This is a genomic window from Actinosynnema sp. NPDC020468, assembly GCF_040642015.1.
Taxonomy (GTDB): Bacteria; Actinomycetota; Actinomycetes; order Mycobacteriales; family Pseudonocardiaceae; genus Actinosynnema.
In genome coordinates, this window is the sequence record NZ_JBFAEO010000007.1 from 57,672 (window position 1) to 173,014 (window position 115,343).

The 115,343-nt window shown below is 73.8% G+C and carries 100 protein-coding genes (2 of these 100 cut by a window edge); 46 read left to right on the forward strand and 54 right to left on the reverse strand.

Features of this window, described 5'->3' with window-relative positions; translation table 11 throughout:
* Positions 1-275: the end of a class I SAM-dependent methyltransferase gene (locus AB0G50_RS08145; protein ID WP_360103611.1), read on the forward strand. It extends 439 nt beyond the left edge of the window; 275 of the gene's 714 nt are visible here — the last part of the coding sequence; its start codon lies beyond the left edge, outside the window; the stop codon is at positions 273-275.
* Between the two features lie 139 nt (positions 276-414).
* Here the strand turns inward: AB0G50_RS08145 and AB0G50_RS08150 are convergent, their stop codons facing one another.
* A complete protein-coding gene (locus AB0G50_RS08150) occupies positions 415-2,745 on the reverse strand; it encodes a M4 family metallopeptidase (RefSeq protein WP_360103613.1) in 2,331 nt (776 codons plus the stop codon).
* Positions 2,746-3,045: 300 nt separating this feature from the next.
* Entirely contained in the window at positions 3,046-4,086 is a 1,041-nt protein-coding gene (locus tag AB0G50_RS08155) for a serine hydrolase domain-containing protein (protein ID WP_360103615.1), read from the reverse strand.
* Positions 4,087-4,145: 59 nt separating this feature from the next.
* On the opposite strand from AB0G50_RS08155, the gene AB0G50_RS08160 reads away from it, so the two are divergent.
* Positions 4,146-4,619, forward strand: a complete 474-nt coding sequence (locus AB0G50_RS08160) for a MarR family winged helix-turn-helix transcriptional regulator (RefSeq protein ID WP_360103617.1) — start codon at positions 4,146-4,148, stop codon at positions 4,617-4,619.
* A 191-nt stretch (positions 4,620-4,810) separates the two neighbouring features.
* Here AB0G50_RS08160 and AB0G50_RS08165 read toward each other — a convergent pair whose 3' ends face one another.
* Complete coding sequence (locus AB0G50_RS08165; RefSeq protein WP_360103619.1) at positions 4,811-5,620, reverse strand: siderophore-interacting protein; 810 nt, start codon at positions 5,618-5,620, stop codon at positions 4,811-4,813.
* Between the two features lie 44 nt (positions 5,621-5,664).
* Entirely contained in the window at positions 5,665-6,384 is a 720-nt protein-coding gene (locus AB0G50_RS08170) for an FCD domain-containing protein (protein ID WP_360103621.1), read from the reverse strand.
* Positions 6,385-6,587: 203 nt separating this feature from the next.
* Here AB0G50_RS08170 and AB0G50_RS08175 point away from each other — a divergent pair, with 203 nt between their 5' ends.
* Positions 6,588-8,057 (forward strand): 2-isopropylmalate synthase, encoded by a 1,470-nt coding sequence (locus tag AB0G50_RS08175; RefSeq protein ID WP_360103623.1) that lies wholly within the window; start codon positions 6,588-6,590, stop codon positions 8,055-8,057.
* Between the two features lie 999 nt (positions 8,058-9,056).
* On the opposite strand, the gene AB0G50_RS08180 is transcribed toward AB0G50_RS08175, so the two are convergent.
* Entirely contained in the window at positions 9,057-9,383 is a 327-nt protein-coding gene (locus AB0G50_RS08180) for a hypothetical protein (protein ID WP_360103625.1), read from the reverse strand.
* A 17-nt stretch (positions 9,384-9,400) separates the two neighbouring features.
* Here AB0G50_RS08180 and AB0G50_RS08185 point away from each other — a divergent pair, with 17 nt between their 5' ends.
* The 4 genes from AB0G50_RS08185 (at position 9,401) to AB0G50_RS08200 (ending at position 14,577) form a co-directional block, all read left to right on the forward strand.
* Positions 9,401-10,030, forward strand: a complete 630-nt coding sequence (locus tag AB0G50_RS08185; protein ID WP_360103627.1) for a hypothetical protein — start codon at positions 9,401-9,403, stop codon at positions 10,028-10,030.
* A gap of 65 nt (positions 10,031-10,095) precedes the next feature.
* Positions 10,096-10,992: a PHB depolymerase family esterase gene (locus AB0G50_RS08190; protein ID WP_360103629.1), complete on the forward strand. Its 897-nt coding sequence runs from the start codon at positions 10,096-10,098 to the stop codon at positions 10,990-10,992.
* A 142-nt stretch (positions 10,993-11,134) separates the two neighbouring features.
* On the forward strand, positions 11,135-12,988 hold the full coding sequence (locus tag AB0G50_RS08195) for a hypothetical protein (protein WP_360103631.1): 1,854 nt from the start codon (positions 11,135-11,137) through the stop codon (positions 12,986-12,988).
* Entirely contained in the window at positions 12,985-14,577 is a 1,593-nt protein-coding gene (locus AB0G50_RS08200) for an ABC transporter substrate-binding protein (RefSeq protein ID WP_360103633.1), read from the forward strand. Before AB0G50_RS08195 ends, AB0G50_RS08200 begins: the two co-directional genes overlap by 4 nt.
* Positions 14,578-15,386: 809 nt before the next feature.
* Here the strand turns inward: AB0G50_RS08200 and helR are convergent.
* Positions 15,387-17,585 carry an RNA polymerase recycling motor ATPase HelR gene (gene helR, locus AB0G50_RS08205; RefSeq protein ID WP_360103635.1) on the reverse strand — a complete coding sequence of 733 codons (2,199 nt, stop codon included), beginning with the start codon at positions 17,583-17,585 and terminating at the stop codon, positions 15,387-15,389.
* Between the two features lie 413 nt (positions 17,586-17,998).
* On the opposite strand from helR, the gene AB0G50_RS08210 reads away from it, so the two are divergent.
* Positions 17,999-19,504: a hypothetical protein gene (locus AB0G50_RS08210; RefSeq protein WP_360103637.1), complete on the forward strand. Its 1,506-nt coding sequence runs from the start codon at positions 17,999-18,001 to the stop codon at positions 19,502-19,504.
* A gap of 39 nt (positions 19,505-19,543) precedes the next feature.
* Here AB0G50_RS08210 and AB0G50_RS08215 read toward each other — a convergent pair whose 3' ends face one another.
* Entirely contained in the window at positions 19,544-20,170 is a 627-nt protein-coding gene (locus tag AB0G50_RS08215) for a toll/interleukin-1 receptor domain-containing protein (protein WP_360103639.1), read from the reverse strand.
* A 339-nt stretch (positions 20,171-20,509) separates the two neighbouring features.
* On the opposite strand from AB0G50_RS08215, the gene AB0G50_RS08220 reads away from it, so the two are divergent.
* Positions 20,510-21,499, forward strand: coding sequence for an LCP family protein (locus AB0G50_RS08220; RefSeq protein ID WP_360103641.1), 990 nt, complete (start codon positions 20,510-20,512; stop codon positions 21,497-21,499).
* A gap of 2 nt (positions 21,500-21,501) precedes the next feature.
* Here the strand turns inward: AB0G50_RS08220 and AB0G50_RS08225 are convergent, their stop codons facing one another.
* From AB0G50_RS08225 to AB0G50_RS08250, 6 genes are all read right to left on the reverse strand, one after another.
* Entirely contained in the window at positions 21,502-22,941 is a 1,440-nt protein-coding gene (locus AB0G50_RS08225) for an FAD-dependent oxidoreductase (RefSeq protein WP_360103643.1), read from the reverse strand.
* A 110-nt stretch (positions 22,942-23,051) separates the two neighbouring features.
* Positions 23,052-25,295: an NACHT domain-containing protein gene (locus AB0G50_RS08230; protein ID WP_360103645.1), complete on the reverse strand. Its 2,244-nt coding sequence runs from the start codon at positions 25,293-25,295 to the stop codon at positions 23,052-23,054.
* Between the two features lie 383 nt (positions 25,296-25,678).
* The gene (locus tag AB0G50_RS08235; RefSeq protein WP_360103647.1) at positions 25,679-26,566 is read right to left on the reverse strand and encodes a carbohydrate-binding protein; all 888 of its coding nucleotides are present in this window, start codon (positions 26,564-26,566) and stop codon (positions 25,679-25,681) included.
* A 239-nt stretch (positions 26,567-26,805) separates the two neighbouring features.
* Complete coding sequence (locus AB0G50_RS08240) at positions 26,806-27,807, reverse strand: TerC/Alx family metal homeostasis membrane protein (RefSeq protein WP_360103649.1); 1,002 nt, start codon at positions 27,805-27,807, stop codon at positions 26,806-26,808.
* Between the two features lie 85 nt (positions 27,808-27,892).
* Positions 27,893-29,071: a serine/threonine protein kinase gene (locus AB0G50_RS08245; RefSeq protein WP_360103651.1), complete on the reverse strand. Its 1,179-nt coding sequence runs from the start codon at positions 29,069-29,071 to the stop codon at positions 27,893-27,895.
* A gap of 14 nt (positions 29,072-29,085) precedes the next feature.
* Positions 29,086-29,607, reverse strand: a complete 522-nt coding sequence (locus AB0G50_RS08250; protein WP_360103653.1) for a hypothetical protein — start codon at positions 29,605-29,607, stop codon at positions 29,086-29,088.
* A 112-nt stretch (positions 29,608-29,719) separates the two neighbouring features.
* Between AB0G50_RS08250 and AB0G50_RS08255 the strand changes: the two genes are divergently transcribed.
* Genes AB0G50_RS08255 through AB0G50_RS08265 form a run of 3 tightly spaced genes read left to right on the forward strand, consistent with a single transcriptional unit; the run spans position 29,720 to position 30,984 of the window.
* Complete coding sequence (locus tag AB0G50_RS08255) at positions 29,720-30,016, forward strand: hypothetical protein (RefSeq protein ID WP_360103655.1); 297 nt, start codon at positions 29,720-29,722, stop codon at positions 30,014-30,016.
* A gap of 45 nt (positions 30,017-30,061) precedes the next feature.
* The gene (locus AB0G50_RS08260) at positions 30,062-30,349 is read left to right on the forward strand and encodes a hypothetical protein (protein ID WP_360103657.1); all 288 of its coding nucleotides are present in this window, start codon (positions 30,062-30,064) and stop codon (positions 30,347-30,349) included.
* The gene (locus AB0G50_RS08265) at positions 30,337-30,984 is read left to right on the forward strand and encodes a hypothetical protein (protein WP_360103659.1); all 648 of its coding nucleotides are present in this window, start codon (positions 30,337-30,339) and stop codon (positions 30,982-30,984) included. Before AB0G50_RS08260 ends, AB0G50_RS08265 begins: the two co-directional genes overlap by 13 nt.
* Positions 30,985-30,990: 6 nt before the next feature.
* On the opposite strand, the gene AB0G50_RS08270 is transcribed toward AB0G50_RS08265, so the two are convergent.
* The 9 genes from AB0G50_RS08270 to AB0G50_RS08310 all read right to left on the reverse strand — a co-directional run bounded on the left by AB0G50_RS08270 (position 30,991) and on the right by AB0G50_RS08310 (position 34,878).
* Positions 30,991-31,545, reverse strand: a complete 555-nt coding sequence (locus tag AB0G50_RS08270; RefSeq protein WP_360103661.1) for an alkaline shock response membrane anchor protein AmaP — start codon at positions 31,543-31,545, stop codon at positions 30,991-30,993.
* Positions 31,542-31,826, reverse strand: a complete 285-nt coding sequence (locus AB0G50_RS08275) for a hypothetical protein (RefSeq protein ID WP_360103663.1) — start codon at positions 31,824-31,826, stop codon at positions 31,542-31,544. Before AB0G50_RS08275 ends, AB0G50_RS08270 begins: the two co-directional genes overlap by 4 nt.
* Complete coding sequence (locus AB0G50_RS08280; protein WP_360103665.1) at positions 31,823-32,350, reverse strand: DUF6286 domain-containing protein; 528 nt, start codon at positions 32,348-32,350, stop codon at positions 31,823-31,825. The genes AB0G50_RS08275 and AB0G50_RS08280 overlap by 4 nt, the downstream gene beginning before the upstream one ends.
* A gap of 6 nt (positions 32,351-32,356) precedes the next feature.
* The gene (locus AB0G50_RS08285) at positions 32,357-32,686 is read right to left on the reverse strand and encodes an Asp23/Gls24 family envelope stress response protein (protein WP_360103667.1); all 330 of its coding nucleotides are present in this window, start codon (positions 32,684-32,686) and stop codon (positions 32,357-32,359) included.
* The gene (locus AB0G50_RS08290) at positions 32,683-32,856 is read right to left on the reverse strand and encodes a hypothetical protein (RefSeq protein ID WP_360103669.1); all 174 of its coding nucleotides are present in this window, start codon (positions 32,854-32,856) and stop codon (positions 32,683-32,685) included. Before AB0G50_RS08290 ends, AB0G50_RS08285 begins: the two co-directional genes overlap by 4 nt.
* 6 nt (positions 32,857-32,862) lie before the next feature.
* Positions 32,863-33,309, reverse strand: a complete 447-nt coding sequence (locus AB0G50_RS08295; RefSeq protein WP_360103671.1) for an Asp23/Gls24 family envelope stress response protein — start codon at positions 33,307-33,309, stop codon at positions 32,863-32,865.
* A 90-nt stretch (positions 33,310-33,399) separates the two neighbouring features.
* Positions 33,400-33,753 carry an Asp23/Gls24 family envelope stress response protein gene (locus tag AB0G50_RS08300; RefSeq protein ID WP_360103673.1) on the reverse strand — a complete coding sequence of 118 codons (354 nt, stop codon included), beginning with the start codon at positions 33,751-33,753 and terminating at the stop codon, positions 33,400-33,402.
* A gap of 10 nt (positions 33,754-33,763) precedes the next feature.
* Positions 33,764-34,315, reverse strand: a complete 552-nt coding sequence (locus AB0G50_RS08305) for an Asp23/Gls24 family envelope stress response protein (protein WP_360103675.1) — start codon at positions 34,313-34,315, stop codon at positions 33,764-33,766.
* Complete coding sequence (locus tag AB0G50_RS08310; protein WP_360103677.1) at positions 34,306-34,878, reverse strand: sigma-70 family RNA polymerase sigma factor; 573 nt, start codon at positions 34,876-34,878, stop codon at positions 34,306-34,308. The genes AB0G50_RS08305 and AB0G50_RS08310 overlap by 10 nt, the downstream gene beginning before the upstream one ends.
* Positions 34,879-35,090: 212 nt before the next feature.
* Between AB0G50_RS08310 and AB0G50_RS08315 the strand changes: the two genes are divergently transcribed.
* Both AB0G50_RS08315 and AB0G50_RS08320 read left to right on the forward strand, forming a co-directional pair.
* On the forward strand, positions 35,091-35,297 hold the full coding sequence (locus AB0G50_RS08315) for a CsbD family protein (protein WP_360103679.1): 207 nt from the start codon (positions 35,091-35,093) through the stop codon (positions 35,295-35,297).
* A gap of 172 nt (positions 35,298-35,469) precedes the next feature.
* The gene (locus tag AB0G50_RS08320; protein ID WP_360103681.1) at positions 35,470-36,240 is read left to right on the forward strand and encodes a GAF and ANTAR domain-containing protein; all 771 of its coding nucleotides are present in this window, start codon (positions 35,470-35,472) and stop codon (positions 36,238-36,240) included.
* On the opposite strand, the gene AB0G50_RS08325 is transcribed toward AB0G50_RS08320, so the two are convergent.
* Positions 36,237-36,620 carry an STAS domain-containing protein gene (locus tag AB0G50_RS08325; RefSeq protein ID WP_360103683.1) on the reverse strand — a complete coding sequence of 128 codons (384 nt, stop codon included), beginning with the start codon at positions 36,618-36,620 and terminating at the stop codon, positions 36,237-36,239. The two genes, AB0G50_RS08320 and AB0G50_RS08325, sit on opposite strands and share 4 nt — an antisense overlap.
* Before the next feature lie 195 nt (positions 36,621-36,815).
* On the opposite strand from AB0G50_RS08325, the gene AB0G50_RS08330 reads away from it, so the two are divergent.
* Entirely contained in the window at positions 36,816-37,343 is a 528-nt protein-coding gene (locus AB0G50_RS08330) for a CHRD domain-containing protein (RefSeq protein ID WP_360103685.1), read from the forward strand.
* Here the strand turns inward: AB0G50_RS08330 and AB0G50_RS08335 are convergent.
* Complete coding sequence (locus AB0G50_RS08335; RefSeq protein ID WP_360103687.1) at positions 37,328-37,618, reverse strand: hypothetical protein; 291 nt, start codon at positions 37,616-37,618, stop codon at positions 37,328-37,330. The genes AB0G50_RS08330 and AB0G50_RS08335 overlap by 16 nt on opposite strands.
* A gap of 444 nt (positions 37,619-38,062) precedes the next feature.
* On the opposite strand from AB0G50_RS08335, the gene AB0G50_RS08340 reads away from it, so the two are divergent.
* Positions 38,063-38,506, forward strand: a complete 444-nt coding sequence (locus AB0G50_RS08340; protein ID WP_360103689.1) for a TIGR03618 family F420-dependent PPOX class oxidoreductase — start codon at positions 38,063-38,065, stop codon at positions 38,504-38,506.
* Positions 38,507-38,595: 89 nt separating this feature from the next.
* A complete protein-coding gene (locus AB0G50_RS08345) occupies positions 38,596-39,357 on the forward strand; it encodes an alpha/beta hydrolase (RefSeq protein WP_360103691.1) in 762 nt (253 codons plus the stop codon).
* Positions 39,358-39,366: 9 nt separating this feature from the next.
* Here the strand turns inward: AB0G50_RS08345 and AB0G50_RS08350 are convergent, their stop codons facing one another.
* On the reverse strand, positions 39,367-39,903 hold the full coding sequence (locus tag AB0G50_RS08350; protein ID WP_360103693.1) for a discoidin domain-containing protein: 537 nt from the start codon (positions 39,901-39,903) through the stop codon (positions 39,367-39,369).
* Between the two features lie 550 nt (positions 39,904-40,453).
* Here AB0G50_RS08350 and AB0G50_RS08355 point away from each other — a divergent pair.
* On the forward strand, positions 40,454-41,326 hold the full coding sequence (locus tag AB0G50_RS08355; RefSeq protein WP_360103695.1) for an FG-GAP-like repeat-containing protein: 873 nt from the start codon (positions 40,454-40,456) through the stop codon (positions 41,324-41,326).
* A 234-nt stretch (positions 41,327-41,560) separates the two neighbouring features.
* Positions 41,561-43,579 carry an MDR family MFS transporter gene (locus tag AB0G50_RS08360; RefSeq protein WP_360103698.1) on the forward strand — a complete coding sequence of 673 codons (2,019 nt, stop codon included), beginning with the start codon at positions 41,561-41,563 and terminating at the stop codon, positions 43,577-43,579.
* A 13-nt stretch (positions 43,580-43,592) separates the two neighbouring features.
* Here AB0G50_RS08360 and AB0G50_RS08365 read toward each other — a convergent pair whose 3' ends face one another.
* Positions 43,593-45,593: a hypothetical protein gene (locus AB0G50_RS08365; protein WP_360103702.1), complete on the reverse strand. Its 2,001-nt coding sequence runs from the start codon at positions 45,591-45,593 to the stop codon at positions 43,593-43,595.
* 559 nt (positions 45,594-46,152) lie between these two features.
* On the opposite strand from AB0G50_RS08365, the gene AB0G50_RS08370 reads away from it, so the two are divergent.
* From AB0G50_RS08370 to AB0G50_RS08390, 5 genes are read left to right on the forward strand one after another with little or no spacing between them, the layout of a single operon-like run.
* Complete coding sequence (locus AB0G50_RS08370) at positions 46,153-46,458, forward strand: hypothetical protein (RefSeq protein ID WP_360103705.1); 306 nt, start codon at positions 46,153-46,155, stop codon at positions 46,456-46,458.
* Entirely contained in the window at positions 46,458-47,093 is a 636-nt protein-coding gene (locus AB0G50_RS08375) for a DUF3558 domain-containing protein (RefSeq protein ID WP_360103708.1), read from the forward strand. The genes AB0G50_RS08370 and AB0G50_RS08375 overlap by 1 nt, the downstream gene beginning before the upstream one ends.
* Positions 47,093-48,376 (forward strand): hypothetical protein, encoded by a 1,284-nt coding sequence (locus AB0G50_RS08380; RefSeq protein WP_360103711.1) that lies wholly within the window; start codon positions 47,093-47,095, stop codon positions 48,374-48,376. Before AB0G50_RS08375 ends, AB0G50_RS08380 begins: the two co-directional genes overlap by 1 nt.
* Before the next feature lie 4 nt (positions 48,377-48,380).
* Positions 48,381-49,097, forward strand: a complete 717-nt coding sequence (locus AB0G50_RS08385) for an ESX secretion-associated protein EspG (RefSeq protein WP_360103714.1) — start codon at positions 48,381-48,383, stop codon at positions 49,095-49,097.
* 19 nt (positions 49,098-49,116) lie between these two features.
* Positions 49,117-50,820: a hypothetical protein gene (locus tag AB0G50_RS08390; RefSeq protein WP_360103717.1), complete on the forward strand. Its 1,704-nt coding sequence runs from the start codon at positions 49,117-49,119 to the stop codon at positions 50,818-50,820.
* Here the strand turns inward: AB0G50_RS08390 and AB0G50_RS08395 are convergent.
* The gene (locus AB0G50_RS08395) at positions 50,715-52,847 is read right to left on the reverse strand and encodes a tetratricopeptide repeat protein (RefSeq protein ID WP_360103720.1); all 2,133 of its coding nucleotides are present in this window, start codon (positions 52,845-52,847) and stop codon (positions 50,715-50,717) included. The genes AB0G50_RS08390 and AB0G50_RS08395 overlap by 106 nt on opposite strands.
* Positions 52,848-53,059: 212 nt before the next feature.
* On the opposite strand from AB0G50_RS08395, the gene AB0G50_RS08400 reads away from it, so the two are divergent.
* Positions 53,060-54,370: an amidase family protein gene (locus tag AB0G50_RS08400; RefSeq protein ID WP_360103723.1), complete on the forward strand. Its 1,311-nt coding sequence runs from the start codon at positions 53,060-53,062 to the stop codon at positions 54,368-54,370.
* Between the two features lie 6 nt (positions 54,371-54,376).
* On the opposite strand, the gene AB0G50_RS08405 is transcribed toward AB0G50_RS08400, so the two are convergent.
* From AB0G50_RS08405 to AB0G50_RS08415, 3 genes are all read right to left on the reverse strand, one after another.
* Entirely contained in the window at positions 54,377-54,808 is a 432-nt protein-coding gene (locus AB0G50_RS08405) for a hypothetical protein (RefSeq protein WP_360103726.1), read from the reverse strand.
* Positions 54,809-54,904: 96 nt separating this feature from the next.
* Positions 54,905-57,964, reverse strand: coding sequence for a BTAD domain-containing putative transcriptional regulator (locus AB0G50_RS08410; RefSeq protein WP_360103729.1), 3,060 nt, complete (start codon positions 57,962-57,964; stop codon positions 54,905-54,907).
* 197 nt (positions 57,965-58,161) lie between these two features.
* Positions 58,162-59,775, reverse strand: a complete 1,614-nt coding sequence (locus tag AB0G50_RS08415; RefSeq protein WP_360103732.1) for a hypothetical protein — start codon at positions 59,773-59,775, stop codon at positions 58,162-58,164.
* A 181-nt stretch (positions 59,776-59,956) separates the two neighbouring features.
* Between AB0G50_RS08415 and AB0G50_RS08420 the strand changes: the two genes are divergently transcribed.
* The 3 genes from AB0G50_RS08420 (at position 59,957) to AB0G50_RS08430 (ending at position 63,364) form a co-directional block, all read left to right on the forward strand.
* Positions 59,957-61,486, forward strand: coding sequence for a glucosaminidase domain-containing protein (locus AB0G50_RS08420; RefSeq protein WP_360103735.1), 1,530 nt, complete (start codon positions 59,957-59,959; stop codon positions 61,484-61,486).
* The gene (locus tag AB0G50_RS08425; protein ID WP_360103930.1) at positions 61,483-62,163 is read left to right on the forward strand and encodes a glycoside hydrolase family 20 zincin-like fold domain-containing protein; all 681 of its coding nucleotides are present in this window, start codon (positions 61,483-61,485) and stop codon (positions 62,161-62,163) included. Before AB0G50_RS08420 ends, AB0G50_RS08425 begins: the two co-directional genes overlap by 4 nt.
* A gap of 187 nt (positions 62,164-62,350) precedes the next feature.
* Complete coding sequence (locus AB0G50_RS08430; protein WP_360103738.1) at positions 62,351-63,364, forward strand: enoyl-CoA hydratase/isomerase family protein; 1,014 nt, start codon at positions 62,351-62,353, stop codon at positions 63,362-63,364.
* A 216-nt stretch (positions 63,365-63,580) separates the two neighbouring features.
* On the opposite strand, the gene AB0G50_RS08435 is transcribed toward AB0G50_RS08430, so the two are convergent.
* The 3 genes from AB0G50_RS08435 to AB0G50_RS08445 form a co-directional block, all read right to left on the reverse strand.
* Positions 63,581-64,420 (reverse strand): siderophore-interacting protein, encoded by an 840-nt coding sequence (locus AB0G50_RS08435; protein WP_360103741.1) that lies wholly within the window; start codon positions 64,418-64,420, stop codon positions 63,581-63,583.
* 405 nt (positions 64,421-64,825) lie between these two features.
* Positions 64,826-67,846 carry a BTAD domain-containing putative transcriptional regulator gene (locus AB0G50_RS08440; protein ID WP_360103744.1) on the reverse strand — a complete coding sequence of 1,007 codons (3,021 nt, stop codon included), beginning with the start codon at positions 67,844-67,846 and terminating at the stop codon, positions 64,826-64,828.
* 1,332 nt (positions 67,847-69,178) lie between these two features.
* Positions 69,179-70,138: a helix-turn-helix domain-containing protein gene (locus AB0G50_RS08445; RefSeq protein ID WP_360103747.1), complete on the reverse strand. Its 960-nt coding sequence runs from the start codon at positions 70,136-70,138 to the stop codon at positions 69,179-69,181.
* Positions 70,139-70,284: 146 nt separating this feature from the next.
* Between AB0G50_RS08445 and AB0G50_RS08450 the strand changes: the two genes are divergently transcribed.
* The gene (locus AB0G50_RS08450; RefSeq protein WP_360103749.1) at positions 70,285-73,050 is read left to right on the forward strand and encodes an AAA family ATPase; all 2,766 of its coding nucleotides are present in this window, start codon (positions 70,285-70,287) and stop codon (positions 73,048-73,050) included.
* A gap of 4 nt (positions 73,051-73,054) precedes the next feature.
* Here the strand turns inward: AB0G50_RS08450 and AB0G50_RS08455 are convergent, their stop codons facing one another.
* Genes AB0G50_RS08455 through AB0G50_RS08475 form a run of 5 tightly spaced genes read right to left on the reverse strand, consistent with a single transcriptional unit; the run spans position 73,055 to position 78,299 of the window.
* Positions 73,055-73,936, reverse strand: a complete 882-nt coding sequence (locus AB0G50_RS08455; RefSeq protein ID WP_360103752.1) for an SDR family oxidoreductase — start codon at positions 73,934-73,936, stop codon at positions 73,055-73,057.
* Positions 73,936-75,438 (reverse strand): class I adenylate-forming enzyme family protein, encoded by a 1,503-nt coding sequence (locus AB0G50_RS08460; RefSeq protein WP_360103755.1) that lies wholly within the window; start codon positions 75,436-75,438, stop codon positions 73,936-73,938. Before AB0G50_RS08460 ends, AB0G50_RS08455 begins: the two co-directional genes overlap by 1 nt.
* On the reverse strand, positions 75,428-76,567 hold the full coding sequence (locus tag AB0G50_RS08465; protein WP_360103758.1) for a cytochrome P450: 1,140 nt from the start codon (positions 76,565-76,567) through the stop codon (positions 75,428-75,430). Before AB0G50_RS08465 ends, AB0G50_RS08460 begins: the two co-directional genes overlap by 11 nt.
* The gene (locus tag AB0G50_RS08470) at positions 76,564-77,316 is read right to left on the reverse strand and encodes a glycosyltransferase (RefSeq protein ID WP_360103761.1); all 753 of its coding nucleotides are present in this window, start codon (positions 77,314-77,316) and stop codon (positions 76,564-76,566) included. Before AB0G50_RS08470 ends, AB0G50_RS08465 begins: the two co-directional genes overlap by 4 nt.
* Entirely contained in the window at positions 77,313-78,299 is a 987-nt protein-coding gene (locus AB0G50_RS08475; protein WP_360103764.1) for a ketoacyl-ACP synthase III, read from the reverse strand. The genes AB0G50_RS08470 and AB0G50_RS08475 overlap by 4 nt, the downstream gene beginning before the upstream one ends.
* A 220-nt stretch (positions 78,300-78,519) precedes the next feature.
* Between AB0G50_RS08475 and AB0G50_RS08480 the strand changes: the two genes are divergently transcribed.
* Positions 78,520-80,385 (forward strand): multicopper oxidase domain-containing protein, encoded by a 1,866-nt coding sequence (locus AB0G50_RS08480; RefSeq protein ID WP_360103767.1) that lies wholly within the window; start codon positions 78,520-78,522, stop codon positions 80,383-80,385.
* 97 nt (positions 80,386-80,482) lie between these two features.
* On the opposite strand, the gene AB0G50_RS08485 is transcribed toward AB0G50_RS08480, so the two are convergent.
* Together AB0G50_RS08485 and AB0G50_RS08490 are read right to left on the reverse strand one after the other, a co-directional pair.
* Positions 80,483-81,217: a hypothetical protein gene (locus AB0G50_RS08485; RefSeq protein ID WP_360103770.1), complete on the reverse strand. Its 735-nt coding sequence runs from the start codon at positions 81,215-81,217 to the stop codon at positions 80,483-80,485.
* Positions 81,217-81,384, reverse strand: coding sequence for a hypothetical protein (locus AB0G50_RS08490; protein WP_360103773.1), 168 nt, complete (start codon positions 81,382-81,384; stop codon positions 81,217-81,219). Before AB0G50_RS08490 ends, AB0G50_RS08485 begins: the two co-directional genes overlap by 1 nt.
* A 97-nt stretch (positions 81,385-81,481) precedes the next feature.
* On the opposite strand from AB0G50_RS08490, the gene AB0G50_RS08495 reads away from it, so the two are divergent.
* The 9 genes from AB0G50_RS08495 (at position 81,482) to AB0G50_RS08535 (ending at position 92,999) form a co-directional block, all read left to right on the forward strand.
* The gene (locus AB0G50_RS08495; RefSeq protein WP_360103776.1) at positions 81,482-83,371 is read left to right on the forward strand and encodes a caspase family protein; all 1,890 of its coding nucleotides are present in this window, start codon (positions 81,482-81,484) and stop codon (positions 83,369-83,371) included.
* Positions 83,368-84,342: a MoxR family ATPase gene (locus AB0G50_RS08500; RefSeq protein ID WP_360103779.1), complete on the forward strand. Its 975-nt coding sequence runs from the start codon at positions 83,368-83,370 to the stop codon at positions 84,340-84,342. The genes AB0G50_RS08495 and AB0G50_RS08500 overlap by 4 nt, the downstream gene beginning before the upstream one ends.
* Positions 84,339-87,320 carry an SAV_2336 N-terminal domain-related protein gene (locus AB0G50_RS08505; RefSeq protein ID WP_360103782.1) on the forward strand — a complete coding sequence of 994 codons (2,982 nt, stop codon included), beginning with the start codon at positions 84,339-84,341 and terminating at the stop codon, positions 87,318-87,320. Before AB0G50_RS08500 ends, AB0G50_RS08505 begins: the two co-directional genes overlap by 4 nt.
* Positions 87,321-87,325: 5 nt before the next feature.
* Positions 87,326-87,670, forward strand: coding sequence for a hypothetical protein (locus tag AB0G50_RS08510; protein ID WP_360103785.1), 345 nt, complete (start codon positions 87,326-87,328; stop codon positions 87,668-87,670).
* Positions 87,671-87,771: 101 nt separating this feature from the next.
* The gene (locus AB0G50_RS08515) at positions 87,772-88,164 is read left to right on the forward strand and encodes a hypothetical protein (RefSeq protein ID WP_360103788.1); all 393 of its coding nucleotides are present in this window, start codon (positions 87,772-87,774) and stop codon (positions 88,162-88,164) included.
* A gap of 199 nt (positions 88,165-88,363) precedes the next feature.
* Positions 88,364-91,417, forward strand: a complete 3,054-nt coding sequence (locus AB0G50_RS08520) for an amidohydrolase family protein (protein WP_360103791.1) — start codon at positions 88,364-88,366, stop codon at positions 91,415-91,417.
* A gap of 126 nt (positions 91,418-91,543) precedes the next feature.
* Positions 91,544-91,861, forward strand: a complete 318-nt coding sequence (locus AB0G50_RS08525; RefSeq protein ID WP_360103794.1) for a hypothetical protein — start codon at positions 91,544-91,546, stop codon at positions 91,859-91,861.
* A gap of 317 nt (positions 91,862-92,178) precedes the next feature.
* Positions 92,179-92,427: a hypothetical protein gene (locus AB0G50_RS08530; RefSeq protein ID WP_360103797.1), complete on the forward strand. Its 249-nt coding sequence runs from the start codon at positions 92,179-92,181 to the stop codon at positions 92,425-92,427.
* Positions 92,424-92,999, forward strand: a complete 576-nt coding sequence (locus AB0G50_RS08535) for a DinB family protein (RefSeq protein WP_360103800.1) — start codon at positions 92,424-92,426, stop codon at positions 92,997-92,999. The genes AB0G50_RS08530 and AB0G50_RS08535 overlap by 4 nt, the downstream gene beginning before the upstream one ends.
* Here the strand turns inward: AB0G50_RS08535 and AB0G50_RS08540 are convergent.
* A complete protein-coding gene (locus AB0G50_RS08540; protein WP_360103803.1) occupies positions 92,974-93,156 on the reverse strand; it encodes a hypothetical protein in 183 nt (60 codons plus the stop codon). The genes AB0G50_RS08535 and AB0G50_RS08540 overlap by 26 nt on opposite strands.
* 159 nt (positions 93,157-93,315) lie before the next feature.
* On the opposite strand from AB0G50_RS08540, the gene AB0G50_RS08545 reads away from it, so the two are divergent.
* Positions 93,316-94,353: a hypothetical protein gene (locus tag AB0G50_RS08545; RefSeq protein ID WP_360103806.1), complete on the forward strand. Its 1,038-nt coding sequence runs from the start codon at positions 93,316-93,318 to the stop codon at positions 94,351-94,353.
* Here the strand turns inward: AB0G50_RS08545 and sph are convergent.
* The 3 genes from sph to AB0G50_RS08560 all read right to left on the reverse strand — a co-directional run bounded on the left by sph (position 94,332) and on the right by AB0G50_RS08560 (position 96,300).
* On the reverse strand, positions 94,332-95,270 hold the full coding sequence (sph, locus tag AB0G50_RS08550; RefSeq protein ID WP_360103809.1) for a sphingomyelin phosphodiesterase: 939 nt from the start codon (positions 95,268-95,270) through the stop codon (positions 94,332-94,334). The genes AB0G50_RS08545 and sph overlap by 22 nt on opposite strands.
* Before the next feature lie 75 nt (positions 95,271-95,345).
* Positions 95,346-95,510, reverse strand: a complete 165-nt coding sequence (locus tag AB0G50_RS08555; protein ID WP_360103812.1) for a hypothetical protein — start codon at positions 95,508-95,510, stop codon at positions 95,346-95,348.
* A 163-nt stretch (positions 95,511-95,673) separates the two neighbouring features.
* On the reverse strand, positions 95,674-96,300 hold the full coding sequence (locus AB0G50_RS08560; RefSeq protein WP_360103815.1) for an SRPBCC family protein: 627 nt from the start codon (positions 96,298-96,300) through the stop codon (positions 95,674-95,676).
* Positions 96,301-96,472: 172 nt separating this feature from the next.
* Between AB0G50_RS08560 and AB0G50_RS08565 the strand changes: the two genes are divergently transcribed.
* Positions 96,473-99,088 (forward strand): LuxR family transcriptional regulator, encoded by a 2,616-nt coding sequence (locus AB0G50_RS08565; RefSeq protein WP_360103818.1) that lies wholly within the window; start codon positions 96,473-96,475, stop codon positions 99,086-99,088.
* Positions 99,089-99,095: 7 nt separating this feature from the next.
* Here AB0G50_RS08565 and AB0G50_RS08570 read toward each other — a convergent pair whose 3' ends face one another.
* From AB0G50_RS08570 to AB0G50_RS08605, 8 genes are all read right to left on the reverse strand, one after another.
* Positions 99,096-99,755 carry a hypothetical protein gene (locus AB0G50_RS08570; RefSeq protein WP_360103821.1) on the reverse strand — a complete coding sequence of 220 codons (660 nt, stop codon included), beginning with the start codon at positions 99,753-99,755 and terminating at the stop codon, positions 99,096-99,098.
* Positions 99,752-100,729, reverse strand: a complete 978-nt coding sequence (locus tag AB0G50_RS08575; RefSeq protein ID WP_360103824.1) for a hypothetical protein — start codon at positions 100,727-100,729, stop codon at positions 99,752-99,754. The genes AB0G50_RS08570 and AB0G50_RS08575 overlap by 4 nt, the downstream gene beginning before the upstream one ends.
* Positions 100,726-101,334 carry a hypothetical protein gene (locus AB0G50_RS08580; RefSeq protein WP_360103827.1) on the reverse strand — a complete coding sequence of 203 codons (609 nt, stop codon included), beginning with the start codon at positions 101,332-101,334 and terminating at the stop codon, positions 100,726-100,728. Before AB0G50_RS08580 ends, AB0G50_RS08575 begins: the two co-directional genes overlap by 4 nt.
* 58 nt (positions 101,335-101,392) lie before the next feature.
* A complete protein-coding gene (locus AB0G50_RS08585; protein ID WP_360103830.1) occupies positions 101,393-102,799 on the reverse strand; it encodes a glutamate decarboxylase in 1,407 nt (468 codons plus the stop codon).
* A gap of 9 nt (positions 102,800-102,808) precedes the next feature.
* Positions 102,809-103,672 carry a class II glutamine amidotransferase gene (locus tag AB0G50_RS08590; RefSeq protein WP_360103833.1) on the reverse strand — a complete coding sequence of 288 codons (864 nt, stop codon included), beginning with the start codon at positions 103,670-103,672 and terminating at the stop codon, positions 102,809-102,811.
* A gap of 118 nt (positions 103,673-103,790) precedes the next feature.
* Positions 103,791-104,249, reverse strand: a complete 459-nt coding sequence (locus tag AB0G50_RS08595; protein WP_360103836.1) for a hypothetical protein — start codon at positions 104,247-104,249, stop codon at positions 103,791-103,793.
* Between the two features lie 203 nt (positions 104,250-104,452).
* A complete protein-coding gene (locus AB0G50_RS08600) occupies positions 104,453-106,717 on the reverse strand; it encodes a tetratricopeptide repeat protein (RefSeq protein WP_360103839.1) in 2,265 nt (754 codons plus the stop codon).
* A 48-nt stretch (positions 106,718-106,765) separates the two neighbouring features.
* A complete protein-coding gene (locus tag AB0G50_RS08605) occupies positions 106,766-107,341 on the reverse strand; it encodes a TetR/AcrR family transcriptional regulator (RefSeq protein WP_360103842.1) in 576 nt (191 codons plus the stop codon).
* Positions 107,342-107,439: 98 nt separating this feature from the next.
* Between AB0G50_RS08605 and AB0G50_RS08610 the strand changes: the two genes are divergently transcribed.
* Entirely contained in the window at positions 107,440-108,348 is a 909-nt protein-coding gene (locus AB0G50_RS08610) for an NmrA family NAD(P)-binding protein (RefSeq protein ID WP_360103845.1), read from the forward strand.
* A 4-nt stretch (positions 108,349-108,352) separates the two neighbouring features.
* Here the strand turns inward: AB0G50_RS08610 and AB0G50_RS08615 are convergent, their stop codons facing one another.
* The gene (locus AB0G50_RS08615) at positions 108,353-109,774 is read right to left on the reverse strand and encodes a pentapeptide repeat-containing protein (protein WP_360103848.1); all 1,422 of its coding nucleotides are present in this window, start codon (positions 109,772-109,774) and stop codon (positions 108,353-108,355) included.
* A gap of 269 nt (positions 109,775-110,043) precedes the next feature.
* On the opposite strand from AB0G50_RS08615, the gene AB0G50_RS08620 reads away from it, so the two are divergent.
* The 4 genes from AB0G50_RS08620 to AB0G50_RS08635 all read left to right on the forward strand — a co-directional run bounded on the left by AB0G50_RS08620 (position 110,044) and on the right by AB0G50_RS08635 (position 114,870).
* Complete coding sequence (locus AB0G50_RS08620; RefSeq protein ID WP_360103851.1) at positions 110,044-110,628, forward strand: DUF4232 domain-containing protein; 585 nt, start codon at positions 110,044-110,046, stop codon at positions 110,626-110,628.
* Positions 110,629-111,562: 934 nt separating this feature from the next.
* On the forward strand, positions 111,563-112,717 hold the full coding sequence (locus AB0G50_RS08625) for a helix-turn-helix domain-containing protein (RefSeq protein ID WP_360103854.1): 1,155 nt from the start codon (positions 111,563-111,565) through the stop codon (positions 112,715-112,717).
* 51 nt (positions 112,718-112,768) lie between these two features.
* Positions 112,769-114,220, forward strand: a complete 1,452-nt coding sequence (locus AB0G50_RS08630) for an aldehyde dehydrogenase (RefSeq protein WP_360103857.1) — start codon at positions 112,769-112,771, stop codon at positions 114,218-114,220.
* A gap of 203 nt (positions 114,221-114,423) precedes the next feature.
* Positions 114,424-114,870: a MarR family transcriptional regulator gene (locus tag AB0G50_RS08635; RefSeq protein ID WP_360103860.1), complete on the forward strand. Its 447-nt coding sequence runs from the start codon at positions 114,424-114,426 to the stop codon at positions 114,868-114,870.
* A gap of 8 nt (positions 114,871-114,878) precedes the next feature.
* Here AB0G50_RS08635 and ptlI read toward each other — a convergent pair whose 3' ends face one another.
* Positions 114,879-115,343, reverse strand: partial view of a pentalenene oxygenase gene (gene ptlI / locus AB0G50_RS08640; RefSeq protein WP_360103863.1) — the 3' end only. The gene runs 882 nt beyond the window's last position; only the last 465 of its 1,347 coding nucleotides appear in the window; the start codon falls outside the window, past its right edge; its stop codon occupies positions 114,879-114,881.

Below are 115,343 nucleotides of genomic sequence, written 5' to 3' on the forward strand. Positions count from 1 at the left end.
AGGACTCGCGGCGCGCGGTGGTCGTCGGCGGCGAGGTGGTCGTGGTCTGGCTCGAGGTGGTCGACCTCTCCTGGCCCTCGATCACGTTCACCCAGCACTACGAGTTCCCCGGCGAGAAGCTCGCCAGCACCTCGACGCTGTGGTTCCGCGACCAGGACGAGGTGCGGGACTCGTTGGTGGAGCGCGGTTTCACCGTCGAGCAGGTGTACGGCGGCTGGTCCCGCGAGCCGGTCGGGCACGGTGCCGGCGAACTGATCGTGATCGCCCGGACCTGAGCGGCCGCCCCGATCCCGGTCGCCCGGAGGTGCCCGGACGACGCGAAACCGGGGCGGGCGCTCGGGCGGAGGGCAGTCCGCCGTCGTGCCCGCCCCGGCTTCAGGGCGTACTGCTCAGGGTGTCACGCCGACCGCGAGGTCAGCACGAACCCTGGTCGGCCCAGACGGCCCAGGAGCCCGGGGCACCCGGCTGGGCGCCCGTGGAGTACCAGGTCGACTTCCACTTGTGGCCGCCGTACGACACCAGGTCGTCCGGAACGTAGGCCTGGGAGGCGCTCCACTCGGCCACGCCACCGCAGCCGCCCGGGTTGCCACCCGTGACGGTCAGCGTGTAGGTCGCCGTGTGCGAGACGCTGGTGCCCGCACCGGTCACGGTCAGCGTGTACGTGCCGGCCGCCACCGAGGAACCGATCGAGATCGACAGCGTGGCGTTCTCGCCCGCCGCGACCGAGCCCGGGCTCACCGACGCCGTCACGCCCGAGGGCGCGCCGGACACCGTGAGGCCGACCTTCTGCGACTCGCCGGCGGTCACCGAGGTGGCCACCGTCGAGGTCAGCGAAGCGCCCGCGGCCGCCGAACCCGAGGTCGGGTTCAGCACCAGGCCGAAGTCGTTGGCCGGCGGCTGACCGCCCACGGTCAGGTTGTACGTGACCGAGTGCGAGACCGTGCCCGCGGTGCCCTTGACCGTGATCGGGTACGTGCCCGGGGCCGCCGAGGACGACGCCGACACCGAGAGGGTGGCGGACGAGCCCGAGGTGACCGTGCCCGGCGAGACGGAGGCCGTCACACCGGAGGGCTGGCCGGACACCGTGAGCGTGACGCTCTGCGCGGTGCCGGTCGTGGTGGTGGTGTTGACCTGCGCCGTGGCGTTGCCGCCCTGCTGGACCGTGCCCGAGGACGGGTTCAGCGCCAGCGAGAAGTCGTTCTGCTGGGTCGGGGTGCAGGTGGCCTCACCGGACTGCGCGGCGACGCTGATCGCGTTCCACGCGGCCTTGGTGCTGTTGAACAGCGCGCAGGTCGGGTCGAGGGTCTTGGCCGCGGCCAAGGTGCCGACGCGGTAGCGCGCGTGGTTCTGCGACGAGGTCTTCTGCAACATCGCGTTGTAGAAGATCTGGCCGGCCTTCTGGATGCCGACACCCGTCACCGTGGAGTTGTTGCAGGTCGGGCTCGACGCCGAGCCCTCGGCCAGCAGGTAGAACCAGTGGTTCAACGGACCGGCCGCCGCGTGCACCTCGGTGTTGGGGATCGAGGAGCTGTAGCAGTTCGGGTCGTTGTTGACCTGCGACGGGTTCTGCATGTTGCGGATCGGGCCGTTGCCGACCAGGTTCACCGACTCGCCGACGGTGTAGTCCGGCTTGTCGTACGGCGCCGGCTGGTTGGCGTACGCCTCGGTCAGCGCGCCGAAGATGTCGCCCGTGGCCTCGCCGAGGCCGTTCTCGCGACCCGCGCCACCCGGGGTGTACTGGTCGATCGCGTGGCCGTGCTCGTGGCCCACGACGTCCATCGACGCGATCCACTGGTTCGCGTTGTTGTGACCGATCTCGATGTGGTCACCGGTCCAGTACGCGTTGACCTGGTTCAGGCCGACCTGGACCTGCACACCGCGGCCGTTGCCGTCGATGCCGTTGCGGCCCAGCCAGTTCTTCAGCATGTCCCACTCTTTTTGAGTGGAGTACAGCGTGTCGGCGCAGCCGGTTTCCTTGCTGGTGGCGTTGCCGGTGCCGAAGACGTTGTTGCTCTTGGTGAACGGCTGCTTGGTCGAGATGTCCACACAGGACAGACCCGGCCGGGTGGAGTCCACCGTCTGGTTGTTGCTGGTGTCGATCGTCAGCGGGTTCGGGCCGTTCCACTGGCTGTTGGCCTGACCCGCGCGGACGTCGTCGTACTCGTCCACGACGGCGCCGCTGCGGGCGTCGACGAAGACGTGGAGCCGGCTGGGCGTGTTGTCGGCCTTGTGGCCGGCGACGATCGTCTCGTACACCAGCGTGCCGGTGCCGCCCGCGAGCACGGACAGCTTGGCGCTGTCCACCTTGTCGACCTGCGCGAGGCGGGCCTTCGAGATGCCCTCGGCCTTCGCGCCGTCGAGCTTCGGGCTGGTGCTCACCGCGAGGCCGCCGCGGTTGGCCGCGACCGTGTTGAGGACCTTGCCCGTGTCGTCGGTCGTGACGACCGCGTCCCCGCCCACGACCGGGAGACCCTTGTAGGTCCGGTCGTAGGAGACGTAGAACAGGTCCTTCTTGCCCGGGATACCGCCGGTGTAGGTGGTCTTGCGGACGAACTGCTCGTCCGGACCCTTGGCGAGCGCGTCGAGGCCGCTGGCAGCGGCCTTGTCGGCCGCCGCGGCGGCCAGGGCCACCGGGGGCGTCGCAGCGGCGGGCGCGGCGGCAGGGGCCGCTTGTGCCGCGCTCACCACCTGGACGGACAGGGCCGCGAGTGCCGCGGCCAGGTAGATGCCGAAATTGCGTTTCACGCCAGCTCCTCAGGCAGGCAGGGAATACCGAGAACTCGGGACGTGAATGTATGAGCCTCCGAATAACTCCGTCAACGAAAAAGGTCGGCCGTCCGACTTCCGTAGGACCTCCTGGCGGCGCTTAACAATTGCCAGTACCCGGCCGCCCGGGTGGAATCGACCTGTTCCATCCGATAAACATAACCGCAGGCCCGGCCTGTCATAACCTGAAGGCCATACGGTGCGTGTTATGCCGCCGAACGCGCTACGAGTAACTATTCGGCCGTTTTCCTACCTAATTCGACCGACCATTCGGGCGCGTTACGCGGAGTAGACGGCGCCGACCACGGACAGCCAACGCGGATCGGCGCCCGCCGGCGTCACGACGAGTCGGTTCGGGGTGTAGCCGAACGCGATGCCCCGGTCCGGGTCGGCGAACGCGAGCGCGCCGCCCGCGCCGGTGTGCCCGAACGCGCGCGGGTTGGGCGAGTAGGGCCGCAGTTCGTTGGGCAGCATGTAGCCGAGGCCGAACCGGGTGCGCCCGCCCAGCACCTCGTCGACACCGTCGCTGTGCGGCGCCGCGGCCCGGTCCAGCACGTCGGCGGGCAGCAGCTCGCCGATGCGGCCGTAGAGGGCCGCGAGGGCGCGCGCGGTGGCGTGCCCGTTGGCCGCCGGGATCTCGGCCTGCCGCCACCGGGCGCCGTTGACGTCCGGCGCGCCGAGGTCGAGCGGGTTCGCGAACGCCTTCAGCACGATCTCCGACGGCGGCAGCGCGGACGCGACCGGCTCGGGCGCGAGCACGTCGGCGGGGTCGCCGGGACCGGGCCACCCGATGGTGACGCCGAGCGGCGCGACGAGGTCGCGGACCCGGCTGCCGGTGACCCGGCGGAGCACCTCGCCGACCAGCCAGCCGAAGGTGAGGGCGTGGTAGCCGTGCCGGGTGCCGGGTTCCCACCAGGGTTCCTCGGCGGCGAGGGCGGTCGTCATCGCGTCCCAGTCGTAGTGGCTGCCGACCGGCAGCGGTGCGCGCACGGCGGGCAGCCCGGCCTGGTGGTCCAGCAGCTGCGCCACCGTCACCTCGGCCCGGAACTCCGGCCAGTACCGGGCGACCGGCGCGTCGAGGTCGAGCGCACCGGTCGCCACCAGCCGGTGCGCCACCGTCGCCAGCACGCCCTTGGTCACCGAGAACACGTTCACCGCCGTGTCGGGCAGCCAGGGCTCGACCTGGTCCGCGTCCCGCGTGCCGTGCCAGACGTCGACCACCACCCGGCCGTCGACCCGCACGCACAACGCCGCGCCGCCCGCGCCCACCCCGTCGCGGAAGGCGTCGACCACACCCCGGAAAGCCGGATCGCACAACATCGTCCCACATCCTCAACCTGAGTTGCTCAACTGAGGTTGAACATGTCAGCATCCGGCACGTGGAGTCAAGCCCCGACCTGACGTTGCTGTTCACGGCCCTGAGCGCGGCCTGCGACACCGAGGTGCGCGAGCGGATGGCCCGTGCCGGCCACCCCGACGTGCGGACCGTGCACGGGTACGTGTTCCAGCACCTGCTCGTGGGCCCGGCGCGGATCACCGACCTGGCCGACCTGCTCGGCATGACCGCGCAGGGCGCGTCGAAGGTGGTCGCCGAGATGGAGCGGGTGGGGTACGCCAAGCGCACCACCGATCCGCAGGACAGCCGGGTGCGCCAGGTCAGCCTGACCGAGCACGGCCGGGACGCGGTCGAGGCGGGCCGCGCCGCGCGCGCGGAGGTGACCCGGAACCTGTTGGCGCACCTGGAGGACGGGGGTGACGCGCTGGTCGGCGGTCTGGACCTGCTGGCCCACCGGACCGGTGCCCTCACCGCCCTGCTCGCCCGCCGGCTGCGCCCCCACCCACCCGTCGGTTAGGGCGGTTCCGGGTCGCGCGGATCGGCGGTTCGGCGGCCCGGTGCGCGGCCTTCCGGGCGGGCACGGCACCCGGTCACCCGCGGCGAGGTGACGACCCGCTCGGTGGCGACGGCGATCGCGGTCCGCGAGGACCCCGGGCGCCGGAACGGGAGTCGGCGGGTCGGCGAACCGCCCGCCGAACGCACCCCGTCCTAGGCGCCCTGCTCCTGCTCCACCTGGCGGTTCCACTCGGTCTTGCCCGCCTGCCAGCCGTCCTCGTCCCGGCCGACCCGCCAGTACCCGGAGATCGACGTCCGCTCGCGCGGCACCTTCCGGTCCACCCGCAGATGACCGCGCAGCCCCTTCACCATGTTCGCCTCGCCGTGCACGAACACCTGGACGTCACCCTCCGGGAAGTCCAGCGCCCGCACCGCGTCCACGACCCGCTCGCCGCGCGGCCGGTCGCCCCGGTGCAGCCACACCAGCTCGACGTCGCCCGCGCTCGTCACGGACTGCTCGTCCGCCGCCGTGTCGACCTCCACGAACGCGAACGCCCGCGCGCCCGCCGGCAGTGCCTCCAGCGCGGCCGCGATCGCGGGCCACGCGCTCTCGTCGCCGGCCAGCAGGTGCCAGTCGGCGGCCTCGGGCGCGTACCCGCCGCCGGGGCCGGAGAAGTGCAGCAGGTCGCCGGGCTGGGCCTTGGCCGCCCACGGGCCCGCGACGCCGGTGTCGCCGTGCACGACGAAGTCGATCCACAGCTCGCCGGACTCGGCGTCCCACTTGCGGACGGTGTAGGTGCGGGTCCGCGGCCACTGCTCGCGGGGCAGGGTCTCGCGGATCACCGCCAGGTCGAACGGCTCCGGGTAGACCACGTCTTCCAGGGGGAACAACAACTTCACGTAGCTGTCGGTGTAGGGGCCGGTGGCGAACTCCGCCAACCCCTCGCCACCGAGCACGACCCTGATCATCTCGGGCGCGATCCGCTCGGTGCGCACCACCCGCCCGCTCTTGGTACGGGACATCCTGCTCCTCGGGAGAAAACCGTGAGGTGCTCATGCACCTGGTGTCACCGTACGCTAAGGCTAGCCTTACTTAGCCGGTCGAGGGTGCGCGAGATTTCCCCGGCCACGACCCGGGACGCGCGTTCGGGGTCCCGCGCGCGGACCGCGTGGACCAGCGCGGAGTGCGCCTCGTCGCCCGGGTTCGTCTCCGACCGGCGAAGATCCAGCAGTGCCACCAGGTCGACCAGACCCTGGCGGAGCACCGGGACGAAGCCCGCGAACAGGTCGGTCAGCACCGGGTTGTGCGCGGCGGCGACGACGGCCGCGTGCAGGGCGATGTCGGCGTCCACGAACGCGGCGTCGTCCTCGGCGGCGGCTCGGGTCCGGGCGGCCAGGGCCGCGTCGAGGGCGGCGAGGTCGGTGTCCGTGCGCCGGGTCGCGGCCAGCGCGGCGGCGCGCACCTCGACCATCTCGCGCACCTCGTAGACCTCGGCGACGGCGGCCCGGCGCAGGCGGTCCACCCAGGGCTCGGCCGGTTCCCGCGCGGTGACGAACACGCCCGCGCCCTGCCTCGAACGCACGACGCCCGCCGACGCCAGCGCGCGCAGCGCCTCCCGCACGGTCGACCGCCCGACGCCGAGTTCGGTCGCGAGGGTGGTCTCGCCGGGCAGCTTCGCGCCGACGGGCCACTCCCCCGCGCCGATCCGGGCCAGCAGTCGCTCGGCGGCCTGGTCCGCCAGCAGGTTCGGTTTCAGCACCACGTCACTCCGCAGGTTGTCTGACAAGCTGACCTGTGGCATCGTACCGCCTCGTGACGCTTCGCGGCCTTCTCCTCGGCAGCCGCGGCGGGGCCTGACACGACCGGCACCCCGCCGCGGGGTGCCGTGCCGCCGGTCGACTCGTTGGATTGTTCAACAACCATCTCGTCCCAACGTTCTATCGCCCCCTTGTTGAACAATCCCCTCGCCCGAAAGCAGGGATCACCGTCATGCCCATCGCACCTCCGCCCGCAGACGCGCCGTCGTGGAACCCGCAACGCCCGAGCCGCATGCCGAGCCACCGCTACCGCCCGATCTGGGACCGGGTGCCCGTGCCGACGCCCGGCGCCGACCGAGGGTGGCCGGACCGCCGGGTCACCCGGGCGCCGCTGTGGGTGCCGGTGGACCTGCGCGACGGCAACCAGGCGCTGGCCGAGCCCATGGACGCGCCGCGCAAGCAGCGGTTCTTCGACCTGCTGGTGTCGTTGGGGTTCAAGGAGATCGAGGTCGGCTACCCGTCCGCGAGCCGCAGCGACTTCGAGTTCGTCCGCTCGCTGCGCGACCTGCCCGACGACGTGACACCCGTGGTGTTCACCCCGGCCCGCGCGGACCTGGTGGAACGCACCTTCGAGTCGATCGCGGACTTCCCGCGCGCCGTGGTCCACCTCTACACCGCGACCGCGCCGGTGTGGCGCTCGGTGGTGCTGCGCCGCGACCGGGCCGAGGTGACCCGGATGGTGCGCGACGCGGCGGGGTTGATGGCGAAGCTCGCCGCGGACACCGTGCGGTTCCAGTTCTCGCCCGAGGTGTTCAACCTGACCGAGCCGGACTTCGTGCTCGACCTGTGCGACGGGTTGACCGACCTGTGGGACGCCTCGCCGGACCGGCCGGTGACCCACAACCTGCCCGCGACGGTCGAGGTCGCGACACCGAACGTGTACGCCGACCAGATCGAGCACCTGCACCGGAACCTGGCGCGGCGCGAGTCGGTGGTGCTGTCCGTGCACCCGCACAACGACCGGGGAACCGGGGTGGCGTGCGCGGAGTTGGCGGTGCTGGCGGGTGCGCAGCGGGTCGAGGGCTGCCTGTTCGGCAACGGCGAGCGGACGGGGAACGTGGACCTGGTGACGTTGGCGCTCAACCTGCACGCGCAGGGGGTGGACCCGATGGTGGACTTCTCCGACGTCGACCGGGCGCGGGCCGTGGTCGAGGAGTGCAACCGGCTGCCGGTCCACCCGCGGCACCCGTACGCGGGCGAACTCGTCTACACGGCGTTCTCCGGGACCCACCAGGACGCGATCGCCAAGGGGTTCGCCGAGCACGCCCGACGTGCCGCGGAGCTGGACGTGCCCGAGGCGCAGGCGCCCTGGTCGGTGCCGTACCTGCCGATCGACCCGGCCGACGTAGGCCGCGACTACGAGGCGGTGATCAGGGTGAACAGCCAGTCGGGCCGGGGCGGCGTGGCCCACCTCCTCCGCGCCCACCACGGCTACGACCTGCCACCGGCCCTGCGCGCGGACTTCGCGAAGGTCGTCCAGCACTTCACCGACGACACGGGCCGCGAGGCCACCCCCACCGACCTCCTGACCCTGTTCCGCGCCGAGTACGTCGACGCGCCGATCCCCGACATCGCCGAACGCCACGACCACCCGGAAGCCACCTACCTCCGCTCGACCACCGGCCACTGGTCGGTCCGGTGACCCGCCCCGTCGGCCGGCGGACCACACCCACCGCACCCCTCCGCCGGCCGACGGGAACACGCGAAACGTCAAATCGTTCAACAATCCCACAAGAGAACAAAAGAACAAGGGGTCGCCCAAGCTGTTGTCCCATCAGAGAAAAGTAGGATTGTTCTACAAGAGAACAACAAGCGGCGAGCCTGAGAAAGCCGCGCGATCGAGCCCAGGGCAGCAACCCGCAGGCCCCGCTTGAGAACGACCGCAGAACGGCCTGCGGCGCCACGCCGAGCGGGGCAGCAAGCAGTGCAGGGCATACGAGGCCTTCCGGGGGCTGCACGCGGGACTGGGCTACGCCTAGGGGGCGACCAGGGCGGCGCGGGGACCGAGGCCATGAGGGTCCGGGTACCGAGCGGGGGCGCCCCGGAGGGCGCGGGGTCCAGGGGCCGTGCGGGGCGGTGAGGCGGTGCGGGGCGGGGTCGGTGCAGATCCAGGGGCCGTGCGGGTCGGCAGTGGGGTGCGGGTCGGCAGTGGGGTGCGGGTCAGGAGCGGCGCAGGGCTCGGCCGCGGGTGGTGCGCAGCGCGGCAGTGCAGGCGGTGCGGGCGCTGGCCCTCCGCAGGCGGGTGGGGCGCAGCGCGGCGGTGCGGGGTGCGGGCGGGTGGGGTGGTGGGGGGGGCGGCGCGGCGGTGTGGGGGTGCCGGGGGTGCGCAGCGGTGCGGGAGCGGGGGCATCCGGGGGCGCTCCCTAGGAGCTGGCCGCAGGCTCTACCCCAGGTTCAGCCATTCTGCGGTTGATGAGACGCGGTTGTACTACCCGCGGTCCCAGCTAGCAGGACCGCGGCGGGTTGTGCAACGACTCGATGCGCAGTGCTCGAAGCGGCAGTGCTCGAAGCGGCAGTGCTCGCTCCAGTGGTGCTCGACGCGGCAGGTTTTGGAGCTCTGGTCGAGGATGCGTGCCGGGGTGCGCCGAGCTGGCGCACGGCGCGCGCCGGAACAACCTGCGGGCTGGACCGCGTCGCGGGCTCAGCCCTGGGGCTTGCCGGAAGGCGCACCCGGGGATCCGCCGTGCGGCGGCCTGCGTACCTCGCCTCGAGAGGGCGCCGGGGCTCCGGTCGGCGGCACGCCCTGGGCCGCACCGGGGATCGCGGCAGCGGTCGTGGCAGCGGTTGTGGCGGGGATCGCGGCGGAGGTCGTGGCGTCGGCTGCGGCTTGGGCGAGGCGTTCGTGCAGGCGTTCGCGGATCTCGTCGGGGGTGTACGCGCGGCGTTTGCGTTCCGCGCGGGCGATGACGACTCCGGTGGCGGTGACGCCCGCGATACCGGCCAGTCCGAGGAACTTCCACCAGCGCATCCGCCTAGGCTACCGGCATGGGCGGGACGGCGATCGGGCTCGACGAGGCGGTGGAGGTCACCCGCACCGGCGACGTGTGGTTGTTCCGGGGCAGTTCCCCCGCCGACCGGGCGATCCGGGTCACCACGAACAGCCCGGTCAACCACGTCGGCATGGCCGTGGTGCTGGACGACCTGCCGCCCCTGATGTGGCACGCCGAGCTGGGCCGCTCCCTGCCCGACGTCTGGGCCGGCACCCACCAGCGCGGCGTGCAGCTGCACGACCTGCGCGACGCCGTCCTGGTGTGGGCGCGGAAGTACGGCCAGTGGGCGTGGTTGCGGCAGCTCGACCACTCGCTCGACGTGGACGACGCGGTGCTCAGGACGATCGCGCGGTTGGACGGCACGCCGTTCCCCTCGACCGCCCGGCTGGCCTCGCGGTGGCTGCGCGGCCGGGTGCCGAACCTGCGCCGGCAGACCGGGGGCACCCTCGAAACCGCCTACTGCGCCGAGGTCGTGGCCGTCACCTACGAGGCGATGGGGCTGCTGCCCGCCGGCCGCCGCGCGAACTGGTACGACCCCGGCCGGTTCTGGAGCGGCGACGAGTTGGACCTGCTGGGCGGCGCGGTGCTCGGCGAGGAGATCGCGGTGGAGGTCCCGCCGGGGTGAGCGTCGTGTTCGGGTCCGGTAAGGACGGTCGCCCGGCACCGGACCCCCTGGTACTCCTCGATCCCATGCGAACGCTGATCGTCCTGCTCCTCCTGCTCGCCGGGTGCTCCCCCGCGCGCCCGACCACGAGCCCGGACCACGAGCACCACGTCACCTCGGGCGGGATCGAGCGGACCTACCGGGTGCACGTGCCGGCGGGCGCGTCCGGTCGGCTGCCCGTGGTGGTCCTGCTGCACGGCGGCGGTGGCGACGGCGAGCAGGTGGCCCGCCAGACCGGCATGTCCGCCGCCGCCGACCGGGCCGGGTTCGCGGTGGTCTACCCGGACGGCACCGGGCGGACGGCGCTGCTCAGCTGGAACGCGGGTCGGTGCTGCGCCTACGCCCAGCGCGAGCACGTGGACGACGTCGCGTTCCTGTCCACCGTGCTGGACGAGGTGCTCGCCGGCTACCCGGTCGACCCGACCCGGGTGTTCGTCACCGGCATGTCCAACGGCGCGATGATGGCCTACCGGCTGGGGTGCGAGCGGTCCGACCGGATCGCGGCCATCGCGCCGGTGTCGGGCGCCCTGAACGTCGACCCGTGCACGCCCACCCGCCCGCTCTCGGTCCTCGCGATCCACGGCACGGCCGACGAAGCCGTGCCGTACCAGGGTGGAACGCCGATCCGACAACCCACCGGCACCGACCCGTGGGTCAACACCTCGGTCGCGGACTCGATCGGGTTCTGGGCCCGGCACGACCACTGCGCGGGGCGACCCGAGGACACCAGGACCGGCGCGGTGACCGTGACCAGGCAGGTCGGGTGCGCCGACGACCGCCAGGTCGTCCTGTACACAGTGGACGGTGGTGGTCACGCCTGGCCGGGCGGCACGACCACCCGCACCGGCGCGGACCCGGCGCCACCGCTGCCGATCGCGACCGACGTGGTGCTGGACTTCTTCGCCCACGTGCCCGGCCGCTGACCGAACGGCCCAGTCCCGCTGAGCCCACCGGCCGACGAGGTGCCGATCGGGTGGTTCACCCCGGATACCGCCTTTTTGGGGATTGCGGGCAGGTTCCCGTCGTTAAAGTCCTGCCTTCGTCGGGGGTGGAGGAGGCTGACGGGTGTTCGTGGGGCGGACCGCGCTGCTGGGGCTCGTGGACCGGACGGTGGGCGCGGTGCCGAGAGCCGGCGCGCCACCGGTGCTGGTGGTCGAGGGGTGCGGCGGGTCGGGGAGGTCGGCGCTGCTGCGCCGGGTGCACGACACGTGGTGCGGCGCGACGCCCGCGGTGCTGGTCCGGCCGCGCGAGTTCCGGCACGCCGAGGACCGCGCGATCCGACCGGTGCTGGCGGCGGTCGTGCTGGGGTTGGCGCTGAACGACGTGGACGAGCTGGCGTTCGAACGGGTGCTGCTCGCGCAGATCGCGATCGCCACCGACACCACCGGCCTGACCCACGCGGACGCGGTGACCAGGCTCGAGGACCGCACCCAGGAGCACCGCGACCGGGCCGCGCTGATCGGCCTGGTCGAGGAGATCGTCACGGTCGCGGGCACGTTGGCGGGCAACGTCGGCGCGCCGGGCTCGGCCGAGGTCGCGCCCGCCGTCGCGCGCCGGGTCGCCGAACGCGTCGTCGCCGCCCTCCAGCGCACCCGCCGGTTCGCCTGGAGCCCGGAGGCGCGGGCGTGGTTCGGCCACCAGGACCAGGGTTTGGCCCTGCACCCCGAGCACGCCCGGCTCCAACTCGGCGTGCAGGCCCGCAGCGACGCGCCCGCCGTGCGCCGTGGCGTGGACGACGTGCTGATCGCCGCGTTCCTCGCCGACCTCCGGCACGGCCTGACCGATCCGGGCGCGAACGCCCTGGTGCTGCTGGACGACGGCGACGTGCCGTCGGCGACCGCGTTCACCGGCGCGCTGCTGCGCGTCCGCCGCACCCTCGCCGACGCCTCGACCACCGTGCCGCCCGACCCGCTCGCGCTGATCACCACGAGCGGCGGCGCGCTCGCCGCGGAGCTGGCCGACCTGCCCGCGCCCGCGCACCGGCCCGAGTCCGCCGCCGACGGGCAGGCGTTCGGCCTGTGGGCGCGCGTCACGAGCGAGGACCTGAAGGACACCAACGTGGTCCAGCTCGCCCGCAACCACCTGTGGCCGGACCGGTTGGCCGCGGAAACCGTCGGATTGGCCGTGCACAAGCTGACCCGGGGTCACCCGGCCGCGACCGACGCGGTGCTGCGCGGGCTGCGGGCCGAGCCGGACCTGGTCGACGACCTGGGCTCGTTGCTCGACCGCGCCGGGCTGGACCGCAGGCTGCTGCTGGTGTTCGTCCGCGGCACGGGCGCCGACCACGACGACGACACCCTGCTGCACGCGTTGATCACCACGTCCGCCGCGCGCACCCGGCGGGAGGCCCGGGCGCTCGCGCCGCTGCTGCCGGAGTCGCTCACCACCGAGTCCGCCCTGTTCTCCCCCACCCTCTGGCCCGCGGGCCGACTGCACCCGCTGGCCCGCTACCTGGGTCTGCGCGCGCTGGCCGCACGCGCCGAGACCGGGTGGCGCGGGGTGTTCGCGCTGCTGCGCGACGAGGCGCCGGACGACGCGGGCCGGTTGCACCACGCGCGACTGCTCGGCGACCGGGCCGAGGTGGCGGCCGAGCTCGCCGACCGGCTGCCGACGTCGCCGACCGACGAGTGGCTGGCGCTGTTCGACGCGGTGGTGTCCACACCGGACCCGAGGGACCGCGACGTGGACGCGATCCGCGGCGGCGACCAGCCGGGCACGACCGCGGGCCACCTGACGCGGTTGCTGGGCGTGGTGCCCGCGATCGAGGACGACCCGTGCGTGCCGCACGACGTGCTGCGCACCCGGCTGTACCCGCACGCGGGCCACGGTTTCCGCAGGCTCGCCGACACCGCCCGCGACCCGGCGCCGCTGATCCTGCGCGCCCAGCGCTACGAACGCCACGGAAGGACCCGAGGGTGAGGACCGATCCGCCCCGCCACCTGTACCTGATCCTGCCCAACCCGCGTCGGCGTCGGCGGCGGGCCGGCGACTGGACCCGGCTGGTGCTGGCCGTCGCGCTGGTCGTGGTCGCCGGCACCGGCGCGTGGTGGGGCCCGTTCCTGTGGCGGCGCTGGGGGTGCGCGGACGGCGCGCTGCCGTCGGCCGCGGTGTGGGGTTCGGCGGGCGAGTGCGTGGGCCTGACCGAGGGCCCGTACGCGTTCGGGCTGCCCGAGTTCGCCGCCGTGCTGGGCGTGATCGACGCGCAGAACCGGGCCGCGGCCGACCGGTGCGGCGGCACGCCCGCCACCGTGGGCGTGCTGATGACCATGACGGACCAGTTCGCGGGCGCGCGGGCGGTGCACGAGCTGGAGGGCATGGCGGCCGCGCAGGCGCGGGCCAACGGCACCGCGTGCCTGCACCCGACGCGGCTGCTGGTGGGCAACGTGGGTCGGTACGACGGCACCTCGACGGCGGTCGACGTGGCGCGCGCGATGGCCGCGCGGCCCGAGGTGGTGGCGGTGGCGGGTGTCGGGTTGAGCCACCAGAGCTCGGCCGAGGTCGCGGACCTGCTGGCGGCCGACCGGATCCCGATGGTGTCGGACCTGATCACCGCCGAGGGGTTCGACCAGGAGGGCTCGCGCGCGGACGACCCTGGTTTCCAGACCTGCGACCGGGGCACCACCTACCGGGACGGCGTCGGCGAGGACTACTTCCGCCGGGTCGCGTTCCGGGCCGCCGCGCAGATCGCCGAGCTGCACCGGCTGGTGCCCGCGCGGCCGGACTTCCTGATGGTGCCGACCGGCGGGTCCGACCCGTACACGTGCACCGCGCTCCCGTTGATGCAGCGGGGGTTCGGGGGCGAGGTGCCGGCGGTGAAGTTCGACGCGCAGGACCCGAGCACCGTGCCGCAGACCGCGCGCCGGGTGTGCGCGAAGTCGGGGGCGGTGACCGTCGCCTACATCGCGCGCGGCCGCGACCTCGGGCGGTTCCTGTACAGCCTGGACGAGGCGTTCGGGGCGGGCCAGTGCCCGGCGGAGTCGATCACGGTGCTGAGCACGTCGGACGGCAACCGGGTGCGCGCGGTCGAGTCCGACCCGGTGCTGGAGGACCTGCGGGTGAAGGCGCTGGGCTCGGGCACGTTCGCCGACGGGCGGGTGCGGCTGGTGCTGACCCTGGTGGCGGGCGCGGACGCGTCCACACCGGACGCGCCGGGGTACGCCGAGTTCGAGAAGACGTTCACCGGCGCGGGTTTCGACCTCGCGCACACCGACGACGGGTGGGCGGTCAACGCCTACGACGCCCTGACGACGGTGTCGCACGCCCTGCGCGCCCTGCCCGCCGGCCGCCCGGTCGCCCGCGGCGGAGTCGCCACCGAGATGGGCTTCGCGAACTCACCCGACCGCGCGGTGCCGGGCGCGGGCGGCCCGATCACGTTCGACAACGCGGGCAACCGCACCGACGCCCCACCCGTGGTCCGCCTGTGCCCACTGCCCCCGCCGACCGGCGACCACCCGGCACGGGTGACGAGCGTGCCGGTCCACACCCCCGGCACTCCCGCCACCTGCTGACCCGGACCGACGGGATCGTAGAGCAAGAGGATCGATCAACAATCCTCTAACGACGCGACACTCAGCCGCCGAGGCAGCGAAACCGCGCGACTAACCGCCCAGCCGAACGACCAGCCGAACGACCAGCCGAACGACCAGCCAAATCGTAGAACGAAGGGATCGTTCAACAATCCCCTCAAAGGGGTGTGGGGCTTCGCGGTTGGGCGCGGGCGAAGTGGTGCGGGCTAGGTGGGTGCGGGCGAAGTGGTGCGTTCAGCCTGGATCACCTACCCCGCCTCGCGACCGGCGAGCGGTCCGGGCGACCTGCATCTCCTGACTGTCGAGTCGGCCGGCGCGCGAGCGGCCGGCACGCCCCGCCCGCGCCTTATCCGCCGGCGGCCGGCGGCCAAGATGGTCGGCTCACCTTGTCTGCCGGCGTCCGGGCGGTCCGCGATTGGGTGGTCGGCTACTTCTGTTTGCAGCGGCGTTTGTCGACGGCCATGCCGTGCCTGACACCGAACCGGTTGGAACCCCGGCAGCTGGCACCGCCCGCCCAACGTTCGGCCCGCCGCCGAGGCCGCGCCGGGCCTGCTGCCGAAGCCGTCGGTGGGCTGGGTGATCTGCGGAGCCGGGTCGTCACCCCGTTCTGTTCGGCCGGGCCGGGTCACGTCGGTACCCGGCCAGGCCCGGCCGCGCCGTCAGCCGGCGCGGCCTGGCCCAGCCGGGCTGGGCCAGGCCGGGCCGGGCTCGACTGGGCTGGGCCGGTGCGCCGTTGGTTTGGTCGGGCCGTGTCCGGACGCGCGTGGTGACCGCGCCTCGGCCCCCGCCCGCTACACCGGACGCGGGCTGGTTACGGCGCGGGGTTCGGTCTCCGACAGTCCGCTCAGGACCGTCGGGAGTGGGGCTCGGTGGAGGACGCCCAGGCGTTGGGTGGCTCGGGTGAGGGCCACGTACAGGTCGGCGGTGCCTCGGGGGCCGTCGGCGAGGATGCGTTCGGGTTCCACCACCAGGACCGCGTCGTACTCCAGGCCCTTCGTGTCCGAGGGTGCCACCGCGCCCGGCACGTCGGGCGGTCCGATCACCACGCTGGTGCCCTCTCGGCCGGACTCCTCGCGCACGAACTCCTCGATCGCGGCCGGCAACCCGGACTCGTCCACCCGCCTCGACCACGGCCGCACGCCGCACGCCCGCACCGACTCCGGTGGCCGCGCGCCCGGCGCGAACTCGGCGAGCAGCGCGGCCGCGACGGTCATGATCTCCGCCGGGGTGCGGTAGTTCACCGTCAGCGACCGGTAGACCCAGCGACCGGGCACGTACGGCTCCATGATCGCGGCCCACGAGGTCGCGCCCGCCTCCGACCGGCGCTGGGCGAGGTCGCCGACCACGGTGAAGGACCGGCCCGGGCAGCGGCGCATCAGCACCCGCCAGTCCATTTCGGACAGTTCCTGGGCCTCGTCCACCACCACGTGCCGGTAGGTCCAGTCCCGGTCCGCCGTGGCGCGTTCGACCAGGTCCCGGGTGTCCTGCTCGAGGAACCGGTCTGCCAGGTCCTCGGCGAAGAGCATGTCCTGGGCGAACAGGTGGTCCTCGTCGTCCATCATGTCCTCGCGGCCGACGAGGTTGTCGAGCACCCGGGCGGCGTGCTCGGTGGCGGACTTGCGCTCCTGCTCGGCGGCCCGGTCGGCGGCCTTGTCCCGACCCAGCAGGTCGACCAGCTCGTCCAGCAGCGGCACGTCGGAGACCGTCCAGGCGTCACCCCGCTCGCGCCACAGCGCCGGGTCCGCGCCGGCCGCCCGCAACCGCGCCCGCGAGGAGTACAGCGTCGCCAGCACGGATTCCGGCGTCAGCACCGGCCACAGCTCGTCCAGCGCGGCGGTGAACGCGTCGGTGGCGGCGAGCTCCAGGAGCAGATCCGCGCGCATCTGCTCCCACGCGTCGCGGTCGGACCGGGTCAGCCAGCCGCGGCCGATCCGGCCGATCGCGCGCTCGGTGAGCACGTAGGTGACGATCTCGGTGAACACGGCGCGCGCCTCGTTGTGCGGCAACCCGCTGGTGCGCGCCTCGTCCCTGGCCCACTCCGCGGTCTCCGCGTCGATCCGCACCACCGCGCCGCCCAGCTCGATCGGCAGCGGGTCCTCCGGCAGCCGCTGCCGGCCCGCGACCGCGGCCGCCAGCACGTCGAGGATCTTCAGGGAACCCTTGAGCCGCGCGACGTCCGGCGCGTCCTCGGCGGTGACCAGCAGGCCCGGCACGAAACCTCCGGTGGTCGTGAACACCACGTCGGACTCGCCGAGCGAGGGCAGCACGCGGCCGATGTGGTTCAGGAACGCCGGGTTGGGCCCGACGACGAGCACGCCGTGCCGCTCCATCCGCTCGCGCTGGGTGTAGAGCAGGTAGGCGACGCGGTGCAGCGCCACCACGGTCTTCCCGGTGCCCGGGCCGCCCTCGATCACCAGCACGCCGGGGTGGTCGAGCCGGATGATCTCGTCCTGCTCGGACTGGATCGTCGCGACGATGTCGCGCATGCCCTCGCCGCGCGGCGCGTCGACGGCCGCGAGCAGCGCCGCGTCACCCCGCTCGCCGCCGCCGGGCCGGCCGAGCACCTCGTCGGTGAAGTCGACGACCTGCCGACCCCTGGTGTGGAACTGGCGGCGGCGGCGCATGTTCTCCGGGGTCGCCGCGGTGGCGACGTAGAACGGGCGGGACGCGGGCGCCCGCCAGTCCAGCAGCACGGGCTCGTAGTCGTGGTCCGGGTCGAAGAGGCCGATCCGGCCGATGTACGAGTGCTCGCCCGACAGGGTGTCCAGCCGGCCGAAGCACAACCCGTTCTCCCCGACGTCGAGCCGCTTCACCTCCTTGGCCGACGTGCGGACCTGGACGTCGCGCTCCATCGGCGTGCCGCCGGTGCCGAGCAGCGCCGCGTCGAACTCCGCCTTCACCCGCGCGCGTTCGGCGTCGAGCCGCGCGTAGAGCCCGGCGACGTGGCGCCGCTCGGAGCGCAATTCCTCTTCGTACCCCTGAGTTGACACAAGCCCCTCACAGCGTTTAAGCTCAGCTTAGGTTCGGCGGGTTCTCCACGCATTCCTGGAGAGCACGCCGATTTTCTATGGTCCCCCGCCTGTCAAGTCCCGGCCTCGACCCGGCCCGGAAAACGGCACTCGACCGGCCGTTTCCGCACCCGGGCGGCGGCACCGCGCGGCGACCGTCCACTCCCCCAGCTTCGCATCCGGCCGACCCGCGCGCCCCACCGCGAGGTCGTGGACCGCGCCACCTGAGCACGCCGTCGGCGGCCACCGGAAAAGCGGCAGGACAGGACAGCGGAATGCCAGTAGAAAGACAATTCCTGTCGTCCGCTGACCATTCCCGGTGACCGCACTACCGTTGACCGCATCCCCGCTTCACAAGAGCACGAAAACCCGACGGTGTGTCGATGGGAAATTCGGTGAACGACGAAAATCCGTCCTACCAGCACGGCCGGAACGACGGCAGCGGTCCGTTCTTCCAGAGCCAGTACGGTGATCAGCACATTCATCTCAACGAGGTGAAGAACCACCTGGAGAACGGTCGGCTCGCGCTGAAGGGCCGGCTCTACCCGAAAGCCGTCGCGGAACTCGAGGAGTCGCTCTCCGACGCCCGCAAGGCGACCGCAGACGACCAGCGCAAAGCCGCGCCGGACCTGGCGAACGCCCACTTCCTCGCGGCGCTGGCGCTGCTCTCCGGCCGGTCGCCCGGCGACGCGGTGCCCGAGCGGATCGAGCGGATCGAGAACCACCTGGAGCAGGCACGCGCCTACCGGGCGCCCGTGGTGACCCACCAGGCCGACGTGCTGCTGGGTCTGGTCAAGGACGGCTACTACACGGCGCACGGGATGGACCCGGGCCCACCGGCGTCCGACGTGCTCGCGGAGAGCGTCGCGGCGCTCGGGTCGACCGACCTCGAACCGCTGCTGACCCACCTCCCGCACATCGAGGGCCGCACGTGGCGCGCCGTCGTCGCGCGGGCCGCCGACCTGGGCATGACACCGGCCCTGCCCGCGGTGAAGCGCCAGACCCACCGCGAGCCGGACCCGCGGCGCGCCCAGGCCGTCCACAAGTACTTCGTGCCGACGCCGGCCGTGCGCAGCCCCGTGCCCCACCTGGTCGCGTTCGGCGGCGCGCTGCTGCTCGCGGCCTACGCCCTGTACCGGATGTCCGGGTTCGGCGCGTTCGGCCTGACCGGCCTGGTGCTGGTGGGCGCGTTCCTCGCGGCCCGGTTCGGGTGGCGGCGGTTCCGCGCCCACCGGCGTTACGCGCGGCGGCGCGACGAGGCGCTGCCCAAGCCGACCGACGCGCAGATGGACGCGTGGCTGCGCGAGGACGTGGCGTTCCTGGTCGACCAGGCGGCCGGCCGGGTGCGGCTCGACTCGCGGGTCAAGAAGCAGGGCGGCGAACTGGTCTTCCCGGTGCAGACCATCGTCGGCCTGCCCACCAAGGACATGGGCGAGCGGGTGCGGATGCGCGGCCGGCGCGGCGACGACCACCTGTGGCGGGCCAACCACTACGACGTGCTGGCGCTGTTCCTGACCAACGACGTGATCGCCGTCTACCGGTGCCTGCTCGACTTCCGGACCGGCCGCCCGGTCTACGAGGAGGTCAGCGAGCGGCACTACCGGGACATCGTGGGCGTGACGTCCAACCGGATCCCGCTCCCGCCGCACCTGGCGGAGCTGTTCCGGGCCATCGACGAGGTGCACGCCGAGGCCGGGTTCGAGGAGGAGGACAAGCGCCGGTACGCCGACCTCGCCTACGCCGAGACGTTCGCGCTGTCGATCGTCAACGGCGACGTGTTCGAGCTGAGCACCGGGTTCGGCGAGGCGGTCGGGATGCCGGACGAGGTCGCCTGGGCGGAGAACTCCCGCGCGCTCGACATCATCAAGCGGATGGTCCGGGCGCGGCACAACCCGGGCTGAGCGGACGGGGAGCGGCGGGGAACGCCGCTCCCCGCGCCGTCACAGCGTGATCGTCTGGTCGCCGGTCACGGTCGCGAACACGTGGCCGCTGCCGTGGGACACGACCTCCTGGTGGGGCGCGCCGGTCGGCCGCTCGACCCGGGCCCTCGGTCCGAGCACCGGCGCGGCGTCGCCCATCGGCGGGCGCGGGTGGGCGGCCTGGCCGGTGATCGCGCGCAGCAGGTCCTCCGCGCCCTCGACGGTGAAGGCGTCCACCGGGTAGTGGTCGGCCGTGCGGGGCTGGAGGAACAGCGGGATCTCGTCCGGGGTGTGACCCGGCAGCACCACGGGGAGGATCTTCGCGGTCCACTCGTCGCGGCGGGTGTGCAGCAGTTCGCGCAGCAGGCCCGCCTCGGCCTGGAGGCCCCGGTTCTCCTCGGCCGACACCCGGCCGTCGGCGGCGTCGCGGAACGGGGCCGACACGACGGCCAGCACGAAGTCGGCCTTCGGGATGTTCGCCAGCGCCCACCGGTACCAGTCCTGCCTGCTCGCCGGCTCCCACTGGTCGAGGCACACGTGGAGGCGCTGCGCGGCGAGGAACGTGGCGAGGTCGAGCACCTGCTGCTTGTGCCACGGCGAGTCGTGCGTGTACGACACGAACACGAACGGGACGACGTCCTCGGCCATCGGACTCCTTCTCCACCGGGCGCGCGCCGGCGTGACGCGCGAGTGGGACCGACGCTAGCAATCCGCCGAACGCCCCGGGCGAAACGCGAATTTCTGACCGGTAATAGTCCGGGAATCGACGGAAAAGCGCCGGCGGACACCGAGCGGAATCACCTCGTGCGCTCGACGGTCGACCGTCCTCCGACGATCGTGGCGGGCGTCTCGACCGGTGTCGGCAGGTGACCGTTCGGCCTGTCGACCAGTGGGTCCCGTCACCCGCGGGACTGGATTCCGCCGCGCGCCGTCGCTCCATGGTGGTCAATGGTTGGCGTGCGCGGAACGGGTTCCTACGGTCGGAGCATGGCAGCGGAAACGGGTAGGCACCGGATTCGGCGCGGCGTTCGGCGGGCCGCGGTGCGGGTGGCGGTGTCGGTGGTGGCCGTGTCGGTGTTCGCGGTCGTCGGCAACGAGTGGGCGACGTGGCGCGGCGTCGAGGCGCAGCTGACCACGCTGCCCGCCGACCTCCTCGACGGGCTGGTCGACCGGCCGGCGCGCGCGGCGGCGGCGGGCGCGCAGGACGAGCCGACGACGGTGCTGCTGATCGGCGCCGACAAGGCCGCGGGCGAGACGCTCGACCAGGCCAAGGGCGCGTCCGACACGGTGATGCTGCTGCACTTCAACGCGGCGCGCACCCGGGCCGACGCGCTGTCACTGCCCCGCGACGCGGTGCTGGGCACCCCGGACCGGGGTCCGATGCGGGTCGGCGCGATGCTGCCCGAGGGCGGCGTGCCGCTGGTGGTGGCGACCGTGGAGAAGGCCACCGGCGTCCGGATCGACCACATCACGGTCGGCGACCTGTCGTCCATCGGCGAGATCACCACCGAGGTCGGCGGCGTGCAGGTGAACAACGTCGTCGCCGGCACCGACCCGCTCACCGGCAGGCACTACCCGGTCGGCGCGCTGAGCCTGAGCGGTGACGAGGCGCTGACCTGGGCGCGGTGGATCAACGGCCTCCAGGGCGGCGACCTGGAGCGCATCGTGCACCAGCACCAGCTGCTCAACGGCGTGCGGGCCAAGCTGGGCGGCTGGGACCTGGCCAAGGACCCGGGCGTGCTCGGCCGGGTGGCCGCCACGTTCACCCGGCACCTCACCGTGGACGCGGATCTCGACCTGGACACCGCGACCGCCCTGTTCGGCGACCTCGCCCAGGTGCCCGCCGACCGGCTGCGCTACTACACCGCTCCCCTCGACCCGAGCGGGCTGCGGCTGGACGAGGCTCGGCTGAAGGACGCGGGCACCGCGTTGAACGAGGACCGCGACCTGCCGCTGACCGCCACGATCGTCCCCTAGCGTCAGTCCTTCCACGGGATCTCGTCGCGCAACCCGGAGTGCAGCGCGTAGGCGTTCTTCACCGCCGACTTCAGCGCGCCCTCCACCCACCGCCGGTGCCGCCGGTCGCACGCGTCGTTGGCGAACCACACCCGGTTCACCGGCCGGATCACGTCCTCGTAGGAGTCCTCGCTCATCTCGAACGCCCGGAACAGCGGGCCGATGCCGCAGGCGAACCAGTCGAGCGCCCAGTCCTTGTAGACGCCGTGCTCGAACGTGTCCCGCGCCTCCGGGTGGATCTTGGCCAGGTCCTCCAGCGCCTGCGCCACGCACTCGTCGCCGGCCAGCGGCGTGTACGGCATGCTGTCCTGCTCCCAGCAGTACGACGCGATCAGCACGCCCTTGCCGTACCGGGTGTCCTGGCCCGCCGGCGGGTAGACCACGTTGCGGATCGCCAGGTCCGTCACGGTCAGGCCGTGCGTGATGCCGTACGAGGTCTCCCACCAGCGTTCGCTGAACTGCATGAACAGCTTGTGCGCGCGGCCGTAGTAGGTGTTGCGGATGGCGTGCCACTTGTCCGGGTCGAGGCCCTCGATCTCCATGTGCCGCAACCCGGCGAGCGGCGCGGTCACCACGCACTCGTCGGCGGTGACGTGGTGGGCGACCTGGCCGGTGCGGTAGTGCACCTCGACGCCGCGGTCGTCCTGGTCGACGGCGTGCACCAGGGCGCCGAACCGGATGTCGTCCATGAGGAGCGGCTCGAACGCCCGCGGCAGCGCGTCGGCACCGTCCACCAGGTACACGAGTCGGCCGAAGACGTCCTCGTAGTAGTGGGAGAACCACTCGACGAGCGAGAAGTGGTAGCGGCCCTCGAGGTTGAACAGCGGGCCGAGCATGGCGAGCGCGCCGTCGGACAGCCCGCGCTCCTTGAGGTAGCCCAGCAGCGTGTACCGGTCGTAGTCGAGCAGCAGTCGCCGCCACGCGCTCGTCTCGGCCTCGCCCTCCACCACGTCGATCAGCGGTTGGACGGTGCGCCGCAACAACTCGTGCGGCGTGTGGGTCGACTCCTCCGGTCGCAGGTGGAAGGTGAACTTGCCCGCGTCGAAGTCGCCGCGGCGGACACCCTTGCCCTGGAGGAAGACGAACGTGTCCTCGTCGTACATCGGGAACGGCTTCGTCGCGAGCCCGAACCGGTCCTGGATCAGCCACTGGACCATCGGGTGCTGCGCCGGGAAGCGCATCGCGCCGAACTCGCCGTACATGTCGCCCGCGAAGCCGCGGTGCGTGAGAATCCGCCCGCCCAGCCGGTTCTGACCCTCCAGCACGACGACCTCGTGGCCCGCCTCCTTGAGCAGCAACGCGGTCGTCAGCCCGGCGATGCCCGCGCCGACCACCACGACCTTGCGGCGGGGAGCGGGGGAGTCGGGCAGTCCGTCCTTCAACAACGCCAACGTGTCCAGCACGTGTTCACCATCCCGATCGGTGCGGATCGCGGTGTTCCCCTGGCTGGCAAAACCGTACTGCGGCCGAAGAACCCCAACCATCACACGAAGGCGTGAGCACGAAAGCGTGGTCACGGGGACCGAACGGGACTGCCTGTCGCCTGACTCGCAGGTCCGTTGCCGTTCGAGGCGAGGCTCTCCTGAAGCCGCAGGTGCCGGAACTGGTACACCGCGCCGACCTGCCGGAGCACACCACGACGGTGTGCGTCCGCGAGGAAGTGGGGTAGCGCCCAGGGGAGTTTCCCCGTCAACGGCAACCAGAACCGGCACACCACCAACCACTGTCCCCACGCGGTGCCGGCGAAGGCGAACATCAGGGCGAACGTGGCCCCCAGGACCAGGCCGACACCCGTTCCGTCGGCCCGGCCGGCGCCCACCATCACGATGCCCATCCAGCACAATCCCAGCAAACTGCCCGTAACCGATGCCACGAACAGGGTGTACCGACGGTCGGTCCTGATCAATTTTGCCGGTGTCACCATCTCCCGAACGGTAGCCGGCACCCCGAGTGAACTCACCGCCGAGTACAACAAGGCGACCAGGCCGCCCAAGCCCGAAATTATCAGCAACACGTAGACCACGGAAACACCGGGAGTGAACCGGAAACCGCCTCGAAATATCCTCGACGCACCATCCCCGAGAAGCATGAAAATCATCGACAACATCCCGAATGCCCCGATCCGCACCTGCCGACCCGTCTCCCCCGTCGCAAGTACCGCACGAAAAAGACTCGACCTCGGCGTCGGCGTCGGCGGGCACTCCAGGGACCCGACCGAGAGGATGACGAAATACCAGAAAAAACCTGACACCGAAGCGGTGAACACCAGGATGTTCCCGGACTTCGCCATGAGCCAAACGCCGGCCAGGAGTCCACAAAGGGCACTCGCTACCAGAAATCGAGCACCCCGCGCTCCGTGCATCCTGAGGCACCTCGCCAGGTGACCAGGACGCCAACTCTTCGCCATCCGGTCGGAGGACAGGACACCGAATATACCCATACTGATACCTGCACCGAACCTCTCGGCAGGCCGCATCGAGCCGTATCCGAATATCACCACCGGACACACCAGAAGAGCGGTGAACAGCGCTCGCTTAAATCCCCTGCGCATCCGCGTCAAAACTCCCAACTGAAGCCTGTACGGCTCCAGTCTCCAGCCGAGAACAATTACCGAAAGGATCGCCGGAAAAGCAAACACAAAAATATTTCCAAAGCCCTTGACAAACCCGTGAGGAGAATTTGTGAGGATCGTCGTGACAACTCCGTTGACAACACTCGAAAGGATACTGATAACTGCCCCTACAATAACTCCCCGCTGCCAACCGGGAACTAGGTGCCGAAGCTTCCACCACGACAGGTCACCATTCCCTCGAACTTCCATGTGTGTGGCCAGGACGGTCAGCCAGCGCCGCGCGTCGCCAATTTCCCACTTTTTGACGTGGGGCGTTCCGGCATCCGCGACCGGATGCCCGTAGGACGCCGGGATGAATTCCCGGAGCAAAGCCTGTTCCAACTCGCGTCGGTCCGCCGACCGGAGCAGAAGCGCGGGGTCGCGGTCCGGCGAGTCACTGTAGACAGCGCGAGCGAGGCCCACCATGAGCGGCGTTCTCAACACGGTGCCCAAGGGGTCGTCGGGGTTGGCTCGTAGGTGCAGGAGCACCTCGGCCCACTTCGCTCCGCGGGCGGTCCTGGGCAAGTACTCGGCCAAGTCGTCGATGTCCAGAGGATCGACGGTGACTACGGCCGCCGAAGTCAGGACATCGGCGGCACGAACCGCGTCGGTGAATTCGGCGACCCGACTGGTGACCACCATCGGCTCCGCCGTCGTGTTCAACGCTTTCAAAGCCGCGTCGTGATGCCCGTCGGCGATCTCGTCGAATCCGTCCAGGACGGGCAGTATGCAGCCGGCCGCGACGAGCGACACCGCGAGGCTCGTACGCCCTCGACCGGGCGGTCCGAGTCCGGGGTGGTCCCGGACCAGTTGGCCGACCATCCAATCCCGGAAGGAGGTTCGGCCGGGGTCCCACGTTCCCAGGCCGAAAAGGACGGGCACCGGGCCGCCAGGAGCGCGCGATTCCAGCAGCGACAGCACAAGGCGGACCGCGAGGATCGTCTTTCCGGAGCCGGCTTCGCCGAGGAAGACCACTCGGCCCGACGGAACCCTCCGGTAGACATCGCCGATCTCTTCGAGTCCGCCGTCCAGGGCGAGCGGGCCGGGTTCCACTCCCGGAGGGGCGTTGCGGATGTTTGCCCAGTGGTCGGCGACGTCGGTCGACGTGGTGCGCCAGCGCACCGGCAGAGGGTAGGGGTCGTGCACGCGCCGGAACTCCTCTTCGCGCCGCCATTGCGCGCGCACGGCGTGGGCCAATTGATCCGACACCTCGGCCAATTGTGACGGACTCCCGACAAGGTGCACGTGCATGCCACCGTCGACCGGGCCTGTTTGCACGATCGACCCGCCGACTCGACCGGCGACCGTGTTCCGAGTCGAATGGGGACCGCCCGGATTTCCGCTCCGGATCATGGGCACCGCCTGCTCTTCCGACACGGCGACACCGTATCGGTCGAGAACGACGCCTGTCCCTCCCCTTACCTCTTTTCGACTTGTCACCGTATTTCTGCGGGACACGACGTGGAACGAGCCGAGTCGGCGGAGGGCACCGCCCCGGAGGCCGCGTCCCGACCTCCGGGGCGGTGTGGTCACACGGTGACCCGCCAGTTGGTGTTCGGGGACAGCAGTTCGAACTTCAGCGTCGAGCAGTCGTAGTCGGACGGACGGGGGTTGGTGGTCGGTTTGAGCGGCGAGTTGGTCGCCGTCGCGTCGACCCACTGGCCGCCGACGCGGAGTTTGATCGAGCTGGACTGGAAGACCGCGCCGCGGGCGTCGGAGCAGTAGTAGGCGTTGCCGGTGGCGTTGTTGTGGGTCGCGTAGATCTCGAAGATGTCCCAGCCCTCGTCGAGGGTGCTCTGGTCGGACCCGCTCTGGGTGAACAGCGCGTCCCACGCCTTCGTCTTCACGTTGTACAGCGACGCGGTCCAGGTGTTGGCGGAGGCGTTGGTGCGCACCTCCTGCACGGTGTACGCGGGGTGCCCGTCCACCGTGGTGGTGTAGTTGGCCAGGAACGAGCTGTTGATGGTCACGACCTTGGCCGGCGACACCGACCTGCACCAGTCCCACGCCCAGACCTGGGCGGCCTGGCCGAGGCCGTAGGCGGTGACGACCTCGACGCAGGAGTGGCCGGTGGGCTTCATGGTGGGCGCGTACACGACGTCGGAGGTGTTCGACAGGCGCAGCGACGGCGTCACGCTCTGGGTCACCACGAGCCCGTCCGCGCCGGAGTTCAGCTGCGGTTCGGGACCCCAGAACGTGTGCTTCTGCGCGGCGGCGGAGGTGGCGGGCGGGCGTTCGGCGGTCCGCTTCCGGCGCAGTTCCAGGAACTTGTCGGCGGCGGGCCCGGCGGCCGCGCGTGCCTGCGCGCCGACCAGTCCGGGCACCTCACCACCTCTCGGCGCGGCCGAGGCGGTGGGCGCGGCGACCGCGGCGGCGGCCAACCCGATCGAGCACAGCACGACGGACAACTTGCGCATCACGGCATTTCCTCGCGTTCGCAGGGACGGGAAATGACGCACACAGCACCGGGGCGGTCAGGGTCGCTCCGGCCACGTCGCGGCGATGCTAGGCGGAATTTTGGGGCTGGGTAAAGACTTCCGGGCGGGCGCTCGGGCACCGCCGCAGGCCAGGGCCGGTCATAGCACTTGTCCGACCCGGCCCGTTATAGCGGCAGCGGAAAACGAACCCGACATTCCGCGCGGGCGAGCCCACGAGCTCACGCGTCGGGCGAGTCGTCCCGGCGCTGCGCCCGCAACGAGCCCGGGTGGGCCTTCGCGGACGGGTCCCGGCGGGTTTTGAGCAGGCTCGCCGCGGTGACCACGGCCAGGATGCCGATGATCACGCCGAGGCTCAGCGGCGTCGGGATCTCCGGCACCGAGGCGGACACGTCGACGTGCGCCCAGTGCAGGATCAGCTTCACGCCGATGAACGCGAGGATCACCGCGAGGCCGGCCGAGAGGTAGACCAGGCGGTCGAGCAGACCCTTCACCAGGAAGTACAGCGCGCGCAACCCCAGCAGCGCGAACGCGTTCGCGGCGAACACCAGGTACGGCTCGTCGGTCACGCCGAACACCGCCGGGATCGAGTCCAGCGCGAACAGCAGGTCGATGCCGCCGATCGCGATCAGCACCACGACCAGCGGGGTCACCGCGCGGCGGCCCTCGTGCCGGGTGAACAGCCGGCCGCCGTCGTAGTCCGGCGCGAGCGGCAGGACGCGGCGGGCGGTGCGGACGACCACGTTGTTCTCGACGTCCGGGTCCTCGTCGCGGTGCCGGTACAGCTGCACCGCGGTGAAGATCAGCAGCAGCCCGAACAGCAGGAACATGAAGGAGAACAGGGACAGCAGCGCCGCGCCGAGCAGGATGAACAACGCGCGCATCACCAGCGCCAGCACGATGCCGAACGTGAGCACCTTGTGCTGGTGCTCCTCGGGGACGGCGAACGTGGTCATGATGATCACGAACACGAACAGGTTGTCGACCGACAGGCTCTTCTCGACCACGTAGCCCGCGAAGTACTCGGCGCCGACCGTGCCGCCGTGCGCGAGGATGAGCCACACGCCGAAGGCGACGGCCACCAGCACGTAGCCGACGGACCACGCCACGGCCTCGCCGAAGCCGACGCGGTGGGGTCGCACGGCGGCCACCACCAGGTCCACCGCGAGCAGCAGCACGACGAGTCCGACGGTGGCGATCCAGGTCAGGGCGTCGATCTGCAAGGCGTCCTCGCTTTCGGCGGCTACCCCCGACCCTACGTGGCGCGGCGGCCGAGCGCACCACCCGTCGTCCACAAAGGACTGTCGACTAAGGGCAACTGGCGCCGAGCCACTGGTTGAGCACCCAGCCCTGACGCCCGTCGGAGGTGTGCACGTAGGACCACGGACCCTCGTCGCGGGACCGGTCCACCTCGACCTCGACGCCGTGGTCGAGCCGGTCGACCGGCGTGCCCTTGGGCCGGTCGCGCAGGCTCAGGTCCCGGGCGCACACCACGCGGTGCGCGCTGTCGTCGTCCGCCGACCACGGCGACCACCACACCAGGCCGGCCGCCCCGAGCGCCACCGCGAGGACGGCGGCGATCGCGAGGGGCCGCCGCCGGGGTAATCGCCGGGTCGGCACGGCCGGCGACTCGCCGCGGGCCGCCGCGCGCACGGCCGCCGCGAACGCCGTCGCGTCCGGGAACCGGTCGGCCGGGTCCTTCGCCATCGCCCGCGCCACCACCGCGTCGAACGCGACCGGCGCGCCGTGCCCGCTCGGCGCCGGGGCCGGGCTCATCGCCACCGCGTAGGCGAGTTCGGGCAGCGACCGGTCGGGGAACGGCGGCTCGCCGGTCAGCGCCGCGTAGAGGGTGCCGCCCAGCGCGTAGACGTCCGCCCGGCCGGTGGTCCGCTCGCCGCGCCACTGCTCGGGAGCCATGTACGCGACGGTGCCCGCGTGCGCGGAGGACCCGTCGGGCGTGCTCGCCGACCAGTCGCCGGAGGCCGAACCGAGCGTGGCGCGGACCGTCGCGAGCGGTTGTGCCACGCCGAAGTCGGCCACCAGCGGGCGTTCCGGGCCGACGAGGACGTTGGCGGGCTTGAGGTCGCGGTGCACCACGCCCGCCCGGTGCACGGCGGCGACCGTGTCGGCCACCTCGGCGATCAGCCGCGCGGCGGCGTCGGGCTCCAGCGGACCCCGTTCGTCCAGCCGGGTTTGCAGGTCGGGACCGGGCGCGAGGTCCATCGCGAACCAGACCGGGTCGTCGTCCTCGCCGACCTCGTGCACCTTCACGACGCCCTCGGCGTTCAACCCGGACACGCGTTCGGCCTCGTCGCGCAACCGCCGCCGGTAGTCGGGTTGCCCGGCGAGGTCGGGCCGGAGCACCTTCACCGCGCACGGCGCGCCGTCGGCGAGCCGGGTCGCGGAGTAGACCTCGCCCATTCCCCCGCGACCGATCAACAGGCCGAGGCGGTAGCCGCGGATGGTCGGACCGGGATCGGCGGGCACCCCGTCGACACTACTCACGCCCGGCCCGCCCGGCGCTCGTCCGGTTCGGCGACACCGGCGATCGCGGGCAGTGCCGCCAGCACCCGGCGGCGCAGGCCGTCGAGGTCGGCGCCGGGGTCCGCGTCCAGGTCGAGCGACTTCACCAGGGCGCGCAACGCGGTGCCCGCGGCGTCCGGCGGCGCGGCCTCGACCGCCGGCAGCAGCTCGCGGACCTCGTGCAGGGCCTGGCTGAGCACGCGGGTCCGTGCCGGGTCGTCCAGCAGCGCCACCGCGAGCCGCAGCACCCGGCGGCACGTGCGCAGCACCAGGTCGCGCGGCGTCGGCTCGACCTCGTCCTTGGCCCGCACGCGGTCGATCCACGGCTCCACGGTCGCGCCGAGCCACAGCGGCCCGGACGCCAGTTCGGCGTCGGGTTCGGGCATGCCGTGACTGCGGCGCTTGCGCCACACCGTGACCAGCTGGCGGCCCAGTCCGAGCGAGTCGGCGATCTCCGCGATGCCGTAGTACCGGCGTCGCACGCCGTCCTCGTTGTCCACAACCGGAGTGTAGTGCGCACTTGTCGTCTGAGAGAACACCCTCTTGTCATCTCGCATGACATCGCGCTACGGTCGGTGGCGTCATCAGAAATAACAACCTCTGGAGGTCAAGATGACACTCCGCACGATGGTCACGGCCGGCGCGCTCAGCGCGGCGGCCCTCGCGACGGCGCTCACCGACACCGCGCACGCCGACATCACGACGCCGAGCCTGATCACCTGCCAGACGGCCACGCTGTTCGGCAACTACTCCCCCGGCTCGGGCCACAGCGACCCCATCACGACGCTGAAGGCGGGCACCCGGGTCGGCTTCCGCTACGAGACGGGCGACTCGGCGAACGTCCTCTGGTACCAGGACAGCGTCTGGGGCTTCGTGCAGCGCTCCTGCGTCGCCGTCGGCGCCGGCTGACACCCGTCCGACCCGAATCCCCGCAAGTCCCCACGAGGAGGAACCATGTCCAGGATCCGCGCACTCGCCCTCGCCGTCGCCGCGACGGCCGTGCTGGCGCCCACCGCGAGCGCCGCCACGCCCGCCTCCGACGACGTCACGGCCTCGACCCTGCGCACCGTGTGCGCCGACGACCTCTACGTCCGCGACGCGCCGCGGGGGTTGATGATCGGCACCCTGTACCGGGACGAGCACATCGACGTCGAGCGCTACAGCGACGGCGGTTGGGCCTACGGGATGGCGTACGGCGGCGTGAACAAGCGCGGGTGGGTGGACGCGCAGTGGCTCTGCTGACCAAGGTCCGGCCGGTCCTGGTCGGCCTGGTGGTCGCGGCGGCGGTTCCGGGCGTCGCCGCGGCCGGCACCGAGCACGTGGTGGTGACGGCGAACTCGCCGTCCACCGGGCAGCCGGTGACCGGCGGCGGCACGTGGCTGGTGAACAAGCCCAGCGGGTACTACCTGGGTCGGGAACTGCCCGGCGGGCGGTTCGACAACGAGGAGACCAGTCCGGCCGGCTGGCACTACGGGCGGGCAGGCGGACCCGACCTGTGTTCGTGGGCGATGCCCGGCTCGCTCGGCGCGGTGACCGGCCGGCCGCCGGACTCGTGCTCGGCGACGACCCGCGAGCGGTTGTCGCACCGCCGGGGTGTCGGCCGGGACTACAACGCGCCCGCGCACGAGGCGACCGACGGCACGAGCGTCGCGGCGGGCACGTGCACGCTGTACTACAACTACTTCCACGGCACGGACTTCCCGTCCAACGGCGGCCACTGGGCGAACCCGGCGGGTCCGGTCGGCGGGTCGGTCCGGTACCGCTTCACCACGCTGGACGGTCGGGCCGCCGTGGTCCGCGACCCGGCGCTGGGCTGGGGTTTCGTACCGCTGTCGTGCGTGACCCGGCCGTCGCCGCTGTACAACGACGACGACTGAGGCCGCTCAGCGGACCCGGGCGCCGTGCCGCGTGGTGAAGCGGAACTCCACGGTCGTCGGCAGGTCGGCCACCTCCAGCGCCTCGCGCAACCGGGGCAGGGCGTGCTCGGCGAGCCGGCGGCGGATGTCGCCCGGGTCGCCGTCCTCCTCGGCCGTGACCACGAGCGCGAGCACGGGCGCCTCCAGCGTGCCCCGCAACGACGCCCGTGCCGCGCGCACCCCGGGCAACCCGGCCACCTCGGCCGCGAAGGGCCCGGCGGCGGTGGCGGAGGCCAACTCCGTCCGCCCGCCGGTCCCCTCGACCCGCCAGGTCGGGGTGCGGGTGCCGGCGACCTGGGCCAGGAGCCAGCGCAGGAACAGCAGTCCCAGCACCGCGGCGCCGGCCACGACGCCGTAGAGGACGGCGGTGGGTGGCGGCTCGGTGCCGGGCACCAGCGGCGAGTCGGGGTCCACGAGGTCGAGGACGCGGTAGTGCGTCGCGAGCACGACACCGCCACCCGCCAGCAGCACCAGCCCGATCAGGGCCAGCAGCACCCGGTTCAACCGCGCGGGCCGGTTCACGACCCGCCTCCGGCCGGACGTGCGGCCACGCCGGGTGGGCGCGCGGGGAACCGGATCGGCGGACCGGACTTCGCGGCACCGTGCGGCACGAAATCCTGGTGCTGCAACGAGTTCGCCGCCGAGGACCGGAACCCGGCACCGCCGGACGGCAGCAGGCCCGCCGCTCGGCGGTGTCGGACCGCGGGACCCGGGTTCGTGACCCGCCACCGGACGTCCTTCAGCGGCACCGGGTTCGCCGCGGACCCGACGCCGTCGAGCGGCGGCGGGGTCCGGGTGGTCACGAGGTGCTCCTCGGCGCCCGGACCCGGACCACGACTCGGGGACGTGGGCTGGGTTCCAGGGCGTCGAGGCGATGGTCTACCGCCTCGCGGACCGCGTCGGCCAACCCCTCGACGGCCGTGCGGTTCGTCGTGGCGGTGACCACGATCTTCTTGCGGCGCAACGTGATCCGCGCCGAGGCGACGCCGTCCGCGGCCTGTGCCGCGTGGCGCAGCGACGTCGTGAAGCCGGCTCGGCGTGCGCCGGCGGGGAGCGGGCCCGCCAGCGGCAGCACGGTCGGGCGGCCCGGGATCGTCGCGGTCAGCAGCAGGACCAGGCCCAGCAGCGCCGCCGCGGCACCGGCCACGGCCGGTTGCGGGTCCGTCCAGCGGAGGTCGCGCAGCGTGCCGGCGACCGCGGCGTAGTCGACCCACGGCCGTTCGCCCAGCAGCAGTTGCACCGCCACCACGGCCACCAGGACGCACCCGCCCAGGCAGACCAGCGCGGTCAGCACGGCGGGCAGGGAGCGGCGGGGGTGGAGTCGCACGACGGGTCACCCCACCCTCGACGACGGCACGGGGCCGGGCAGCGCGCCCACCGAGATGTCCACCCTGGTCACCGTCAGGCCGGTCAGCTCGCCGACCCGCCGGGTCAGGTGGGCGCGGGCGGCCTCGGCGGTGCGGGCGACCGGGCGCGGGTAGGTGATCGACAGGTGGACGCGCAGGGTCGCGCGGTCGCCGGTCACCCGTGCCGTCACGGACGGGGCGCGGCGGGTGCCGACCGGGTGCACGTCGGGCACCTCCAGGACCGCCCGGGAGGCGAGGCGTTCCACGGCGCGGTCGGTGAGGACCAGCCGGCCGGGGTCGACGGCGGGCGCGGTCACCGGTCGCGGCCCAGGTAGCGGACGAGGTCGACCTTGCCGTCCAGGACGCGGCCGACGAGCAGGCCGAGGCCGCCGAGCAGCAGCACGAGGGCGAAGGCGCCGAACCCGCCGAACGCGGCGGCCAGGCCCAGCGCGAGACCGGTCAGCAGACCGAGTGCGGTGGCGTTCACGGCGGATCAGAGCACCCGGCCGGAGTCGCCGGCGGACTCGGCGGGCTCGTCGCCCGGCAGGTGGATGTCGGTCACCGCGATGTTGACCTCGACCACCTCCAGCCCGGTGGTCTGCTCGACCGACGCGATCACGTTGCGCCGCACCGCCCGCGCGAGGTCCGGGATGGACACGCCGTACTCGACCAGCACCTGGAGGTCCACCGCGGCCTGCCGCTCGCCGACCTCGACCGACACGCCCTGGCCGGCACTGGCCGTGGCGCCCGGGATGCGCTCGCGGATCGCGTTGAACGCCCGCGCCGCGCCGCCGCCCAGCGCGTGCACGCCGGGCACCTCGCGGGTCGCGATGCCGGCCACCTTCTGCACGACGGTGTCGGCGATGGTCGTGGTGCCCTTCTCGGCGGTCAGCCCGCCGGCCTTGACCACGGTGTTCCTGGCGTCGGTCGCGTTCGTCATGGCGTCCTCCTCGTTCCGGTGTCGTCCGAAGGACACGGCCCGCGCCGGAATCGTCACGCGCCGGTCGGGTGACGCCGGTCTCGCCGGCGCTCAGGTCGCGATGTCGAGGATCTTCACCACCACGGCCGCCGGGGTGACGCCGGTGTCCTCCCGCACCGCCCGCGCGACGGCCCGCTGCACGGCCCGCCCGACGTCGGCCGCCGGGTCCCGGCCGGACACCACCACGTCCACCTCGACCCGCGCGCCCCCGTCCTCGAACGACACCCGCACCCCGTCGGTGGACACCGGGTCGACCCCGGTCACCTGCCGGTGCAGCGACCTGGCCGCCGCCGCGAGCAGCCCGGTGAACCCGGGCTCGAGCCGCGCCACGCCGGGCACGGCCGTCGCCGCCCGGGCCGCGGCGGCCGCGATCAGGGGTTTGGCCGGCTTTCCGTCCTGTTCCACGTCCACCCCGTCACGCGTCGTAGAGGTCGTCGACGACGAGGTCCAGCCGCACCGGCCGCACCCCGATCCGGGACCGCGCCGCGGCGAGCACCCGCGCGCGGACGTCCTCCAGCCGCACCGCGGCGAAGCCGTGCGCGCTGACCGCGACCGACAGCCGCACCTCGATCCCGTCGGCGGCCCGGCGCACCCGGCACCGCCTGGCCCGCACGCCCGGCACCGTGTCCGCGGCGAACCGCAGCACCGACGCCACCGCCTGGTCGCTCACCTCGACCGCGCCCGGCTCGTCGGTGGGCAGCGGGATCATCTCCCGGCGGCGCACCTCGGCCCGGACCGCGGCCATGATCCGGCCGCTCAACCCGGCGGGTGGCGCGACCTCCTCGGCCACCAGCTCGCCGGTGACCCGGCGCAGCCGGCGCAGGCCTTCACCCGCCGTGCGGCAGTGCGGGCACTCGAGCTCGTGCGCGTCGGCGAGCCCGGCGTCCACCGCGTCGAGGCGGCGCCACACCTGCTCGACGTCGCGTCCGCAGGGCAGCTCGTACCCGTCGTGCGCGGTCACCTCCACGGCGCCATCACCTCCGCCAGTTGGGCGCGGGCCCGGGCGATGCGCCCGCGCACCGCCGTCGCGGTCGTGCCGATCGTGCGGGCGATCTCGTCGTAGGACCGTCCGTGCACCTCGCGCAGCAGCCAGCACGCCCGCTGCTCGGGGGTGAGCCTGCGCAACGCGCGGTGCAGCGCCTCCAGTGTGGCCCGGGTTTCCGCGATCGGGCCCGGTCCGGCCGAACCGGGCGCGGCGCGCTGCTCCAGGTCCACGTCGGACACCGGTCTGCGCGCGCGGATCGCGTTGAGGCAGCGGTTCGTCGTGGTGCGGTACAGCCAGCCGACGAACGCGCCGTCGTCCTCCAGCTGGTCCAGCCGCCGCCACGCGACCACGAACACCTCCTGCACCACGTCCTCGGCGTCGCTCGGGCCGGACAGCACCCGCAGCGCGAGCCGGTACATCGGGCCCTGGTAGCGGCGGACCAGCTGCTCGTAGGCGCGCACGTCGCCGTCGCGGGCGCGGGCCACCAGGGTGGCGTCGTCCAGCGGCACGACGTCCGCGGCGTCGGCCGGGTGCGCCGCCGTCACCCGCGCCACCTGTCCGGACCGGGCATGTCGGTCTCCCTCCGCCGGTGCGTACCCACGACGACACCGTTGCCCCGGCATTCGTCACGGGCCGGGTGGGAAGACCACCGGGTGACCCCGATCACCCGATCGGGGCAGTGACGACCGGGTGGTCCGGGGTGTCCCTCCCCCGACCGCCGCCGTCGCGGCGGGTCGAGCGCGAGTGAGGAGACGCGATGTCCCAGCACGAGAGGTTCGAGGACAAGGCGCAGGACCTGGGCGGCAAGGCCAAGGAGGCGGTCGGTGACGTCACCGGCGACGACGAACTGCGTGCCGAGGGCAAGGCCGACCAGCTCAAGGCCGGTGTCAAGGACGCCGCGCACAAGGTGGAGGACGCCGTGGAGTCGCTCGCCGACAAGGTGAAGGGCGCCTTCAAGAAGTGATCGCACGCCGGGGGCCCGCCGGTCGGGAGCACCGCCGAACGGGCCCCTGGCGCGCGGCGCGGAACGGTTAAGGTGGTCGCGCGACGGGTGTTCAACAGCGCAGCACCGCGCAGGAACAGTCGTCGTCCGTCACCTCCCGGCACGCGGACGGCCGCCACCGGGAAGGGTCCGCATGACGATCAGCAAGGACGACACCGTCCTCGAACTCGCGCTGGAACTGGCCGAGGCCACCCGGCTCGCCGACACCGACGACGTGCAGGCGGTGGCCAGGCGGTTCGCCCAGCGGCTCGCCGACTGCGTGCCGGGGTGCGCGGGCGTGGTGATCAACGTGCGCGCGGCGGAGCGGTCCGAGGTCGTGGTCGGCTCGGACGGGCTGCCGACCGCGGACGGCACCAGCCTCGGCCTGGCGGACGCGGGCCCGGTCGGCGAGGTGCTGCGCTACGGCGAGCCGCGCCGGATCGACGACACCGCCGAGGACACCCGCTGGCCCGGTTTCTCGGCCCGGCTGGTCGAGCGCGGCCTGCGCAGCTGCCTCGTGCTGCCGGTGCCGACCAAGCGCTCACCGGCCGCCGCGCTGACCCTGCTCTCGGAGCGCGCGCACCACTTCGACGCCCACACCTTCGACCTGGTGCTGCTGCTGGCGCTGCACGCCGGGGTCGCGTTCGACAACGCCGAGCTGTTCCACGGCAGCCGCGAACTGGTGGCGAACCTGACGACCGCGCTGGAAACCCGGCACTCGATCGGCCTCGCGCAGGGCATCCTCATGCACCGCTTCGACCTCGACACGGCCACCGCGTTCACCGTGCTGCGGCGGGCGTCGCAGCACTCCAACACGAAGCTGCGCGACGTCGCGGCCGGGCTGGTCACGGCGCAGGACCGGGGCGGGCTGGACGAGGAGCTGCGCTCGCACGGCATCGGCGGCGAGCGCCCGGAGCGGGACTAGCCGGTGAGCGCCGGTCGGACCGCGGAGAACGCCTGGTGCACCGTCGGCCGGGTGGCGAACGCCCGGTCCGCGCCGGTGATCCGCAACGGCCGCAGCACGGGCCTGCCGTCGGCCGCGACCGCGAAGGGCACGCCGCGCCGGTCGGCCAGTCGGGCGGCCTCCAGCAGCGCGTTCACCCCGGCGGCGGTCAGGAAGCGGGTTTTCGTCAGGTCGACCACGAGGGCCGCGGGCAGCCGGTCGAACTGCGCGGTCAGCACGGCGCGCACGGCCGGGCCGGTGGACGGGTCCACCTCGCCCCGCACCTCGACCAGTCTGGTGCCCGCGCGGTCGCTCACCCGGACGGTGGCGCCGGGCAGGGCTACGACGAACGTGCCGTCCACGGCACACCCCCTCCGGGTAGTGGTTGTCGGGTAACAGCCTGTCTCGACAGTACGGTGCCATCCCACCGAAGTCACGGCGACGACCGGGCGACCCGGCCCGCGCGGCGTCAGCACATCGGGTGGTCCGCCGAACCACCGCCCACCGCCGGTCGGAACTCCTGGTGACAGTTCGACCACCCAGCGTGGAGGTACCCGGTGAAGCACCTGCTCCGTCTCGTCGTCCCGATCGCGGCGACCGCGTTCGCCCTCGCCGGCACGGCGCCCGCCGCCTCGGCCGACACCGCCGGCACGTCCGGCGTCGACCTCGGCTCGGACGTCGGCATCGGGTTGACCCTGAACCTGGACCTGGACGTCGTGCTGAACCTGGGCGGTTCGGTGACCCGCACGGCGACGCTGCGGGGTTCCTCGGAGGTGCCCGGTCCCGGCGACCCGGACGGGCGCGGGTACGCGGTGCTGCGGATCAGCCGCGACCGGGTGTGCGCGAGCCTGGCCGTCGACGGCGTCGTCACCCCGACCGCCGCGCACGTGCACCGGGGCGCGACGGGTGTCGCCGGTCCGGTCGTGGCGACCCTCGCGACACCCGCCGACGGTGACGCGGCGGGGTGCGTCGCGGTGGACCGGGACGTGACGCGGGGTCTCGTGCGCGAGCCGGGGCAGTTCTACGTGAACGTCCACAACGGACCGTTCCCGAACGGCGCGCTGCGTGGTCAGCTGCGGCGCTGAGCCGGTGCCGGGGCGGGGTCGTCCGGCCTCGCCCCGGCCGCGGAGCGCAGGTCGACCCGCGGCACGGTGCCGGGATCGGCCGGCTCACCCGGGTGGGCGAGCACGGCCGTCACCCGGCCGGGGCGCTCGTCGGTCACCGCGTCGGTCGTCGACGTGCGGAAGACCTGACCGCGCAACCACCTGATCAGGCGATAGCCGCGCGGGTACGGGCCGCCGACGTGCGGCAGCTCGAGGTCGGCGAACGTGGACACGCTCCAGGCCGCGTCGACCACCACCCGGACCCGGTCGACGGACTCCCGCGCCCGCCGGTAGGCCGACAGGCGTGCGGCGGCGCCGAGGTCGTGCCCTGGCCGTAGACCGGATTGAACGACGCGACCGGTCCGGCGGACAGCCCCGCGCCGAAGCGACCCGACCGCCGGCGCCGGCGTGGCACTGCGCCACGACGCTCCACAGTGGACTGATCGGCGCGTCGTGTGCGAACAGCGCGGTGGCGTACTGGGCCCGATGGGCATCCGCAGCATGGGGCGCGAGCGTCACCACCAGCACCTCGTCGGCGTGGTCGGCCGGCGCCCGGCCGGCGAGCTGACCCCTCCTCGTCGGGCGGGCGAGTCCGAATGCCGTCCGCGTTCCGCGTCCGGTCGATCACCCGAAGCACCCGCGAGGGCGGTCGGCGTGCTAGAACCGGTGCCTGGTCCGAGTTCCCGAGCGGGGAGTGTGTGATGACCACCTTGCGCGAAGCCTGGTCCCTGGCCCGCGACGAGTCCGGGCTCGCCGTCGTGTCCACCGTGCGCGCCGACCTGACCGTGCAGTCCTCGCTGGTCAACGTGGGCGTGCTGGCGCACCCGGAGTCCGGCGCCGAGGTGCTCGGGTTCGTCACCTACGGCCCGGTGAAGCTCGCCAACCTGCGCGCCCGGCCGCAGATCGCGGTCGCGTTCCGGTCCGGGTGGCACTGGGCGGCGGTCGAGGGTTCGGCGGACCTCGCCGGACCGGACGACCCGCGGCCCTGGCTCGCCGAGCCGGACCGGTTGCGGCTGCTGCTGCGCGAGGTGTTCACCGCGGCCGGCGGCCGGCACGACGACTGGGACGAGTACGACCGGGTGATGGCCGAGCAGCGCCGCACGGCCGTGTTCGTCACGCCCACCCGGGTGTACGGCAACCCCTAGGCTGTGACCGGCGTCACCGCCGGTCCGGTCGATCCGCGCGCCGCCCGTTCGTCGCACCGGCGACCGACCACACCGGACAGGGGTTCACCATGACGCACGACCGCGGCGGCTACGCCGACGTCAACGGCCTGCACCTGTACTACGAGCTGCACGGCGAGGGCTCGCCGCTGGTCCTGCTGCACGGCGGCATGCTCACCGTCGACCTGGCCTTCGCCGAGCTGATCCCGACCCTGGCCCGCACCCACCTGGTGATCGCGCCGGAACAGCAGGGGCACGGCCGCACCGCGGACGTCGAGCGGCCCATCACGCCCGCCACCCTGGCGTCGGACGTCGTCGCGCTGCTCGACCACCTCGGCGTCGACCGGGCGCACGTGCTCGGGCACAGCATGGGCGGCGAGGTCGCGCTGGAGCTGGCCGTGAGCCACCCGACGCGGGTGCGCTCGGTCGTGCCGATGTCGGTGACCGTGCGGCCGGAGGGGCTGCACGAGGACCTGACCGACCCGTCGAGGTACGCGACGTCGACCCGGATGCCGACCGCCCAGGACTTCGCCGAGTTCCGGGACGCCTACCTGCGCCTGTCGCCGCACCCCGAGCGGTTCGACGCGTTCATGGCCTCCCTGTCGGCCTCGAACGCCGTGCCTCAGGGCTGGTCGGACGAGCAGCTCGCCGCCGTCACCGCGCCCGTCCTGGTGGTGCAGGGCGACCACGACTTCGTCACCGTCGAGCACGCGGGCCTGATGCAGCGGCTGATCCCGGGTGCCCGGCTGGCCGTGCTGCCGGGCACCACCCACATGACCGTGACGAAGCGCGCGGACCTGCTGCTGCCGATCCTGGCCGACTTCCTGGACTAGGGACCGCGGTCAGACGTCGAACACCTGGATCTCGTTCACCCTGGTGTGGCCCGGCTGGTGGGACGGGCCGACCTTGGCCAGCACCCGGACGCCGATGATGTCGGTCGGCGGGCCGGTGACGGTGACCGACGTGGCGGTGTTGTAGTTGAACGTCTGCACCGTCTCGAACCAGCCGCGGCCGGGGATCTGGACCTGCACGTCGAAGTCGCGCAGCACGTAGCCCTCGGTCGTGACCACCACGATCCGGCTGGCTTTGCGCACCTGCTTCAGGTCGATGTGCACCCATTGCGGGTTGATCGGCGGGTAGTCGACCAGCGCGTTGTTGCACCAGCTGTAGTTGCCGCCGAGAGTCGTGCTCGCGTCGCCGTCGTTCACCTTCGCGGCCGAATAACCCGGGAATGTCGAGGACGCGTCGGCGACACCGGTGAGGGCGTAGTTGACCGGTGCGGCCGGAGCGGCGTCCGCGGCGGGCGCCACCACCGCCAGCGCCACCGAGGCGAGCAGTGCCGACAGCAGGCGGAGCGGTCGGCGGGTCGAGAGGGTCATCGACGTCCTTCCGTTGCGGGACAAGGAACAGCACGAAGTGAGGCACACGCCCCGGTTGTCGAACATGCCGCCTGCGCCGACCGCTGCGTACCGCCGTACCGGTGACCCCGACCGTCGTGCGCCGACCGGTCCCGAAATGACTCACGCCGTTCTTCCGCGCGTTGTCCACCCGGTGTCCGAATTCCTCTCCGGGGCGGTTGCCGGAACAGTCGGCGCGAATGCCGACTATTCCTCTCCGGACGAATAGCGGGTCGGTCCGCTTCGGTTGCCCAGGGCCGCCGGGTGGCGTCCGCGGCGCGGTAACGGGGTCCGGTGCACCACCGGGGCACCCTCCACCGGGGGTCACCCACCCGCCCGAGGGTCGCCGCGCTCGGCGTCGGGTGAGGGCGAATGGGACGAACGGGCGGCGGGCTTGTCCCGACGGGTGGCCGGATTCCTCGACCTGATCGGGCGAGCGCGGACGGTCATACGGTTCGTGCCGTTCGGAGCACCCGAACGTTTCGCGAGCATCGGAGAGCGAGCCATGAATCGACTCGGATCAGTCTCGGGGATGAGCGCTCTGGTCCTGGCCCTGGCGGGAGTGGTGACCACGACGGCGCCCGCCGGCGCGCAGGTCGAACCGAGAACCGTGCAGAACGACTTCGTCGTGTGGCGCCCGGACGGCGGCCTCTGGTACCGCCTGGCGGGCGGCGGGAGCACCAGCGTCGGGTGGGGTGTGCCGGGCGACGTGCCGGTGGCCGGCGACTTCACCGGCGACACCCGGAGCGACTACGCGGTCTGGCGCCCGACGAACGGCAACTGGTACGTGAAGAACCGCGTCGACGGCGCCACGTCGACCACCCAGTGGGGCGTGGCGGGAGACGTGCCGGCACCCGCCGACTTCGGCGCCCACGGCCGTTCCGACTACGTGGTGTGGCGGCCGTCCAACGGGAACTGGTACGTCCGCGACAGCGCCTCGGGCGGCACGTACGGGACGCAGTGGGGCGTGGCGGGTGACGTGCCGGTGGCGCAGGACGTGACCGGGGACGGGAGGGCGGACTACGTGGTGTGGCGTCCCGGCACCGGCACCTGGTACGTGAAGGACACCGCGACCGGCGCGACGTCGTCCACCCAGTGGGGCCAGCCGGGCGACGTCCCCGTCGCCGGCGACTTCACCGGCGACGGCCACGCCGACTACGTCGTGTGGCGCCCGGGCGACGGCAACTGGTACGTCCGCGACAGCGTCTCGGGCACCACGACCGTGACCCAGTGGGGCACCGCCGGCGACATCCCGGTGAGCGGCGACTACACCGACGACGGAAGGGCGGACCACGTGGTCTGGCGCCCGTCGAACGGCACCTGGTACCTGGACGACAGCGCCACGGGCGCGACGTCCGCGACCGCGTGGGGCCAACCGGGCGACACCCCGATCCCGTTCCGGTAGCCCCGAGGACGAGTGCCCCTGTCCACCGCCCGGCAGGGGCACTCCCCACTCCCGCTTCGCCCACGAGCCCGGGGCGACGTTCGCCGACGGCGAGGCCGACGGGCGACGGTCTCGTCCACCCTGTCCGAGGTGCACGCTTTCGTTGGAACGTTCGGGTTTGGTCGTGGGGCGGGTCGCGGGGTGGGTTAGCGTCCGGTCGCGAGTGGACGGTGTCCCGCGACGAGGGGTGTGGCTGTGGCCGAGGTGGCGGAGCGGGGTGCGCCGGTGTTGACTCGGGCGCGGATGAACGTGGTGTTCGGGACGGTCATGCTCGGGATGTTGTTGGCCGCGTTGGACCAGACGATCGTGTCGACCGCGTTGCCCACCGTGGTCGGGGACCTGGGCGGGGCCGGGCACATGAGTTGGGTGGTCACGTCCTACCTGTTGGCCGAGACCGTGTCCACGGTCATCGCCGGGAAGTTCGGGGACCTGTTCGGGCGCAAGCGGGTTTTTCAGGTCAGTGTGCTGCTGTTCGTGGTGGGGTCGTTCTTCTGCGGGTTGGCCGAGAGCATGGGGATGCTCATCGCCATGCGGGCCGTGCAGGGGCTCGGCGGCGGCGGGATCACCGTCACCGCCATGGCGCTCATCGGGGACGTGATCCCGTTGCGGGACCGGGGGAGGTACCAGGGGGCGTTGGGCGCCGTGTTCGGGGTCACCACGGTGGTCGGGCCGCTGCTCGGCGGGTACTTCACCGACAGCTTGTCGTGGCGGTGGGCGTTCTACGTCAACGTGCCCGTCGCGATCGTCGTGATCGTCGCGGCGGCGCGGACGATTCCCGGTGTGGTGAGCGGACTTCGGCCGCGGATCGACTACCTCGGGGTGCTGTTCGTGGCGCTCGGCGCCAGTGGGCTGACGTTGGCGACCTCGTGGGGTGGCACGCAGTACCCCTGGGGGTCGGCCACGATCGTCGGGTTGTACGCGGCGTCGGTGGCCGCGCTGGTGGTGTTCGTGGCGGTCGAACTCCGGGCGGCCGAGCCGATCCTGCCGATGAGGTTGTTCCGCAGTCCCGTGTTCTCCATCGCGTCGCTGTTGAGCTTCATCGTGGGGTTCGCGATGCTCGGCGCGTTGACGTTCCTGCCGTCCTACCTCCAGTACGTCGGCGGCGCGTCGGCGACCATGTCCGGGGTGCGGACGCTGCCCATGGTGCTGGGACTGCTGATCACCGCGTTGGCGTCCGGGAACGTCGTCGGGCGGACCGGGCGGTACAAGCCGTTCCCCATCGCCGGCACCGCGGTGATGGCCGTCGGCCTCTACCTGCTGTCCACAATGGACGAGAACACCTCGGTGGCCGTGCAGTCGGTGGCGATGTTCGTGCTCGGCGCGGGGATCGGGCTGGTCATGCAGGTGTTGACGATCGTGGTGCAGAACTCGGCCGAGTACCGGGACCTCGGGTCGGCCACCTCGGGTGTCACGTTCTTCCGCACGCTCGGCAGCTCGTTCGGCGCGTCGATCATGGGCACGTTCTTCGCCTCCCGGCTGGACGACGTGCTGCCGGCCGCGATCGCGCGGAGCGGGATCACCGATCCGGCGGCGGTGGCCAGTCCCCTGGCGTTGCACCGACTTCCCGAGGCGCAGCGGTTGCCCGTCGTGCAGGCCTACGCCGAGTCGTTGCACACCGTGTTCCTCTACGCGGTTCCGGTGGCGCTGGTCGGGTTGCTGGTGGCGTTCCTGTTGCCCCAGGTGGAAATGCGCGGGGTGGCGAAGGAGGCCGTCCGGGGTGCGGGCGAGGGCTTCGGGATGCCGGACTGCCAGGACGCCGACGCGCAGCTGGAAACCGTGGTGGGGCGGGTGCTGGGCGGCAGGCGCAGTGCCGCGCCGGAGGTGCTGGCGCGGTCCGGGGTGGGTGTCGACCTGGCGACCGCGTGGGGGTTGGGCGCGGTGTTCCTGCACGGCTGGACGACCGGGGAACCCGTGCGGCAGCAGGACGTCGAGGACCGGGTGGGGTTGCCGCACGGGGTGTTGACGTCGTTCTTCGACGGCCTGGTCGACGCCGGGCACCTGCGGCGCGACGGTGCCGTGCTGGGGTTCACCGCCGAGGGGCGCGCGGTGACCGACGCGATCACCGCGGCCTGGCGGGACTGGTTGGTGGAGCAGGTGCGCGAGTGGTTGCCCGGGCGGGACCGGGCGGAGTTGGCGCCGAAGGTGCGGGCGGTCGTGGAGCGGATCGCCCGGCGGGCCATGATCGAGGAGCAGGATCGGGCGTTGACCCGGTGACTCGCCGGTCGGGTCAGTAGCCGTAGTGCGCGTAGCCCGCCCAGTCCGCCGGGTGGCCGGTGCGGCGCAGGTCGGCCAGGGCGGCGTGCAGGGCGGTCGCGGTGTCGGTCGGGTCCGGGACGCCCGAGGCCGACAGCGCGCGGTACAGGGCCGGTGTCACGTCGGGCGCGGCCCAGCGGGAGGCCACGACCTGGGTGCGGCCGGCGGCGTGCAGGACGGCGGCCAGGTCGTCGCCCTCGGCGATCGGCGGCGCGGCGTGCTCGGACAGGAAGACGAAGTCCAGCGCGCCCAGGTCGAGGTCGGCGAACGCGAACGTCACGTCCGGCTCGGTGAGGTGCAGCCAGTTCGCCCGACCCAGCTGCTCGGCGGTGGCGGTCGCCGCGAGCACCCGCGCGTCCGCCGGCACGAGGTCGGCGAGCGGCGTCGAGCCCTCCCGGTCGAGCAGCACCACCGGTTCGGCGCGCGGGCGCGGCGGGTGCAGCAGCGCGACCAGGTCCCGGGTGTGCGACGACACCACCAGTTTCGGCACCGACGGGCCGTCCTTCGTGCCGGCCGCGTGCACCGGCAGGAACCGGTACCGGCCCGCGAGGCACCACCACACCCTCGGCAGCACACCGGGTTCGCCGCCGACGTGCCGGAACGCGGCGAACAGCGGCGCGCCCACCACGTCCCACAACCACCGCAGGGTAGCCGGCAGCCAGGCGCGGGACAGCTCGGGTTCGGCCGCCGCGTCGACCAGCCGTGCCGCCGCCTCGGCCGCGTCCCGCTCGGTGAGGTCGGGCAGCGGCACCACGAGCGCGTCGCCGCCGACGACCACGAGCGCGTCGCACCGCCACGCGTCGACGTTGATCAGCACGACGGGTCCGCCGACCGCCGCGCGGGCCAGCTCGCCGAAGGGGCGCAACGGTTCACCGGGCGTCGCGGACAGCTGGAAGAACTCGACCGCGTCCCGGGGTCGGCCCACCGCGACCAGGTGTGCCACGGCGGTCGAGGCGAGGTCCGAGCCGGGGTCGAGGCGGAACACCAGGTCCCACGCCTCGCGCGTCACGTCGCCGTGGCCGGCGGCGGTGGCCGTGCGGGCCAGGTCGAGCGCCGTGGCGAGTCGTAATCGGTCTGGGGTGCAGGGCAGTCCGACCACCCGGCGGCGGACGTCCAACGCCTCGGCGAGGATCAGCGGGTCGTGGTCGCGGTCGAAGCGCGCGTGGTGGACGTCGCCGAGGCCTGCCAGGTGGCGGGGCAGCGCGGGGTGCTCCGGCGGTGTCGCGGCCACCGCCAGGCGGGCCAGGTCGGCGGCCCGGTCCAGGTCGGCGGCGGACCCGGTGAGGCGGTGGCGGTCGAGCAGCGCGGCGGCCAGCTCGGCCTTGCGCTCGGCGCCGCCGGGTGCGCCCGCCCGGCCGTGCCGCTCGGCGTCCTCGCCCTGGCCGATCGCGTGGTCGAGGTCGGTCGGGTCGCCGGTGTGGGCGAACCTGGCGCGGTGGACCAGCGCGCTGGTGGCACTGGCCGCAGCCCGGGTGGCGGGACTGTGGCCGACCGCGCCGACGACGGCCCGCGCGGACAGGTCCAGCGCCTCGGCGAGGTCCTCGGCGGCGCCGGTGAGCAGGAACCGCAGGCGCAGCGCGGCGGCGAGGTCGGACCGGCGGACGGGCAGCGCCGCGTCGTGCTCCCCCGTGCTGCCCACGACCCGGCGGCCCATGTCGACGGCGGCCTCCACGTCGGCCGGGTCGCCGGTCAGCTCGTGCCGCGCCATTAGCGCCCGCGCGTACTCGGCCGCCGCGCCGACGACCGCGCGGCCGACCTTGAACACCGTGTGGCCCGCCTGGACCGCGTCGTCCAGGTCCTCGACCGAGCCGGTGCGCTCGTAACGCAGGCGCAGCAACCGGATCAGCAGGTCGCCCGCGAGGTGCCAGTTGTCGACCGACGCGCAGGCGGCCCGCGCGGCGTCCAGCGCGACGGCGAGGTCCCCGGTGGTGCCGGAGGCGTCGAACCGCCGGGTCGCGGCCTGCGCGCGTGCCACGGGATCGGTGGGCAGCGGCTCCCGGGTCGGACGATCGGATCTGAATCTGCCGAGCCACTTCGCCATCGGGACATCCTGCCGGCGGGCGCACCGGGCGCGGAATGCCGATCACCCGTTCCGCCCGCGCGAAGGCATCGCGATCGACACCCGATTCGGCGGTTTCCGCTTTCCGTCCATTGCGGACTATTCACTCCACCGGCCGCCGACCGAGGCGGCTTTTACACCGATTCCGGCCTTCTCGTCCACCGGCGCGAACCCACCGCGAGTGGGACAGGCGTGGGGCACCCTCGATCGAACTTCGGGAACACGAAGTCCGAATACCTACTCACGCGTTGCTTCCACGCGGCCGGGCACCCATCCGACGACCGGCCCAATCACCCGAATGCACTACTCTGCTCGGGTCGATATTCCCGATGCATCGTCACATTGCAACGTCTTGGCGGACCGCGGTCGATTCGGAATACTCCGGCACCGTGCCCGATGCCGCACGCACTCCGGCGAAATGGCGGAACACCGGTATCGATCGGCACTCCGAATGCTGCCGGAAGGGTGAACCCGCATGAATGCGGTCGAAGTCGACCTGGACGCCGTCGAACGGGCCATTTCCGGCTACCAATCGGTCATCGAGGACCTCCTCGCCCTCCACCAGGACATCAGGTTCCTGACCCAGATCCGCCCGCCCGGAGACGACGCGCCCAGCCGGGTGTACGCGCACGACGCCAACGAGCGCGGGCTCACCCTCCTGGAGGCCAACACCGCCCTGAGCGACACCATCCGTGCCCGGATCGACAAGTTGACCGCCGTGGTCGCGCAGTACCGGGGTTCGGAGCACGGCAACGCGCTCATCCTCGGCGGGAAGGGCTGATGGCGGTGCGGGTTCCGGCCATCGCCGTCGGGCTGGCCGCGTGCGCGGTGCTCGCCGGGTGCTCGACCACCACCGGCGGCACGGCGACCGGGACCTCCACCGCGAGCAGCCCTCCGGCGGACACGGCCTCGAACTCCACCACCACCAAGCACGGCGCGCCGCGGGTGACCACTCCGGTCGACTACGCCACGACCGAGGCGAACCCGTGCGGCGCGCTCACCGCGGCCCAGGTCACCGCACTCGGTCTGGGCTCGCTCCAGGGTCGGGACAACAGCAGCGCAGCCGCCAAGGCGTGCCTGTGGGCCGATGAGTCCGGCCCGAGCGGGCTGAGCATCGGTGAGGGTTTCGTGGTGGGCGGCGGCGGGCTCGACGGTGTCTACCTCCTCCGGTCGAGCTATCGGCTGTTCGAGCCGCAGGCGCCGGTCCAGGGCCAGCCCGCGCTCCTGATCGACTTGGCGGACAACAGGTCCCGCGGCGAGTGCGGGTTGGCGGTCGGCCTCACCGACACGATGCACATGCTGGTCACCGTCCAGTCCCGCACCGGGTCGAACCCCGCGCCGCGGATCGGGGAGCCGTGCGCGGTCGCGCGGGAGGTCGCCGACGCGATGTTGACCACCATCAAGAAGGGGTCCTGATGCCGACGCCCACCGACAGAACGGACGACAGCCGGGACGACAGCCGGGCGGAAGGCTTGTCGGGCAAGGAGATCCACGACCTGCTGACCGGTGGCGCGGGCTCCGGCTCGCTGCACGCCGCCGCTCAGATCGCGGCGGAGGCTGCCGGGCGGTACGCGGCGGTGGAGGACCGGTTGCGGCAGATCGGCGCGACCCTGGGCGAGGCGTGGACGGGTGCCGCGGCCGAGGCCGGGGCGCGGGCGATGTCGCCGATCGACAAGGCGGTCAAGGACCTCCAGGAGACGCTGCCGAAGTTCGACCGGTCGGCGGCGAACCAGTCCTACCAGTTCGAGTTCAACCGCGGGCAGGTGCTGGACATCCCGGCACAGCCGCCGGAGTCGAACCTGTGGGACACGATCACGCCGTGGGACACCAACACCGAGGACGCGGTGACCATCTACCGCGCGGCCGAGGCGGAGAACCGCCGGATCTACGCCGAGTACCAGCACAACAGCCACGTGAACCGGGGTGAGCTGCCCTCGCCGCTGTCGGCGGTGTCGGTGGTCGACCTCGACCTGCGGGTGGTCGACACCACGCCGGCGGTCGGCCGCGAGGTGGCCGACTACGCGCGGACCGGGTCCGTCGGACTGCCGGCGACCCCGCACGGCGTCGGCACGGTCGCACCCGCGCCGGCGAACCCGACGAACCCGACGACCGGTGACGTGCCACCCGGTCCGCCCGCGCCGCCGCTGCCGGACGGCGGGTCGACCGACGGCACGTCCCGCGAGGACCCGTCGACGCCCGAGGACCCGACCACACGCGAGGTTCCGGGGCGGGTCACGAACCCGACAGGCAACACGGACACCACCGGCACCGCGTCGAGCACGCCGGCGCACCAGGTGGGCAGCCCGACGCCCGAGTGGCGCGGCGGGGTGCCCGAGGCGCGGTCCGGCATCGGGACGCCGACGTCCTACCAGCCCACCGGGTTCGGGCCGGTCGGGGCGGCCCGGGCCGAGGTCGTGGGTCCGCGTGGACCGGTCGCCGGCACCCGGTCCGAACAGCAGCAGTGGGGCGGCCGGTCCGCCGTGGTGGAACCGGGCGTCGACGCGCGCCGGGCCGGTGGGGTCGCGGCGGCCCGGGCCGCGACCGGTGGCCCGGCGGTGGCCGGCGGACCCGTCGGCGGCGGCGCGCGCGGCGAGGAGGACCGGGAGCACGCCACGCCCGGCTACCTGGTGACCGAGGCGCACGGCGACGAGATCGTGGGCGCCATCCCGCACAGCGTCCCCCCGGTCCTGGGCGGTTGACGCGGTGCTGCGGGAGACCGTCACCCTGACCGAACTCGCCTACGACGTGCTGTGGCGGCACGACGAGCTCGGACCGCAGCACTCCGCGCTCGCCGTCGACTCGCCGGGCGCGACGCACACCGAGCGCGAACGGCTGGTCGACGCCGTGTTCCGCGACCTCGAACAGGACGGGTTGGCCGACCGGCGCACGCCGCGGTCGGACGTGCGGCGCGCGCTCGCGGTGCTCGCCGAGCCGGACAGCGCCTACTACGGCTGGTTCGCCGCCGGACCCGGACGGCCCGCGACCGCCGTGGCGGCGACCTCGCGGCACGGCGCGGTGCTGGCCACCCGGTCCGGCGGGCTGATCCGGTTGCGCGGCGCGGCTCCCGACCGGCCGGCGGAGGCCCTGGTCGGCCGATTACCCGCGGCCCGCCCGGGACGCGGGCTGTCGCTGAACCTGCGGGACACCGAGGTCCGCGACGACCGCAGCCTGGACGGGCGCACGCTGCGCCGGATGATGGCCGAGCCGCGCCTCGGGGTGGCCACGCTGCACACCTCGCGGCGCGACCGGGTCGGGCGGACCCTACGGGCGGCGGAGTTCCTGACCGTGCTGGACCTGCCCACGGGTCGCTGGCTCGTCACCACCGAGACCGATCCGGCGGGTCAGCGGTGGATCATGGTCAACCCCGGCGACGACCACACCGTCGCCCGGCACCTGTACCGGCTCAACCGCTCCGCGTGAGGTCGCCCGACCGGCGGCTATGATCCACAGCCGTGCGGAGCCGTCGGCGGGACCCGCCGGGCGGGACGCGGTGAGCGCGCCGGTCCGGGTGCCGGTCGGCGCCGAGGCGACCCGGTGGACCACGGTCGGGTTCGAGCGGGTGGTGCTCGCGGTGGTTCGCACGGTGACCACGGCGACCCGGCTGCTCGATGTGCTGGAACTGCTGCGCCGCGACCCCCGGGTGCAGATCGTGTTCACCCACGAGCCCGGCTCGGCGTTCTCCGCCGGGGTGGACGACCTGCTGCGCTCGATCGGCGCGCGGACCCTGCCGTGGGACCAGGCCACCGCGCTGCGGTTCGACCTCGCGGTGGCGGCGAGCGAGGCGGGCGGGTTGCACCTGCTGGACGCGCCGGTCGTCGTGCTGCCGCACGGCGCGGGTCACCACAAGTACGTCAAGCGCTCGACCACCGTGTCCGGCTACACCCCGACGAGCCTGCTGCACGAGGGCGAGGTGGTGCCGGCCGCGATCGTGCTGTCGCACCCCGACCAGCTGGCCGACCTCGCCGCGAGCTGCCCGGAGGCGACGCCGCGCGCCGTGGTCGCCGGTGACGTGTGCCTCGACCGGTTGGCCGCGGGCGTCCCGCACCGCGAGCGGTACCGGCGCGCGCTCGGCGCGCAGGGGCGGCGGTTGGTCGTGGCGGCGTCCACCTGGGGCCCGGACTCCCTGATGGGCCGGGAACCCGACCTGGTCACCCGGCTGGCGGCCGAACTGCCCGCCGACGAGTACCGGGTGGCGCTCGTGCTGCACCCGTCGGTCTGGTTCGGGCACAGCCCGTACCAGGTGCGCGGGTGGTTGGCGGGCGCGCTCGACGCCGGGTTGCTGCTCGTGCCGCCGCACGAGGGGTGGCGCGCGACGCTGCTGGCGGCGGACCTGCTGCTCGGCGACCACGGTTCGCTGAGCCTCTACGGCGCGGCGGTCGGGGTGCCGCTGGCGCTGGCCGCGTTCGGCGCGGACGAGGTGGTGCCGGGCTCGCCGATGGCCCTGCTCGGCGCCGCCGCGCCTCGGCTGGACACCGGGAAGCCCCTGCTGCCCCAGGTGGTCGCGCTCGTGGCCGACCACGACCCGGCGGCGCTGCGCGCGGTCGCGGACCGGGTGTTCGCGCTGCCCGGTGTCGGCTCGACGGTGCTGAGGTCGTTGCTGTACCGGCTGATGGGCCTGCCGGACCCGAGCTCGCCCGCCGGGGTCGCGCCGGTGCCGGACCCGGTTCCGGAGTGCCGGCGGGTGACCGCGTGGCGGGTGGTGACGTCGGTCGTGGCCGCGGGCGTGGTGGCGATCGAGCGGTACCCGGCGGTGCTGGAGCGACCCAACACGTGGGCCGCGGGCACCCGGGACGAGCACTTCGCGGTCGAGGAGGACTCGCTGGACACCACGATCGTGGACACCGCGTCGGTGGTGACCACGCCCCGGGCGTTCGACTCCGACGCGGCCGCGCTGGACTGGTGCCGGGCCGCGCTGGAGGCGCACCCGACGGCCCGGGTCACGGCCGCCTCGGGGGTGCTGGCCGTGCGCGGAGGGCCGGACCTGCGGCTGCGCGGGACGGTCGACCACGACGTCGTGGCACTGGCCGCGTCGGCCCGCTACGCGCTGCCCTCCGGCGGTCGCGAGGTGGAGGTGCTGCTCGGCGGTCGGGTGCTGGCGCTGGGGTTCGACGCGGTCGGCGGTTCCACCCCGCCCTTGCGGTAGAGGTCGGCCGCCTCGTCGCGCCACCGCCGGGCCTGCGCCTCGTCCGGGGTGCGGTCGGCGAGCTGTTCCAGCGCCTGCGCCACGAAGTGGTCCGCGCCCGCGTGCCGCAACGCCCGGAGCGCCTCGGTCAGCAGCTCCGTCGAGCGGTCGTGCTCGCCGAGCGCGGTCAGCACGTCGGCGAGGCTCGTCAGGAACCGGGCCCGGTTGCGCGGGTCGGAGCCCGGGAGGTCGGCCAGGGCCCGCTCCAGGTGCTCCCGCGCGCCTTCGTGGTCGCCCATGCGGTGCAGTGTCTGACCGAGGAAGTGGTGCTGGAGCGCGGCTCCCCGCGTTCGGCCGAGCGCGGTGTTGATCTCCAGCGATCGCCGGTAGAACTCCGCGGCGCGGTCGTAGGCGCCGCGGTCGAGGTGCAGCCGGCCGGTGAACTCCAGCACGGAGGCCTCCAGCCGGCGGTCACCGGAGCGCACCGCGGCCGTCAACGCCGTCCGGAGCTGCTCGTCGGCCTGCTCGAACCGGCGGGTTTCGATCAGCGCGCGGGCGAGTTGGCTGCGCATCCGGGCTTCCCACCGCGGGTCGTCCAGCGCCGCGGCGGCGTCGACGGCACGGCGGTGGGTGGAGATCCACTCGACGTGGTGCTTGCGGTTGAGGTAGAGGGCCCACAGCGATTCGGCGAGCCGGCAGACGTCGGCGAACAGCCCGAGGTCGGCGGCCGCGAGCACCGCGCCCGCCAGGTTGTGCCGCTCGGCGTCGAACCAGTCCATCGCCTCGCCCGGCGAGGTGAACCGCGCGGCCGCGGCGGCGACGCGGTCGTCCCGGTCGGCCAGCCGGAAGCGGTCGCCCATCGCGGCCAGGTCCGCGGCCGCCGCGGAGCGGACGTAGTGCCGGATCACCCTCGTCAGCGCGGCACGGCGGTCCTCGGGCGGCAGGTCGTGCCGACCGCGGGCCGCGGCGTGCTCGGCCACCAGCCCGCCCGTCCGGACCCGACCGTCGTCGGCCACCTCGACCAGGTGCGCGCTCGCCAGCACGTCCACCTGCTGCTCGGCCCGCGACGCGGTGACGCCGGCCAGCGCCGCGACCGCCTCCGCCGCCGGCGCGGGACCGGGGTGCGCGCCGAGCAGCAGGTACAGCCGGGCGGCGGAGGAGGGCAGGTCGGCGTACGCGCCGTCGAACACCGTGCGCACCACCGGTCCGTGCTCGCCGACGAACAGGTCCAGCCGGTCGACCGCGCCGGACAGCTCGGCCACCACGTGCGCCAGGGACCGGCCGCGGCGGCGCAGCCGGGCGCCGACCACGGTGAGCGCGATCGGCAGGCCGTCGCACAGCCGCACGAGTTCCGCCGCGGCCTCCGCCTCCGCCTCGACCCGCTCCCGGCCGCAGTACCGGGCCAGCAGGTCGACGCCCTCGGCCACCGGCAGCGGGTCGACCCGCAGGTGCAGGGCGCCGTGCTCGTGCAACTCGGCCAGGTCCTGCCGGGAGGTCACCGCGACGGCGCTGCCCGGCGCGTCCGGCAGCCAGGCGAGGACCTGCGCGGAGGTGGCGACGTGCTCCACCAGGAACAGCAGGCGCTTGTCCCGGGTCAGCGTGCGCAGCAGGCCGACCCGGTGGGCGAAGTCGGCGGGCACCCAGTCCGGCGCGACGCCCAGCGACCGCAGGAAACCCTCGACCACCGCGCCGAGTTCGACCACGCCGCCCTGCCGGTGCGAGCGGAGGTCGGCGTAGAGCTGACCGTCGGGGTAGGCCTCGCGGACACCGGCCGCCCAGCGCCGGGCCAACGCGCTCTTGCCGGTGCCGGGACCGCCGCTGAGCACCAGCACGCGGGACGCGCCGGCGGAGTTCAGCTCGGCGACCTCGCGCTCCCGGTCCACGAACACCACGGGCGCGGGCGGCACCTGCCACGGCGGTGGCGTGCCGGAACCGGACGACGTCACCACGACCTGTCCGATCGCCCCGGCCTGGACCACGGGGCCCGCGACCGAGCCGGGCACCGAGTTCGTCGTGCCGCCGGGAACAGCCGGGTCGAACCGCTCCACGCCACTTCCCGCCCATCCGCGTCGTTCTTGCGCACAGTGATCAGGAGCTTACGCGCGGGTCAGGAGCTTACGCGCAACGCCCGGCGGCCGTCCGACCGGCGGAGTGCGGGAACGCCGCCGGGAGAGCGGACCCGGCCCTCCCGCTCCCGATTGACGCACCGCCGCGCCGAACCTACGTTTCCCCCACCACGGACGGGCAGGGAAGGACGGGCATGGGCGACGAGGCACTCCCCCGGTCACTCGCCGACTGGCGGGCCGTCGCGCCGGCCGAGCGCGCCCGGTTGCGGGCGGTGGTGGCGCAGGTCGCACGCGGGTCGGCGCACGGCGACTGGATCGCGGTCGCCGACGCCGACGCCGAGCCCGGCGCGGGGGTGTTGGCCGGCATCCCGTTCTCGGTCAAGGACAACATCGACGTCGCGGGGTTCGCGACCACGGCGGGCAGCCCGCTGCTGGGCGACGAGCCGGTCGCCGTCGACGCGGGCGCGGTCGGAGCGCTGCGGAACGCGGGCGCGGTCGTGGCGGGCAAGACGAACCTGCACGAGCTGGCGTTCGGGATCACCGGCGAGAACGCGGCGTTCGGGCCGGTGCGCAACCCGGCGGACCCGTCCCGGTCGGCGGGTGGGTCGAGCAGCGGCAGCGCGGTCGGCGTCGCGCTCGGCGTGGTGCCGTTCGGGTTGGGCACCGACACCGGCGGCTCGATCACGGTTCCCGCGTCGTTCTGCGGTGTCGTGGGCTTCCGGCCCTCGACCGGCCGCTACCCGGGCGACGGCGTGGTCAACCTGTCCACCAGCCGCGACACGATCGGCGTGCACGCGCACACCGTGCGGGACGTGCGGACCGTGGACGAGGTGCTCACCCGCGACCTCGCCGACCGGACGCCGCCGGCGGCCGTCGCGGGCCTGCGGATCGGCCTGCCGCGCGACCGCTTCGCGGACCTCGACCCCGAGGTGGCGCGCGTGGTCGACGACGCGGTCGCCGCGCTGGACCGGGCCGGCGCGCACCTGGTCGAGGTGGACCTCGAGCCGCCCGGGCTCGCGGGTGTCGCGATCGTCTTCTACGAGGGCCTGCGGCTGCTGGCCGGTCGGGTGGACGGGCCGCCCGCGGACTGGCCCGGTCGGGTCGCCTCGCCGGACGTGCGCGCGCTGATCGCCTCGATGGTCGGCTCCCCCGCGACGGTCGAGGCCTACGAAGGGGCGCGGCGGGCGCGGTGGGCCGTGCGCGACGCCTACGCCGACCTGTTCCGCGAGGTGGACGTGCTGCTCGCGCCGACCTCGCCGGTGCCGCCGCCACCGCTGGGCCGGGGCGACGGGATCGAGCTGAACGGGCGGCGGGTGCCGACGTTCGCCACCGTGGTGCGCAACACCGACCCGGGCACGGTCGCGGGCGTGCCGATGATCTCGCTGCCCGCCGGGCGCACCCGGGACGGGCTGCCGGTCGGCGTGTGCCTGGAGGCGCGCGCGTTCGGCGACTCCTCCCTGCTGCACGTCGCCGAGGCCGTGGAGGCGGTGCTCGCGGCGCGCTGACCCGGGTCAGTCCAGCACGTTCACGTACCGGTACGGCCGGTAGTAGGTCGAGGCGTTCTCGTACGGGTAGCGCACCCGGCGGCGCACGGTGCCCAGGCCGACGCGCTGCTCCAGGCCCCAGAACGTGCGCCCGAGGTCGTCGGCCCACCCCTCGAAGATCGCCACGTGGGCGATCTCCAGCACGCGCATCAGCACGTCGCCGGGTCGGAGCGCGGGCTTGTCGAGGGGTTTGCTCACCGACTCGATCACGGCCAGGTCGGTGTCGCCGTGCTCGACCGACAGGCCCCACGCCATCGACACGTAGCCGACGCAGTCCGCGCGGTAGGAGCCGTACTCGTTCGCGTGCCGGGACACGGGACTGTGCGGCACGGACGGTCGCAGCCAGCTGTGCGCCCGGAGCAGCACGTCGGTCCGGGTGAGGGGAGGTCCGAGCACCATGGTGGGCCTCTTCTCGTGGGAGGGGTGTCGAAGCCCATCGTGTCCGGCGCGGCTGGAGATGATCTACAGGCCGGGGTCGGATCGCCTATAGGCGACCTATAACGACCTGTCCGCGACCTGCGCGCGCCACCGCTCCGGTGACAGGTCGGCCAGTTCGGCCGCCTCCCGCGCGCCCAGGCCGGTGAACAGCTCCAGTGCCAGCTCCCACCGCGCCCGGCCCGCCGGACCCGGTTCGGCGGCGGCCAGGTCGCGCAACGTCCGCGCGCGCCACAGGTCCAGGTTCATCGCCGTCCACCGCTCCAGCGAGAACACGAGGTGGTCGCGCGCGGCGACGAGGTCGCCCCGCGCCAGGGCGAGCTCGCCGAGCGTCCGGGTCATCAGCGCGACGCCGAACCCGTCGCCCTGCTTCGTGCAGTACTCCAGGCAGGCCGCCAGGATCGCCTCGACGCCGGCCGGTTCACCGCGGCGGATCAGGGTTTTGGCCGCGGACTGGCTCGCGTACACCGCGCCCAGCTCGTCGCCCGCCGCGCGCAGCAGCACGCCGGCCCGCTCGTCCAGCTCCAGCGCGGTGTCGTAGTCGCCGACCGCGCGGGCGCACAACCCGAGGCCGCGCAGCGCCAACGCCTCGCCGCGCCGGTCGGCCAGCCCCCGGTACAGCTCGACGGCCCGCTCCAGCTGTTCGCGGGCGGTGGACAGGGCGCCGGTGTCCCGGTTGATCGCGCCGAGCCCGTACACCGCGGTGGCGGCGAGCACGAGGTCTCCGACGCCTTCGGCGATCTCCAGCCCGGCGCGCAGGTCGGCGCGCGCGTCGGCGAACCGGGCCTGGTCGCGCCGCACGGTGCCGCGCCCGATCAGCGCGGACGCGGCGGTGGTCCGGTTGCCGGTCGCCACCGCGTGGTCGTGCGCCTCGGTGAAGCACCGCTCGGCCACCGCGTACTCGTCCTTGGCGTAGTGCAGCTGCCCGAGCCCGGCGAGCACGGCGGCCTCGGCGTGCCGGTCGCCCTGCGCCCGCACGGCCGCCAGCACCGCCTCCTGGGTGCGCTGCCAGCCGTCGAACTCGTTGCGCACCGCGAAACCCGACGACAGCGCGGCGGCCATGGCGGCGGTCAGCGCGCCGTCGACGCCGAGCCGCTGCGCCCGTTCGACGGCGCGGATCACCGACGCCTGCTCGGACTTCAGCCACCCGCTCGGGTCGTCGGCGAGTTCGGTGACGAGCCTCGGGTCCAGCTCGACGGCGGCGGTGCGCACGGGTTCGGCCCGCACGGTGATCCGGGGCAGCTCGCGGGTGCTCAGCTCGACCAGCGCGGTCCACGTGGCGAGCGCGCGGGTGAGCGCGCCCGCCAGCTCGGCCGGCGGCTCGTCGGCGGCCAGTTCCGCGCCGAAGAGCTGGACCAGGTCGTGGAAGTGGTAGCGGATCCGGCCGATGGCGTCGATGCCGATCACGTCCACCAGCCGCAGGTCGACCAGCCGCTCTACCACGTCCTCGGCGTCGTCCAGGTCGATGTCGAGCAACGGCGCCGCGAGCCAGGACCCGAAGTCCGGCAGGTCGAGCAGGGTCAGCAGGTGGAACGCCCGCCGGTGCCGCGCGTCGAGGTCGGCGTAGTTCAGCCGCAGGCTGGAGCGCACCGTCAGGTCGCCCACGGCCAGCTCGTCCAGGCGCCGCCGCTCGTTGGACAGCCGCACCGCCATCGACTTCAGCGGCCAGTGCGGTTTGGCGAGCAGCTTGGCCGCCGCGACCCGCAGCGCGAGCGGGATGCCGCCGCACAGCGACGCGATGGTCGCGGCCGCCTCGGGTTCCGCGTCGACCCGGGCCGCGCCGACGACGCGGCGCAGCATCTCGACCGCGCCCGACCGGTCGAACACGTCGAGCTCGATGCTCTCGGCCGCCTCCAGACCGGACATCCGGGACCGGCTGGTGATCACCACCAGGCAGCGCGGGTTGCCCGGCAGCAGCCGGCGCACCTGGTGCTCGCCGCGCGCGTTGTCCAGCACGATCACCAGCCGGCGGCCCGCGACCTTGCGCCGGTACAGCTCGAGCCTGCCGTCCGTGGAGTCGGGCAGGTCGGCCGCCGGCACGCCCAACGTGCCGAGGAACCGGCCGAGTACCTCGTGCGCGTCGAGGTCGCCGTGACTGCTGCGCAGGTCCGCGAACAGCTGCCCCGCCGGGAACAGGTCGCGCATCCGGTGCGCGGCGTGCACCGCGAGCGCCGACTTGCCCGCGCCGCCCACGCCCGCGATGACCACGACGGGCGTCACCGTGCGACCGTCGTCGGACGCGCTGCCCGCGAGCGCCAGGATGCGGGCCAACTCGGCGTCCCGGCCGGTGAAGTCGCCGATGTCCGGCGGCAGGTGCTGCGGCACCACCTCGACCTCGGGTTCGGCGACCGAGGCGACGGCCGCCTCCACCACCTCCGCGATCACCGCCGCCGGACCGGGCGGCGCGGACTCGGCGGGTCGGGCCGGGCTGATCGTGCGGTCCAGGATCGACTGGTGCAGCGCGCGGACGGGCTCGCCGGGCTCGATGCCCAGTTCGTCGTCGAGCCGGGTGCGCAGGTCCCGGTACGCGGCGAGCGCGTCGACCTGCCTGCCGACCGCGTGCAGCGCCCGCATCAGCAGCGCGGTGGCCTCCTCGCGCAGCGGGTAGTCCGCGATCAGCCGCTCCAGCCGGGACACGACCTCGTGGTTCATCCCGAGCGCCAACCGGTTGCGCGCCAGGCTCTCCTCGGCCGCGAGCCGGTCCTCCTCCAACCCGGCGGCGTGCGTGCGGGCGAACACCGCGTCGACACCGCCGAACGCCGGGCCGCGCCACAGCGCCAGTGCCTGCTCGAACCGGACCGCCGCCGCCGTGTGGTCGAGGCCGCGCTCGGCCGCGCGGGCGGCCTCCAGGTGCGACTCGAAGTCGCCGAGGTCGGTGTCACCGCGCTCGACCCGCAGCAGGTAGCCGGGCGGCCGGGTGACCAGGGCGGCGCCCTCGCCCACCGCGGCGAGCGCGCGCCGCAACTGCGAGATGTAGGTGTGCACCAGCGCGTTCGCCGACTGCGGCGGCGCGTCGTCCCAGACCAGGTCGACGAGTCGTTCGGTCGACACCACCTGCCGCGCCTGGACGAGCGCGGCCAACAGGGCCTTCGGCTTCGGTCCGCCCAGAACCGCTTCCACCCCACCCGATCGCACCTCGATCGGTCCGAGCACGAGCACGCGCACGTCGTCAGCCCCCCGCCAACACCGGATGCACCGTCAGCGATCTTGCCCAAAAAGGGCCGGCCGCGACAGGGGTGCGGCCGGTCGGGGGACGCGGAGGACCACCCGGTGCGCCGATCGGGCGCACCGGGTGGTCGGGTCGGACGTCGTGGCGGTCAGGCGCCCCAGTTGTCCTCGGTGGTGTCGATGCCCTGGAACCAGTAGAAGTGCCGCAGCGTCCCGTCCTCGGCGCGGACGAACGCGTGCTGCTGGCTGCCGAAAGTGACCGCGGTCGGGTCGGTGGTGACACCGCCGGTCGCCCAGGTGTCGTGGTCGGGCAGGCTGCGGCCCTGGATGTAGTAGTAGTGCTCCAGCGTCTTGCCGGCGCCGCGGACCAGCACGTGCTGCTGACCGTCGACGGAGAACGCCGAGGGCCTGCCGACGACGCCGCCGCTCGCCCAGTTGTCGGTGATCACGTCGGGGCTCAGCCGCTCGGCCCAGTACCAGTGCTGGAGCCTGCCGTTCGCGGTCGTCGCCCACACGTGCTGGGTGTCACCGATGAACAGCGCGACCGGGTCGCTCACGATCGAGCCGGCGGGCGCCCACGGGTCGGTGAGCTTGCCCCGGCCCTCGATGTAGAAGGAGTGCTGGAGCGAGCCGTCGGTGCCCCGGACGAACGCGTGCTGCTGGCCGTTCGCGACGAAGACCGACGGCCGGCCGGTGACGGTGACCCCGGTCGGCCACTCGTCGTGCAGCGGGGCGGCGCCCAGGCGCTCGGCCCAGTACCAGTGCTGGAGCCTGCCGTTCGCGCCGACGGCCCACACGTGCTGGGTGTCGCCGATGACGAGCGAGGTCGGGTCGCCGGTGATCGAGCCGCCGTTCGCCCAGAAGTCGTCGAGCGGGGCGGGGCGGCCGTCGATGTAGTAGAAGTGCCGCAGGGAACCGTTGGCGCTGCGGTAGAACAGGTGCTGCTGGTCGTTGAACAGGAACGTGGTCGGCTCGCCCGCCACGTCGCCGCCGCCCCAGTCGTCGCGCAGCTTGTGGTCCGGAACCCACCACTGGTGCCGGATCTTGTTGCCCACCTTGCCGAAGAAGTGCTGCGCCTCGCCGACCTCGAGCGCCTGCGTGCCCTCCCGCGTCATCGGCGTCGGCGCCGCGACGTCCTCGATCACGTTGTTGTAGCGCATGGGGATGAACTCCGAGGCGTACGCCGCGCTCCAGGGGCGGATCGACGCGACGTGCCCGTAGTCGTACTCCTCCCACACCACGGGCTGCGTCTTGGCCGCGTCGGCCCAGTGCGAGAACAGCGCGATGTGCCCGTTGGAGTGGTCGGTCATGTTGTCCCGCCAGAACACGTCGCCGAACTTGAGGTCGGCGGCCGCGACGCGGTGCATGAGCGGCGGCAGCGTCCACGTCACGTAGCTGTCGTCCAGGCCCCAGGCCAGCGACACGTAGCCCGAGCAGTCCTGCCGGTAGCGGCCGAACTCGTTGCGGTACCACGATTCCTGGTCGTACATCACCCGGGCGTCGATCCACGACTGCGCCCGCCGTCTGATCTCGGACCTGGTGATCGGCGCGTTGACCAAGGCGGTGACGCCCTCCTTGGCCGGCTTCCCCTGCGGTGACCTCCCGCCGCTCACCACGTGCCCGTCCTGGTCGAACCGGGTCGGGTCCTGGTCCTGCACCTGGGCCGTCGGCGGTGGCGCCGCGAGGGCGTAGGCGGGCAGCGTGCCGACGAGCGTGCTGGCGACGACGACCCCGGCGATCAGGAGACGTGCGTTACCGGTCATTTCCACCCCTTTTTCGGTGCCGCCCCGGATGGCGACGGGAACGACGCTAAGGAGCGCGCCTATAAACGACCTCCGGGCCACCTCCAGGTTGCCCAGAAAGCCATAGAGGGCACCTGGAGAACAATTCCGGAGAACTTCGAGGCGGCTTCCCTAGCGTTCTGGGCGACGAAAGGGGAAACCGATGTCCAGGAACCTCCTCACCAGGATCGCGCTCGGCGGACTCGCCGTGCTGGCCACGTTCGGCCTGGCCGCGCCGGTGTCCGCGACGCCCGACCTGCACGCCACGGCCAACGAGGGCGCCTACATCGAGTCGAGCGCCGCGGCCGCGATCAGAGTGCACACCGAGTACGGACTGCCCGCGTCGGTGGCGCTGGCCCAGTCCATCCACGAATCCGCCTGGGGCACCAGCGGACTGGCCACCGCCGACCGCAACTTCTTCGGCATCAAGTGCGTGTCGGCGGGTTCGCCCGGCCCGATCGCCGCGTCGTGCAGCTCCTGGCCCACCACCGAGTGCGACCAGTACGGCTGCCACGGCACGAACGCCTACTTCCGGTCCTACCGGACGAAGGAGGACTCGTTCCGCGACTACGGCGCGCTGCTGACCACCTCGACCTACAGCCGGGCCTGGCCGTACCGCAACGACCCGAAGCGGTTCATCCGCGAGATCGCCGCCAGCGGGTACGCGACCGATCCGAACTACGCGAACCTGGTCATCGCGACGATGGACCGCTACAACCTGTACCGCTTCGACACCACGGTCGAGGAGGCGCGCTCCGAGGGCGGGCCGGTGCTGAAGGTCGGCAACACCCAGCACCACTTCGCCAAGGTCGGCACCACGATCAAGCACCGCTGGTGGCAGCCCGACTTCCTGCTGCGCGACGAGTGGGGCGGCCAGGACGTCGCGGGCGAGCCGGTGACCTTCCTGTTCAACGGCCAGCAGCACCTGTTCTACCGGAGCACCGACGGTTCCCTGAAGCACGTCTTCTACATCGAGGGCCGCGGCAAGCTGGCCGACACCTGGGCGGGCGCCGGCTCCATCACCGGCGACCCGGCCGCGATGGTCATCGGCGACACCCAGCACGTGTGGGCCACCGACGCGAACGGCAAGCTCCAGCACTGGTTCTGGGCCGACCGCCTGGGCACCATCCCGCTGCACGACGAGTGGGCGCAGGGCGGCACCACCGGCCGACCGAGCGCGATGACCGTGAACGGCCAGCAGCACGTCTTCGTCCGCGGTACCGGCGGCAGCCTGGAGCACTACTTCTGGATCGAGACCCGCGGCGTCCTGCACGACACCTGGACGTCGACCGGCGTCACCGGTGACCCGACCGCCCTGCTGATCGGCAACCAGCAGCACGTCTTCGCGACGACCTCCGCGGGCGCGCTCGGCCACTGGTACTGGTCGGAGACGCTGGGCAGCCGCAGCGACCAGTGGGCGCCGAGCGGTCTCGTCGGACGACCCGCCGCGTTCGTGGTCGACGGCCAGCAGCACGTGTTCGTCCGCGGCGTCGGCGGCACGCTGGAGCACTACTTCTGGATCGAGGACCGGGGCGTCCTGCACGACACCTGGGGCACCGGCATCACCGGCGACCCGTCGGCGGCGGTGTTCGGCGACCAGCAGCACGCCTTCGCGCCCGGCGCGAACGGCACGCTGCGGCACTTCTTCTGGTCCGAGGCGCTCGGTCAGCGGGAAGACGACTGGGGCGTCTGACGAGCCGACGGCCTCCCGTTCGAGGGGCGCGGGAGGCCGTCACCCTTCCCGGATTTCGAGAGGAGAGCGGAGAACATGGGCACGCACAACCTGGTCGCGACCGCGCTGGTGGTCCTGACCTCGGCACTCGCGTCGCGCCGGCCCGCGCGACGCGCGCCGTCGACCACCTACCGGTTCACCCGTCCACCAGGATCGTGCTCGACCCCGCGACCTCCTGGGCCGCGACCGGCGCCACCGTCGCGGACGACCTCCACGCGCTGACCGACATCCGGCCGACCGTCGTGTTCGGACCGGAGGCCGCGACCACCGCGGGCGACCTCTACCTGACCCTGGGCTCGGCGGACACCTCGCTCGGCGACGAGGGGTACCGGATGGAGGTCGGCGGCGTGCTCAAGATCCGGGCGCGGGCGGTCGCCGGCGCGTTCCACGGGACCCGCGGCGTGCTGCGGCTGCTGCGCCGGTCCGGCACGATCACCGGCGACGCGGCCCGCGACCTGACGGCCGGCGACGAGCCCGTGCCGCACCCCACCCCGTGGTGGGAGAACCTGGTGCGCGACAGGGGCTACGGCAGGCTGAACGGCCTGACCCCGATGGTCTGCGGACGGGGGCTCACCGACGCGGAGATCGCGGTCCTGGTCGGTCGCGACGACCGCCACCCCGTGCCGCTCACCCCGTAGGACGGCCCGGCCCGCGCCGGATCGGCGAGGTGCGCCGGCGCGGGGAGACCGCCGTCACGACACCCTCGACATGGTTGGACGTCCGACTATATGGTCGCCGAAAGTCCGCGACGCGGGGCCGCCGGTGCGACCTCGGCGCGGACCCTCGAGGGGACGGGATCATGCGGGTCGTCGTGGTGGGGGTGGCGTGAACGACGTCGTAATCCGGGTGGTGGCGGGCCTCGGCCGGATCACCCTGAACCGGCCGAAGGCCATCAACGCGCTGAACCACGGCATGGTCCGCGCGATCGACGCCGCGCTGGTGGCGTGGGCCGACGACGACGCGGTGCGCGGTGTCGTGGTGGACGGCGCGGGCGAGCGCGGGTTGTGCGCGGGCGGGGACATCAGGTCGATCCACGACGACGCGCGCGCCGGCGGCACCGCCTCGCTCGGGTTCTGGGCGGACGAGTACCGGCTCAACGCCCGGATCGCCCGGTTCCCCAAGCCCTACACCGCGTTCATGGACGGCGTGGTCATGGGCGGCGGCGTCGGCGTGTCCGCGCACGGCTCGCTGCGGGTGGTCACCGAGCGGACCCGGCTCGCGATGCCGGAGGTCGGCATCGGGCTGGCGCCGGACGTCGGCGGCACCTACCTGCTGTCCCGCGCCCCGGGCGAATCGGGCACCTTCGCCGCGCTGACCGGCGCGACGCTGTCCGGCGCGGACGCGGTGTTCCTCGGGTTGGCCGACGTGGTCGTGCCGGCCGAGCAGCTGCCGTTCCTGCTGGCCACACCGACGGAGGACGTGATCCGCGCGCACGCCGTGCCGCCCGGCGAGTCCCGGTTGGCGGCCGGGTGGATCGACGAGTGCTTCGCGGCCGACACCGTGGAGGAGATCCTCGACCGGCTGCACCGCGCCGGGGAGGACGCGACGGCCAAGGAGATCCTGACCAGGTCGCCGACCTCGCTGAAGGTGACGCTGGCCGCGCTGCGCCGGGCGCGGGACCTGCCGGACCTGGAGTCGGCGCTGGAGCAGGAGTACCGGGTGTCGGCCGCGTGCCTGCGCGGGCACGACCTGCCCGAGGGCATCCGGGCGCAGATCGTGGACAAGGACCGGTCGCCGCGCTGGTCGCCCGCGACGCTGTCCGAAGTGGACGAAGCCTTGGTGGAGAAGCACTTCGCCGAGCCGGAGATCCCGTTCACCCTCACCCGGGGCGCGCGGTGATCAGCGCGTGCGCCGAGAGGCACCCGACCCGCTCCTGAGTCCTGTGTGGAGGCGCGGTTCGCGAGGACCGCGCCACCACACCGGTTTCGGTCGATCGCGAGCCGGTCTCGCGGGTCCCGGCCGGCGTTCTCGGCGGGCCATCCGGTGGGGTTCCTCTACGCCGCACAAGATTCGGTCGTGCGTCACCCCGTCCTTTTCGGACGGCGCCGGACGAGGTCAGTCCTCCTCGGGCTCGCGCGGCGTGTCCTCGGACCGGCCCCGTCGCCAGTAGCCGCAGAAGTAGACCCGCTCGCGGTCGAGCCCTCGGTCGCGCACGAGGTGCCGGCGCAGGTCGCGCACCAGGCCCGCCTCACCCGCCAGCCACGCGTAGCCGGGACCGTCCGGCAGCGTCACCTCGCGCACCGCCGCGAGCACGTCGGACCGACCGTCGCGCACCACCCGGGTGACGGTCACGCCCGGCGGCACCGACCAGTCCACCCCGTCGCCCTCGGCGGGCACCTCGACCAGCACGTGCGCCACCGCGTCGACGGGCAGCGCCGCGACGATGCCCGAGAGCGCGGGCAGCGCCGTCTCGTCACCGGCGAGCAGCTGCCACACCGCGTCCCGCGGCGGCGCGTAGTCCGACCCGACCCGGGCGCCGCGCCGGTAGCCGGGGAACCGCGCGTCCGGCGCGAACAGCACCACCCGCTCCCCCGGTACCACCGCGCCCGCCCAGCGCGAGGCCGGGCCCGCGTCGCCGTGCCGCACGAAGTCCACGTCGACCTCGCCGTCCCGCGCGGACCGGATCGTGTAGGTCCGCATGACCGCGCGCTCGTGCTCGGGCAGCTCGCGGTAGCGGGCGTACCAGTCCGGCCCGGTCGGCACCCGCACCTCCGCACCGCGCTCGCGCGGCAGGAAGACCTTGATCCGCTGGTCCGGTCCGCTCGAGGTGACGTCGCGCAGGCCCGGACCCCCGAAGGTGACCCGGACCAGGCTCGCCCCGACGGACCGCACGGCGAGGACCTCCGCCTCGAAGTGGGCGTAGGGCTCGACCTCCACGTCGGTGGTGACGGACATCCGATTCCCCCCAGTCGTCAACGGTCCCGACCACCGCGGCCGCCCCGCCCACCCCCGACGACCGCTGGGCGGGGCGTGACCTCCGGTAGCGAAGGCTAGCCTACCCATAGTCACCGGTTCCCGGACAGGCGCCACCCGGACCACGACCACGGGTCTGCCTGTCCCCCGGCGGGAAACCGCCGGTCGGCGCACCTCCGCCCGGTGCGCGGACGAGGTGGATCGGCGAGTGACCGGAACCGGCGGCCCGCCTGCGGTCACTTCGAGTAGTCACCCTCGGGCAGCACGAACCACCGCCGCCGACCACCGCGTCGAGCCGCCCGCCCTCCTGCCCCGAGCGTGAGCGGCGGACCCGAACAGGTTCGGTTTCCGGCAACCGGACGGCCGATGGTCCACAGTGGACGTTGCTCAGCCCGGCCGGTCCACCACCGGGCGCAGCCCAGGAACTCCGCGCCCCAGCGGGAACCGGGTCGTGCCGGCCACCGCGACCGCGCCCGGGCGGTCCAGCCGCACGCGCATCCGGCCGACCGCCGCGCCCTCCGCGCCGATCAGCGTCCGGTAGCCCTCGGCCGGGCCGTCGCGCGCCGCGTCCACCTGACCGGCCAGCGCCCGCACGTCCGACAGCACCCGCTGCACCCGACCCTCGACCACCCGGTCGGCGACGTCGCGCGCCAGGTCCAACGCCACGCACAGCACGGTTTCCGCCTCCGCCAACCGGCCCTCCGCCCGGTGCACGGTGCCGAGCGCGAGCAGCGCGTGCGACTCGCCCGTCCGGTCGCCCAGGTCGCGCACCACCTCGAGCACACCGTCGACCGCCCGGCGCGCGAGGTCGAGCCGGCCGGAGGCGAGGTGCAGCCGCACGAACCGGTGCAGCACCAGGGCTTCACCCCGGCGGTACCCGACCTCCCGGCACAGCAGCAGCGCGCGGTCGAGCAGCAGGCGCGCCGCGTCGACGTCCTCGCCGGTCTCCAGCAGGCTTTCCGCCGCGCCGCGCAGGATGTCCGCCTCGCCGACCACGTCGCCGACCGCGCGCACGCCGACCAGCGCCTCCTCGTGCTTGCGGCGCAGGGCCGCGTGCCTGCCGCGCGCCGCGTCGACGCACGCCCAGTTCCGCAGCACCAGGGCGCACCCGTGGACGTCCTCGACGGCGCGGAAGATCGCGAGGGCGGCCTCGAACGCCTCCTCCGCCTCGTCCCACCGCCGCCGCGCCACGTGCAGCGAGCCGAGCGAGTGCAGCATCGCGGCCTCACCCCGGTCGTCACCCGCCCGCCTGGCCGCGGCGAGCCCGAGCCCGGCGGTGTCCCGCCAGTCCGCGGCGTCGCCCGTCAGCTCGGCCAAGCCGACCGCGGCGGCCGCCAGGTCCCGGCACAGGTCGTCCCACCCGGCCTCGGCCGCCTGGCGCACCGCGCGCGCCAGCGACCGCCGTTCGACCTCCCACCACCGGGTCGCGCCGTCCACCGCGAAGCCGTCCTCGGGTTCCCAGCCCGACGCGGAACCGCGCGGCACCCCGACGTCGCCGCCCCGGTGCGCGCGGTGGGCCCGTTGCGCGAGCCGCAACCACCCGCCCAGCAGCCGGCGCAGCGCGGCCGCCCGGTCGCCCGCGCCGCACACCACGGCCGACTGCTCCAGCGCGTAGCCGCGGACCAGGTCGTGGAAGCGGTAGCGCGGCGGGCCGCCCGCGCCCGGCACGATGTCCAGCAGGTGCGCGTCGACCAGCCGCTCCACCGCGTCCTCGGCGTCCGCGCGGTCGGTGTCCAGCAGCGCGGCGGCGGTCCACGCGGCGAAGTCGGCCGTGCCGACCAGCGCGCACAGCGCGAACAGCCGCCGTTCCCGGTCGTCCAGACCACCGGCGGTGAGCGCGATGGTGGAGCGGATCCCGACGCCGCGGTAGCTCAGCTCGTCCAGCCGGCCCGCCTCGTCGCCGAGCCGGTCCACCAGCGCCTCGACGCGCCAGTGCGGTTTGGCCGCGAGCCGGGCGCCCGCGATGCGCAGCGCGAGCGGCAGTCCGCCGCACAACCTCGCCAGCGCGGCGGTCGCGGCGGGTTCGGCGGCCACCCGGTCGCCGCCGACGATCCGGGTGAGCAGCCGGGTCGCCTGGCACTCGTCGAACGCCCGCACCTCGACGCCGTGCGCGCCGGGCAGACCGAGCCGGGCCCGGCTGGTGACGATCACCGCGCACGTCGCGCTCCCGGGCAGCAGCGGCCGCACCTGCTCCTCGCTCGCCGCGCCGTCCAGCACGACCAGCACCCGCCGCCCGGCCAACCGCGTGCGGTACAGCTCGGCGCGTTCGGCGGGCTCGCGCGGAATCCCGGCGGCGTCGAGGCCCAACGCGCGCAGGAACCGGGCGAGTGCCGCGTTCGGGTCGCCGTCGCCGTTCGGGCCGAGGTCGGCGAAGATCTGCCCGTCCGGGAACAGGTCCTGCACCTCGTGCGCGACCCGGACGGCGAGCGTGGACTTGCCGACGCCGCCCGCGCCGGTGATCGCCACGACGCGCAGCGCGTAGGGCGACTCCTGGCGGGCGAACTGCCGGCGGATCTGCTCCAGGTGGCTCTCCCGGCCGGTGAAGTCCACGATGCTGCCCGGCAGTTGCCGCGGCACGGTGGGCGGCGGCTCGGCGATGGCCTCGGGGTGCGGTTCCGGGGACCGCACGACGGTGTTCTGCCCGGCGCGGCGCGGGCCGGGGTCCAGGTCCCGGTCGTGGCGCAGGATCGACGCCTCCAGGTCGCGCAAGCCCGGCCCCGGCTCGATGCCCAGGTCCCGGACCAGCCGGTCGCGGGCCCGCCGCGCGACCTCCAGCGCCTCGGCCTGCCGACCGCACCGGTACAGCGCGAGCATCAGCAGTTCGTACAGCCGTTCCCGCAACGGGTCGGCGTCCACCAGCACGGGCAGTTCGGCGGCCACCTCCTCGTGCCTGCCGAGGACGAGGTCCAACCGGATCCGCTCCTCCATCGCCGCCTGGCGGTGCTGTTCGAGCACGGCGGCGGACCGCTGCACGAGCGGGCTGTCCACACCGGCCAGCGCGGCGCCGCGCCAGAGCGCCAGCCCCTCACGCAACGCGACCGCGGCCTCCTCGAACCGGCCGGTCTCGGTGTGCTCCCGGGCGAGCGCGGTCAACCTGAGGAATTCCACGCTGTCCAGCGCGGCCGGCGCGATCTCCAACTGGTAGCCGGGCGCCCTGGTGTGAATTGCCGCCGGGCACCCGCTGTCCCGGAACAACCGGCGTAATCGGGAAACGCAGATCTGCACCTGACCGCGCGCGGTGGACGGCGGATTTCCATTCCACACGGCATCGACCAGGCGCTCCAGCGGCGTCACCCGGTTCGCGTTCAACGCGAGCAGCGACAACATCGTCCGCTGCCGCAGACCTCCCAGGCCGATGGACCGTTCGCGAACGACCAACTCCGGCGGACCGAGCACGCGCAAACCCATTCCCACCCCCCTGTTCCGTCGAGCCACCACCGCGAACAGCCGGCCGTCCCGCTGGCACAGGTCCCACGCCCCCCCGGCGTCGGCGACACGCTAGCAGCGCCGACCACCCGTGCCGACGACAATTGCGCGGCCGTTGAACCGACCTGCTTCACCACCCGTGACCCGAAAACCCGAAACCCGTTGTCCGACCGCGCCGCGGAACACTGCGGAGATCGCCCACGAAACGCACCCGCACGGTTCCGCGCCGGTTCGCCCCGCCGTGTCGAAACGATCACCGACCCGCCTTCCTGCGCACCCGGTTTCCACTCCCGGAGTACGTTTCCGACAGGCCGAGCCGAGGAACCACGACAAGCCGGACGACGACGCGGGACCCGCATTTTTCCGGGCTGGACGCGACATCGGATCCACTACCCCTCGCCCCCAGAATACGCACACACAGTGACTACCCGAGGGGCGTCCCACTTCGGTCAACCGAAGCGGAATCACCCCCGTCGCGCCGCCGGGGCACCGAAAGGCCGACCATCACCGGGAAATCCGCCGCCGCCCACTCGGACATCCGGCCCCGACCGGTACACCCGACCGCCCCAGTCCGATCGCACTGGTCCGTCCACAGTGGAGCGATCGGGTCACCGGATCGTCACACCGATGTCATCGGTCCACTGTGGACTCCGAGTGCGGTGTTGTCCGGGATTGTCCGGAACCCGGCGCCACCCGCCACCCGCGCTGCTGTACTGGTCCGGTCGAGCCACCACACGGCCCGACGGCGCGGCACCCGGCACACCACGCGGGACCGCGTCCGGTGGGGGGGAGGGCCGGGTCTGGGGGTCCCGATCCTTCCCGGTCGGGCCGGACACCCGGACCGGGAGGGTGGGGCGGGGCTCCGCGGCCCCTCCGCCCCACCCTTCGCACCACCACCCCGACCCGAAAACCACGCCGCCGCAACCACATCGTCCCCGCACCACGCCGCCTCCTACCCCACCGGCACCACCGCGCACCCGGAGCACGAGCCGTCCGCCGTCGCGCGCACACCGAATCCCGCCACCGCGCCGAGCCGCACCGACGGGACGCCCACCTCGCGCCCGGCGCCGAATCCCGGTCACCACGCGAAGCCGCTCGCGTGCACCGCCGAGAAGCCTGGTCACGCCACACCCACCGCCGCAGGTCGCCACCGGATCGCACCCTGACGCCCGGCCGCCCACGCACACCCGGCAGAACGCCCCCGCCCCAGGCCCCCGCGCCACCTCCACCACCGTTCCACGTTCGGGCACCGGATCCGCCGCCACACCGTCCCGGCGCGCTCGGCAGGGCACCCGACCGCGCGCCGCGCCGCCGTCACGCGCCGTGCGTGGACACCACCTCGGCCGCCTCGCGGAGTGCTCCCGGCAGTCGGCCGCAGCGCTCGGCCAACTCGACCGCGGCGGTCCGGTCGGCAGGCGACGGCTGCGCGCCGAGCAGGGATCCCAGCAGTGCCACCGCGTCCGGCGTCGGGAGCGGGCCGAGGCCGATGCGGCCGGCGCCGTCGCGGGTGACCAGGCCGGCCAGGTCGTCGCGGCTCGTCACCACGACCACGCAGGTGCTGCTGCCCGGCAGCAGCGGGCGGACCTGGTCGGCGCACGCGGCGTCGTCCAGCAGCACCAGCATCCGCCTGCCGTCGAGCCGGTCGCGGTACCGGGCGGAGCGCACCGCCACGTCGGACGGCGCCTCCTCCCCCACGCACCCGAGCAGCACGCCGAGCGCCCGCGACGGCGCCAGCGGGCGGGACCGGCCGCGCAGGTCCACGTACAGGCAGCCGTCGGGGAACCGGTCCCGCACCCGGTGCGCCCACCGCAACCCCAGCGCGGTTTTCCCCACGCCCGCCGGGCCGCACACCGCCGCGATGCCCAACCCCGCGTCGGACCGCACCGCCGACGCGAGCAACCGGTCCAGCGCGGTCAACTCCGCCACCCGCCCGGTGAACCCCCGCACGACCGGCGGCAGCGTGAAGGGCGCGCGGACCGGCTGGTCGTCACCGGCGTGCACGCGGAACCACGCCTCGCTCCACTCCCGCTGCTCCTCCGGCTCCGCGCCGAGCGCCACCACGATCCGGTCCAGCACGTCGGACGGCGCGAGCGTCTTCCCGGTCAGGTAGCTGTACAACGTCGACCGCGGCAGCCGGACCGACTGCACCAGGTCCTCCAGGCTCACCTTCGCCTTCATCGTGCCCACCGCCGCGCGCGCCCGCAGCAGGTCCAACTCCCTGGCCAGTCCCGGCAGCCCGCGCACCCGGCGCGGATTCGGGCCAAAAGGCCTCATCGGACACCTCCCGCCGCCCGAGCGTGGCCCGCCGCCGCGCCGCCCGCATCGGGTGTTGCCCCGACACCGCACCCTGACATCGGTAACGCCCGACGTCGTCACCGCGACAACACGGTTGGACACGCACCGTGATAGCGGAGGCCACGATGGCCGGTGCCGGAGCGCGGCCCGAACCGCCGGTGGGCAGGGGACCGCAGCTCGATCGCATCGAGAAGACGCTGACCGAGGTCTCGTCGGGCGCGTTCCGGGTGGTCGCGATCCGCGGTGAGCCGGGCGTGGGCAAGACGGCGCTGCTGACCGCCCTCGTGGCGAACGCCGGCGCGCACGGGCTGCCGGTGCTGTCCGGCCGGGCGACCGAGTTCGAGCAGGACGTCCCGTTCGGCCTGTTCGTGGACGCGTTCGACCGACTGCCCGCGTCGGGCTCCGAGCCGCTGGCGGAACCGCTGGCCGTGCTGAAGGCCGCGGCGATCGGCCGCTCGGCCGAACTGGACCGCTACCGGCTCTTCCGCGGGGTCCGCGCGCTGCTCACCGCCCGGCCGGGCGTCGTGCTGGCGCTGGACGACCTGCACTGGGCGGACCCGTCGTCGCTGCAACTCATCGAGTACCTGCTGCGCCGTCCGCCGACCGGGTCCGCGCTGATCGCGGTCGCGCACCGCACCTCCCAGCCGCCGCCCGGCCTGTCGGACGCGTTGGCGCACCTGGGTTCCTCGGCCGTCCGGTTGGCGCTGGAGCCGCTGACACCGGCCGACGTGGCCCGGTTGTTCGCGCACGTGCCCGCCCGCCGACGCGCGTTGCTGCACCGGGCGACCCGGGGCAACCCGCTGTACCTGCGCGCGCTGGCCGACGCGGACGACCAGACGCTGACCGCGCTGGTCGAGCACCCGGTGGACGAGAACGCCGAACCCGAACGCGCGCTGCTCGACGTGCTCAGCACCGAGTTGCAGGCGTTGGACCCGGTGACCCGCCGGGTCGCGCAGGCGGCGGCGGTCGCGGGCGACCCGGCCGGGCCGGACCTCGTCGCGGCGGTCGCCGACCTCCCGCCGACCGCCGCCGCGAGCGCGTTCGACGAGCTGAGCCGGATCGGCCTGGTGGTCGCGGAAGGACCGCGCTTCCGGTTCCGGCACCCGCTGATCCGGGCCGCCGCCTACTGGATCGCGCCGCCCGCGTGGCGCACCGCCGCGCACCGCCGGGCCGCGGCGCACCTGCGCGACCGGCGCGGTTCGCTGCTCCTGCTGGCCCACCACACCGAGCGCTCCGCGCGTCCGGGTGACGAAACGGCCGTCGACACGTTGGCGCAGGCCGCCGCGGTGTCCCGGCACGCCTCGCCCGCCACCGCCGCCCGGCTGGTGCGCCGGGCGTTGCAGCTGCTGCCGGACGAACCGGCGTTCACCGACCGCCGCTCCGAGCTGCGGATGCTGCTGGCCCGCGCGCTCGGGCTCAGCGGCGAACTGGCCGAGAGCCGCCGGCTGCTGCACGAGGTGATCGGCGCGGACGGCCCGCACCGCGCCGAGGCCGTCACGTTCTCCGCCGTCATCTACCGCCTGCTGGGTCGCCTGGACGAGGCGAAGGCCATGCTCACCACCGAGTTGGCCCGGTTGCCCGCCGTGGGCGGACCCACCGCGCAGGCGTTGATCGAACTGGCCGGCGTGGAACTGCTGCGGCACGACGTGGAGGGCGCGTGCGACCACGCGTCCCGCGCCGTCGAGGCCGCCGCCGGCACCGGCAACACCGCGATGGGCGTCGCCGCGCACGCCCTGATGGCGATCGGTTCCCTGCACGCGGGCGCGACGCGGGCCGCCCGCACGCACGTGGACCGGGCGAGCGTGCTCATGGACACCACCACGGACACGTTGCTGCTGACCGAGTTGACCACGGTCGCGCCGCTGGCGTGGGTCGAGCTGCACCTGGGCGACCACGTCCGCGCCGCCCGCCACCTGGCCCGCGCGCTGGGCCTGGCCACCCGCAGCGGCCTGACGCACAGCATCCCGTACCTGCTGGTGGTGGACTCGACGCTGTGGGCGCGGCACGGCGACCCGGAACGCGCGATCGCCTCGGCCGAGGACGCCCGGGAGTACGCCCGGATCATGAACGCGCCGGAGACGGCCGCGCTCGCGGACGTGATCCTGTTGCGGCCCACCCTGTGGCGGCACGGTCCGAGGCACGCGCTGCGGCTCGCGGACCGGCTGGACGACGCGGTCCGCCCGACCACGGGCTGGTGGGCCGAGCTGGCCCGGCTGAACCTGGCCGAGGTCTACCTGGCGGCGGGCCGGTACGACTCGTGCCTCGCGGAGGTGGCGGGCGGCAGGCCCGACCCGCACCGGTCCGCGCTCGCCGCCGTCGCGCTGGCCAGGCTCGGCAGGCACCCCGAGGCGGCGGCGACCGCGGCGGTCGCCGTGGACCTGGCCGAGCGCACGGGTTTGCCCTACCTGCTGGGCGTCGCGCACTGCGCCCGGGCCCGGGTCCTGGTGTGCGCCGACCGGCCGGAGGAGGCGGCGCCGGACGCGGAGGCGGCGGTCGCGCACTTCGCGGCGGCGGGCTCACCGGTCGAGGAGGGCCACGCCCGGCACGTGCTCGCCGTGCTGCTGGCCGCGCTGGGCCGCACGGACCAGGCGCACGGCGAGCTGGCGCGCGCGAAGTCCTTGTACACCACCGCGTCCGTTACCTGGCAGGCGGCGGAACTCGCCCGGGACGCGGCCCGCCTGCACCGCGCGCCCCGCCCGGGCCTCGGCGTGCTGACGGCGCGGGAACGCGAGATCGTGGACCTGGCCACCGCCGGTCTCACCAACCGGGAAATCGCCGAACGCCTCTACCTGAGCCCGAAAACCGTCGAAACCCACCTCTACCGCGCCTACACGAAGCTCGACGTCCGCTCCCGCGTCGACCTCACCCGGCGCGTCGGCCGCGACGGCTGAGGGGTCACCACTCGGCCGCGCCGCGAAACGACGTGGGCGTCGGCCGGTAGCCCAACCGCTCGCGGGCCGCGGTGAGGTCGAGCGTGCGCTCGTGCGCCAGGTGGCTGATCGCGTACCGGGTGAGTCGCGGCGGGTTCTTCGCGCCGACCAGCCGCCACGCCCGTTCGGCGACGCCGGCGACCGGCCACGCCAGGCCCACCGGCAGGTGCCGGATCCGGACGTCCAGCCCGCGCTCGGCCAGCAGCTGCGCCAAGGCCTCTTGCAGCACAACGGGTTCCGCGTCCGCGACGTTGTACACCCCCGGCGGCCCGGTGCACGCCAGCAGGGTCGCCGCGACCAGGTTGTCCAGCGACGTCAACGACTGCGCCGCCCGCCCGTCGCCCACCAGCACCAGCGTCCGACCCCGGATCGCACCGAGCACCCGGGGCAGCAGCGTCGGGTCGCCCGGCCCGTACACCGCGTGCGGCCGCAGCACGACGGTGTCCGGCCGCCCGGCCAGCACCCGCTCGGCGTCGGCCTTGGTCGCGCCGTACGGGGTCAGGTAGCGGGTCACCGGCGCCCGCGACTCGATCGCGCGCACCGTCGGCCGGAACGGGTCGTAGACGCTCGCCGACGAGACGTGCACGAACCGCGCGGCCGGGAAGGTCGCCGCCACGTTCCGGGTGCCGTCGACGTTGACCCGCCGGATCCGCGCCGCGTCGCCCCAGTCGGACACCGCCGCCGCGGCGTGCACCACGACGTCGACCTCCGGCGGGTCGGGCAGCGGCCCGGTCGCGATGTCCCAGTCCCGCGAGCCGTACCCGTGCACCCGCCACCCCAGGGCCGTCGCGGCCCGGGCCACCGCGCCGCCGACGAACCCGGTCGCGCCGGTCACCGCGAGCCGCATCAGCGGGTCAGCGACGCGCGCAGCGCGGCCCGGTCGATCTTCCGGTTCCGGCCCGACACCGGGAGTTCCGGCACCACCACCACCTCGTCCGGCAGCGCGGAGGCGTCGATCACGCCGGGCAGCGCGGCCCGGACCCGGTGCGCCAGGCCGGGTTCCGCGTCCGGCAGCGCGGTGAGCACCAGCACGATCCGCTCGTCGCCGATCTCGTCGGGCACCCCGACCAGGACCGCCGCCGCGACACCGGGCAGGTCCGCGATCGCCGGCTCGTACAACCCGGGGTACACGTTCGTCTTGCCGCGCAGGATCATGTCCTTCTTCCGTCCGGTGAGGACGATCCGCCCGCCGTCCAACCGGGCCAGGTCACCGGTCGCGTGCTCGGTCAGCGGCGGCTCGCCGAGGTAGCCGCGGCACAGGTTCGGCCCGGACACCAGCAGTTCGCCGTCGTCGGCGATCCGCGCGCGGACGCCGGGCAGCGGCGCGCCGAGCAGGTCGCCGTCGTACCCGATCTTCTCCTCGGCGCCGGCGATCGCGACGGGCAGGATCTCGGTCATCCCGTACACGGCGAGGAACTCCACGTCCGGCAACGCCTTCCGGGCCCGCCGCAGCAGCGCGGGCAGCACCGGCGCCGAGCCGAGCAGCACCTGCCGCAGCGAGCCGGGCAGCGCCACGCCGCGGTCCAGGATCACCGCCAGGTCCGCCGGCACCAGGAAGGTGTGCGTCGCGCCGGCCAACCCGGCGGCGAGCGCGACGGGGTCGGCGGACGGGGCGAACCCGTACGGCGGCATCGACCAGTGCGCGCCGGCCACCAGCGCGGGCAACCCCAGCATCATCTGGTCGGTGTGCACCCGCGACGACGGCCCGAGTTCGCACCGGACCGCGAGCGCCCGCAACGCGGCACCGAGCGAACCCCGGGTGTGCACCACGGCCTTGGGCGCGGCGGTCGTGCCGGAGGTGAACACCACCACCGCCTCCTGCTCCGGGTCGTCCGCCGGCGGCGGCGCGTCCGGAACCGGCTTCGCCAACGCCTTCGCGGACACCGCGCGCCACGGCACGCCCGGAAGCCACGGCCCGGACCTGATGTGCCGCACCGGAAGCGCGGCGTAGTCCGGCAGCAGCACCCCGCGCCGCCGGGCGAGCGCCCGCAGCGGTCCGGGCGCGCTGGCCGCGTACAGCACCGACTCCGCCGCCGCCCACCCCGGCCCGGCCAACCCGGTCCGACTGGCGAACAACTCGGGCCCACCACCGGGGTCCACGAACACGACCGTGCCGCCGGCCGCGACCGTCCCCAGCGCCAGCACGATCGACGCGGGTCCCGGCCGCACCGAGAACAGCATCCGGGTGCCCGGCTCGAAACCCCGCGCCCGCAACCGGGACGCGGTGGCCAGCACCCGGTCGGACAACTCCCGGTAGGTCAGGCTCCGCCCGCGCGCGTCGGTCAGCGCGGTGGCCGACGCGTGCTCCCGCGCCGCCCGCACCACCTCGCCCAGCAGGTCAACGGCCACCGCGCAGCACCAACCTCTCGTAACCCGGTATCAGCACCCGGCGCGCCACCTTTCGGTCCACAACGGACACCGGCGCGGCATCCAGCACCGCGGTCAGCACGGCCCGGATCTCCGCGTTGGCCAACGGCATCCCCAGGCAGAAGTGCGGTCCCGCGCCGAACCACAGCTGCCGCACCTCCACCGGGTGCGGCCGGTCCGGGTCGAAACCGCCGTAGGCGCGCGCCGCCGAGATCGTCGCGATGACCACCCGGTCGCCCGCGCGCACCCGCACCCGGCCGATGGTGGTGTCCGCCGCGACGCTGCGCAGCATCACCGGCGACGGCACGGTGACCCGCAACGCCTCCGCCACCACGTCGTCCACCCGGTCCCGGTCCGCGGCCAACCGCGGCAACCACCCGGAGTCGTGCAGCAGCGCGATCAGCCGGGGCACGTAGGACACCAGCGTCTCGGTGCCGGTCAGCACGAACGCGGCCACCGCGCCGAGCGCCTCCTCCTCGGTCAACCCGAGCGCGCGCATCCGACCGGGCACCGTCGCCGGGTCGCCCTCCGCGTACGCCCGCGCCGCCGGCCGGGTCAGCTCGCCCAGCGCGGCCCGGCCCGCCCGCACCTGCGCCGGCGTCAAACCCGGTCGCCCCAACCGGATCATCGACGTCACGGCGGTGCCGGCGGCCAGCGCCGGGCCCGCGCCCGCCGGGTCGAGGCCGACCAGCTCGCAGATCACCGCGCCCACCAGGTTCCGCACCACGGCGACCAGGTCGACCCGCCGTCCCGCGGCCAACTCCGCGCGCAACGACGCCATCGGTTCGTCCGCGACCCGCGCGCACAGCGCCGCCACCGCGCCCGGCGTGAACAGCCCGGAGAGCTTGCGCCGCAACTCGCCGTGCGCCGCGCCCTCCATGTTCAGCAGCACGGTCGGCCCGACCACCGGCGTCCACAGCTGCGCGGGCGAGCCCGGCCCGGTCTTGGTGAAGTGCCGGGTGTCGGTCAGCACCCGCTTCGCCAGCGCGGCGTCGCTGACCACCACGCCGACCCGGGGCACCCGCACCACCGGCGCGATCCGGGCGAGGCCGCGCACCAGCGGGTAGGCGACCGGGTGCGCGGCCAGCTGGAGCCCGCGCTCGCGGTTCACCGGATGTCCACGACGTCCGGGCGGTAGCGGTGGTCCGCGTACCAGGCCAGCGTGTTGCGCAGGCCCCACGCCCGCGCCCGGCGCGACGACCCGCGCACCACCACGTCCCGGCGCAACCCGTACCGGTCGGTGTGCAGCCGCACCGCGTTGACCAGCGCGCGATCCTCGTGCAGGTCCTCGATCCGCGACCGCGGGAACCCGCCGGCCAGCTCGTAGAGCTCCGCCGTCACGGCCATGTTGCAGCCGGCGGTCATCACGTACGGCCCGAGGTAGCGCGGATCCCGGTTGCCCGCCCGGAACCGGCCGAACACCGACGCGATCTCGACGGCCGCCACCAGCACCCAGCGCGTCACCGCCGGCAGGCCCTCGTCCGTACGCGGCAACAACTGCCCGGAGACCAGCCGCAACCCGGAGTCGAACGCGGCCTTGACCCGCGCGGTCCAGTCCGGCGCGGGCAGGCAGTCCGCGTCGGTGCGCGCCAACCACGTCGCGCCGCGCGCGATCGCGTGCCGCATCCCGGTGTCCGCCGCCGCGCCGGTGCCCTTCTCCGGTTCCGGCACGATCTCCAGCCGCGGCAACGGGTTCCGCTCGGCGAACGCCCGCACGACGGCCGCGGTGGAGTCGGTGGACCCGTTGTCCACCACCACGAGCGTGAAATCCCGGTCCCGCTGCGCGGCCAACGCCTCCAGGGTCGCGGTGATGCCGCGCTCCTCGTTGTACGCGGGCACGACCACCCAGAGCCCGCTCACAGCCGCACCACCACGATCCCGAGGCTGACCCCGCCCGCCAACCCCACGAGCGCCACCAGGTCGCCGGGTCCGCACCGCCCCAGCTGCAAGGCTGTCACCAGTTGCAGCGGCAGGCTCGCCGACGCCACGTTGCCGTGCTCCGGCAGGGTGATCACCAGCCGGTCCGTCGGCACGCCCACCCGCTGCGCGAAGACGTCCAGGTACGGCAGGGAAACCTGGTGCACGCCGATCATCGCGAAGTCGTCCCAGGTCAACCCGAGCCGCTCGAGCGTGCGGTCCAGCACGTCGCGCCCGAGGCCGAGGAACGCGGACTTGAGCCGCGCGCCGTCCATCGCGAAGTACGAGTGCTCCGGGTCGCGCGGGTGCCACGACCCGCCGCCGGGCAACGTGCCCACGTCCCACTTCGTGGAGTCGGCGGTGAAACCGCACCCCAGCACGCCGCTCTCCCCCTCGGTCAGCAGCACCGCCGCGCCCGCGTCGGACAGCGTGTAGCCGGGGAAGGCGCGCAGGAACTCGGTGAGCCCGCCGACCTCCCACCGCACCGCGCGCGACGGCGCCTCGCCACTGGCGATCAACACGGTCCGGTAGCGGCCCGCGCCGATCAGCGCGTCGGCGACCTCGATCGCGTTCAGCACGCTGTTGCACGCGTTCTTCACGTCCATCACCGGGCACCGCAGGTCCAGCTTCGCCGCCACGATGTGCGCGGTCGCGGGCTCCACCAGGTCCTGGCTCGCCGACGCGAACAGCAGCAGGTCCACCTCGCCCGGCTCGGTCCCGGTGTCCGCCAACAACTTCCGCGCCGCCGCCGCGGCCAGGTCCGACGCCTGCTCGTCGTCCGCCATGACGTGCCGCGACTCCACGCCCGTCAACCGGTGGATGAGCCCGGCGGGCGGCACGAACGGCGCGAGCCGCCCCTCCACCTCCGCCGTGCTCAACCGTCTCTCGGGCAGATGTACCGCCACCCCGGCCAGTCTCGTCCCCACGCCCCACCTCCGTGAGGGCACGCTATACCCGAATGGCCTAGTCCGACGTCGGTAGAACTACTCGAAGGGCCGCCGGAGCAGGTATCTGCCCTCGTGCAACCGCCACTTGTCTCATGTCGGGAGTTCCGGTTGGGGAACCGGACCGCCGACCACAGGGGGAATACCGCGCGACGATCGGCCGACGGGCCTCGTCGCGCCTCGACACGCCAGGGGGCGTTGGATGACCGAAGTCATCACCCGACCCGCGGTCCCGTCCGCGGGTCCCACGTCAGGCCTCACCAAGTTCCTCGACCCGCTGCGGGTGCCGCCGGTGCTGCGGCCGCACCTGTCGTGGCACCAGGACGAGCTGACCGTGACCATGATCCGGACCGAGGTGCGGCTGCACTCGCAGCTGCCGCCCACCACCGTCTGGGCCTACGACGGCCACTTCCCGGGCCCGACGATCGTGGTGCGCCGCGGCCGACCGCTGCGGATCACCTGGACCAACGGGATCGAGGGGAAGATCCCGCTGGTCGCCGTGCAGGCGCCGATCGCGTCGGCGCCGCAGAACACGCCCGGGTTCCGCAACCCGGACGGCTCGCTGCCCGCCGGGGTCTCGCTGATCGAGGGCGTGACCGACCTGCCGTCGTGGAACGTCGTGCACCTGCACGGCGCGCGCACCGGCGGCGGCAACGACGGCTGGGCGCACAACTCCGTGCTGAAGGACGCCTCCCAGCTCGCCGAGTACCCGAACGACCAGCAGGCCACCACGCTCTGGTACCACGACCACGCGATGGCCATCACCCGCTTCAACCTGCACGCCGGTCTGGCCGGGGTGTACCTGGTCCGGGACGAGGAGGAGGACGCGCTCGACCTGCCGTCGGGCGAGCGCGAGGTGCCGCTGGTGATCTCCGACCGCAACCTCGACACCGACTCCCGCGGCAACCTGACCGGGCAACTGCTCTACAAGGTCCCGTACCTCACCACGCCCGCGGGCGCGGCGCTGCACCTGCCGTTCAGCGGGCCGTTCACCCTGGTCAACGGGGTGATCTGGCCGCGACTGGACGTCGAGGCGCGCTGGTACCGGTTCCGCGTGGTCAACGCCTCGAACTCGCGCTTCTACCAGCTGCGCCTGGTGGACGACGCGACCGGCGAGCCGCTGGACGACGCGGTGCGCCAGATCGGCACCGACGGCGGTCTGCTGCCGAGGCCTGCGGCGCTGCCGGCGGGCGGGTTGACGATCGCGCCCGCCGAGCGCGCGGACCTGCTGATCGACTTCTCCCGGCTGCGCGGGCGGCACGTGCGGCTGACCAACGGGCACCGGACCGCCGCGCCCGAGCCGGACATCATGCAGTTCCGGGTGGAGGACCGCGCCCGGCACGACCGGTTCGAGCTGCCCGAGGTGCTGTCGCCCTCCTATGTGCGGCTGCACCACGGGACCACCGTGCCGGAGGACCACGACCACATCTTCGTGGGCCTGGTGCCGCCGGGCTCGGGCGGCGAGGACCACCCGCAGATGTGGGAGTTGCAGGAGATCACCGACCCGGCGCGGATCCCCGCGACCCTGCCGGCGCCGGGGATCGTGCAGCTCACCGACCCGAACACCGGGCAGGTGCGCACCTTCGAGCGGGTCGCGAGCCTGTTCGACGACACGACGAGCGTGTTCATCGACCACGAGCGGTGGGCGATCTGGAACTTCGTCCACCTCGGCGGGCCGACGCACCCGATGCACGTCCACCTGAGCCAGTTCCAGGCGCTCACCCGGTCGAACCTCGCGCTGGACCCGGCGACCGGCGCCGCGGCCGGGTTCGACGTCGCGGTCGGCGGCACCACCGCGCCGCTGCCGGCACCCGGTCCGGGTCGACCGCTCGACCCCCAGGAGGAGGGCTGGAAGGACACCTACCAGGTTTCCGCCGGCGAGTGGCTGACCATCGCGGGCCGCTTCGACGGCGCGACGGGCAACTTCATGTACCACTGCCACATCCTCGACCACGAGGACGAGGGCATGATGCGCCCCTTCGTGGTCATGCCCGCGCAGGCCGCCCGCTTCCACGTCCACCGCTTCGGCGGTGGTCACCACCACGGTGAGGCCGCCGAAGGCGCCTGACCGCCCCCAAGGTGGGCCCGTCCCCCGCGAACGCCCGGGGGACGGGCCCACGCCCTCCCGAGCCGCAGCGTCCGTCCACTGTGGACCGTTCAGGCCGTCACCGGTCCGCGAACATCGCCGGGTTCGCCGGCACGACCCGGTGCACCTCCGGCAGGACGGTGTGGACCGTCCGCCCCGCCACCACGGCGTCCAGCACCAGCACGAATTCGCAGTCGCACGCCACCACGTCGAAGCCGACCAGCAGGACCTCCGGGTCGCCGCGGCTCACCTTGTACGGGAACGAGGGCGCGGGTGGCTTCGTCGTCGGGACGTGCAGGGACCGGCCGGTGGCCGATTCCGCCATGTCGGCCGTGACGGCGGTGGGGTTGTCGGCCTCGACGGCGATCGCCAACTCGCGGACCACCTGGTCGGAATGGCGAAGGCACCCCGGCAGTCTCACGAGTCGGCCGGTCGACGGCGGGTTGCGCCCGCGGACCTCGCCCCGCAGCGCGAGCAGCACCACCTCGGCCTCGCTCGGGTTCTGCACCACGAGCCGGACCACCCGCTCGCCGGTGTACCCGACGGGGCCGCCCGCGGCCGACCGCTCGTCGCCGACGAGTTTCCGCGCGCACCAGCCGACGGCGGACTCCTCCACCTGCAACCGCGGCGGTTCCGGCGCGACGGCGGGCTTGGGCCACCAGGCGAGGGCCGCGGCGAGGACCGCGACCACCAGCACGAGGTGCCGCGCCCGGAGGCCGGGCGGGTGGTGGTGCACGCCGCCCTCGATCACTCCCGCCTGGACGACCGGTCCGGTCACCGGGGCGCGGACGGAGTTCGTGGTGTCGCGCGTCATCACGGCGAGCCTAGGACGATCGCCGGGACGGCGGTCCGCAATTCGGCCGCCGGCACGTCCGGGTACACGTGCGGCGGCCGCTCGTGCGGCACCTCCGCCGAGGTCGTCTTCCCCGCGCCGATCGCGCCGTCCACCCCCGCGACCACCTGATCCCCCGTCGTGGTCACGGCGGTACCGGCACCGGTGAAACGAACCCGGTCCGCGCGACGACGTGATCGAAGAAAACGCGGTTCGACCACACCCCCGGCGAGGACACTGGCCACGGTGCACCACTTACCCGATCGGGAGCGCTCGTACGCCGTGCTGGTCGGCACCAGCCGGCACACGTCGGCCGAGCTGCCGGAGCTGCGCGCGGTCGCCACCGGGCTCGTCGACCTGGAGGCGTGCCTGACGCACCGGGAGCACGGCGCGTGGGCGCCCGGGCAGTGCGTGTCGATCACCAACCCGACCGACGTTGGCCACCTCTACCTGACGGTGCAGCGCTACGCGCGCGCCGCCGAGGACACCCTGCTGCTCTACTACGCCGGGCACGGGCTGCTCGGCCGGGGCGGCGAGCTGTACCTCGCGCTGGAGACCACGAACCCGGACGCGCTGCCGGTGACCACGCTGCCGTTGAGCACGCTCCAGGAACTGTTCGCGGAGAGCCCGGCGGCGCGCAAGATCCTGGTGGTGGACTGCTGCTTCAGCGGGCGGGCGCTGACCACCGCCGACCTGGCGACGTTGGGCGCGCGGGAGATCTCCGGCACCTACGTGCTCACCTCCGTGACCACCAACGCCACCGCGCGGTCGCCGCGCGACGCGCGGCACACCGAGTTCACCGGCGAGCTGATCGACCTGCTGCGGCACGGCGAGCCCGGCGGGCCGGAGCTGCTGACCCTCGCCTCCGCCTACGACACGCTGGTCGAGCGGATGCGCGCCAAGGACCTCCCGATCCCGCACAAGACGGGCACCGGCACGATCGAGCACCTCGCGCTGGGCCGCAACGCCGCGTTCCGCGCCGAACCCGACGGGTGCGCGCCGCTGCTGCGCCACGAGCTGGTCGCGCTGACCGCGCTGTGCCGCGAACTGCCGCTGAGCCTGGTGTTCGACCTCCACCGGCGGGTGGTCGGGCGGTGGGGGCCGCCGCCGGACGCCGTCGACGCGGCCGGTGTCCTGGAACGGCTCTGCGAGGTGCTGGCGCGACCGCACGACGTCCCGCCCGTGCTGCGGTTCGCGCTGTGGGTCGCGCACACCCGGGCCGGCACCCCGTTGGGCGGCCTGGTCGACCAGTGGGCCGACGGCGTCGCGGACCGGTTGCGGCTGGGCGCGGAGGGCATGCGCGCGTCGCGCCGGGTGATCGCCGCCGAGGCCGACCGGCTGCCGCGCCGGCACCGCCTGGTCGTGCGCCTGGACGCGGTCCCGGTGCTGCGCAAGGACGACGACCGGCACTACTACCTGTCGCTGCGGCTGCACCGGGACGAGGACGAGGGCGAGGCGCACGGCCACCCCGACGAGGACCGGCCGCTGTCGATCGACGCCGTCCGGGACCGGGTGCGCGCGGAGCTGCCGGTGGTCCTGCGCGGCAGGCCCGCGGACCGCGTCACGGTGGAGTTCGTGGTGCCGCGCGACCTCCTCGACCACGCCTTCGACCAGTGGCCCGGCCACGCGGGCGACGTGCTGGGCGTGCTGCACACCGTCGTGGTGTGCGACGGCGAGCGACCGGACCGGGCCGACCCGGAGCACCCGTGGCGGTCGAGGTGGGAGCTGGCGCAGAACGCCGTCGGCGCCGTGGAGTGGTTGAGCGGCAACGGGAACCGGTCGGCGAGCGCGACGCGGGCCGCGTTGCTGCGCCGGGGCGACTGGGCGTGCCTCGCGCTGGACGCCGCGGCCGAGCGCGGTTCGGTCGGCCGGCTGCTCGGGCCGGGGTTGGACCTGGGCGCGCCGGTCGCCGTCTGGCACCGGGCGGGCGCGCGCGACCCGCTGCGGGACGTGCTGGCGGGCACACCCACCGCGGCCCTGCCCGACCGCGTGCTGGACCTGCGCCGCGAGGCCGTGGAGCGCGACGAGCACGAGCACTCCGGCCGGCACCTCGGCCTGCTGTGGGACGAGCCCCGCCGACCGCCCGAACCCGATACCGCCCTCGCGGCGCCACCCCAGGGGGTACCTCCCGCATGAGTCCATGGCTGGCCTACCGCGGCACCGGCGTGCCGGGCGAGCACAGCGCGCTGCCGCTGCCCGACCCGCCGCCGTGGCGGGTGTTCGACGGCGGACCACCGGTCGAGCCGGACTTCGGCGCGCCGAGGTCGGGCGGCACGGCGTCCCGGCGCGGCCGGACGTTCCAGGCCGACGCGGCCGAGGTCGACATGGTCAACGCGGCCCTGTACCTGCGCCGGCCGCTGCTGGTCACCGGCGGTCCGGGCACCGGCAAGTCGACGCTCGCCTACAGCGTGGCGGAGGAGTTGGCGCTCGGGCCGGTGCTGCGCTGGTCGGTCACCAGCCGCTCGACGCTGCACGAGGCCCTCTACGGCTACGACGCGATCGGCAGGCTCCAGGACGCGAACCTCGACGGCGGCGCGCCGGACGTGGGCCGGTACCTGCGCCTGGGCCCGCTCGGCACCGCGCTGCTGCCCACCGAGCGGCCGCGGGTGCTCGTGGTGGACGAGTTGGACAAGAGCGACATCGACCTGCCCAACGACCTGCTCGACATCTTCGAGGAGGGCGAGTACGAGATCCCGGAGTTGTCCCGGCTGACCCGACCGGTGGTCGAGGTGACGACCGCCGACGGAGGCGCGCGGGTGCCGGTCCGCGGGGGTCGGGTGCGCTGCCGCGCGTTCCCGCTGGTGGTCCTGACGAGCAACGGCGAGCGCGAGTTCCCGCCCGCGTTCCTGCGCCGGTGCCTGCGCCTGCACGTGCCGCCGCCGGACGAGGCGAAGCTGCGCCGGATCGTCGCGGCCCAGCTGGGCGAGGACGCGCTGGAGGTCGGGTCGACGCTCATCGCCGACTTCCTGTCCCGGCGGGAGAAGGGCGAGCTGGCGACCGACCAGCTGCTCAACGCGGTGCACCTGGCGCTGTCCGGGCTGCGCCCGCCGGGCGAAACCCGGGAGCAGCTCGCCGAGGCGCTGCTGCCCCACCTGGGATCGGGGTGACGACCGGTCGGCTCCGGGCCGTGCTCGCGGCGGCCGGGGTGGACGCGCACGGCGACGACCTGGCGGACGCGCTCTGGCTGGCCTCTCTGTCCACAAAGGACGGTGTGCGGACGCCGGATCCGCCGGTGCGCGAGGATTCGCCACCCGCGCCGGCGCCACCGCCGCCACCTCTCGTGGTGCCGCCCCGCCGGTCGGACCCGCCTTCGCCCGCGCCCACGACCGTGCCGGTGCACCTGCCCCGGCACGTCGGCGGCGGCGCGGTGGCCGGCGTGCCGACCTCGGTGGCCGGGGTGCGGGCGTTGCGCGACCCGTCGGCGCTGGCCCGGGCGTTGCGACCGGTGAAGCGCCGGGTGCCCTCGCCGCGGCTGCGGGTGGTGGACGACCGCGCGACCGCGGACCTGATCGCGGACACCGGGCTGTGGCTGCCGGTCGTGCGGCCGGTCCGGGAGCGGTGGCTCGACCTGGCGCTGGTGGTGGACGACAGCGCGTCGATGGTCGTGTGGCGGCAGTCGGTGCGGGAGCTGCGCGGGGTGCTGGAGCAGCTGGGCGCGTTCCGCGACGTCCGGCAGTGGCGGGTGACGACCGACGGACCGCCCGTGCTGCACGGCGAGGCCCGGCGCTCGTCCGCCCGGTCGGTGCGCGAACTCGTGGACCCGACCGGGCGGCGCGTCGTGCTGGTGGTGAGCGACGGGCTCGGCGCGGCCTGGCGGGACGGCGGGATGACCCGCCTGCTCACCACGTGGGGCAAGGCGGGTCCGGTGGCCGTGCTGCAACCCCTGCCGCTGCGGCTGTGGCGGCGGACCGGATTGCCGGTCGTGCCGACGAGCCTGCGCGCACCCCGACCGGCCGCGCCGAACACCGACCTGGCCCGTGCCACCGGCACCGGTGTCGCGGTGCCGGTGCTGGAGCTGGAACCGGAGTGGCTCGGCCCGTGGGCGGCGCTGGTCGGCGGGTCGACGTGGACCGATCTCGCGGTCGCGGTCGCGCCCACCCCCGCCACCGCCGAGCCACCCGACTCGCCCGAGGCCCTGCTGGAGTCCTTCCGCCGGGCCGCCTCGGCGGGCGCGTACCGCCTGGCGTGCCTGCTCTCGGCGGTGCCCCTGAGCCTGCCCGTGATGCGCCTGGTGCAACACGCCGAACTGCCCGACTCCCGCCCGGCGCAGCTGGCCGAGGTCTTCCTGGGCGGCCTGCTGCGCCGCGTCACCCCGACCGACGCGCGCGTGGACCCGGACGAGATCCAGTACGACTTCGCGCCCGGCGTCCGCGACCTGCTCCTGGACACCGTCACCCGCGCCGACGCGCTGCGCCTGCTGACCGCCGTGTCCCGCCACCTCGCGGCCCCGAACGCCCGCCCCCTGGACTTCCGCGCGGTCCTGGCCGACCCGGACGGCGCGGGCACCGCCGAACTGGACCGCGCGAGCCGCCCGTTCGCCGAGGTCGCCCGCACCGTCCTGGCCCGCTTCCCGCGCCCCACCCGCCGGATCACCACGCGCACCGTCGATGCTCCGATCCGCCGCGTTCACCGCCCGTTCCTCTTCGTCGGCCTGGGCGGCACCGGCATCCGGATCGGCGCCGAGGTCGAACGCCGCCTCCGCGACGACCTGTGCGGCCCGGACGGCACCGCCCTGGTTCGAACCGGCCTGCGCCCCTACCAACTGCCGGGCTTCCAGCAGTTCGTCTACGTCGACGTGGCCGAGGAAGGCCCCCGCCTGCTCCGCGGCGCCGTGCCGGACGCGGCCCACCGAGGCGTGGCCTCCCGCAACCGCCACCACTCGGAGGGCCTGAGCCGGTTCTCCTCCTTCGCCAAGGTGGCCACCCACCTCCGCGCGAACCTCGACCAGGAGGTGCTCTCCTGGCTGCCGCCCAGGCTGAACCAGCCCAAGGTGACACCACTGGGCAGAGGCTCGGGTGGCCTGCCGACCGTGGCGCGCGCGGTGCTGTTCGACGCGTTGAGCCGACAGCCCTCCCCCGTCCTCGACCCGCTGACGGACGCGGTGCACCGGATCGCCGAATCCGCCACCGATCCGAACGAGGACTGGGAGGTGTACGTGGCGTTCTCGGTGAGCGGTGGAACCGGAGCCGGTCTGTTCCTCGACTACCTGCACCTCGTGGACGACGCGGTGCGCCGGGTCGCCCCGCGCCGCCGCATTCACCCGGTGGTGCTGCTGCCGTCCGCGGTCGACCACTCCGATCGGCAGGGCGGGCTCAACGCGGGTTCGGCGCTGACCGACCTGATCCAGTTGAGCGACTCCGGCCGCGGCACGGTCCGACACCCCGGCCGCGACCTGAACCTGACCTTGGACGTGGTGGAACCCGCGATGCTGTTCGACGGTCCTGACGGGAGCACCCAAGCCGCCACCTCGATCGTCACGACCGTGCTCCAAGTGGATCCTCGGGTAGTACTGGTCCGAGCAACCTCGCTGGTCACCACACCACCCGGACCGGGTGTGCCCGGCCACCCGGAGGCCCGGGCGTTGCTTCGCGAGTGGAGACGAGCACGGCGCACGCCGAAGCCCGCCGACTTCCTGCCGTGGCGACGCCGGTTCACCGAGGAACGCCACCTGTTCACCCGGGCCGAGCAGGTCGGGCTCGTGCACCGCTTCCTGTGCGCCGCGTGGAAGGGCCAGGTGACCGCCGACGACCCACACGTGCCGCGCGTCGTCACCTACAGCCCGCCCCGGCTACCCACGACCATGCGCCTCCACCTCGACGGCTCGTGGTCGGGGCTGGTGGAGGCCTACGAGGACTGGTTGGTCGCCGGCCACACCCCGAATCGCTTCGAGCTGGGCGCGTGCCTGCTGGAGACGGTCGTGGACGGGTCCGTCGACCCCGTGCCGGCCCCGCTCTTCACGGCGATGCTCGAACCGTCCGACGAACCGGACGAGTTCCGGACCGACGTGCTGCCCGCGGCGCTGGCGTTGCGGTTCGCGGGTGTCACGGGCACGTACGACAACCTGGACGAACTGAGGAACGGGTGACAGCGGTGGACGCACGGGTATCGGTCGAGGGTGGTCGCGACGAGCAGGCGGAGGTGTTCGCGCTGCGGGACTGGCTGACCGCCGAGCCGGAGTTCCGGGGCCGGGTGGGCACGGCCGGCCGGGAGTTGCGGCCGGACGAGATGGGCGGGGTGGTGGACGTCGTCACGGTCGCCCTGTCCAACGAGGGCGCGCTGACGGTGCTGGCCGGCTCGGTCGCGGTGTGGCTGCGCCAGCGCCGGTCCACGATCAAGGTGAAGATCGTCACCGAGGACGGCCGGACCCGGGAGATCAGCGCCACCGGACCCGCCGCCGACGTGATCGCGGCCAAGGTGGAGCCGGACGGGCTCTGACGGATTCACCCGGTGGGACCACGACACGACCGGTTCCCGCCCGTGCGCCCGACGTCACGTACTACGGTGTGATCGGCCGGGACGCGCGAAAGGCGATGACAGTGACCAGTTGGACCGATGTGATCAACTACGTCCGCACGCGGTACGACGTGCTGGAGGAGACGGACAACTGGCTGCGCTTCCGACTCGACACGGAGGGTGACCGCACCCAGCAGGTCGCCGTCCACCACGTCCCGGAGGCGGACGGCCGGGCCTGGCTCGAGATCTCCTCCGCGGTGGGCAAGGCGGACGCGATCGACCTGGCGCGGCTGCTCACCCTGGCGGGCGGGTCGCTGGTCGGCGGCGCGGGCGTGGTGGACGGGGTGGCGCTGCTCAAGCACACCGCGCCGCTGGAGGACCTGAGCGTCCTGGAGGAGTTCGAACGCCCGTTGAAGCTGCTGGTCGCGGACGCCGACGCGTTCGAGCAGGAGCTCGCGGGCGCCGACGAGTTCTGACCGCACCCCACCGCGCCCGTCCCCGTGTTGGACCCCGGGGGCGGGCGCGGTCGTGTTCGGTCCACTGAGGACGCACGCGTTCGGCCGGACGGCGTCGGGGCGTCACCCGGGCGACGGGTGGTCGGCCCACCAGGTCGACGGCAGACTCAAGGGTCGTCCCGGTCGCGGCGGGCCGGGCGACGCCTGGGGGGGGAATTCCATGTCACGACAAGGTTTCTCACGTCGGGACCTGCTCGTCCGGTCGGGCCAGGCCGCGGCCGTGCTGGGTGTCGCCGGCGTGGCCGCGCCCTCGGCCGCGGCCGAGCCGGACGGGCCGACCGCGACGTTGCGCGAGGGCACGAACATCTCGGCGGCGCCGTCGCCGGACGGCCGGTGGATCGCGGTGGACCTGGTGACGGCGATCTGGGTGCTGCCGGCCGGCGGCGGGTCGGCCCGCAGGCTCACCGACGAGTCCCAGGACGCGACGCTGCCCACCTGGTCGCCGGACGGCGGGCGGATCGCGTTCCAGTCCTACCGGGACGGTCGGTACCACCTCTGGCAGGTCGACGTCGCCGGTGGCGCGCCGCGGCGGCTGACGAGCGGACCGCACGACGAGCGCGAACCGGCGTTCTCCCCGGACGGCGGGCGGATCGCGTTCACGAGCGATCGGGGCGGCAACTACGGCGTGTGGCTGCTGGACGTCTCCTCGGGCGCGATCACCGCGCTGGTGGGCGGGCCGGGCGAGGCCGCCGCGCCGCGCTGGTCGGCCGACGGGACCCGGATCGCGTTCACCGTCGACGAGACCGCGATCGACGTGGTCGTGGTCGCGACCGGCGAGCGGACCCGGGTGGTCACCGCGCCGGCCGGCGGACGGTTGTACGGCGCGAGCTTCGGCCCGGACGGCGCGCTGAGCCACACGCTCGTGCAGGGCCCGAAGTCGTTCCTGGTGCACGGCGACCGTCGGCTCACCACCGACGAGGACGTGTTCGGCTTCGCCGCGACGTGGACCGGCGGGTCCGCGCTGTACACCGCCGACGGCCGGATCCGCCGCCGGGACCCGGACGGCACGGTCACCGACATCCGGTTCGAGGCGACCGTCCCGTACCGGCGGGTCGCCGCGCCGCGCACCCGACCGCCCGAGTCCACCGGCCCGGAGCCCGTGCGGGGCATCGCGAGCCCGGTCGTGTCGCCCGACGGCCGCCTGCTCGCGTTCCGCGCCCTCAACGCGATCCACCTCGCCCCGGTCCTGGGCGGCCGGCCGCGCCGGATCACCGAGGGCGACTTCTTCGACTCCGACCCGGACTTCGCGCCGGACGGCCGATCGCTCGTCTACTCCGGTGACCGGACCGGGGTGCCGACGCTGCGCCTGCGCGACCTGGTCTCGGGCGCGGACCGGGTGCTCGCGCCGACCGGCGGCGCGCAAACCCTGCCGCGCTTCTCCCCCGACGGCCGCCGGATCGCCCACGTCGACCAGGACGGCGTGGTGTGGGTGCTGGACGTCGCCGCCGGCACGCGACGCCAGGTGACGCCGACGTTGTTCATGCCCGGCCGCCCGTCCTGGTCGGCGGACGGGAGAACGCTCGCGCTCGCCGCCGTGAAGCCGGTGTCGCGCCGGTTCCGCGAGGGCACGAGCCAGGTGCTGACCGTGGACCTCGACACGCTCGCCCTGACCTACACCGAGCCGATGCCGTTCCGGTCCCTCGCGACCCGCGGCGACGACGGCCCGGTGTTCTCGCCGGACGGGCGGCGGCTCGCGTTCGTGGTGGAGAGCGTCGCGTGGGTGGTCGACGTGGACGCCGCCGGCCGGTTCCTCGGCGACCCGCGCCAGGTCACCGACGAGGTGACGGACTCACCGTCGTGGCTGGGCAACGACACGCTCGTCTACCTGTGCAACGGGAAGGTCCGCCGCACCGCGCTCGACGGCCGGCCCCGCACCATCCGCCTGGACTTCACCTGGCGCCGCGCCACCCCGCCGCCGCGGACGATCGTGCACGTGGGCGCGCTGTGGGACGGCGAGTCCGCCGGCGTGCGCACGGACGTGGACGTGGTGGTCGAACACGGGCGCGTGCAGGAGATCCGCGCGCACCGCGGCACGACGGACCCGGTGGTCGACGCGCACGACCTGGTCGCGTTGCCGGGTCTGGTCGACGCGCACAACCACTGGCACCTGCGCGGTCGGGCGTGGGGCGCGCGGCAGGGTCGGCTGTGGCTCGCGTACGGGATCACGACCACCCGCTCACCCGGCGACCCGGCGTACCAGATGGTCGAGACGCGGGAGGCGCTCGCGGCGGGCGCGCTGGTCGGACCCCGGTTCTACGGCACGGGCGAGGCGATCGACGGTTCCCGGATCTACTACAACTTCATGCGCCCCACGCTGTCCCGCGCGCAGCTGGACAAGGAGCTGAAACGCGCGCGGGAACTCGACTACGACCTGATCAAGACCTACGTGCGGCTGCCCGTCGACCTCCAGCGCGCCGCGGCGAGCGCCGCGCACCGGGCCGGGCTGCGGCTGACGTCGCACTACCTGTACCCGGCGGCGAACCTGGGCATGGACGGCATGGAGCACGTCGGCGCGACCAACCGCCTGGGCTACTCGCACACCGTGAGCCGCACCGGGCGCGCGTACCAGGACGTGGTGGAGCTGTTCACGAGGTCCGGCATGTCGATCACCCCCACCCTGTTCCACTCCAGGGCGCTGTACGACACCGACAAGTCCCTTGTGGACGACGAGCGCACCCGAATCCTGTTCCCACCGTGGGAGTACCAGCGCTACGTCGCCGACGCGGGCAACGCCGGCACGCCCGAGTACCCGTACCACCGGGAAACCCTGGCCGGCTGGGTGGACCTGGCCCTGCGCGTGCACCGCGCGGGCGGCCTGGTGATCAGCGGAACGGACGCGCCGCTCGACAACGTCGCCACGTCCACCCACCAGAACCTCCGCGCGATGGTGGAATTCGGCTTCACGCCGAGGGAGGCGCTCACCACGGCGACCCGCAACCCGGCCGCCTGGCTCGGCCTGGAGGACCGGCTGGGTACCCTGCGCCCGGGCGCGTTCGCCGACATCTCCTTCGTCGCGGGCGACCCGTTGACCGACATCCGCCACGCGGCGGCCGTCCGCCGGGTGATGGTCGCCGGCACCCTGCACACCGTCCCCGACCTCCTGGCCCCGTTCCGCACCACCACCGCGGCCGCCGTGCCACCACCCCCGACCGGCGACGACCACTGGTGGCACGAGCCGGAGTGGTCCGTGCACGCCTGCTGCGGCGAGTTCTGACCTCGCGTCGAAGCAGACGGGTTCCCGCCCGCGAACCCCGCCCGTCACCGGTCCTGGTGGACCTCCGCCGACACCGGGAGTGACGCATCCGTCGACTCCCTGTCGTCGGAGGGCTACTCTGCGTCGATGGCGAACGAGCAGGCGAGGCGCAGGATCCGCGTGTCGGTCGAGATCGTGGTGGAGATCGAGGACCCCGCCGCGCTGCACGAGGCCGCCGTTGCCCACCTCGACCAGGCCGAGCACTTCGGCGACCCGGCGCACGAGGCCGAGGCCCGCGCGCGGGACCGCGCCGACCTCGGCTCCGACCCGGTCGCCGCGCTGCACCTCCTCCTGGACCCGGCGGGCCTCCTCGACCGGATCCCGGGCGCGACCGCCGTCGACGCCGGTTTCACCCTCGCCGAACTCGACGACGACGGTCAGCCCCCGGCGCCGCGAGCCGACTGAACCACCGCGCGCCGGGGTCCGACCTCCGGCACGTCACGGGGCTCCGGAGTCGCCCGCCGTGACGGTGATCCCGGTGACGGGCATGTCGGGCGCGGGCAAGTCGACCGCCCTGACCTCGTTGGCGCACCGGGGTTTCCGGGTCGTGGACACCGACTACGGCGACTGGACCGCACCCGGCCCGGACGGCGCGGACCCGCGGTGGCGCGAGGACCGGATCGACGCCCTGCCGACCGCGCACGGGCGCACCGGCGAACCGCTGTTCCTGGCCGGCACGGTGCGCAACCAGCGCGTCTTTTCACCCGCGCCGCGCCCACGTCGTGCTGCTCACCGCGCCGTTGGAGGTACTGCTGGACCGCGTGACCCACCGCGCCGGCAACCCCTTCGGCCACTCCGCGCGGGACCGCGCCCGCATCGCCGCGGACACCGCCGCGGTCGAGCCGTTGCCGCGCGCGTCGGCCACGCTCGTGCTGGACACCCGGATGCCGCTCGCCGCCGTGGTGGACCACCTCGCCGCGCCGACCGCGGGTGGAGCCCGGCGCGCCGACCTGCCAGGCTCGAACCCGTGATCGACTCCCACGCCAAGGCCCGCCTGCGCGAAGACCTGCGCGACACCCACGACGCGCTGCTCGCGAAGCTGGACGGCCTGTCCGACCACGACGTCCGCCGCGCCCTGACCCGCACCGGCACGAACCTGCTGGGCCTGGTCAAACACCTGGCGACCTGGGAGGCCAGGTACCTGGGCGAGGTCTTCGGCCGCCCGTTCCCGGACCCACTCCCCCGCTGGGACGACGAGTCCGCCCGCAGCGCCGACCTGTGGGCGGCGGAGCACGAGTCCCGCTCCGACGTCCTCGCGCTCCACCACCGGGTCCGCGCCCACACCGACACCACGATCGACACCCTGCCGCTGGACGCGCCCGGCCACGTGCCGTGGTGGCCGAGCCCGACCGTGACCCTGTTCGACGTCCTGGTCCACCTGCTCACCGAGACGAGCAGGCACGCCGGTCACGCCGACATCCTCCGCGAACAGCTGGACGGCGTCACGGACACGGCACCGGAGAAGGACGACGACTTCTGGCGGGCCCACCGGGCGACAATCGACCACGCCGCCCGCGTCACCTCCGACGGTTCCCCGGGCTGACCACGCCGCACACCACCCCGGTCCAGGCGGCCAGATCGGCGACGAGCCGCAAGAGCAGGCGGTGGTGGCGGGCCGACAGGAACGGCCCGACGAAGAACACGGGCAGCAGCCCGATCACCACGACCACCAAGGGCAGCGCCACCACCACTGAGAACACGTGCGCCCACACACCTCCACGTCCGGTCCCGGGTGGAGTGGAAAACGGTGCCACGGTCTACCTCCTGATCGATCCGTTGTCGTCACCGACGAGTGGACCAGCGCGGTGCAACCGCGTGTCGCACGACCTCGGGGGGTTCCAACGGGCCACCCTGGCGCGATGCCCCGTTCCGCGCCGAGCAGCGCAGACCACGCCCTCATCGCCTCGGCGGCCGCGCGGGGTGTCGAGGTCACCGCGCGGCAGGTCGAACGGTGGCGCGAGCGCGGCCTCGTCGCCCCGAACCGGCGACGAGGACTGGGGCGGGGCAGGGGAAGCAGCTCGGAACCCGTCGCGGGCACCCTGGAACTGGTGGTCTGGTTGGCCACGCACACCGCGCCCGGCAACCGTCCTCACCACCTGGCGCTGCGCGCGTTCGGCGAGAACCTCGCGGTGCCCGAGCGAACGGTCCGCGCGGCGTTCGAGTCCGTCCTCGACCCGGCGCCCACCGACTACCCCCACTCGGGCAAGGGCCTGGTTCCGGCCAGGGTCCGCGCCATCGACGACCGGGTGTTCGCCCTGGCCGCGCCGGTCCTGGGCGCGGCCGACGACGGTGCGCAGCTGAGGCCCTCGGAGTTCCGGGAGCTCGGGATCGAGGTCGTGGCCGACGGCGCCGGGGCGGTCGACGTCGGCAGCCTCGCCGCCGGCGCCCGGGCACTCGGAGCTCGAGGCGCCCCGACCCTGCTGCCGCACGACCTGGAACACCACCTGCCGCAGGTCGGCAACCCGTTGGTGGACACGCACGGCGCGTTGGCTTTCCTGCCGGAAGGTCCGTTCACCGACCACCTGCGCGCACTGGCCCGGACGACGCCCCTCGCCGACCTGCGCGCCGGCTGGCTCACCGCCGGTCGCCTGGAGCAGTGGGCGCTGGACCTCTGCGCCGCGGTGGAGGCGGAACTCGCCTCCACACCCGGAGAGGCGTGCGGGGAATGGCGGGCGACGTCACTGGGCGTGGGACGAGCGAGTCTGGTCACCGGCGTCCTGGACGGTGGCCGGCCGTCATCGCGGGCCACGACGGCGCTCCTGGCCCTGTTCCAGCGCGACATGATCGCGCGGTTGCGGCACGTGTGGCCCGAAGGCCGGTTCGACCGGCTCGACGGGCCGAGCGGACTTCCCGCCCCGTTGCGGGAGTTCGTCGGTCAGGAGGCGAAGACCGGGTAGTGGTCGGAGTAGTCGGTGTAGGAGTAGGTCTTGAACCAGGACGTGACCGTCCACACCGGACTCTTCACCCGGCGGGTTTCGTTGGTCAGCACCGGACCCTGGAGCGTCAGCACGTAGTCCAGGTGTTCCGAGGCGTACTCCGGCCCGTACTGGCCGCGGCAGACGCTGTTGTCGGCGCAGTCCCACGAGTACGGGTGGCCGGTGAACGTCGGCGTCGCGGCGCGCAGGTCGCGGAGCATCGCCGGGTACTCGGCGCCGCCGCGGATCACGTTCAGGTCGCCCGCCACGTACACCGGCTCGCCGGCCGGGATCCGCTCCGCCGCCAGGAAGTCCGCGATCTCGGCGCGCTGCGCGGCCCGCACCGAGCCCGACGGGACGGCGCAGGAGGAGTCCTCGGCCTGGAGGTGGGTGCCGACGACGTGCACCGCGCCGGTCGGCGTGGCGAGTCGGACGTAGGCGAAACCCTTGTTGGCCAACCGGTCCGCGCCGCACCCGTCCCGGTACACGTGCTGCACCCGCCTGGTGATGGGCCACCGGCTGAGCACCGCGACCCCGCCGTCCTCGGCCGCCGCGTCGCGGTACGACCCGCTCGTGGCGTCCCATCCGGCCTTTGTCCGGCCGACCGTGGGCGTCCGGTTCGGGTAGGCGTCGGCCAGGTTGGCCAGCAGCCGGTCGCCCGCGGTGTTGTCGAACAGCTCCTCGAGCACCACCACGTCCTGCCCGGCGAGCACGCCCTGCCGCGCGATCAGGTCCGCCCGCGCCACCTGCCCCCAGTTCGGGTACAGCGCCCGGGACAGCATGAACACGTTGTACGCCGCGATCTTCGGCCCCACCGGCGCCGCGGTCGCGCCGACCGGCGTCCCGACCGCCACGAGGGCCACCAGCGCGAAGAACGTGAATACGATTCGCCTACCCATGCCCCGATCGTGCCCACCGGGCCACGACGAGCACAAGATCCGCGACCAACCTGTCGACCGGACCGACCCGAGTGTTCACCTTCCCGACGGCACGCCTCGCGGCCGCAGGTCGCGAACCCGGCGCACGTTGCCGTGGCAGCACTCGTAGAAGCCCTCGACCACGCGGTACCGGTCGCAGCGGTGGCCGGCCGCGAAGGTCAGGACCGGTCTCGCCGGGACGTCGTGGGTCGTGGGTGCCATGCGCGTGCCTTCCGGGGGCCGGGTCGTCGGATCACCGGCAAGGATGACCCGCACCCGGCACCGCGCGCAACGCCCCGGCGCGCCACCGCCAACTCTGTGAAACCACGGCCCGCGACACCGGGTTCGACCCCCCGCCGGCACCGGGGACTGTGAAGAACCCGGCTCAGGACCGGGACTCGGCGGCGGTCTTCAGGTCCGCCAGCCACGCCTTGAGGCCCTCGCCGAGGTAGTAGGTGGCGGTGGGCACGTCGGTCTCCACCTGCGCGCCGGTCCACGTCTCCTCGGTGCGCACCAGCACGCCGCCCCGGACCCGGGTGAAGGTCCAGACGTGCACGCCCTGGTCGATGCTCAACCTCTCGCCGATCGCGGGCCCGGTCCAGCGCAGGCACTCCTGCCGCTGGACCTGGCGCACCGTCGAGGTGATCACCAGGGTGGTACCGGGGGTCGTCGGCGTGGGCGGCGCCGGGGTGGTCCAGCGGAACTGCGAGCGCGGACGCAGCGGGCCGTGGTCCAGGCGCTTCGCGCCGGTGACGGGCTTCTGCCAGGACGGCCAGCGCTCCACGTCGGTCTGGAGGTCCCAGATCCGGCTCAGCGGCGCGTCGATCACGGTCTCGGCGCGGTAGCGGATCTCGGCGTTCCGGTCCACGGTCTCGCCGCGGCAGCCGAGCGGCGCCGTGCCGCGGTCGGGCGTGGCCTGTGCGGGCGCGGCGGTGGCGCCGAGCAGGCCGACCAGCGGGAGCACGAGCAGGGCGGCGCGGGCGCCGAGCCGGCGGGACGGGGTGGTCGTCATGACTTCTCCTCCGAGTGCGGTCCGTGCTGTCGCGATCGACTCTGCCGGGCCGTCGACACCCTCCGCGTCGGTGAGAACTGCGTAGATCGGATCGCCGAGTGGGCCGGATCGCCTCGGGCTCCTCGGCGGAACACTGGAAATCCGCCCGGTTCGTCCGTCATGATCCGGGCACATGGACGGTCTGCTCGGACGACGTGACGAGACGTCGCGACTCCAGGTGCTGCTCGACGAGGCGCGGGGATCGCGCGGCGGCGCGGCGGTGGTGCGCGGCGAGCCCGGCATCGGCAAGAGCGCCCTGCTCGACCAGCTCACGACCTCGGCGACCGACTTCCTGGTCGTGTGTGCCTCCGGCGTCGAGTTCGAGACCGACCTGCCGTACTCGGCGCTGCACCAGCTGTGCGTGCCCCTCCTGGAGCACCTCGACGCGCTCCCGACCCGGCACCGCGCGGCGCTGCGGATCGCGTTCGGGCTGGACACCGGCACCCCCGACCCGTTCCTGGCCGGCGCGGCGACGCTGGGTCTGCTGCTGGAGCACGACCGGCCGCTGCTGTGCGTCGTGGACGACGCCCAGTGGCTGGACCGCGCGTCGGCCAGGGCACTGGCGTTCGTGGCCCGCCGGGTGGCCGCCGAACAGGTCGCGGTGGTGTTCGCCGCCCGCGCGGACGTGGCCGAGCTGGACACCCTGCCGCGGGTCGACGTGCGACCGCTCGGCGAGCCCGAGGCGCGCGCGTTGCTGGCCCGCGAGATCCGGGCGCCGCTGGACGAGCAGGTGCGCGACCGCGTCCTGGCCGAGGCGCGCGGCAACCCGCTGGCCGTGGTCGAACTCGCCCGCACGGCCGGGTTGCGCGGCCTGGCGGGCGGTTTCGACCTGCCCGCGCCCGCCGCCGCCGAACGCAGCTTCCGGGCCCGTCTGGAGGGGTTGTCGCCCGAGGTGCGCCTGCTGCTCACGGTGGCCGCGGCCGAGCCCGTCGGCGATCCCGGGCTGCTGTGGCGGGCGGCGGCGCTGCTGGGCGTCGAGGACGCCGCGGCGCGGGGCGTGCCGCTGGTCGAGTTCGGCACGCGGGTGCGGTTCGTGCACCCGCTGGCCCGCTCGGCGGTGTACCGCGCCGCGACCGAGCCGCAACGCCGACGCGCGCACGCCGCCCTCGCCCGGGTCGGCGACCCGCTCACCGACCCGGACCGGGTCGCCTGGCACCGCGCGCTCGCGTCCGTCGGACCGGACGAGGACGTGGCCGCCGCGCTCGCCGACTCGGCGTCCCGCGCGCAGGCCCGGGGCGGGGTGGCCGCCGCGGCCGCGTTCCTGGAGCGCTCCGCCGCGGCGACGCTCGAGCCGGGGTTGCGGGTCGAGCGGGTGCTGGCGGCGGCCGAGGCCAGGCTGGCCGCGGGCGACTTCGACGCGGCGGCCGGGCTGCTGCCCGCCGTGCCCGCCGACGACCACCGCGTCGACCTGCTGCGCGGCCGGATCTCGTTCGCCCGCTTCCGGGGCGAGGACGCGCCCACCGACCACCTCCTGCGGGCCGCCGCCGCGGTCGCGGGCAAGGAACCCGAGGTCGCGCGCACCATCCACGTGGACGCGGTCGAGATGGGCCTGCTGACCGGCGGGTGGGACGCGGCGATCGGGGCGGCCCGGAACGCGCCGCCCGCACCCGGCCCGCCGGGCAGCTCCGACGTGCTGCTGGACGGCGTGGTCGCGTTGGCCGACCGCGGCCACCGGGCCGCCGCCGCGCTGCTGCGCCCGCTCGTGGCCGACCGCGACGACCCGGTGTGGACTCGCTGGCCCACCCTGGGTTTCCTGCTGGCGCTGGAACTCTGGGACGCCGACGCCCTGCGCGGCATCGCCGCCCGCACCACCGCGGCGGGCCGCGAGTCCGGCTCGTTCCACGTGCTGCCGATCGGGCTGGCGATGCTCGCCACCGCCACCGCGCACACCGGCGACTTCGGCGCGGCCCAGGAGATGATCTCCGAGGAGGAGGCGATCGCGGAGGCCACCGGCGCCGCGCCGCTGGTCTACCCCCGGCTGCACCTGGCCGCGCTGCGCGGCAGGCGGGCCGAGGCCGCGGACCTGTTCGCCCGGGTCGGTCCCGGGATGAGCCTGAGCGTGCAGTACGCGACCGCGGTCCTGCACAACGGCCTGGCCGACTACCCCGCCGCGCTGGAGGCCGCCCGGCGGACCGTCGCGACCGGTGACCTCGGCATGGCGGGTCTGGCCCTGCCCGAACTGGTCGAGGCGGCCGTCCGCTGCGGTCGGGACGAGGAGGCCCGGGCCGCGCTGGCGACGCTGACCGAACGCGCGGCCGCCGGCGGGCAGCCGTGGGGCCTGGGCGTCGAGGCCTGCGCCCGCGCGCTGGTCGCCGACGACGAGGACGCCTACCGGAACGCCGTCGCGCAGCTGGAGGCCGGTCGGGTCGGGGTGTGGCTCGGCCGCGCGCACCTGGTGCACGGCGAGTGGCTGCGCCGCCAGGGCCGCCGCCGGGACGCCCGGGAGGCGTTGCGCCGGGCGCACGAACTGCTGACCGAGGTGGGCGCGGAGGCGTTCGCGGCGCGGGCGGCGACCGAGCTGCGGGCCACCGGCGAACGCGCGCGCAGCCGCACCTCGCCGACCCGGGACGCGCTGACCGTGCAGGAGGTGCACATCGCCCGCCTGGTCGCCGAGGGCGCCACCTCGAAGGAGGTCGCCGCGACCCTGTTCGTCAGCCCCCGCACGGTCGACGCCCACCTGCGCAACATCTTCCGCAAGCTGTCGATCACCTCCCGCCGCCAACTGCGCACCCTGCCCGCGATCCGCTGACCGCGCCTCAGCAGGGCGAGTACACCGTCACGTTCTGGTCGGACACCCGCACGACCGCGCCGTGGACGACGAACAGCGACGTGCCGGCGTTGCCGCCCAACCGCAGCACGCAGTCGGTGGTCGGCGCCGGCGCGCCGGGATCGGCCGCCGCCAACCGGGCCGGCGTCACCCGGATCACCGACATGCCCAGCACCCCGAACTCCACCGGCACGCCCGCGCGGGCGTCGGCCGCGAACCGGTCGCCCAGCCGGAACGGCAGCACCGCCAGGAACACCACCGAGAACCCGACCAGGAAGCCCGTCAGGCCGCGCACCCACAACCCGCCGCGCAACGGGAGGCGGACGACCAGTGACCGGACGTCCTTGCCCGCGGCCAGCACGAGGTCGGTCGACAGCACGAGGTCGATCGACCCCGCCGACGCCGCGCGCCGCTGCAACCAGCGGACGGCCAGCACCAGCAGCAACGCCAGCAGTCCCATCAGGAACGCGCGCACCACCAGCGACGAGACGGTGATCCCCACCTCCTCCGGCTCCACCCCGAGCGCGCCGTAGAACCGGGCCACCAGCACCCAGCCGAACGCGGAGGACACCCCGGCGACCACCGTCGTGACCTGCGCGGCGTGCCCGGCCCACTCGGACAGGCCGACCAGCAGCGGCGGCCGCGTCACAGGAAACCCACCAGCACGTACACCGCCACGCACATCCCCACCAGCAGTCCCACCAGGAACGCGACCCGGTCGCCCGTCCCGCCCGCCCGCGGATCGGCCACCGGCTCCGGTTCCACGACCTCGTTCACCGTCTGCGGCAACGCCCGGCCGACCGCCCGGCTCCACTCCGCGAGCGATGGCCGGTCGCCCACCGGTCCGCAGGCCCCGGCCACCAGCGGGACCAGCGCCGCCGGCACCCGGTCGCCCGGCAGCGGGTCGCCGGGGTGCCAGTACGGCGAGACCAGGACGCGCGCGCTCAGCAGGCCCAACAGGTACGAGGTCGACGCCCGGTCCGGCCTGCTGCCCGGCGTGGCCAGCACGCGCGGATCGGTCCAGTCGACGGTGGTGTAGAGCGGTTGGTCGCTCGGCACGGCCACCGCGCGCACCGAATCGCAGTCCAGCACGAACACCGCGGGCGGGTCCAGCGACCAGAGCACGTTGTGCGCGGCCAGGTCCTCGTGCACCAGGCCGCGGACGTCGAGCCACGACAGCACGGCCACGAGTTCGCGCAGCAGCTCGACCTTCTGCCGGTCGGTGGCCCGGACGACGCCGAGCCGCTCCGAGCGCTTCTCGTACAGCAGGTGGTTCAGGTCCCGCACGCGGGTGCGCCCGGTCGGCAGCGCGAAGTGGAACTCCGCGCCGGCGCGCACCACCAGCGTGCCGACCGCCCGTCCGCCGGACAGCACCACCGCCACCGGCCACGCCAACCGCTCGCGCGCGTACGCCGCCTGCTCGACGTCCAGTTCGGTGTGCACGTGCACCAGGTGGTCGAGCGCGACCCGACCCCGCAGCTCGTCGTACTTCTTGTACAGCAAGGACTTCCGCTCGCCCGCCAGGGCGAAGACGGTCGACGCGCCACCTCGACCGACCTGCTCGCCGGGCCCGACCTCGGCGACCGGCACCTCCGCCGGCACGACCGGGAACGACGCCGTCACAGGTCCTCCGGCCGCACGACCAGCCGCGAGGTCGTCAACTGCTCCAACTGCGCCATCAGCAACGACTTCAGCTGGGCCGCCAACGGCTGGTCCGGCGCGTCGTCCAGCACCCGCACGCCGGACGCCAGCAGGTCCGCGCCCAGGGCCTCCGCGCGAGCGGGATCCAGGCCGACGGTGACCAGGAGGAGGCGCGGATGGCTGCTCCGGTGGTAGCGGTCGAACGAGCGGTTCCAGCCCCGGTCCAGCGGCACGCCGTCGGTCAGCACCACCACCAGCGGCCGGTAGAAGGCGATGCCCAGCGCCACGTGCGTCGCCGTGTCCGAGGCGATCAGCTTGGCCAGCAGGTCGAACACCGGCGCGAACCGCGTCTCCCGGCCCACCGCGAACCGGGGCGGCTCGAACCCCTCGGTCAGATCGGCCAGCGGCAGCGCGCACCGGGCCGTGTCCGAGAAGGTGACCAGGCAGAACCGCACCCGGTCGCCGAGCACCGGCGAGTACAGCAGCTCGTCGCCGAGCGCCGTCATCAGGTGCTCGACCTCGGGCAGCCGGGCGGCCATCGACACCGACGTGTTGACCACCAGGTAGATCGGCATGATCCTGCGCATACGTCCTCCCGGTGGGTGATCTCGGCCGGGAGGGGCGAACGTTACGGCGCCGCCGGGTTCAGTCCGATGTGGACGGTGCCGCGCCGTGCGAGAACGAGGCGGACTCCGCGCCGTGCCGGGGTTCGGACTGCCGGCGCAGGCCCGGCAGGGCGCGTTCCAGCGCGTCCACGAACAGGTCGGCCAGGTCGTGGCTGAAACCGTTGCGCACCACCACGCGCAGCACCGCCAGGTCGGTCCGGCCCTCCGGGAAGGTGTACGCGGGCACCAGCCACCCCTGCTCCCGCAACGCGCTCGACACGTCGAACACCGAGTAGCCCTCCTCGCCGTCGGCGAGGGTGAAGGCGAACACCGGCAACTGCCGGCCGTCGGTGACCAGCTTGAACGCGCCGAGCGCGGCGATCCGGTCGGCCAGGCCGGACGCGACCTCGCGGCAGTACCGCTGCACCCGGCGGAACCCGTCCTGGCCCAACCGGAGGAACGTGTAGTACTGCGCGACGACCTGCGCGCCGGGTCGGGAGAAGTTCAGCGCGAACGTCGGCATGTCGCCGCCCAGGTAGTTCACCTTGAACACCAGGTCGTCGGGCAGCGCGGCGGCGTCGCGCCACACCACCCAGCCCACGCCCGGGTACACCAGCCCGTACTTGTGCCCGGAGGTGTTGACCGACGCGACCCGGGGCAGCCGGAAGTCCCACTCCAGGTCCGGGTCGCAGAACGGGGCGATCATCGCGCCCGACGCGCCGTCCACGTGCACCGGCACGTCCGGACCGCCGTCGGCGTGCACCCGGTCCAGCGCCGCGCAGATCTCCGCGACCGGCTCGTAGGACCCGTCGAAGGTGGACCCGAGGATCGCCACGACGCCGATCGTGTTCTCGTCGCAGCGGGCCACCGCCTCCTCGGCGGTCAGGTGGAACCGGTCGCCCGCCATCGGCACCAGCCGCGCCTCGACGTCCCAGTAGTTCGCGAACTTCTCCCAGCACACCTGGACGTTCACGCCCATCACGATGTTCGGCCGGTCGGTCGACAGGCCCGCCGCGCGCCGGCGGTGCTGCCAGCGGCGCTTGAGGGCCAGGCCCGCGAGCATGCACGCCTCGCTGGACCCGGTGGTCGAGCAGCCGGGCGCGTCGTCGGGCGCGGGCGCGTGCCACAGGTCGGCGAGCATCCGCACGCACCGCCGCTCCAGTTCGGCGGTGCGCGGGTACTCGTCCTTGTCGATCATGTTCTTGTCGAAGCACTCGGTCATCAGGTCCTGGGCGCGCGGTTCCATCCAGGTCGTCACGAACGTCGCCAGGTTGAGCCGCGCGTTGCCGTCGAGCATCAGCTCGTCGTGCACCACCTGGTAGGCGATGTCGGCGTCCAACTCGCCCTCGGGCAACCGGTCCCGGGGTATCCGCACCGGCTCGCGGGTGAACACCGGGTTGACCGCCACCTGCGCGCGGGCGGGGTCCGAGGGCTCGTTCAGCGGCATGGGCCTTCCTCAGGTCTGGGACGCGGCGGCGCGGGCGCCGAGGTGGCGCAGCGACAGCGGGTGGCGCGGCGGTCCGGTCACGACGGTGGTGCGGGTGGCGGTCAGGTGCGGGTCGACGTGCAGCAGTTCGCCGGGGAGCAACGGCCGCCAGCCCGGGTCCTCGTCCATGCGCTCGGTCGCGACCACCACGGACGGGTGGTCGGCCAGATCGCCCGACCGGGCCCGGATGCGACCGGCGGTGCTCGCGTGCTCCAGGTGCCGGTGGCCGTGCGGACCGCCGGCCGCGCGTTCGAGGACGAACAGGTCGTGGGTGTCCGGGTAGCGCAGCGCCCACAGCTCGGTCGGCGTGGTCAGCACCAGGTTGATCGCGTAGACGGGGACGTGCTCGGCGACCCAGCGGGCGGCGGCCGCGATCCCCGCGCCCACGTCGCCGTCCTGCTCGTCGATCCGCTGGGTGATCAGCGCGAAGAACCGCTCCGAGTCGGTGTCGCCCTCGACCAGGTCCCGGTAGTCGCCCAGCTCGGCCTCGAGCGTCGGCAGGTCGGCGAGGACGCCGTTGTGCGCGAACAGCCTGCCGTGCTGGACGAACGGGTGGGTGTTGCGCGGGTCCAGCCCGCCGGTGGAGGCGTAGCGGATGTGCGCGAGGAACGTGGTCGACTCGCGTTCCCGGGCCTCCCGGGCGAACGCGACGTCCTGGTAGGCCGCCAGCGCCGCCTTGTCCACCAGGGGCGTGCCGTCCGCGCCGAACACACCGAGCCCGGTCCCGTCGGGTTCCCGCCTGCTCTGCCGGGCGAGGCTGTCCGGCGCGTCGAGCAACCAGAACGCCGCCCGGACCCGGCGGGGCGCGGCGGACAGCCCGAACAACCGGCACATGAGGACCTCCCTGGGCCCCAGTGTGGTCACCCCGATCGCCGCGCGCACCCCGGGAACGCCGAGGATCGGGTCCCCCGTGGTGCGGGAACCCGATCCGGCCGCGGTCGACCGGTCCGCGTCAGGAGGCCGGTCGCTCCGAGTCGTAGTTCGGCGCCAGCGACAGCGCGCTGAACCGGAACGGCCGGTCGACGCGGACGAAGCCGAGCGGGCAGTGCTTGGTGCCGGCGGGGATGTAGATCGACCCGCTGGTCGTGATGGTGTGCCGCACGCCCTCGATGTCGAGGTAGATCTCGGCGCCGAGGTCGTCCACGTCGTGCGGGTCGTTGCCGTGCCAGATCAGCACCTCGTCGTAATCGTGCTCGTGCTCCTTCACCCACTCCACCGGCTCGGTGCACTCGTGCACCCAGGTGTAGGTCAGGTGGATCTTGCTCTCCGGCACGTCCTTGGCCCGCATCAACGCCAACGCGGCGCCCACGTTGTCCGGCTCGGGAGCACCGGCCGCCGCGCCCTCGTTGACGAGGTCGTCGAGGCAGCTCTGCATCTTCCGGACGATCAGGTGCTCGTACGGGCTGGTCATGTGCTCTGTCCTCCACGTCGTCGCCGGTGGCCGCCGCCGACGCTAGCCGGCCCTCCGGGAAACGAAAAGTCATTCAACTCCGCTTTTCCGACACGGAAATCGAATCACCGGACGCCAATTCCCGTGCACTGCCGGACAACCGCCGACAAATCCGTCGCACTAAGATCCGGTCCCGCCGACCGGGTTTCCCGACCGCGAATGCCTCAACCGTTCACGACGCTGCGCCAGTAGGCGACGTTGCTGCACGTCGTGCGCACCTCCGGGTCGTCCGCCGGCGCCACCTCCAGGCGGTCCGCGAGCAACTCCTCGAACATCAGCAGCGCGCCGATCGCGTCACCACCGTCGCCGAGCCGGCGCGCGAGGTGACCGCGCGTCGTCAAGGTCAGCGGGTGCCTGCGCCCCAGCACCCGCTCCTGGTCGGCCACCAGCACGCGCAGCGCCTCGGTCGCGGCGACCCGATCACCGCACTCCGCCCGCCAGAACTCGATGTTGCCGCGCACCGTCAACACGTCCACGTGCTCCGCGCCCACCACCAGGCCCAGATCCACCAGCACGTCCCGCAACGCGGCCACCGCCGAGTCGACCTCGCCCGTTTCGGCCAGGCACATCGCGAGGTTGTTCCGGGTGGCGAACACCGTCAGGTGCGACGCCCCGAAGGCCCGCGTCCGGTCGTGCAGCAGACGGGCGAACGACTCCGCGGCCGCGGCGGGCTCCCCGAGCGCGGCCAGCGTCGACGCGACCCGGTCGTGCATGGCCAGCGTGTCCGGGTGCAGGTCGCCCAGCACCCGGGTCTGGTCGGCCAGCACCTTGCGCATCGCCGCCAGCGCCTCCGCCGACGTCCGGGTCACCCCGTAGGCGGTCAACTGGTGCCGAACCCGCCAGTACTGCAACTCGGCCCGCGCGTTCAGCGTGTCCCGGTGGTCCTTGCCCAGCACGCGGAGGTGGTCGGCGAACAGCACCTCCAGCAGCGCAACGGCGTCACCCGGCGCGCCGGCGCGACCGGCCCACCCGGCAGCCTCGGTCCGGAGCGCGAGCGCGTCGCGGTGGTCGGGTCCGAGTCGGTCCGCCGCGTCCCGCGCCAGCCGGTCGAGGTAGTCGCGGGCCTCGGCGGACCGACCGCCGGCACCCAGGCTGTCCGCGACCCGCCGCAGCAGCGGGTGGCAGCCCGGCGACCACAACCACCGCCCCGCGACCGCGCGCAACGCCGCCGTGTTCGCGCGCAGCACCTCCACCAGCACGACGTCGCGCTCCACCGACGGCCACGCCTCCAGCAGCGAGCGCGCCACCACGTCGGCGAGGCCCGCCGCGCGGTCGTCGTCCACGGTGTCCCGGGTCGCCCGCTGCACCAGGCCGTGCACCCGGACCTCGCCGTGCGGCCGATCCGGTCGCACCGTCACCAGGTTCAGCCGGCCCAGGCACGTCAAGGCGTCCTGCGCCTGCTCCGCGTCGACCTCACGACCCACCGCCGCGGCGAGGTGGCCCAACACCGCGGGCGTGGTCAGCACGACCGCCGGGATGCCCTCCGGGTCGAGCATCGACGCCACCTCCAGCAGCGGACCGGCCAACCCCCTCGGCTCGAGCCGGTCGGCGAGGTCGACCGACAACGACCAGGTCGTCGCGACCGTGCCCCGGTACTCGTCGGGCACCGCGCCCGGCTCGGGGAGCAGCGCCGCCAACCTCCGCCGCGTGTCGTCGAACCGCCGCACGTACTCCGCGCAGGTCAGGCCGCGGTCCATCAGGTAGGCGGCGGCCTGCGCCAACGCCAGGGGCAGGTGCTGCACCCGGCTCGCCAACTCGCCCGCGCCCTCGCCCAGTCCGGGGCACGGCGCGAGCTTCGCCGCGAAGTAGGCGGCCGACTCGGCCGGCACGAACATGCCCACCGGCAGCACGGACCGGCCGCCGAGCAGGGCCGCGTCCGCCCGGCGGCTCGTCACCAGGGTGCGCCCGGAACCGGTGCGCGGCGGCCACAGGCCGTCCAGGTCGCCCGGCACCCGCACGTCGTCCAGCACGATCAGCCAGCGGGCACGGGTGGACACCAGCCAGCCGAGCAGCCTCCGGGCGCCCGAGGCCGGACTGGCGTCCTCGACCCCGGTGAGGTCGGCGGCGAGCGTGGCGTAGTCCGCCTCCACCGCGTCCCGGTCGCCCGCGGTCACCCACACCAGCAGGTCGACCAGGCCGGACGTCCACGCCCGCTCGGCGTGGTCCACCGCGAGCTGGGTCTTGCCCGCGCCGCCCGGGCCCGTCAGCACCACGGTGTGCGCGTCGTCCACCGGCAGCCGCCGCCGCTGGAACGCGTCCGCGCGCGGCGGCACCCGGCCGAACCGGTAGGGCAACCGCGCGGTCGTCCGCGACGCGTGCCGGTGCTGGTGCACGTCGCCGTGGACCACCCCGGCCTGCACCAGCATGTCCGGCACGCCACCGGCGACGCTGTTGGACACGTCGCGCGCCTCGTCCGGCCCGTCGACCATGCCCCGATCATGCCGTGGAACGCCCGGCGGGCCCGGTCGACGTGCCGATCAGCCCGCCGCGGGCCGCGGACTCAGGCCGGCGACCGCCAGCCGGAAGAGCCGGTCCGCGCGGTCGGCGGGGTCCGGGTGGTGCTCGGTGGCCAGGACGACGCCGACGGCCAGGGCGATCAGGTCGGAGACGGTGACGCCCGCCGGCACCGCGCCGTCCTCGACCGCGCGGCCCAGCAGCGGGTCGCCGGCGTTCTCCAGCGCCGCCGAGCAGGAGTTCTCGTGCACCGACTCCGGTTCGGCGCCGTCGTAGGCCAGTGCGGCGGCCAGGCCGCGGGCGGACACGCAGTAGGCCACCACGTCGTCCATCCAGGTGAGCAGCGCGTCCCGGCTGTCGGCGGTGTCCGCCAGGTCGCGCGCCCGGCCGCACAACGCGTCGATCCGCTTGCGGGACACCGCTTCCAGCAGGGCACGGCGGGTCGGGAAGTGCCGGCGCACGGTGGCCGAGCCGACCCCGGCGGTCCGCGCGATCTGCTCCAGCGACGCGCCCGCGCCGTGCGTCGCGACCTCGTCCTCCGCCACGGCGAGGATGCGCGCGTAGTTGCGCACGGCGTCGGCGCGCTGGCGGTCGGGCACGGCGTCATCTCCGAGGGTGCTTGCTCAAGTGGCGGGGCCCGCCGTATCGTACCGGACACCGAAACGGCGGACCCCGCCATTTAGCTCGAGGAGCACCCATGCCCACTCCCGCACCCGTCCTGGTCACCGGCGCGACCGGCCGCCAGGGCGGCGCCACCGCTCGGGCCCTGCGCGCGGCGGGCGTCCCCGTCCGCGCCCTGGTGCGCGACCCGGACACCGACCGGGCCCGGGCCGTCGAGGCGCTCGGCGCGGACCTCGTCACCGGCGACCTGCACGACCGCGACTCCCTGGTCCGCGCCGCCACCGGCGTCCGCGCCGTGTTCTCCGTGCAGATGCCCGCGATCACCGCGACCGGCTTCGACTTCGCGGGCGAGGTGACCCAGGGCGTCAACCTGGTGGAGGCCGCGAAAGCCGCGGGCGTGCCGCAGTTCGTGCACACCTCGGTCAGCGGTGCCGGTCAGCACACGTCCGCGCCCGGCTGGGCCGAGGGCCGCTGGACGTCGATGGAACCGACCCTGGGCGCCAAGTCCGCGATCCAGGACCACGTGCGCGCCGCCGGCTTCGCCCGCTGGACCCTGCTGAAGCCGGCCTTCTTCATGGAGAACTTCCTCCCCTCCATGAAGTTCCTGTTCCCGCGCGGCGTCGAGGGCGGCCTGGTGAGCGTGCTGCGCCCGGACACCCGGCTGTCCCTGGTGGCGGTGTCCGACATCGGCACGGCCGCGGCCGCGGCCCTCGCCGACCCCGACCGCTTCCACGCCGCGGAACTGGAACTGGCGGGCGACCACCGCTCGATGACCGAGATCGCCGCCACCCTCACGACCGTCCTGGGCACCCCGCTGTCCGCACCCGACCTGTCCGAGGCCGAGGCATTGGCCGCCGGCATGCCGCCCATGGGCGCGTCCCACGAGTGGCTCAACGCCACCGGCCAGCCCGCCCGCCCCCACCTCGCCAGGGCGTTCGACCTCCCCGTCACCGACTTCGCCACCTGGGCCCGCGCCCACCTGTGACCGGTCAGTCCCGCACCAGGCGGTGCCACACGCCGTCCAACCCCTTGACGGCGACACCCTCGACCGCGGGACGCCACCCGGGCGGCCAGGTCGACCGACCGGGCACCGGGGGGACGGTCAGGCACCCCTCGAGGGACGTCGTGCGGCCGTAGTCGACCCGGTCGAACCGGGTGCCCTCGCCGAAGCGGGCGTCGTCGAACCACGCGACCCGGCGGAACTCCGCCCCGTCGAACCTGGCCGCACCACCGAACTCCGCGCGGTCGAACCGGGCGTGCGCCGCGAACCGGGCACCGCCGAACTGGGCGTGCACGCCGAACCGGGCGTCCTCGAACCACGCGATCCCGCCGAACCGGGCCCGGTCGAACGTCGGCTCCCCGACGAACACCGTCCCGGTGAAGTGGGCGTCCGCGCCGAACTTCGCCTCGTCGAACCTGACCCGGCCGCCGAACTCCGCCCCCTCGAACCAGGCGCCGCCCGCGAACCGCGCGTCGCGGAAGCTCGTCACCCCGCCGAACCTCGCGCGGTGGAACGACGTGACGCCGGTGAAGCTCGTGCCGACGCAGGTGAGCGAGCGGACCTCGCAGCCGGACAGGTCGAGGTCGATCAGGGTCGCGCCGGCCAGGTCGAGATCGAGGTCCGGCCAGAAGGCCGGGCTCGGGACGCGGTCCTCGCCCGGCCGGAGGTGGTCGGTCAGGAGGCGCTGCGCGGTGAGCCGCACCTCGCGTTCCCGCAACCACTCCCGGTGCGCGGCGACGGCGTCCGGGTCGGCCTCGCGCCCGGGCGGGGCGGGCACCGGATCGAACGGCATGTGCAGGCACGCGCACAACAGGTTGAGGATGGTCTGCCGCTGCGACGGGTTGTCCTGCGCCAGGCGCTCGAGCGCGTACAGACCGGCCATCCGGACCGGTGTCTTCTCCGAACCCAGCAGCTCGGCGGACTTCGCGTAGGAGTCGGTGATGCGCTGGGCCCGCGCGTGCGACCGGGTGTCCTCGGCCGCGCGCGACGCGAGCTCGTGCGTGCGGTCGGCGGTGAGCTCGGTGTGCGCCTGGGCCAGGTCGCGCTGGGTCAACTCGGCGCGGCGGTTGACCAACTCCTCGTCCCGCCGGGCGAGTTCCGCGTGCCGGGCGCGCAACTCGAACTCCTGCGTGCGCTGCCGGCGCGCGGCGAGGTAGAGCGCGACCATCCCACCACCGCCCACCGCCACCGAGGACCCGATCCTGATCACGTCCAACACCGCGCCGACCTGCCGATCGGCGTCGGCGAACACGTGCCCGCCCACCCACGCCGACACCGCCAGCGTGACGGCGACCGCCACCACCAGCACGCCCGCCAGGGCGGCCGGAATCGTCCACCGCCCGAGAGTGCGCTCCGGCTCCGCCGCCGGAGCACCTCGCTCCCGTGCCACCGCCAAGCCGGACTCGGTCATACCCCGAAGACGTCCGAACCCCCGACCGGGTTCCCGCCACCGCGATCGCGACGGACGCTCATGTCCTTGTCGCACTTCAGGTTCACGGGGGTCCACGGCGGCAACGGGTCGCGGTGCGCGCGATCCCGGCGAGGAAATCCCGCCGACCGATTCGTCCACAGTGGACTCGACACCGCGGCCGCGGCCGACCCGATCGGGCGGTCGGGGTTTGGCCGGCCCGGACTCGGGCTACCTCCACGGGGACAGCCGTCGACGGCCGAGAGGTGCGCATGCGTTTCAGGAGGGTGATCGTCGCCGGTTCGGCGGTCGCGCTGGTGGGTTTCGCCGCCGCGTGCGGCACGGCGATGTCGGGGTCCTCGTCGGGCAGCACGTCCGGCGCCGCGACCACCACCGGACGACCGACGACCACCGCCGGGCAGCCCTCGACCGCGACCGACGCGGCGGTCCGGGCGGAGTTGACGATGCAGGGCTCGGACAAGCCCGGCGTGGGGCTGCTCACCGTGACCAACGACGGGAGCGCTCCGGTCACCGTGCGGGGGTGGCCGAGGCCGACGTTCACCGACCTGTCCGGCGCGCCGGCGGAGATTCCGGTCGAGCAGGTGGCGGTTCCCGGCGAGGGGCCGTCGATCACGCTCGAACCCGGGCGGACCGCGTTCGCCGGCGTGGCGCTGAGCACGGGTGACGACGGTACGGCGATCGACACGATGGCCGTCGAGGTGCCCGGCGCCGGCACGGCCCGGGTGACGTTCGTCGGCACCGACGGCCGACCGGTCACCGACCCGAGCAGGCTGAAGGTGAGCGGGGTCCGGGTCGGCACCCTCCAGCCCGCCGCCCAGGGCGTGCTGGTGTTCTAGCGCACCCGTCAAGGCGGTTCCCGATCCTCCGGCGCGGAGTTCCGCTCGGCACTCGGCGGCGCACAACAGAACCCGGCGCACCACGCGCGAAGGAATTGCGAATTGGCGCGACCCGCCGGGTGGAATACGGCGCGGTTGCCCGGGTGTGTCGGACGCCACGGGAACCGACGTCCGGGCGCACCGCCCGACTGCGCGTGATATCGGTGCGTAGTCACCGCGCGCCACCGGATTCATTCGGTCGTCGCCTTGTGACCCCGACGCCGGGTGGGGAACAATTTTCCGAGTACGTGTGGTGATCGTGTCCGGCGGCCTGGGGGGTTCGGGAACGACGAGTGTGTCGACGGTGAAGTGCGCCTCACGAGCGGTGGGCGGTCGCGGACCGGGGCGCGCGGTGCCGACGTGCGGCGCGACGTCCGGTGTCACGGTGTCCGCGCACCGGTGGTGCCGCATTTCGCCGCATACCTGAGCGACTATTCCACGCCGGCCACGGGTTTTCGTGCGACACCCCCGCCGAATTGCCCGGTTCGTGCTCGCAGGCCGGTCCGGCCGAAATCGTGCGATCGACCATCGCGCCACTTCGGGCACCCCCTGAATCCGCCCCGGACGTCGTCCGGCGAGCTGCTCGGGAAATGTCCTGCAAAGAAGTTCCACCCCGTCGGGTTCCGCCGATCGGGGTATTCCGCCCGAAGGGGGACTTCTGGTTGTATCGGTGGTAATCCAATTCCCGCCGCCTGGCGCCTGAACGCCCATGGGCAATCCCGCCTCGCGGTCGTGGAGCACCTCTCGGAGGTGGGGCGTCAAGGGCGATGTCCCGCACCACGCGAATCACACACCGCTGTGTGCGCCGTCACGCCTACATCGAAATCCGGTGCGCGGGCAGAGCTGCTTCGGTCGACCGGGGGCCGCCGAGTCCGCAGACTCTTCTGGGGGAAGCATGCGGGAAGCGCTCGACATCACCGTGGGGCAACGCATCGAGCACATGAGACGCCGGCGCGGGATGTCGCGCCGGACGTTGGCCTCGCTGCTCGGGTACAGCGACGAGTGGCTGCGCCAGGTGGAGCGGCGGGGTCGGCCGGTGGACCGGGTGTCCACCGTCCTGCGCCTCGCGGACATCCTCCAGGTGCGGGACGTGCTGACGCTCATGGACACGGCGACGCGGCGCGAGCGGCGGCAGGAGGAGGGCGTCGCGACCGGCGCGATCCGGGAGGCCCTGCTGCGGCACTGGCGGCGCGGCGCCACCACGCACGACCCGGAGCCGCTGACCCGCGCGGAACTGGACGAGGCGCGCCGGCTGTGGTGCGACTCGGAGCGCCGGTACACCGTGCTGCGCGGCCGGTTGCCCGACCTGCTGGACCGGCTCGGCACGGTCGCCGACGACCGGGCGGGCCGGCTGCTCCGGGCGGAGGCGTTCCGCCTCACCTCGCGGTACCTGTTGCGCACCGGCGACGTCCACTTCGCCCAGATCGCGGCGGACGGCGCGCTCGCCGAGCTGGCCGACCAGCGCGGCGGACCCGGGTGGTTCGCCGCCGTCGGCCAACTCGCCGAGGTGCTGCTGCGCTCGGGCTCCCCCGGCGAGTCCCGGTGGCTGGTCACCGACACCACCGCGCAACTGGTCCGCGCCACGCCCGACCAGTGCACGACGTTGGTGCGGCTGCACGCCATCGGCGCCGAGGCCGCCGCCGGCGTCAAGGACTACCGCGGCGCGCAGCAGTCCCTGGAGAGCGCGCGCGAGGTCGCGGCCCGCCTCGGCGCCCCGTGGACCGTCCTGGTCGAGGTGGCCGCCACCCGGGTGGAGCTGGCCGTCGGCCGCGCGGCGCAGGCGCTGCGGCTGGCCGCCGACGTCGAGGGAATCCCCTTGCTCTGCAAGGGGATGCAGAGCGCGTGCTACCTGACGCTGGCGCGGGCGCACCTGGCCGAGGGCGACCTGATCGCCACCACGTTCGCCCTGATGCAGACCGAACGCGTGCACGGCGACGACATCCGGTTCGACGTCCAGGTCCGCCACGTCCTCGCCGAGGCGATGGGCAGCGACAGCGCGAGCGTGCGCAACGAGCTGGGGTGGCTGGCCGAACGTGCCGGGATCCTCTGACCGCCCGACCGAACACCCGACGGCGAAGTCCCCACCTGGCAAGGAGATCTGATGAACGCAGCGGCGCAGACCGCGCACGACCGGTTGTTCGTCGACGGCGACTGGGTCGCACCGGCCGGCGACGCCGTGCTGGCCGTCGTGAACCCCCACACCGAACAACGGATCGGGCAGGTGCCGGACTCGACGCCCGCCGACGTGGACCGCGCGGTCGCGGCGGCACGGGCCGCCTTCGACAGCGGGCCGTGGCGTCGGACGAGCCCGGCGGAACGGGCCGAGGTGCTCGGCGGGCTCGCCGCCGCCTTCGAGCGGGAGCGCGACACGATCGTCGGCCTCACCACCGCCGAGATGGGCTGCCCGGTGAGCCAGTCCGCCCTGATCAACGGCGTCCTGCCGACGATGCAGCTGGGCTACCACGCCGGTCTGGCCGCGGACCTCGCCGTGGAGGAGCGCCGGACGGGGCCGATGGGCACGACCGTCGTGCGGCGCGAGCCGATCGGGGTGGTCGCCGCGATCGTGCCCTGGAACGGGCCGATCTACCTGGCGCTCAACAAGATCCTGCCCGCGCTGCTGGCCGGGTGCTCGGTCGTGCTCAAGCCCGCGCCCGAGGCCTCGCTCGGCCTGCTGCACCTGACCGGGCTGATCGCCGCGAGCGGACTGCCCGCCGGGGTGTTCAACGTGGTGACCGGCGGCCGCGAGGTCGGCGAGAGCCTGGTCGCGCACCCCGGGGTGGACCGGGTGAGCTTCACCGGCTCGACGGCCGCGGGTCGGCGGATCGCCGCGCTGTGCGGTGAGCGCCTCAAGCGGGTCGGCCTCGAACTGGGCGGCAAGTCGGCGGCGATCGTGCTGGACGACGCAGACCTGGCGGCCACCGTCGAGGGCCTGAAAACCGCGTCGCTGCTCAACACCGGGCAGATCTGCGCGGCCCAGTCCCGGCTGCTGGTCTCGCACCGCCGGCACGACGAGTTCGTGGACGCGCTGGTCGACGCGGTGGGCGCGATGCGGGTCGGCGACCCCACCGACCCCGCGACCGAGGTCGGTCCGCTCGTCTCGGCCCGTCAGCGCGACCGGGTGGAGGGCTACCTCGCGCTGGGCCGCGAGGAGGGCGCGAAGACGGCGCTGGGCGGCGGCCGGGTGCCGGGCCGGGCCACCGGCTGGTACGTCGAGCCCACCGTGTTCACCGGTGTCGACAACTCGATGCGGGTGGCCAGGGAGGAGATCTTCGGCCCGGTCCTCACCGTGATCCCCTTCCGCGACGAGGAGGAGGCGGTGGCGATCGCCAACGACTCCGAGTACGGCCTGGCCGGTTCGGTGTGGACGGACGACGTCGAGCGCGGCCTGGCGCTCTCCCGCGCGGTGCGGGTGGGCAGCTACGGCGTCAACTGCTACACCTCCGACGTCACCGTGCCGTTCGGCGGGTTCAAGGCCAGCGGGCTCGGGCGGGAGGGCGGGCCCGAGGGCGTGGACGAGTACTTCGAGTTCCAGTCGGTGAAGCTGCCGTACTGACCCGGTGCCGGTCCGTCCCGCGAGGGCGTGGGACGGACCGGCCGGCACCCGCTTGGCGCTGCTCACGAACCCACCTCCCCGAACCTTCCGTCCTCGGTGGACGGTCCACTCGGCGACCGGCCCGCGGGGGACGGTCGGACGACGACGCCGAGTCCCACAATAACATAAGCAGCTTAAATAATCTAGTGATATAGGATGGCGCGGTGGAACCCGACGAGCTGGACGTAGAAGCCTTCACGACGGCCGTCGAGGCCTTCAGCCGCTACTTCATCCGCATCCCGCTGCTGGAGGTGCACTCGTTCACCACGCTGTCGGTGCTCGACACCCTCGCCAACGCCGACAAGCCGCTGCGGCTGACCGCGCTTGCCCGCACCGAGCAGGTCAGCCAACCCGGCATCACCCAGCTCGTGACCCGGCTGGAGCGCGAGGACCTGGTGCGCCGCGGCCCGGACCCGGACGACGGCCGGGTGGTGCTCGTGCACATCACCGAGGCCGGTCGCCGGATCGTGCGGGCGCGGCACGACGACCGCGCCCGGCACCTCGCGCCGGTGCTCGCCGCGCTCACCGCCGCCGAGCGCCGCGCGCTCGCGGAGGCGCTGCCCACGATCGCGCGGCTGGGCGAGGTCGGCCGGGCGGGCATGGCGGGCTGACCCGGCGGTCAGCCCTTCGCCCGCGCGGTCAGCCGCAGCGCGAGCTTCCTCGGGTGGTAGACGGTGGCCAGCATGACCGGCCGCACGTCGGCGCCGGGCTCGACCTCGACCCGCCACCGGCTCAGGATCGTGGCCAGGGCGAGCGCGCACTCGGTGCGGGCGTAGATGTCGCCGATGCACTTGCGCGCGCCCGTGCCGAACGCCACGAACGCCCGCCGCGCCAGGTTCGTCGTCCGGTCCGGCAGCCAGCGGTCCGGGTCGAAGTCGTCCTCGTGCGGGAACACGCCGGGGTAGCGCTGCACCGCGGACGGGCTGAACACCACCGTCGAGCCCGCCTTCAGCGTCCGGCCGGCCAGTTCCGTGTCGACCGCGATCCGCCGGGTGAACAACCAGGCGGGCGGGTACAGCCGCAGCGCCTCGGTGACGATCCGGTCGGTCAGCTCCAGCCGGGCCAGGTCCTCCCACTCCGGCGC

Excerpts from the sequence above, each read along its gene's own strand:
- AB0G50_RS08380 (WP_360103711.1), top strand. The coding sequence starts at position 47,093 with ATGCCGACGCCCACCGACAGAACGGACGACAGCCGGGACGACAGCCGG.
- AB0G50_RS08165 (WP_360103619.1), bottom strand. The coding sequence starts at position 5,620 with ATGTCCCGTACCAAGAGCGGGCGGGTGGTGCGCACCGAGCGGATCGCG.
- AB0G50_RS08615 (WP_360103848.1), bottom strand. The coding sequence starts at position 109,774 with ATGACCGAGTCCGGCTTGGCGGTGGCACGGGAGCGAGGTGCTCCGGCG.
- AB0G50_RS08545 (WP_360103806.1), top strand. The coding sequence starts at position 93,316 with ATGCCCCGTTCCGCGCCGAGCAGCGCAGACCACGCCCTCATCGCCTCG.
- AB0G50_RS08350 (WP_360103693.1), bottom strand. The coding sequence starts at position 39,903 with ATGACCCTCTCGACCCGCCGACCGCTCCGCCTGCTGTCGGCACTGCTC.
- AB0G50_RS08190 (WP_360103629.1), top strand. The coding sequence starts at position 10,096 with ATGCGAACGCTGATCGTCCTGCTCCTCCTGCTCGCCGGGTGCTCCCCC.
- AB0G50_RS08565 (WP_360103818.1), top strand. The coding sequence starts at position 96,473 with ATGGACGGTCTGCTCGGACGACGTGACGAGACGTCGCGACTCCAGGTG.
- AB0G50_RS08415 (WP_360103732.1), bottom strand. The coding sequence starts at position 59,775 with ATGACCGGTAACGCACGTCTCCTGATCGCCGGGGTCGTCGTCGCCAGC.
- AB0G50_RS08450 (WP_360103749.1), top strand. The coding sequence starts at position 70,285 with ATGGCCGGTGCCGGAGCGCGGCCCGAACCGCCGGTGGGCAGGGGACCG.
- AB0G50_RS08405 (WP_360103726.1), bottom strand. The coding sequence starts at position 54,808 with ATGGTGCTCGGACCTCCCCTCACCCGGACCGACGTGCTGCTCCGGGCG.
- AB0G50_RS08485 (WP_360103770.1), bottom strand. The coding sequence starts at position 81,217 with ATGACGCGCGACACCACGAACTCCGTCCGCGCCCCGGTGACCGGACCG.
- AB0G50_RS08320 (WP_360103681.1), top strand. The coding sequence starts at position 35,470 with ATGACGATCAGCAAGGACGACACCGTCCTCGAACTCGCGCTGGAACTG.
- AB0G50_RS08555 (WP_360103812.1), bottom strand. The coding sequence starts at position 95,510 with ATGGCACCCACGACCCACGACGTCCCGGCGAGACCGGTCCTGACCTTC.
- AB0G50_RS08500 (WP_360103779.1), top strand. The coding sequence starts at position 83,368 with ATGAGTCCATGGCTGGCCTACCGCGGCACCGGCGTGCCGGGCGAGCAC.
- AB0G50_RS08220 (WP_360103641.1), top strand. The coding sequence starts at position 20,510 with ATGGCAGCGGAAACGGGTAGGCACCGGATTCGGCGCGGCGTTCGGCGG.
- AB0G50_RS08315 (WP_360103679.1), top strand. The coding sequence starts at position 35,091 with ATGTCCCAGCACGAGAGGTTCGAGGACAAGGCGCAGGACCTGGGCGGC.
- AB0G50_RS08255 (WP_360103655.1), top strand. The coding sequence starts at position 29,720 with ATGACACTCCGCACGATGGTCACGGCCGGCGCGCTCAGCGCGGCGGCC.
- AB0G50_RS08390 (WP_360103717.1), top strand. The coding sequence starts at position 49,117 with ATGATCCACAGCCGTGCGGAGCCGTCGGCGGGACCCGCCGGGCGGGAC.
- AB0G50_RS08610 (WP_360103845.1), top strand. The coding sequence starts at position 107,440 with ATGCCCACTCCCGCACCCGTCCTGGTCACCGGCGCGACCGGCCGCCAG.
- AB0G50_RS08620 (WP_360103851.1), top strand. The coding sequence starts at position 110,044 with ATGCGTTTCAGGAGGGTGATCGTCGCCGGTTCGGCGGTCGCGCTGGTG.
- AB0G50_RS08185 (WP_360103627.1), top strand. The coding sequence starts at position 9,401 with ATGGGCGGGACGGCGATCGGGCTCGACGAGGCGGTGGAGGTCACCCGC.
- AB0G50_RS08340 (WP_360103689.1), top strand. The coding sequence starts at position 38,063 with ATGACCACCTTGCGCGAAGCCTGGTCCCTGGCCCGCGACGAGTCCGGG.
- AB0G50_RS08445 (WP_360103747.1), bottom strand. The coding sequence starts at position 70,138 with ATGAGGCCTTTTGGCCCGAATCCGCGCCGGGTGCGCGGGCTGCCGGGA.
- AB0G50_RS08585 (WP_360103830.1), bottom strand. The coding sequence starts at position 102,799 with ATGCCGCTGAACGAGCCCTCGGACCCCGCCCGCGCGCAGGTGGCGGTC.
- AB0G50_RS08595 (WP_360103836.1), bottom strand. The coding sequence starts at position 104,249 with ATGACCAGCCCGTACGAGCACCTGATCGTCCGGAAGATGCAGAGCTGC.
- AB0G50_RS08345 (WP_360103691.1), top strand. The coding sequence starts at position 38,596 with ATGACGCACGACCGCGGCGGCTACGCCGACGTCAACGGCCTGCACCTG.
- AB0G50_RS08175 (WP_360103623.1), top strand. The coding sequence starts at position 6,588 with ATGCCCATCGCACCTCCGCCCGCAGACGCGCCGTCGTGGAACCCGCAA.
- sph (WP_360103809.1), bottom strand. The coding sequence starts at position 95,270 with ATGGGTAGGCGAATCGTATTCACGTTCTTCGCGCTGGTGGCCCTCGTG.
- AB0G50_RS08455 (WP_360103752.1), bottom strand. The coding sequence starts at position 73,936 with ATGCGGCTCGCGGTGACCGGCGCGACCGGGTTCGTCGGCGGCGCGGTG.
- AB0G50_RS08400 (WP_360103723.1), top strand. The coding sequence starts at position 53,060 with ATGGGCGACGAGGCACTCCCCCGGTCACTCGCCGACTGGCGGGCCGTC.
- AB0G50_RS08215 (WP_360103639.1), bottom strand. The coding sequence starts at position 20,170 with ATGGCCGAGGACGTCGTCCCGTTCGTGTTCGTGTCGTACACGCACGAC.
- AB0G50_RS08440 (WP_360103744.1), bottom strand. The coding sequence starts at position 67,846 with ATGGGTTTGCGCGTGCTCGGTCCGCCGGAGTTGGTCGTTCGCGAACGG.
- AB0G50_RS08180 (WP_360103625.1), bottom strand. The coding sequence starts at position 9,383 with ATGCGCTGGTGGAAGTTCCTCGGACTGGCCGGTATCGCGGGCGTCACC.
- AB0G50_RS08355 (WP_360103695.1), top strand. The coding sequence starts at position 40,454 with ATGAGCGCTCTGGTCCTGGCCCTGGCGGGAGTGGTGACCACGACGGCG.
- AB0G50_RS08560 (WP_360103815.1), bottom strand. The coding sequence starts at position 96,300 with ATGACGACCACCCCGTCCCGCCGGCTCGGCGCCCGCGCCGCCCTGCTC.
- AB0G50_RS08590 (WP_360103833.1), bottom strand. The coding sequence starts at position 103,672 with ATGTGCCGGTTGTTCGGGCTGTCCGCCGCGCCCCGCCGGGTCCGGGCG.
- AB0G50_RS08435 (WP_360103741.1), bottom strand. The coding sequence starts at position 64,420 with ATGTCCGTCACCACCGACGTGGAGGTCGAGCCCTACGCCCACTTCGAG.
- AB0G50_RS08235 (WP_360103647.1), bottom strand. The coding sequence starts at position 26,566 with ATGCGCAAGTTGTCCGTCGTGCTGTGCTCGATCGGGTTGGCCGCCGCC.
- AB0G50_RS08295 (WP_360103671.1), bottom strand. The coding sequence starts at position 33,309 with ATGACGAACGCGACCGACGCCAGGAACACCGTGGTCAAGGCCGGCGGG.
- AB0G50_RS08630 (WP_360103857.1), top strand. The coding sequence starts at position 112,769 with ATGAACGCAGCGGCGCAGACCGCGCACGACCGGTTGTTCGTCGACGGC.
- AB0G50_RS08155 (WP_360103615.1), bottom strand. The coding sequence starts at position 4,086 with ATGTTGTGCGATCCGGCTTTCCGGGGTGTGGTCGACGCCTTCCGCGAC.
- AB0G50_RS08375 (WP_360103708.1), top strand. The coding sequence starts at position 46,458 with ATGGCGGTGCGGGTTCCGGCCATCGCCGTCGGGCTGGCCGCGTGCGCG.
- AB0G50_RS08480 (WP_360103767.1), top strand. The coding sequence starts at position 78,520 with ATGACCGAAGTCATCACCCGACCCGCGGTCCCGTCCGCGGGTCCCACG.
- AB0G50_RS08525 (WP_360103794.1), top strand. The coding sequence starts at position 91,544 with ATGGCGAACGAGCAGGCGAGGCGCAGGATCCGCGTGTCGGTCGAGATC.
- AB0G50_RS08600 (WP_360103839.1), bottom strand. The coding sequence starts at position 106,717 with ATGGTCGACGGGCCGGACGAGGCGCGCGACGTGTCCAACAGCGTCGCC.
- AB0G50_RS08520 (WP_360103791.1), top strand. The coding sequence starts at position 88,364 with ATGTCACGACAAGGTTTCTCACGTCGGGACCTGCTCGTCCGGTCGGGC.
- AB0G50_RS08260 (WP_360103657.1), top strand. The coding sequence starts at position 30,062 with ATGTCCAGGATCCGCGCACTCGCCCTCGCCGTCGCCGCGACGGCCGTG.
- AB0G50_RS08580 (WP_360103827.1), bottom strand. The coding sequence starts at position 101,334 with ATGCGCAGGATCATGCCGATCTACCTGGTGGTCAACACGTCGGTGTCG.
- AB0G50_RS08625 (WP_360103854.1), top strand. The coding sequence starts at position 111,563 with ATGCGGGAAGCGCTCGACATCACCGTGGGGCAACGCATCGAGCACATG.
- AB0G50_RS08370 (WP_360103705.1), top strand. The coding sequence starts at position 46,153 with ATGAATGCGGTCGAAGTCGACCTGGACGCCGTCGAACGGGCCATTTCC.
- AB0G50_RS08420 (WP_360103735.1), top strand. The coding sequence starts at position 59,957 with ATGTCCAGGAACCTCCTCACCAGGATCGCGCTCGGCGGACTCGCCGTG.